This is a genomic window from Nocardia sp. NPDC059229 (assembly GCF_042754165.1).
Taxonomy (GTDB): Bacteria; Actinomycetota; Actinomycetes; order Mycobacteriales; family Mycobacteriaceae; genus Nocardia.
The window spans coordinates 454,649-564,580 of record NZ_JBHZAK010000002.1 but is presented as its reverse complement, the minus strand read 5'-3'; the positions used below and the strand labels follow the sequence as shown (position 1 = coordinate 564,580).

At 68.7% G+C, this 109,932-nt stretch carries 114 protein-coding genes, 1 pseudogene and 1 riboswitch (2 of these 116 only partly in view); of the genes and pseudogenes, 55 read left to right on the top strand and 60 right to left on the bottom strand.

The window, feature by feature from the left end; genetic code table 11:
- The 8 genes from ACFXHE_RS08965 to ACFXHE_RS08930 all read right to left on the bottom strand — a co-directional run.
- Positions 1 to 381, bottom strand: partial view of a hypothetical protein gene (locus tag ACFXHE_RS08965; RefSeq protein ID WP_379381355.1) — the 5' portion only. The gene continues 6 nt to the left of window position 1, outside the view; the window shows 381 of its 387 coding nt (coding positions 1–381); its start codon is at positions 379 to 381; its stop codon lies off the left edge, out of view.
- Positions 378 to 992, bottom strand: coding sequence for a hypothetical protein (locus ACFXHE_RS08960; RefSeq protein ID WP_379381353.1), 615 nt, complete (start codon positions 990 to 992; stop codon positions 378 to 380). Before ACFXHE_RS08960 ends, ACFXHE_RS08965 begins: the two co-directional genes overlap by 4 nt.
- A gap of 29 nt (positions 993 to 1,021) precedes the next feature.
- Positions 1,022 to 1,363 (bottom strand): hypothetical protein, encoded by a 342-nt coding sequence (locus ACFXHE_RS08955; protein ID WP_379381351.1) that lies wholly within the window; start codon positions 1,361 to 1,363, stop codon positions 1,022 to 1,024.
- 204 nt (positions 1,364 to 1,567) lie between these two features.
- Positions 1,568 to 2,632: a DNA polymerase domain-containing protein gene (locus ACFXHE_RS08950; RefSeq protein WP_379381349.1), complete on the bottom strand. Its 1,065-nt coding sequence runs from the start codon at positions 2,630 to 2,632 to the stop codon at positions 1,568 to 1,570.
- Positions 2,629 to 3,729, bottom strand: a complete 1,101-nt coding sequence (locus ACFXHE_RS08945) for an ATP-dependent DNA ligase (RefSeq protein WP_379381348.1) — start codon at positions 3,727 to 3,729, stop codon at positions 2,629 to 2,631. The genes ACFXHE_RS08950 and ACFXHE_RS08945 overlap by 4 nt, the downstream gene beginning before the upstream one ends.
- Positions 3,730 to 3,780: 51 nt before the next feature.
- Positions 3,781 to 4,176, bottom strand: coding sequence for a cold-shock protein (locus ACFXHE_RS08940; protein ID WP_040863830.1), 396 nt, complete (start codon positions 4,174 to 4,176; stop codon positions 3,781 to 3,783).
- Positions 4,177 to 4,219: 43 nt separating this feature from the next.
- Positions 4,220 to 5,323 (bottom strand): SPFH domain-containing protein, encoded by a 1,104-nt coding sequence (locus ACFXHE_RS08935; protein WP_379381345.1) that lies wholly within the window; start codon positions 5,321 to 5,323, stop codon positions 4,220 to 4,222.
- Between the two features lie 36 nt (positions 5,324 to 5,359).
- Positions 5,360 to 5,581 (bottom strand): hypothetical protein, encoded by a 222-nt coding sequence (locus ACFXHE_RS08930; protein ID WP_364611276.1) that lies wholly within the window; start codon positions 5,579 to 5,581, stop codon positions 5,360 to 5,362.
- Positions 5,582 to 5,740: 159 nt separating this feature from the next.
- Here ACFXHE_RS08930 and ACFXHE_RS08925 point away from each other — a divergent pair, with 159 nt between their 5' ends.
- Both ACFXHE_RS08925 and ACFXHE_RS08920 read left to right on the top strand, forming a co-directional pair.
- Complete coding sequence (locus tag ACFXHE_RS08925; protein ID WP_379381343.1) at positions 5,741 to 5,914, top strand: hypothetical protein; 174 nt, start codon at positions 5,741 to 5,743, stop codon at positions 5,912 to 5,914.
- 89 nt (positions 5,915 to 6,003) lie between these two features.
- Entirely contained in the window at positions 6,004 to 7,581 is a 1,578-nt protein-coding gene (locus ACFXHE_RS08920) for a DHA2 family efflux MFS transporter permease subunit (protein ID WP_379381341.1), read from the top strand.
- Between the two features lie 63 nt (positions 7,582 to 7,644).
- On the opposite strand, the gene mraY is transcribed toward ACFXHE_RS08920, so the two are convergent.
- Complete coding sequence (mraY, locus tag ACFXHE_RS08915) at positions 7,645 to 8,733, bottom strand: phospho-N-acetylmuramoyl-pentapeptide-transferase (RefSeq protein ID WP_379381339.1); 1,089 nt, start codon at positions 8,731 to 8,733, stop codon at positions 7,645 to 7,647.
- Between the two features lie 82 nt (positions 8,734 to 8,815).
- Between mraY and ACFXHE_RS08910 the strand changes: the two genes are divergently transcribed.
- Both ACFXHE_RS08910 and ACFXHE_RS08905 read left to right on the top strand, forming a co-directional pair.
- The gene (locus ACFXHE_RS08910) at positions 8,816 to 9,655 is read left to right on the top strand and encodes a helix-turn-helix transcriptional regulator (protein WP_379381337.1); all 840 of its coding nucleotides are present in this window, start codon (positions 8,816 to 8,818) and stop codon (positions 9,653 to 9,655) included.
- 173 nt (positions 9,656 to 9,828) lie between these two features.
- Positions 9,829 to 9,963 (top strand): annotated as a pseudogene (locus tag ACFXHE_RS08905) (DUF4158 domain-containing protein); the annotation flags it as partial.
- Between the two features lie 59 nt (positions 9,964 to 10,022).
- Here ACFXHE_RS08905 and ACFXHE_RS08900 read toward each other — a convergent pair.
- Positions 10,023 to 11,030, bottom strand: coding sequence for an aldo/keto reductase (locus tag ACFXHE_RS08900; protein WP_379381335.1), 1,008 nt, complete (start codon positions 11,028 to 11,030; stop codon positions 10,023 to 10,025).
- 98 nt (positions 11,031 to 11,128) lie between these two features.
- Between ACFXHE_RS08900 and ACFXHE_RS08895 the strand changes: the two genes are divergently transcribed.
- The gene (locus tag ACFXHE_RS08895; protein WP_379381333.1) at positions 11,129 to 11,695 is read left to right on the top strand and encodes a TetR/AcrR family transcriptional regulator; all 567 of its coding nucleotides are present in this window, start codon (positions 11,129 to 11,131) and stop codon (positions 11,693 to 11,695) included.
- 314 nt (positions 11,696 to 12,009) lie between these two features.
- Here ACFXHE_RS08895 and ACFXHE_RS08890 read toward each other — a convergent pair whose 3' ends face one another.
- The 6 genes from ACFXHE_RS08890 to ACFXHE_RS08865 form a co-directional block, all read right to left on the bottom strand.
- Positions 12,010 to 12,552: a hypothetical protein gene (locus ACFXHE_RS08890; protein WP_379381331.1), complete on the bottom strand. Its 543-nt coding sequence runs from the start codon at positions 12,550 to 12,552 to the stop codon at positions 12,010 to 12,012.
- A 196-nt stretch (positions 12,553 to 12,748) separates the two neighbouring features.
- Complete coding sequence (locus ACFXHE_RS08885) at positions 12,749 to 13,099, bottom strand: hypothetical protein (RefSeq protein WP_379381329.1); 351 nt, start codon at positions 13,097 to 13,099, stop codon at positions 12,749 to 12,751.
- 179 nt (positions 13,100 to 13,278) lie between these two features.
- Complete coding sequence (locus ACFXHE_RS08880) at positions 13,279 to 13,998, bottom strand: alpha/beta fold hydrolase (protein WP_379381327.1); 720 nt, start codon at positions 13,996 to 13,998, stop codon at positions 13,279 to 13,281.
- A gap of 61 nt (positions 13,999 to 14,059) precedes the next feature.
- A complete protein-coding gene (locus ACFXHE_RS08875) occupies positions 14,060 to 14,929 on the bottom strand; it encodes an alpha/beta fold hydrolase (RefSeq protein WP_379381325.1) in 870 nt (289 codons plus the stop codon).
- A gap of 224 nt (positions 14,930 to 15,153) precedes the next feature.
- Positions 15,154 to 15,915, bottom strand: a complete 762-nt coding sequence (locus ACFXHE_RS08870) for an SDR family NAD(P)-dependent oxidoreductase (RefSeq protein WP_379381323.1) — start codon at positions 15,913 to 15,915, stop codon at positions 15,154 to 15,156.
- Positions 15,912 to 16,613, bottom strand: a complete 702-nt coding sequence (locus ACFXHE_RS08865) for a DUF998 domain-containing protein (RefSeq protein WP_379381321.1) — start codon at positions 16,611 to 16,613, stop codon at positions 15,912 to 15,914. Before ACFXHE_RS08865 ends, ACFXHE_RS08870 begins: the two co-directional genes overlap by 4 nt.
- A 58-nt stretch (positions 16,614 to 16,671) precedes the next feature.
- Between ACFXHE_RS08865 and ACFXHE_RS08860 the strand changes: the two genes are divergently transcribed.
- The 3 genes from ACFXHE_RS08860 to ACFXHE_RS08850 all read left to right on the top strand — a co-directional run bounded on the left by ACFXHE_RS08860 (position 16,672) and on the right by ACFXHE_RS08850 (position 20,476).
- Positions 16,672 to 17,259: a TetR/AcrR family transcriptional regulator gene (locus ACFXHE_RS08860; RefSeq protein WP_379381319.1), complete on the top strand. Its 588-nt coding sequence runs from the start codon at positions 16,672 to 16,674 to the stop codon at positions 17,257 to 17,259.
- Positions 17,260 to 17,764: 505 nt separating this feature from the next.
- The gene (locus tag ACFXHE_RS08855) at positions 17,765 to 18,862 is read left to right on the top strand and encodes an amidohydrolase family protein (protein WP_379381317.1); all 1,098 of its coding nucleotides are present in this window, start codon (positions 17,765 to 17,767) and stop codon (positions 18,860 to 18,862) included.
- Positions 18,863 to 19,711: 849 nt separating this feature from the next.
- Positions 19,712 to 20,476, top strand: coding sequence for an SDR family NAD(P)-dependent oxidoreductase (locus ACFXHE_RS08850; protein WP_379381315.1), 765 nt, complete (start codon positions 19,712 to 19,714; stop codon positions 20,474 to 20,476).
- Here the strand turns inward: ACFXHE_RS08850 and ACFXHE_RS08845 are convergent.
- The 4 genes from ACFXHE_RS08845 to ACFXHE_RS08830 all read right to left on the bottom strand — a co-directional run bounded on the left by ACFXHE_RS08845 (position 20,412) and on the right by ACFXHE_RS08830 (position 24,436).
- A complete protein-coding gene (locus tag ACFXHE_RS08845) occupies positions 20,412 to 21,797 on the bottom strand; it encodes a nitrate/sulfonate/bicarbonate ABC transporter ATP-binding protein (protein ID WP_379381313.1) in 1,386 nt (461 codons plus the stop codon). The genes ACFXHE_RS08850 and ACFXHE_RS08845 overlap by 65 nt on opposite strands.
- Before the next feature lie 13 nt (positions 21,798 to 21,810).
- Positions 21,811 to 22,056 (bottom strand): hypothetical protein, encoded by a 246-nt coding sequence (locus tag ACFXHE_RS08840; protein WP_379381311.1) that lies wholly within the window; start codon positions 22,054 to 22,056, stop codon positions 21,811 to 21,813.
- Positions 22,053 to 22,766 (bottom strand): MgtC/SapB family protein, encoded by a 714-nt coding sequence (locus ACFXHE_RS08835; RefSeq protein ID WP_379381309.1) that lies wholly within the window; start codon positions 22,764 to 22,766, stop codon positions 22,053 to 22,055. The genes ACFXHE_RS08840 and ACFXHE_RS08835 overlap by 4 nt, the downstream gene beginning before the upstream one ends.
- A gap of 201 nt (positions 22,767 to 22,967) precedes the next feature.
- A riboswitch (M-box (ykoK) riboswitch) is annotated at positions 22,968 to 23,143 on the bottom strand.
- A gap of 72 nt (positions 23,144 to 23,215) precedes the next feature.
- A complete protein-coding gene (locus ACFXHE_RS08830) occupies positions 23,216 to 24,436 on the bottom strand; it encodes an MFS transporter (RefSeq protein ID WP_379381307.1) in 1,221 nt (406 codons plus the stop codon).
- 87 nt (positions 24,437 to 24,523) lie between these two features.
- Between ACFXHE_RS08830 and ACFXHE_RS08825 the strand changes: the two genes are divergently transcribed.
- Positions 24,524 to 24,865: an ArsR/SmtB family transcription factor gene (locus ACFXHE_RS08825; protein ID WP_379381305.1), complete on the top strand. Its 342-nt coding sequence runs from the start codon at positions 24,524 to 24,526 to the stop codon at positions 24,863 to 24,865.
- On the opposite strand, the gene ACFXHE_RS08820 is transcribed toward ACFXHE_RS08825, so the two are convergent.
- On the bottom strand, positions 24,862 to 25,482 hold the full coding sequence (locus ACFXHE_RS08820) for a TetR/AcrR family transcriptional regulator (protein ID WP_379381303.1): 621 nt from the start codon (positions 25,480 to 25,482) through the stop codon (positions 24,862 to 24,864). The two genes, ACFXHE_RS08825 and ACFXHE_RS08820, sit on opposite strands and share 4 nt — an antisense overlap.
- 60 nt (positions 25,483 to 25,542) lie before the next feature.
- Between ACFXHE_RS08820 and ACFXHE_RS08815 the strand changes: the two genes are divergently transcribed.
- Positions 25,543 to 26,052, top strand: a complete 510-nt coding sequence (locus ACFXHE_RS08815) for an SRPBCC family protein (protein ID WP_379381301.1) — start codon at positions 25,543 to 25,545, stop codon at positions 26,050 to 26,052.
- A gap of 59 nt (positions 26,053 to 26,111) precedes the next feature.
- Here ACFXHE_RS08815 and ACFXHE_RS08810 read toward each other — a convergent pair whose 3' ends face one another.
- Positions 26,112 to 26,738 carry a TetR/AcrR family transcriptional regulator gene (locus ACFXHE_RS08810; RefSeq protein WP_379381299.1) on the bottom strand — a complete coding sequence of 209 codons (627 nt, stop codon included), beginning with the start codon at positions 26,736 to 26,738 and terminating at the stop codon, positions 26,112 to 26,114.
- 187 nt (positions 26,739 to 26,925) lie between these two features.
- Between ACFXHE_RS08810 and ACFXHE_RS08805 the strand changes: the two genes are divergently transcribed.
- Positions 26,926 to 27,312 (top strand): DUF6221 family protein, encoded by a 387-nt coding sequence (locus ACFXHE_RS08805; RefSeq protein WP_379381297.1) that lies wholly within the window; start codon positions 26,926 to 26,928, stop codon positions 27,310 to 27,312.
- 96 nt (positions 27,313 to 27,408) lie between these two features.
- On the opposite strand, the gene ACFXHE_RS08800 is transcribed toward ACFXHE_RS08805, so the two are convergent.
- On the bottom strand, positions 27,409 to 27,816 hold the full coding sequence (locus ACFXHE_RS08800; RefSeq protein ID WP_379381295.1) for a hypothetical protein: 408 nt from the start codon (positions 27,814 to 27,816) through the stop codon (positions 27,409 to 27,411).
- A 601-nt stretch (positions 27,817 to 28,417) separates the two neighbouring features.
- Here ACFXHE_RS08800 and ACFXHE_RS08795 point away from each other — a divergent pair.
- A complete protein-coding gene (locus ACFXHE_RS08795) occupies positions 28,418 to 28,858 on the top strand; it encodes a hypothetical protein (RefSeq protein ID WP_379381293.1) in 441 nt (146 codons plus the stop codon).
- 29 nt (positions 28,859 to 28,887) lie between these two features.
- On the opposite strand, the gene ACFXHE_RS08790 is transcribed toward ACFXHE_RS08795, so the two are convergent.
- Both ACFXHE_RS08790 and ACFXHE_RS08785 read right to left on the bottom strand, forming a co-directional pair.
- Positions 28,888 to 29,202: a transcriptional regulator gene (locus ACFXHE_RS08790; RefSeq protein ID WP_379381291.1), complete on the bottom strand. Its 315-nt coding sequence runs from the start codon at positions 29,200 to 29,202 to the stop codon at positions 28,888 to 28,890.
- Positions 29,199 to 29,663: a hypothetical protein gene (locus ACFXHE_RS08785; RefSeq protein WP_379381289.1), complete on the bottom strand. Its 465-nt coding sequence runs from the start codon at positions 29,661 to 29,663 to the stop codon at positions 29,199 to 29,201. The genes ACFXHE_RS08790 and ACFXHE_RS08785 overlap by 4 nt, the downstream gene beginning before the upstream one ends.
- A gap of 142 nt (positions 29,664 to 29,805) precedes the next feature.
- Here ACFXHE_RS08785 and ACFXHE_RS08780 point away from each other — a divergent pair, with 142 nt between their 5' ends.
- Positions 29,806 to 31,062, top strand: a complete 1,257-nt coding sequence (locus ACFXHE_RS08780) for an MFS transporter (RefSeq protein WP_379381287.1) — start codon at positions 29,806 to 29,808, stop codon at positions 31,060 to 31,062.
- On the opposite strand, the gene ACFXHE_RS08775 is transcribed toward ACFXHE_RS08780, so the two are convergent.
- The 7 genes from ACFXHE_RS08775 to ACFXHE_RS08745 all read right to left on the bottom strand — a co-directional run bounded on the left by ACFXHE_RS08775 (position 31,038) and on the right by ACFXHE_RS08745 (position 39,789).
- Positions 31,038 to 32,906 carry a Na+/H+ antiporter gene (locus ACFXHE_RS08775; protein ID WP_379381285.1) on the bottom strand — a complete coding sequence of 623 codons (1,869 nt, stop codon included), beginning with the start codon at positions 32,904 to 32,906 and terminating at the stop codon, positions 31,038 to 31,040. The two genes, ACFXHE_RS08780 and ACFXHE_RS08775, sit on opposite strands and share 25 nt — an antisense overlap.
- 118 nt (positions 32,907 to 33,024) lie before the next feature.
- Positions 33,025 to 33,390 carry a hypothetical protein gene (locus ACFXHE_RS08770; protein ID WP_379381283.1) on the bottom strand — a complete coding sequence of 122 codons (366 nt, stop codon included), beginning with the start codon at positions 33,388 to 33,390 and terminating at the stop codon, positions 33,025 to 33,027.
- Between the two features lie 409 nt (positions 33,391 to 33,799).
- On the bottom strand, positions 33,800 to 35,134 hold the full coding sequence (locus tag ACFXHE_RS08765; RefSeq protein ID WP_379381281.1) for a pyridoxal-phosphate dependent enzyme: 1,335 nt from the start codon (positions 35,132 to 35,134) through the stop codon (positions 33,800 to 33,802).
- Positions 35,134 to 36,555, bottom strand: coding sequence for a decarboxylase (locus ACFXHE_RS08760; RefSeq protein WP_379381279.1), 1,422 nt, complete (start codon positions 36,553 to 36,555; stop codon positions 35,134 to 35,136). The genes ACFXHE_RS08765 and ACFXHE_RS08760 overlap by 1 nt, the downstream gene beginning before the upstream one ends.
- Positions 36,552 to 37,802 (bottom strand): heavy-metal-associated domain-containing protein, encoded by a 1,251-nt coding sequence (locus tag ACFXHE_RS08755; RefSeq protein WP_379381408.1) that lies wholly within the window; start codon positions 37,800 to 37,802, stop codon positions 36,552 to 36,554. Before ACFXHE_RS08755 ends, ACFXHE_RS08760 begins: the two co-directional genes overlap by 4 nt.
- A 2-nt stretch (positions 37,803 to 37,804) precedes the next feature.
- Positions 37,805 to 39,085, bottom strand: coding sequence for an aminotransferase class V-fold PLP-dependent enzyme (locus ACFXHE_RS08750; protein WP_379381277.1), 1,281 nt, complete (start codon positions 39,083 to 39,085; stop codon positions 37,805 to 37,807).
- Positions 39,086 to 39,213: 128 nt separating this feature from the next.
- Positions 39,214 to 39,789 carry a DUF2599 domain-containing protein gene (locus ACFXHE_RS08745; protein WP_379381275.1) on the bottom strand — a complete coding sequence of 192 codons (576 nt, stop codon included), beginning with the start codon at positions 39,787 to 39,789 and terminating at the stop codon, positions 39,214 to 39,216.
- A gap of 237 nt (positions 39,790 to 40,026) precedes the next feature.
- Between ACFXHE_RS08745 and ACFXHE_RS08740 the strand changes: the two genes are divergently transcribed.
- A complete protein-coding gene (locus tag ACFXHE_RS08740; RefSeq protein ID WP_354833010.1) occupies positions 40,027 to 40,485 on the top strand; it encodes a hypothetical protein in 459 nt (152 codons plus the stop codon).
- 89 nt (positions 40,486 to 40,574) lie between these two features.
- On the opposite strand, the gene ACFXHE_RS08735 is transcribed toward ACFXHE_RS08740, so the two are convergent.
- Entirely contained in the window at positions 40,575 to 42,305 is a 1,731-nt protein-coding gene (locus ACFXHE_RS08735; protein WP_379381273.1) for a GMC oxidoreductase, read from the bottom strand.
- Positions 42,306 to 42,405: 100 nt separating this feature from the next.
- Here ACFXHE_RS08735 and ACFXHE_RS08730 point away from each other — a divergent pair, with 100 nt between their 5' ends.
- Positions 42,406 to 43,083, top strand: coding sequence for a MerR family transcriptional regulator (locus tag ACFXHE_RS08730; protein WP_379381271.1), 678 nt, complete (start codon positions 42,406 to 42,408; stop codon positions 43,081 to 43,083).
- A 20-nt stretch (positions 43,084 to 43,103) separates the two neighbouring features.
- Here the strand turns inward: ACFXHE_RS08730 and ACFXHE_RS08725 are convergent, their stop codons facing one another.
- The 4 genes from ACFXHE_RS08725 to ACFXHE_RS08710 all read right to left on the bottom strand — a co-directional run bounded on the left by ACFXHE_RS08725 (position 43,104) and on the right by ACFXHE_RS08710 (position 47,455).
- Entirely contained in the window at positions 43,104 to 44,474 is a 1,371-nt protein-coding gene (locus ACFXHE_RS08725; protein ID WP_379381269.1) for a family 1 glycosylhydrolase, read from the bottom strand.
- 320 nt (positions 44,475 to 44,794) lie between these two features.
- The gene (locus ACFXHE_RS08720; protein WP_379381267.1) at positions 44,795 to 46,117 is read right to left on the bottom strand and encodes a glycoside hydrolase family 1 protein; all 1,323 of its coding nucleotides are present in this window, start codon (positions 46,115 to 46,117) and stop codon (positions 44,795 to 44,797) included.
- A gap of 7 nt (positions 46,118 to 46,124) precedes the next feature.
- The gene (locus ACFXHE_RS08715) at positions 46,125 to 46,934 is read right to left on the bottom strand and encodes a class I SAM-dependent methyltransferase (protein WP_379381265.1); all 810 of its coding nucleotides are present in this window, start codon (positions 46,932 to 46,934) and stop codon (positions 46,125 to 46,127) included.
- 11 nt (positions 46,935 to 46,945) lie between these two features.
- On the bottom strand, positions 46,946 to 47,455 hold the full coding sequence (locus ACFXHE_RS08710) for a hypothetical protein (RefSeq protein ID WP_379381263.1): 510 nt from the start codon (positions 47,453 to 47,455) through the stop codon (positions 46,946 to 46,948).
- 108 nt (positions 47,456 to 47,563) lie between these two features.
- Here ACFXHE_RS08710 and ACFXHE_RS08705 point away from each other — a divergent pair, with 108 nt between their 5' ends.
- The 3 genes from ACFXHE_RS08705 to ACFXHE_RS08695 all read left to right on the top strand — a co-directional run bounded on the left by ACFXHE_RS08705 (position 47,564) and on the right by ACFXHE_RS08695 (position 49,716).
- Positions 47,564 to 48,322, top strand: a complete 759-nt coding sequence (locus tag ACFXHE_RS08705) for an RNA polymerase sigma factor (protein ID WP_379381262.1) — start codon at positions 47,564 to 47,566, stop codon at positions 48,320 to 48,322.
- A 116-nt stretch (positions 48,323 to 48,438) separates the two neighbouring features.
- Positions 48,439 to 48,888, top strand: a complete 450-nt coding sequence (locus ACFXHE_RS08700; RefSeq protein WP_379381407.1) for a helix-turn-helix domain-containing protein — start codon at positions 48,439 to 48,441, stop codon at positions 48,886 to 48,888.
- 84 nt (positions 48,889 to 48,972) lie between these two features.
- Positions 48,973 to 49,716 (top strand): aquaporin, encoded by a 744-nt coding sequence (locus tag ACFXHE_RS08695; protein WP_379381260.1) that lies wholly within the window; start codon positions 48,973 to 48,975, stop codon positions 49,714 to 49,716.
- On the opposite strand, the gene ACFXHE_RS08690 is transcribed toward ACFXHE_RS08695, so the two are convergent.
- Together ACFXHE_RS08690 and ACFXHE_RS08685 are read right to left on the bottom strand one after the other, a co-directional pair.
- Positions 49,713 to 50,684: an aldo/keto reductase gene (locus tag ACFXHE_RS08690; protein ID WP_379381258.1), complete on the bottom strand. Its 972-nt coding sequence runs from the start codon at positions 50,682 to 50,684 to the stop codon at positions 49,713 to 49,715. The genes ACFXHE_RS08695 and ACFXHE_RS08690 overlap by 4 nt on opposite strands.
- Positions 50,685 to 50,772: 88 nt before the next feature.
- A complete protein-coding gene (locus tag ACFXHE_RS08685; RefSeq protein ID WP_379381256.1) occupies positions 50,773 to 51,522 on the bottom strand; it encodes an IclR family transcriptional regulator in 750 nt (249 codons plus the stop codon).
- A gap of 205 nt (positions 51,523 to 51,727) precedes the next feature.
- On the opposite strand from ACFXHE_RS08685, the gene ACFXHE_RS08680 reads away from it, so the two are divergent.
- The 12 genes from ACFXHE_RS08680 (at position 51,728) to ACFXHE_RS08625 (ending at position 63,239) form a co-directional block, all read left to right on the top strand.
- The gene (locus ACFXHE_RS08680) at positions 51,728 to 52,765 is read left to right on the top strand and encodes an NrtA/SsuA/CpmA family ABC transporter substrate-binding protein (protein ID WP_379381254.1); all 1,038 of its coding nucleotides are present in this window, start codon (positions 51,728 to 51,730) and stop codon (positions 52,763 to 52,765) included.
- 1 nt (position 52,766) lies between these two features.
- Positions 52,767 to 53,747, top strand: a complete 981-nt coding sequence (locus ACFXHE_RS08675) for an ABC transporter permease (RefSeq protein ID WP_379381252.1) — start codon at positions 52,767 to 52,769, stop codon at positions 53,745 to 53,747.
- Positions 53,744 to 54,514 carry an ABC transporter ATP-binding protein gene (locus ACFXHE_RS08670; protein ID WP_379381250.1) on the top strand — a complete coding sequence of 257 codons (771 nt, stop codon included), beginning with the start codon at positions 53,744 to 53,746 and terminating at the stop codon, positions 54,512 to 54,514. Before ACFXHE_RS08675 ends, ACFXHE_RS08670 begins: the two co-directional genes overlap by 4 nt.
- Positions 54,511 to 55,536: an ABC transporter substrate-binding protein gene (locus tag ACFXHE_RS08665; RefSeq protein ID WP_379381248.1), complete on the top strand. Its 1,026-nt coding sequence runs from the start codon at positions 54,511 to 54,513 to the stop codon at positions 55,534 to 55,536. The genes ACFXHE_RS08670 and ACFXHE_RS08665 overlap by 4 nt, the downstream gene beginning before the upstream one ends.
- Positions 55,537 to 55,633: 97 nt before the next feature.
- Positions 55,634 to 56,869 (top strand): LLM class flavin-dependent oxidoreductase, encoded by a 1,236-nt coding sequence (locus tag ACFXHE_RS08660; protein ID WP_379381246.1) that lies wholly within the window; start codon positions 55,634 to 55,636, stop codon positions 56,867 to 56,869.
- Positions 56,866 to 58,035, top strand: a complete 1,170-nt coding sequence (locus tag ACFXHE_RS08655; protein WP_379381245.1) for an LLM class flavin-dependent oxidoreductase — start codon at positions 56,866 to 56,868, stop codon at positions 58,033 to 58,035. Before ACFXHE_RS08660 ends, ACFXHE_RS08655 begins: the two co-directional genes overlap by 4 nt.
- A 46-nt stretch (positions 58,036 to 58,081) precedes the next feature.
- The gene (locus ACFXHE_RS08650; RefSeq protein ID WP_379381243.1) at positions 58,082 to 59,029 is read left to right on the top strand and encodes an ABC transporter substrate-binding protein; all 948 of its coding nucleotides are present in this window, start codon (positions 58,082 to 58,084) and stop codon (positions 59,027 to 59,029) included.
- A 397-nt stretch (positions 59,030 to 59,426) separates the two neighbouring features.
- Positions 59,427 to 60,956: an ATP-binding protein gene (locus tag ACFXHE_RS08645; protein WP_379381241.1), complete on the top strand. Its 1,530-nt coding sequence runs from the start codon at positions 59,427 to 59,429 to the stop codon at positions 60,954 to 60,956.
- Positions 60,953 to 61,387, top strand: a complete 435-nt coding sequence (locus ACFXHE_RS08640) for a roadblock/LC7 domain-containing protein (protein ID WP_354832976.1) — start codon at positions 60,953 to 60,955, stop codon at positions 61,385 to 61,387. The genes ACFXHE_RS08645 and ACFXHE_RS08640 overlap by 4 nt, the downstream gene beginning before the upstream one ends.
- A complete protein-coding gene (locus ACFXHE_RS08635; RefSeq protein WP_379381239.1) occupies positions 61,384 to 61,731 on the top strand; it encodes a DUF742 domain-containing protein in 348 nt (115 codons plus the stop codon). Before ACFXHE_RS08640 ends, ACFXHE_RS08635 begins: the two co-directional genes overlap by 4 nt.
- A complete protein-coding gene (locus ACFXHE_RS08630; protein WP_354832972.1) occupies positions 61,706 to 62,302 on the top strand; it encodes an ATP/GTP-binding protein in 597 nt (198 codons plus the stop codon). The genes ACFXHE_RS08635 and ACFXHE_RS08630 overlap by 26 nt, the downstream gene beginning before the upstream one ends.
- Before the next feature lie 145 nt (positions 62,303 to 62,447).
- Positions 62,448 to 63,239, top strand: coding sequence for an alpha/beta fold hydrolase (locus tag ACFXHE_RS08625; RefSeq protein ID WP_379381237.1), 792 nt, complete (start codon positions 62,448 to 62,450; stop codon positions 63,237 to 63,239).
- Here ACFXHE_RS08625 and ACFXHE_RS08620 read toward each other — a convergent pair whose 3' ends face one another.
- Positions 63,240 to 64,028 (bottom strand): helix-turn-helix domain-containing protein, encoded by a 789-nt coding sequence (locus ACFXHE_RS08620; RefSeq protein ID WP_379381236.1) that lies wholly within the window; start codon positions 64,026 to 64,028, stop codon positions 63,240 to 63,242.
- A gap of 293 nt (positions 64,029 to 64,321) precedes the next feature.
- On the opposite strand from ACFXHE_RS08620, the gene ACFXHE_RS08615 reads away from it, so the two are divergent.
- The 7 genes from ACFXHE_RS08615 (at position 64,322) to ACFXHE_RS08585 (ending at position 71,807) form a co-directional block, all read left to right on the top strand.
- Positions 64,322 to 65,503: a 2-deoxy-scyllo-inosose synthase gene (locus ACFXHE_RS08615; RefSeq protein WP_379381235.1), complete on the top strand. Its 1,182-nt coding sequence runs from the start codon at positions 64,322 to 64,324 to the stop codon at positions 65,501 to 65,503.
- Positions 65,504 to 65,510: 7 nt separating this feature from the next.
- Positions 65,511 to 66,812 carry a DegT/DnrJ/EryC1/StrS family aminotransferase gene (locus tag ACFXHE_RS08610; RefSeq protein WP_379381233.1) on the top strand — a complete coding sequence of 434 codons (1,302 nt, stop codon included), beginning with the start codon at positions 65,511 to 65,513 and terminating at the stop codon, positions 66,810 to 66,812.
- The gene (locus ACFXHE_RS08605) at positions 66,809 to 68,014 is read left to right on the top strand and encodes a GNAT family N-acetyltransferase (protein ID WP_379381231.1); all 1,206 of its coding nucleotides are present in this window, start codon (positions 66,809 to 66,811) and stop codon (positions 68,012 to 68,014) included. Before ACFXHE_RS08610 ends, ACFXHE_RS08605 begins: the two co-directional genes overlap by 4 nt.
- A gap of 27 nt (positions 68,015 to 68,041) precedes the next feature.
- The gene (locus ACFXHE_RS08600; RefSeq protein ID WP_379381229.1) at positions 68,042 to 69,181 is read left to right on the top strand and encodes a cytochrome P450; all 1,140 of its coding nucleotides are present in this window, start codon (positions 68,042 to 68,044) and stop codon (positions 69,179 to 69,181) included.
- A 28-nt stretch (positions 69,182 to 69,209) separates the two neighbouring features.
- Positions 69,210 to 70,829, top strand: coding sequence for an MDR family MFS transporter (locus ACFXHE_RS08595; RefSeq protein WP_379381227.1), 1,620 nt, complete (start codon positions 69,210 to 69,212; stop codon positions 70,827 to 70,829).
- 150 nt (positions 70,830 to 70,979) lie between these two features.
- Positions 70,980 to 71,630: a GNAT family N-acetyltransferase gene (locus ACFXHE_RS08590; protein ID WP_379381406.1), complete on the top strand. Its 651-nt coding sequence runs from the start codon at positions 70,980 to 70,982 to the stop codon at positions 71,628 to 71,630.
- A 12-nt stretch (positions 71,631 to 71,642) separates the two neighbouring features.
- Entirely contained in the window at positions 71,643 to 71,807 is a 165-nt protein-coding gene (locus tag ACFXHE_RS08585) for a hypothetical protein (protein WP_379381225.1), read from the top strand.
- A 28-nt stretch (positions 71,808 to 71,835) separates the two neighbouring features.
- Here the strand turns inward: ACFXHE_RS08585 and ACFXHE_RS08580 are convergent, their stop codons facing one another.
- The 3 genes from ACFXHE_RS08580 to ACFXHE_RS08570 all read right to left on the bottom strand — a co-directional run bounded on the left by ACFXHE_RS08580 (position 71,836) and on the right by ACFXHE_RS08570 (position 74,071).
- Positions 71,836 to 73,038 (bottom strand): FAD-dependent monooxygenase, encoded by a 1,203-nt coding sequence (locus ACFXHE_RS08580; RefSeq protein WP_379381223.1) that lies wholly within the window; start codon positions 73,036 to 73,038, stop codon positions 71,836 to 71,838.
- Positions 73,035 to 73,508, bottom strand: a complete 474-nt coding sequence (locus ACFXHE_RS08575; RefSeq protein WP_379381222.1) for a GbsR/MarR family transcriptional regulator — start codon at positions 73,506 to 73,508, stop codon at positions 73,035 to 73,037. Before ACFXHE_RS08575 ends, ACFXHE_RS08580 begins: the two co-directional genes overlap by 4 nt.
- Before the next feature lie 104 nt (positions 73,509 to 73,612).
- Positions 73,613 to 74,071: a MarR family winged helix-turn-helix transcriptional regulator gene (locus ACFXHE_RS08570; protein ID WP_379381220.1), complete on the bottom strand. Its 459-nt coding sequence runs from the start codon at positions 74,069 to 74,071 to the stop codon at positions 73,613 to 73,615.
- A gap of 91 nt (positions 74,072 to 74,162) precedes the next feature.
- On the opposite strand from ACFXHE_RS08570, the gene ACFXHE_RS08565 reads away from it, so the two are divergent.
- Entirely contained in the window at positions 74,163 to 74,954 is a 792-nt protein-coding gene (locus tag ACFXHE_RS08565; protein ID WP_379381219.1) for a hypothetical protein, read from the top strand.
- 50 nt (positions 74,955 to 75,004) lie between these two features.
- On the opposite strand, the gene ACFXHE_RS08560 is transcribed toward ACFXHE_RS08565, so the two are convergent.
- Positions 75,005 to 75,214 (bottom strand): hypothetical protein, encoded by a 210-nt coding sequence (locus ACFXHE_RS08560; RefSeq protein WP_379381217.1) that lies wholly within the window; start codon positions 75,212 to 75,214, stop codon positions 75,005 to 75,007.
- Between the two features lie 92 nt (positions 75,215 to 75,306).
- On the opposite strand from ACFXHE_RS08560, the gene ACFXHE_RS08555 reads away from it, so the two are divergent.
- Positions 75,307 to 75,729 carry a pyridoxamine 5'-phosphate oxidase family protein gene (locus ACFXHE_RS08555; protein ID WP_379381215.1) on the top strand — a complete coding sequence of 141 codons (423 nt, stop codon included), beginning with the start codon at positions 75,307 to 75,309 and terminating at the stop codon, positions 75,727 to 75,729.
- Between the two features lie 48 nt (positions 75,730 to 75,777).
- Here the strand turns inward: ACFXHE_RS08555 and ACFXHE_RS08550 are convergent, their stop codons facing one another.
- The 4 genes from ACFXHE_RS08550 to ACFXHE_RS08535 form a co-directional block, all read right to left on the bottom strand.
- Positions 75,778 to 76,215 (bottom strand): heme-binding protein, encoded by a 438-nt coding sequence (locus tag ACFXHE_RS08550; RefSeq protein WP_379381213.1) that lies wholly within the window; start codon positions 76,213 to 76,215, stop codon positions 75,778 to 75,780.
- A 189-nt stretch (positions 76,216 to 76,404) separates the two neighbouring features.
- Positions 76,405 to 76,977, bottom strand: coding sequence for a dihydrofolate reductase family protein (locus tag ACFXHE_RS08545; protein ID WP_379381211.1), 573 nt, complete (start codon positions 76,975 to 76,977; stop codon positions 76,405 to 76,407).
- A gap of 61 nt (positions 76,978 to 77,038) precedes the next feature.
- A complete protein-coding gene (locus ACFXHE_RS08540; protein WP_379381209.1) occupies positions 77,039 to 77,773 on the bottom strand; it encodes an SRPBCC domain-containing protein in 735 nt (244 codons plus the stop codon).
- Positions 77,774 to 77,775: 2 nt separating this feature from the next.
- Entirely contained in the window at positions 77,776 to 78,393 is a 618-nt protein-coding gene (locus ACFXHE_RS08535; RefSeq protein ID WP_379381207.1) for an ArsR/SmtB family transcription factor, read from the bottom strand.
- Positions 78,394 to 78,602: 209 nt separating this feature from the next.
- Between ACFXHE_RS08535 and ACFXHE_RS08530 the strand changes: the two genes are divergently transcribed.
- The 3 genes from ACFXHE_RS08530 (at position 78,603) to ACFXHE_RS08520 (ending at position 81,271) form a co-directional block, all read left to right on the top strand.
- Positions 78,603 to 79,133 (top strand): hypothetical protein, encoded by a 531-nt coding sequence (locus tag ACFXHE_RS08530; RefSeq protein ID WP_379381206.1) that lies wholly within the window; start codon positions 78,603 to 78,605, stop codon positions 79,131 to 79,133.
- Positions 79,134 to 79,240: 107 nt separating this feature from the next.
- Entirely contained in the window at positions 79,241 to 80,425 is a 1,185-nt protein-coding gene (locus ACFXHE_RS08525) for an NAD(P)/FAD-dependent oxidoreductase (protein ID WP_379381204.1), read from the top strand.
- 321 nt (positions 80,426 to 80,746) lie between these two features.
- Complete coding sequence (locus ACFXHE_RS08520) at positions 80,747 to 81,271, top strand: hypothetical protein (protein WP_379381202.1); 525 nt, start codon at positions 80,747 to 80,749, stop codon at positions 81,269 to 81,271.
- Here the strand turns inward: ACFXHE_RS08520 and ACFXHE_RS08515 are convergent.
- Complete coding sequence (locus ACFXHE_RS08515; protein WP_379381200.1) at positions 81,252 to 82,475, bottom strand: site-specific integrase; 1,224 nt, start codon at positions 82,473 to 82,475, stop codon at positions 81,252 to 81,254. The genes ACFXHE_RS08520 and ACFXHE_RS08515 overlap by 20 nt on opposite strands.
- 23 nt (positions 82,476 to 82,498) lie before the next feature.
- Here ACFXHE_RS08515 and ACFXHE_RS08510 point away from each other — a divergent pair, with 23 nt between their 5' ends.
- On the top strand, positions 82,499 to 83,716 hold the full coding sequence (locus ACFXHE_RS08510; RefSeq protein WP_379381198.1) for an epoxide hydrolase family protein: 1,218 nt from the start codon (positions 82,499 to 82,501) through the stop codon (positions 83,714 to 83,716).
- Positions 83,717 to 83,908: 192 nt separating this feature from the next.
- On the opposite strand, the gene ACFXHE_RS08505 is transcribed toward ACFXHE_RS08510, so the two are convergent.
- Positions 83,909 to 84,256 (bottom strand): nitroreductase/quinone reductase family protein, encoded by a 348-nt coding sequence (locus ACFXHE_RS08505; protein WP_379381196.1) that lies wholly within the window; start codon positions 84,254 to 84,256, stop codon positions 83,909 to 83,911.
- A 57-nt stretch (positions 84,257 to 84,313) separates the two neighbouring features.
- The gene (locus ACFXHE_RS08500; RefSeq protein ID WP_379381194.1) at positions 84,314 to 84,508 is read right to left on the bottom strand and encodes a hypothetical protein; all 195 of its coding nucleotides are present in this window, start codon (positions 84,506 to 84,508) and stop codon (positions 84,314 to 84,316) included.
- Between the two features lie 111 nt (positions 84,509 to 84,619).
- Here ACFXHE_RS08500 and ACFXHE_RS08495 point away from each other — a divergent pair, with 111 nt between their 5' ends.
- Positions 84,620 to 85,492: a class II glutamine amidotransferase gene (locus ACFXHE_RS08495; RefSeq protein WP_379381192.1), complete on the top strand. Its 873-nt coding sequence runs from the start codon at positions 84,620 to 84,622 to the stop codon at positions 85,490 to 85,492.
- 29 nt (positions 85,493 to 85,521) lie between these two features.
- On the opposite strand, the gene ACFXHE_RS08490 is transcribed toward ACFXHE_RS08495, so the two are convergent.
- Entirely contained in the window at positions 85,522 to 86,319 is a 798-nt protein-coding gene (locus tag ACFXHE_RS08490; RefSeq protein ID WP_379381190.1) for a HugZ family protein, read from the bottom strand.
- A gap of 36 nt (positions 86,320 to 86,355) precedes the next feature.
- Positions 86,356 to 87,585, bottom strand: a complete 1,230-nt coding sequence (dinB, locus tag ACFXHE_RS08485; RefSeq protein WP_379381188.1) for a DNA polymerase IV — start codon at positions 87,583 to 87,585, stop codon at positions 86,356 to 86,358.
- Positions 87,586 to 87,715: 130 nt separating this feature from the next.
- Between dinB and ACFXHE_RS08480 the strand changes: the two genes are divergently transcribed.
- Positions 87,716 to 89,620, top strand: a complete 1,905-nt coding sequence (locus ACFXHE_RS08480; RefSeq protein ID WP_379381187.1) for an alkyl/aryl-sulfatase — start codon at positions 87,716 to 87,718, stop codon at positions 89,618 to 89,620.
- A gap of 15 nt (positions 89,621 to 89,635) precedes the next feature.
- On the opposite strand, the gene ACFXHE_RS08475 is transcribed toward ACFXHE_RS08480, so the two are convergent.
- Positions 89,636 to 90,271, bottom strand: a complete 636-nt coding sequence (locus ACFXHE_RS08475) for a TetR/AcrR family transcriptional regulator (RefSeq protein ID WP_379381185.1) — start codon at positions 90,269 to 90,271, stop codon at positions 89,636 to 89,638.
- An 80-nt stretch (positions 90,272 to 90,351) separates the two neighbouring features.
- Between ACFXHE_RS08475 and ACFXHE_RS08470 the strand changes: the two genes are divergently transcribed.
- Positions 90,352 to 91,860 carry an FAD-dependent monooxygenase gene (locus ACFXHE_RS08470; RefSeq protein WP_379381184.1) on the top strand — a complete coding sequence of 503 codons (1,509 nt, stop codon included), beginning with the start codon at positions 90,352 to 90,354 and terminating at the stop codon, positions 91,858 to 91,860.
- A gap of 117 nt (positions 91,861 to 91,977) precedes the next feature.
- Here the strand turns inward: ACFXHE_RS08470 and ACFXHE_RS08465 are convergent, their stop codons facing one another.
- The gene (locus ACFXHE_RS08465) at positions 91,978 to 94,008 is read right to left on the bottom strand and encodes an ArnT family glycosyltransferase (protein WP_379381182.1); all 2,031 of its coding nucleotides are present in this window, start codon (positions 94,006 to 94,008) and stop codon (positions 91,978 to 91,980) included.
- Positions 94,009 to 94,094: 86 nt separating this feature from the next.
- Between ACFXHE_RS08465 and ACFXHE_RS08460 the strand changes: the two genes are divergently transcribed.
- On the top strand, positions 94,095 to 95,333 hold the full coding sequence (locus ACFXHE_RS08460; protein WP_379381180.1) for a serine hydrolase: 1,239 nt from the start codon (positions 94,095 to 94,097) through the stop codon (positions 95,331 to 95,333).
- 57 nt (positions 95,334 to 95,390) lie between these two features.
- On the opposite strand, the gene ACFXHE_RS08455 is transcribed toward ACFXHE_RS08460, so the two are convergent.
- Both ACFXHE_RS08455 and ACFXHE_RS08450 read right to left on the bottom strand, forming a co-directional pair.
- On the bottom strand, positions 95,391 to 96,188 hold the full coding sequence (locus ACFXHE_RS08455) for a TetR/AcrR family transcriptional regulator (protein WP_379381178.1): 798 nt from the start codon (positions 96,186 to 96,188) through the stop codon (positions 95,391 to 95,393).
- 73 nt (positions 96,189 to 96,261) lie between these two features.
- Entirely contained in the window at positions 96,262 to 97,485 is a 1,224-nt protein-coding gene (locus ACFXHE_RS08450) for an oxygenase MpaB family protein (protein ID WP_379381405.1), read from the bottom strand.
- Positions 97,486 to 97,818: 333 nt separating this feature from the next.
- Here ACFXHE_RS08450 and ACFXHE_RS08445 point away from each other — a divergent pair, with 333 nt between their 5' ends.
- On the top strand, positions 97,819 to 98,829 hold the full coding sequence (locus ACFXHE_RS08445) for an endonuclease/exonuclease/phosphatase family protein (protein WP_379381176.1): 1,011 nt from the start codon (positions 97,819 to 97,821) through the stop codon (positions 98,827 to 98,829).
- 97 nt (positions 98,830 to 98,926) lie between these two features.
- On the opposite strand, the gene ACFXHE_RS08440 is transcribed toward ACFXHE_RS08445, so the two are convergent.
- The 3 genes from ACFXHE_RS08440 to ACFXHE_RS08430 form a co-directional block, all read right to left on the bottom strand.
- The gene (locus tag ACFXHE_RS08440; RefSeq protein WP_379381174.1) at positions 98,927 to 100,402 is read right to left on the bottom strand and encodes a DNA mismatch repair protein; all 1,476 of its coding nucleotides are present in this window, start codon (positions 100,400 to 100,402) and stop codon (positions 98,927 to 98,929) included.
- On the bottom strand, positions 100,393 to 101,925 hold the full coding sequence (locus ACFXHE_RS08435; RefSeq protein ID WP_379381172.1) for a DNA mismatch repair protein MutS: 1,533 nt from the start codon (positions 101,923 to 101,925) through the stop codon (positions 100,393 to 100,395). The genes ACFXHE_RS08440 and ACFXHE_RS08435 overlap by 10 nt, the downstream gene beginning before the upstream one ends.
- 98 nt (positions 101,926 to 102,023) lie before the next feature.
- Entirely contained in the window at positions 102,024 to 103,118 is a 1,095-nt protein-coding gene (locus ACFXHE_RS08430; RefSeq protein ID WP_379381170.1) for an AraC family transcriptional regulator, read from the bottom strand.
- Between the two features lie 296 nt (positions 103,119 to 103,414).
- On the opposite strand from ACFXHE_RS08430, the gene ACFXHE_RS08425 reads away from it, so the two are divergent.
- From ACFXHE_RS08425 to ACFXHE_RS08395, 7 genes are all read left to right on the top strand, one after another.
- Positions 103,415 to 104,389: a quinone oxidoreductase family protein gene (locus ACFXHE_RS08425; protein WP_379381169.1), complete on the top strand. Its 975-nt coding sequence runs from the start codon at positions 103,415 to 103,417 to the stop codon at positions 104,387 to 104,389.
- 48 nt (positions 104,390 to 104,437) lie between these two features.
- The gene (locus ACFXHE_RS08420; RefSeq protein ID WP_379381167.1) at positions 104,438 to 105,331 is read left to right on the top strand and encodes a TauD/TfdA dioxygenase family protein; all 894 of its coding nucleotides are present in this window, start codon (positions 104,438 to 104,440) and stop codon (positions 105,329 to 105,331) included.
- Positions 105,332 to 105,366: 35 nt separating this feature from the next.
- Complete coding sequence (locus ACFXHE_RS08415; protein ID WP_379381165.1) at positions 105,367 to 106,419, top strand: 3-keto-5-aminohexanoate cleavage protein; 1,053 nt, start codon at positions 105,367 to 105,369, stop codon at positions 106,417 to 106,419.
- 146 nt (positions 106,420 to 106,565) lie between these two features.
- On the top strand, positions 106,566 to 107,927 hold the full coding sequence (locus ACFXHE_RS08410) for an MFS transporter (protein WP_379381163.1): 1,362 nt from the start codon (positions 106,566 to 106,568) through the stop codon (positions 107,925 to 107,927).
- Entirely contained in the window at positions 107,920 to 108,522 is a 603-nt protein-coding gene (locus ACFXHE_RS08405; RefSeq protein ID WP_379381161.1) for an RBBP9/YdeN family alpha/beta hydrolase, read from the top strand. Before ACFXHE_RS08410 ends, ACFXHE_RS08405 begins: the two co-directional genes overlap by 8 nt.
- The gene (locus ACFXHE_RS08400; protein ID WP_379381159.1) at positions 108,519 to 109,286 is read left to right on the top strand and encodes a CoA transferase subunit A; all 768 of its coding nucleotides are present in this window, start codon (positions 108,519 to 108,521) and stop codon (positions 109,284 to 109,286) included. The genes ACFXHE_RS08405 and ACFXHE_RS08400 overlap by 4 nt, the downstream gene beginning before the upstream one ends.
- On the top strand, positions 109,283 to 109,932 hold the 5' portion of the coding sequence (locus ACFXHE_RS08395; protein ID WP_379381157.1) for a 3-oxoacid CoA-transferase subunit B. 7 nt of this gene lie beyond the right edge of the window; the window shows 650 of its 657 coding nt (coding positions 1–650); it begins with the start codon at positions 109,283 to 109,285; its stop codon lies off the right edge, out of view. The genes ACFXHE_RS08400 and ACFXHE_RS08395 overlap by 4 nt, the downstream gene beginning before the upstream one ends.

The window sequence follows — 109,932 nt, the reverse complement described above, 5'->3', positions numbered from 1 at the left end:
CTGAGCCTTGATCTGGATCGTGAGAGTCACCGAATACTCGGCGGCGGAATGCTTTTCGATCTCGTGGTAGGTGGTGTGCGTATCGATGCGCGCGGTGCCCGCCGCGGTGGTGGTGTCGGCCCCGAGTACCGGATCGGTGGCCGCCAGTGGGCCCTGCAGGGCCGCGGCGTGCTCGGGATCGCCCCACAGGGTGGTCCGGTGGCCGGGCCGCGCGGTCGGCAGCTCGTCCCAGCTGTGATCGCGGATATCGCCGGTGACCTCGAATTCCTCGGTCTCGGGCGGGTCAGCGTCGGGGCCGGGCGTGGGCACCGGCACCCGGGTGCCGGACGGGGGCACGATCGCTCCGCCCGCGAAGCCGGGCAGGTCGCCGAACAAATTCATGAGATCGTGCCCGCCTGTCCGTCGCGCTGTGTGGTGATGTCGTTGCCGATGGGCAGGCCGGTGGGCACGGTGACCCCGGCCTGGTCGATGCTGGTGATCCGGGCCGTGAGGGTGTCCATGTGGCCGTCGGCGGCCTCGGCCACGCTCACGCCGTCGCGCACGTAGTCCGCGGCCAGGCTCACCACCGAGTCCAGATCCGCTTGCGAGCGTGCGGCTTTCACCAGCGGCGTGGCCTGGGCCCGGAAATCGGCGATGAGGGCGTCCAGGTCGGCGGCGGCCTTGTCGCGGGTGGCGTAGGCCGAAGTCACCAGCGGCGCAAGGGTTTCCGCTACGTCGGCCAGGGCGCCCACCTCGTCGCCTGTTCGCTTCAGGACCGCCACCGCCGCCGCTGCGGTCCCGGTGGACGCCAGCGGCGTGATCCCGCCGCGATGGGCGTCCACAGCAGCGCGCACGGTGTCCGGCACCGCCACCAGCGCCGCCGACGCCGTCCCGCCGGGGCGGGTCCCGTCGCCCAGAGCCGCGCGCAGCTTCACCAGCGGCGCGACCAAGGCCGTGACCAGAGCGGGTTCCGCCACCGCCGTGAGGTCTCCGCCCTGAATGCCGGTCTGCATATCGGTTGTCCCCTGATCCGCTGACGGGCCTACGCCTGGATCTCATCGGTGCCGGGGACGGTGCCCGCAATCCTGGCCGCGGACTCGGTGTCCACCCCGCCGAGCACCGTCCCCCACGTGGTGATGGCCTGGCCGTAGGCGCCGGTGAGCGCCGACGCGGTCTGCAGGTGGCCGCCGTGGGTGGTCCAGGCCGCCGCCCAGGCCGCGGCGAACCCGTTGCCGAGGGTCCCCAGCCCGGACAGGTCCATACCGGCCACGGCGTGCGCGTGATCCTTCGCGGTGCCCAGCAGTGCCGCGGCATCACCGGCCGCACGCACGTACGCGGCGGCGGCCGGGTGGTCCCACGCCACGCGTTCGATATTGCTGTCCATCGAATGCCCCTGCCTGTCGGTGGTGTGTCGGAAACTGTTCGGACAGCACGACATTCCAGATATAGCCCGAGTCGTCGGCGTTGTCGCCGATGACGGTAACGCCACAACTCGCCGTCCGCCACCAAGAGACATCTCACAACCGCACAGCCCCCGGCGAGTGCGGCTCGTCGGGGGCTGTGCGGTGAGAGTGCTACCGGCACACCGCTATTCGGCGGTGTCCTTGCGGGCCTTGCTCGGCTGCACGCGCGGCGGCTCGTTGGGCATCTTCGGATAGACCGGCGGCCAGGGCGCGTCCATCAGGCCCGCGGCCATGTCCTTCTCCGACATCTCCAGCAGCGGTTCCAGGGTCTGGGGGACACGATCGGCCCACGGGTCACCCAGTTCGGCGACCCGGGCCGGGACCGTCGCGATGGTCAGTTCGTCGGGGACGATCGCCTCCAGCGCCTCCCACGAAATCGGGGTGGACACCTGCGCGCCGACCTTCGGGCGGACACACCAGGCACCGAAAACCGTTTTGTGCGGAGCATTCTGGTTGAAATCCACGAACACCCGCGAACCGCGCTCTTCCTTCCACCAGGCGGCTGTGATGCGGTCCGGGTGGCGGCGCTCGAGCTCGCGGGCCAGCGCGACCGCCGCGGCACGGACCTGATAGCCGTCCCACTCCGGTTGCAGCAGCGCATACAGGTGCAGACCGCGCGAGCCGGAGGTCTTCACGCGCACATCGATACCCAGTTCGGTGCACAGCTCGCGGGTGGCGAAGGCGGCCGCACGCAGATCGTCGAAACCGATACCGGGGGAGGGGTCCAGATCGATACGCAACTCATCGGTCACACCGGTCGGCGGCAGGACAGTGCCGGCCGCGTCCATGACCGGCGGAAACGTGGAGGCGGCCTCGGCGCCGGCATGGGTGGGCCAGACGTGGAAACCCAGGCAGCCCAGGTTCACCGCCCACACGATGTGCGCCATATCGACAGCGACCAGCGCGTCGCTGGTGGTCCCGTTCGGCGTCGACACCACCGTGGTCTGCAACCAGTCCGGCACCGACTTCGGCACCCGCTTCTGGAACCAGGACTTCCCCGAGGCCCCATCCGGATACCGTTCCAGCAGCACCGGCCGCCCGCCGATGGTCCGCATGATCGGATCGGCAACGGCCAGATAGTAATTCACCAGATCCAGCTTGGTTTCCCCACGCTTGGAGAAGTACACCTTGCCCGGATTGGAGACGCCGACCGTATGCCCGGCCACCTCGAGCTCCACCGAATCGCTCACCGCGCAGTCCCTTTCGCGTTCCTCGCGTCGGCGAAGATGTCGGCCAGCTCGGCGGGGGCCACCTCGTCGAGCTGGGCGTAGGTACACGATTCGGGGGTGCGGTCGGTGCGGAACCGCACCAGCCGGCCACCGTGGCGCAGCCGGCCCGCCATCACGTGCTCGTAGCGCACCTCGGCCACCAGCTCCGGGCGCAGCGCCTCCCACGACAGATCCTTGCCGCCGGTCCAGCGGCTCACCCCGCCCGGCATCTTCCCGTCCGCCTTGGCCTGCGCCGCCGCATCGGCCCACGACCGCCACGGATGCTGCTCGAGCGCGTTCTCGCGCAACGGTTCCAGCTCACCCACCAGCTCCTTGCGCCGCGCCGCGGTGAAACTCGACGCCACCCCGACGTGATGCAGATTCCCCTCGTCGTCGAACAACCCCAGCAGCAGCGACCCCACCCCCTGCCCGTCCTTGTGCCAGCGGAACCCGGCCACCACACAGTCGGCGGTCCGCTCATGCTTGATCTTGAGCATCACCCGCTTGTCCTGCAGGTACGGCAGATCCGCCGCCTTGGCCATCACCCCGTCGAACCCCGCGCCCTCGAACCGGGTGAACCAGTCCGCCGCCACCTGCGGGTCCTCGGTCATCGGCGTCAGATGCGTGCCCGGGGCCTGCCCGTCGAGCACGGTTTCCAGCATCCGCCGCCGCTCGGCGAAGGGCCGATCGGTCAGATCCTGCTCGCCCAGCGCCAGCAGGTCGAAGCCGACAAAGCTGGCCGGTGTCTCCACCGCCAGCTTCTTCACCCGCGAGGCCGCCGGATGCAGCCGGTTCTGCAGCGTGTCGAAATCCAGGCCGTTCTCGGTGACGACCACGATCTCCCCGTCCACCACGCACTTGTCCGGCAGCGCCCGACCCAGTAGTTCCACCAGTTCGGGGAAGTACCGGGTCAGGGGCCGGTCGTTGCGGGAACCCAGTTCGATCTCGTCGCCGTCGCGGAAGACGATGCAGCGGAAGCCGTCCCATTTCGGTTCGAACAGCAACCCCGGGTCACGGGGCAGCTCCGAGACCGATTTGGCCAGCATCGGTTTGACCGGTGGCATGACAGGCAGTTGCACACGACCTCCTCGGTTCGCGGTGGACCCGAGACCGATCGTAATGCGAACCGGTCAGTTCTCGATCCACCCGTGCTGATCGGCGAAGGCGGTGAGCCGGTCGCGGATGGTGATGATCTCCGCCGCGGTCAGCTGCGGCGAGGCATCCAGCAGCAACTCGGTGATCAGCCGGCGATGCTCGGCCGCACTCATCTGCCCCGACCCGCGATGATCCTTGCCCTTGGCGTGCCGCACCGGGGCCGACTGCCCCGGCACCACCGCCAGGTTGATCGCCTTGGGACCCCGATCACCCTCGGTCACATCGAATTCGAACACCCGCCCCTGGCGCAACTCGTCCTCGTCCAGCCCGATGTCGTTGACGTGCACGAACACATCCGGACCACCGTCTTCCGGACGGATGAATCCGAAACCCCGAGAACTGTCGAACGACACCAATTTCCCGATGGACACCTAAACACCCGCTCCTCGTCGCCGCGTCCCTCTGGCGGTCACTCTAGTCCGCGGGCTGATCATTGTTGGAGGAAAGTGCCTTTTGCAACGAATTGAAGACCGTCAGCCCCTGGCCCACCATGCCGTTCACGATCTCCGAGACCCCATCGGGACCGTTGAGCACGGTCAGGTTCGCCTTCGACAAGCCCACCGACGCCTGCTTGACGATCTCGGGCAACTGCTCGATCAGCAGCTGATCCAGCGCGATCCGGTTGTTCGACGCCGCCGCCTCGGCCTGGATGCGCGTGCGATCGGCCTCGGCCTCGGCCAGGATCCGCACCCGATCCGCCTCTGCCCGAGCCGGTTTCACCACCTCGGCCTGCAACTGCTGCTCGCGCAGCTCGGCCTGCTTGCGCGCCTGCTCGGCCTGCGCGGACAGCACCTCCTGCAGCGCGGTGGCCTGCGCGAGCGGACCCGCCTGCGCCGCTTCGGCATTGGCCTTGTCGATATCGCGCTGATACTGCGCCTTGAGGATCGCGGTCTCGCGCTGATACTCGGCCTGCTTGCGCTGGGACTCCTGCTCGGCCTGCGCCGCCAGCTGCGCGGCCGCGGCCTGCGCGATCTGCGCGTCACGCTTGACCGCGGCATTGTGCGGGGCGGCCAGGGCCGCGATGTAGCCGAGGTTGCCGTCGTCGATGTGCTGGATCTGGAACGAGTCCACCCACAGCCCGATATTGCTCATCTCCACCTTGGAGGCCACCAGCACCTCGTCGGCCAGTTTCTGGCGCTCGCGGATGATCTCCTCCACCGTCATCGAGCCCACGATCGAGCGCAGATGCCCGGAGAAGATGCGCCCGGTCAGCACGCTCATCTCGCGCTCCTGCTCGGACAGGAACCGTTGTGCCGCATTGACGATCGACTGCGTGTCGTTGGCGACCTTGAACGCGATCACCGCCCGCACGTCGAGCTGGATGGCCTGCTTGGTGACGCAGCGTTCGCCGATCTCGGCCTCGAACATGGCCAGCGACAGATACCGCACCTTGCGGAACAACGGCACCACCCACGCGCCGTGCCCGATGATCACCCGAAACGGTGCGTTGTCCTTGCCGGCGCGGCCGCCGCTGACCAGCATCGCCTGGTCCGGCGCCGGAACGTGGTACCCGAGCATCGCTGTCTCCTCTATTCGTGGAAAGAAGTTCTCGATCTATCGATCGCCCGGAAGGGGAATCCACGCAACAACATCGACGATGCGCCCCGGATGCACGGCCACGACGAGCACGGTCGCGCCGGCCGGCAACGGCTCCTCGGCGCGGGCGATGTAGAGCTCGGTTCCCCCTCGAATAGCGACCTGCACCTCACCGAGGAGTCCCTTGCCCCGGATCGGCGAGGTCAGCGTACCGGTCAGGCCCACTACCGGGTCGGTCATCGCGAATGAACTCCTCGACTGGATCGCTCGAGAACGCCAGCGTACGCGCGCCGAGGGGCCCGGCCGGGGCGCCCGGGAGATCGCCGGACATTTGCTACCGCTCGGTATGATCGGGTGATCCGGCTCCCGGCGACCATCGCGCTGCAGAGAGGACCCCTCGTGAGCACCGCTCGCATCCCCGTCGATCCCACCGATTCCGAGGGCAGAAGCGATGTGCGCGAACCGGATCCGGGTGACCCCTCCGAGTTCGAGATGCGGGCCGCGGCCGCCGCCGACGCGGCCGCGGAGAACTTCTACGACAATGACGCCGGCTGGCCGCCGCCGCCGGAATGAGACGTGATGACGATGCTGCCCGGATGCCGCCGAAACGCCGATATCAATATGTGCTGGTTTCGTAACCGACCGGCTGGCAGGCTGAACCGGTGACCACCCCTCCGGATACCGTGGCGGCCGATTCCGCCGACGACAAACTGGACATCGGCGTCTTCAAAATCGCCGGTGTCGTGGTGCTCGGCGCCATCATGTCGATCCTCGACGTGACCGTCGTGACCGTAGCGATCCCCACCTTCCAGCACGACTTCGACACCACCTACGCCATCGCCGCCTGGTCGATGACCGGCTACACCCTCGCCCTGGCGACCGTCATCCCGCTCACCGGCTGGGCCGCCGACCGCTTCGGCACCAAACGCCTCTACATGATGGCGCTGGTGTTCTTCGTGCTCGGCTCGGTACTGTGCTCGACGGCCTGGAACATCGAGTCCCTCATCGCCTTCCGCGTCATCCAGGGCCTGGGCGGCGGCATGCTCATGCCGCTGGGCATGACGATCATGACCCACGCCGCTGGCCCGCAGCGCATCGGCCGCGTCATGGCCGTGCTGGGCGTGCCGATGCTGCTGGGCCCGATCGGCGGCCCGATCCTGGGCGGCTGGCTGATCGAATCCTTCAGCTGGCACTGGATCTTCTTGATCAACCTGCCCATCGGCATCATCGCGCTGATCCTGGCGTTCGTCGTCTTCCCGCGCGACAACCCCGAACCCTCGCAGAGCTTCGACTTCCTGGGCATGCTGCTGGCCTCACCCGGTCTGGCCGCCTTCCTCTACGGCGTGTCCTCGATCCCCGGCGAGGGCACCGTCAAATCGGCCAAGGTGCTCATCCCCGCGATCGTCGGCCTGGCGCTGCTGATCGGGTTCGTCTTCCACGCCCTGCGCACCGAGCACCCGCTGATCGAACTGCGGCTGTTCAAGAACAGGTCGCTGCGCTTCGCGGTGATGACCATGACCCTGTTCGCCATGGCGTTCTTCGGCTCCGGTCTGCTGCTGCCGTCGTATCTGCAGCAGGTGCGCGGGGAATCGACCCTGGCCGCCGGTCTGCTCATCGCCCCGCAGGGCCTGGGCGCCATGCTCACCATGCCGATCGCGGGCCGGCTGGTCGACAAGATCGGGCCCGGCAAGATCGTGCTCACCGGTATCACCGTCATGGCGGTGTCCATGGCGTTCCTGACCCAGGTCAAGGCCGACACCCCGTATGCGCTGCTGTGCGGGGTGCTGTTCGTGATGGGTCTGGGCATGGGCTGCACCATGATGCCGACCATGACCGCCGCCATCCAGACGCTGACCCACAGTGAGGTCGCGCGCGGGTCGACGCTGATGAACATCGTCAACCAGACCGCCGGATCCATCGGCACCGCAACCATTTCCGTGGTGCTGACCAGCCTGCTCAACCGGGGCGACACCCTGGGCGACAAGGGCGTGCAGCTGCCCCCGGGCGCCCCCGACCCGTCGCTGGCCAACGCGGCCATCGGGTCGCGCTACAACGGCCAGCTCGCGCAGCTGCCGCACACCCTGCTCGGCGAGGGCTTCGACCTCGCCGCGCGCGCCTTCGCCCACACCTTCGTGGTGGCGCTGTGCCTGCTGGCGGCCACCTTGATTCCGGCGTTCTTCCTGCCTCGCGCCAAATCGGCCGTACCAGCCGCGGCCGACGTGCCCGCCGTGGTGCACTGACCCGAAAACCCGTGTGGCCCATCCGGAAACGCTTCCGGGTGGGACACACGGGTTTTCCGGGTTTCAGGGCAGCCGGGAGCCGGTGGTGGTGAGGTGCTCACCGTAGAAGGCGATCAATCCGGTGGCCGAGGCGATCGCGGCCAGCAGCCAGAACCGGATGATCACCGTGGTCTCCGGCCACCCGGTCAGCTCGAAATGGTGATGGAACGGCGCCATCTTGAACAGCCGCGTGCGGGTGGTGCGGAACATGACGATCTGCAACAGCACCGACAGGATCTCCGCCACGGACAACGCGCCCACCGCCACCATCAGCAGTTCGGTGCGGGTGGTGATCGACAGCCCCGCCAGCAGCCCGCCCAGCGCCCGCGCCCCCGTGTTACCCATGAATATCTTCGCCGGAGCCGCGTTCCACCACAGGAATCCGACACACGCCGCCACGCCGGCCGCGCACACCAGCGCCAGATCCAGGGGATCGCGCACCGTGTAGCAGCCCGGCACCGCCTCGACCGCGCACGAATGGGTGTACTGCCAGAACGTGATCAGCACATACGACCCCAGCGCCAGACCCACCGAACCCGCCGCCAGCCCGTCCAGGCCGTCGGTGATGTTGACCGCGTTCGACCACGCCACCACCAGGAAGATCGCCGCCAGCAGGAACCCGGTCAGCCCCAGCGACACCGTGGAGATGTCGCGCACGATCGACACCTGACGGCTGCCCGGCGTCAGCCCCGAACCGCCCCGGAAATGCAGGGCCAGCACCCCGAAAAGCACAGCGGCACTGACCTGCCCGAGATACTTGCCCGACGCGGTCAGCCCCAGACTGCGCTGCTGGGACAGCTTGATGAAATCGTCGAGGAAACCCACCGCGCCCAGCGCGGTCGCCAACCCCAGCACCAGCAGCCCCGACGCGGTCGTGCCGGTCCCCTCGTAGTAGATCCCCACCAGGTGTGCGGAACCGTACCCGCACCACAGGGCGATCAGGATCGCGAGCCCGCCCATGGTCGGGGTGCCGCGCTTGGCCAGATGGCTCGCCGGGCCGTCCGACCGGATCTGCTGGCCCAGCCGGTGGCGAGTGAACAATCGGATCAGCAACGGCGTCACCGTGATCGACACCGCCAGCGCCACCATCGCCGCCACCAGAATCTGCCGCATCCGTCCCCCTCGAGACCCGAATTCGGTCACATGCTAGCCGGGACCCGAACGAATCGGGCATGCGTGATTGTTAGCGTGAGGTATGGACACAGCGGGCCGACGACGCGACCACCTGCGAGATTTCCTGCGCGACAGGCGCTCCCGCCTCACCCCCGATCAGGTCGGACTGCCCGCCGCGGGCCGCCGCCGCACCCCCGGCCTGCGCCGCGAGGAAGTCGCCGTCCTCGCCGGCGTCGGCGTCTCCTGGTACACCTGGCTCGAACAGGGCCGCGACATCACCGTCTCCACCGACGTCCTCGACGCGGTCGCCGCCGCCCTGCAGCTCACCGCCCCCGAACGCGCTCACCTCTACGTCCTGGCCGGCCTCAACCCGCCCTGCGCCGCCACCGACAGCGGCACCGACATCAGCGTCGAGACCCGCAACCTGCTCGACGCCTGGAATCCCCGCCCCGCCGTTCTGCGCGACCGCTACTGGAATGTGCTGGCCTACAACGACACCGCCCGCGCCGTCTTCGGCTACGACGGCCCCGGCAGCAACTGCCTGGTCACCTATTTCACCAACCCGCGCTACCTGGCCATGCCACAGACCTGGTCCGAGGCCGCCCCCGCGGTCGTGGCCGCCTACCGTGCCGACTCCGCACTCTGCCCCGGCGACCCCGGCTTCGACTCCGTCATCACCGAACTCGCCTCCCGCAGCCCGGAATTCGCGCGCCTGTGGTCCCGCCACGATGTCGGCCCGGCCCAGCAGGCGGTCAACGCGCTGGAACACCCCGAGGCCGGTGCACTCCACTTCGACGCCACCACCCTCACCCTCGCCGACCAATCCGACCGCCACCTGGTCCTCTACAACCCCCGCGCCGGCACCGACACCGCCGCCCGCCTCGACCAGCTCCACCGCCTCCGCCTGGCCCCACCCGCCTGAGCTCGCCGGCACCGGGCCGTCCTGGGGTTCCGGTAGTAATCGCCGAAGATCCAACGAAGTTCGGGATGTGCCCTGGTAGGGGGTGATTCGACGGTTCCGGGTGCGGCGTGGGGCGGTGGGTGCTCGGCTTGGCTGCCGATGAGGTTGGTTGGGGGTGTCGGAGGGCTGGGTTCGTGGCAACGACGCGGGTATTCGCGGATGAGGAGTTGCAGCGTCTCCGGGAGTTCCCGGAGATCAGCCGCGAAGAGCTGTTCCGGTACTTCACCCTCAGCCCAGCGGATTTGGCAGTCGTAGCGCCACAGGGGCGTAGGGCAAGTTCGTGGCACCTCGTTCTGATCGACGCGCGCGCCAGCAATGCGGATCGGGATCAGGCTGCGCTGGTGAACATTCCGTTGACCGGTTCGTTGGCGGGCGCGGACAGCGCATCGAGACGCTCGGTGAGTTCGGTCGGCAAGTGGATCTCGGTGAGATTTTCATCGAGCTGCTCGATAGTGCGAGGACCGATCAGGGTTGAGGTGATGTCCGGCCGACCGGCTACCCACGCCAATGCGACGGCGACGGCGGTCGTATCCAATTCGGCTGCGACACGGCCCACTTCGTCGGCGATGCTGAGGTTGTGTTCGGTGAGCAGATCACCGGCCCAGCGTTGGGCCATCGGCGCTGGTGAGGCCAGTAGCCGACCGAGTCGACTGTCGCCATCCGCGACTGTGTCACGGTAGCGGCCGGTGAGCACGCCCGACCCCAGCGGACTCCAGGCAGTGACGCCCAGGCCGTGACGGTGGCAGACCGGGAGTATCTCGGCCTCGATCGTGCGCGCGACCAGCGAGTACTGCGCCTGCAGCGCGGTGAACGCGGTGCCTCCGACGCGCTGGGCAGCCCATTGCGATTCGACGATCTGTGCGGCGGTGAAGTTGGAGCAGCCCAGGTAGCGAACCTTTCCCGACCGGATGAAACCGTCCAGGGTGGCCATGGTCTCCTCGATCGGAGTGTCTGGATCCCATTGGTGGCAGTAGTAGATGTCGATGTAGTCGGTGTCCAACCGCCGCAGACTCGCCTCGAGCGCGTGGGTCAGATGTGCCCGTGACAGTCCTCGCTGGTTGGGGCCGTCACCCTGGGGCAGAAACGCTTTCGTCGAGACCATCACCCGGTCACGGCGGCCACGCAGGGCGTCACCGATGATCTGCTCGGATTCACCGCCGGTATAGCCGTCGGCGGTGTCGATCAGGTTGTGTCCGGAGGACAGGAATCGATCGATGATGCGCCGCGCCTCGGTCCGGCCGCAGCTGGCGAAGTAGGCCGAGTCTCCGAAGTTCATGGCGCCCAAGCTGATCGGTGAGACCTTCAGTCCGGATTTGCCCAGTGTCGTGCAGTGCATGATGCCTTCCCCGATAGAATCGGAATCATGATTCCGCTTAGAAAATACGGAATATGGATTCCGTTTGTCAATGGATCGTCATCGTGACCGGCGAGCGAGTGCTGCGCGCCGATGCCCGGCGCAATCGAGCACGGGTGCTGGAGGTGGCCGAGTCGGTCTTCGCGGCGCAGGGTGTCGAGGTGCCCATCGAGGAGGTGGCGCGCACCGCAGGAGTTGGGGTCGGCACCGTGTATCGGCACTTCCCGACCAAAAACGATCTTGTCGAAGCGATCGTCGCCGAACGTATGCGGCGGTTGGTCGATAGGGCACGAACGCTTGCCGCCCATACCGATTCACCGGATGCATTGCTTCAGGTCGTGGATTGGATCGTGGCCGAGGCCACGGTGAAAAAGCACCTCGGAGCTACGGACACCGCCCCCGGCGCGGACAAACCCGCAGCCCTCGAAGCCCTCGCCGCGGACCTGCGAGCAGTGCTTTCCCAGTTGCTGACCGCCGACCAGGCCGGCGGCGCTGTACGGGCGGACATCCAGTTGGCGGACCTTCTGATGACCCTCTATGGTTTGAGCGCCGCCGCCGAACACTACGGCTGGGACACGGCCCGTCGTCACCGCGCGATAACCACTGTCTTCGAGGGGCTTCGGCCACGTGAGATCCCCAGCACCTGACGACCCGGCAGCTCTGCCCGCATCGAGCGCTGAAGCGCATTGCGCTCTGACGCTCGCGACACGCACTGGATCGGAGACGTTCGTTCGCGAGACACCCTCGGCGGCAATGCGTTTCCGCAGGTCGAACCTGTAACGTATGCCGTGTACGCGGCAACGTCAGCTCTTCGGGAGTTGGTGATACATCGGGGGATTCGCTCGAGGACATGCCGAACGACCAGGACCAATGCGATATCCGTTGTTCTTTCGGCGAGTTCTACCGCGACCCCGACAACGCCTGCCCATCGGGTACGGCAAAGGCTCCTAGGGTGGGCCACTTATCCCCGGAGATCTGTAACGATCACCCGGTCGTCCGGTGCGTCCAGAAGATCTCCAGCAGCGGGCAGCACTGCCGTCGCAGGAAGATAGTCGCGGTCGAGTTCGCACGTGACTCGAGTGCCGGGGCTCCCTGTCGTCTCCTGTTCGCGCGGCGACTCGATGGGCGTTGTCCCCGCAAACTCTTGCAGCCATTGTCGATCCGCGGTTCGGATCTCGATCCAGGTTCGTGCACTGACCGCAAGCAGCGCGCCGAGTGCCCATCGGCTCAATGGCAAGCCATTCGCGTCGAGCTTGTCCATCTCGTTGACAAAGTTGTCCGTGATGGTGAATCGGTGGTCCGACTCGATGATCACCTCAACCCGCACGGTCTCTCGATCCCGTTCCCGCAGTGTATCCCGCACCACCGCGTCGACAATGGCACCGGGCAGCCTGGGATTCTCACGGTGGCAACCGAAGAACATATGAGGCCGGGCTCGAACAGTCTCCTCGAACGAACGCACAATAAGTTTCGCTGTCGAGTAGTCCTTTGGCTGCGCTCCCACGACCTCTATCCTTCCAGGTCAGATCGGCTTGTCCAGCGGGAGTTCTCCCAACAGGACTGCGTCGGCCACGTCGAACACCATGCGGCAGAACCAGTTCCGACGCGCAGTCAACGAATCACAACGACATGAGACACGGTCTTAGGCGCGAGATGTCCGCGTTCGGAAAACGATGGCCCGACCGCCTGAGGCCGGAGGGTCAGTTGTGTTCGGGAACCGATATTTCCGCTGGTGAGCGGTCGAATCGGAGTCCGCGCCAGGATAGGTGGCGCAGGCCGGTGGCGGTGCGTTCGCGGTAGGCGACATCACCGACCAGATGCGGGGCGACCCAGTGCGCGGTGGCCGCGATCGATACCGGGATCTCACCGGAGACCGCCGGTGTGGCAACGGCCAGGGCCAGCAGCTCGCGCTGTAGCGAGCGGCGGGTGGCGTCGCTGAACCCGGTCCCGACCGCCCCGAGCAACACCAGCCGCCCCTGGTTGTCGTGGGCGGCGACGAGCAGGGACCCGAACACCTCGCTGTGGGTGTGGCCGGCCAGCCAGCCGACCACCACCACCTCGGCCGACCGGCGCAGCGGGAATTTGCGCCAATACCTGCGAGCGCCCGGGCCGGTAGGTGCTGTCCACGCGCTTGCCGATCACGCCCTCGATGTCGTGGGCGGCGGCGACCTGCAGCATCCGCGAGACCGGGATGTCGAGGCGTACCCGACAGGTCTCACCGGTGCGGTAGTCAGCGCCCGGCAATGGCGCTCTTGATGAATTCGGCGACGCGCACGGGCCGGCTGATGAAGACGGTGTGCGATCCGTCGACCTCGTCGATGGTCGATCCCATGCGTTTGGCCATGAACCGCTGGACTTCGGGGTTGATGGCGTTGTCGTGCCCGGCGACCTGGTACCAGGACGGAATCTCCTTCCAGCCGGCCTGCATTGCCTTTTCGGCCAACGCGGCCGCCGCGAGCGGCCGCTGGGCGGCACCCATCACCTGCGCGAGGTCGACCGGGACGTCGGCGCAGAAGGTTTCGCGGAACCGTCGGCCGTCGATGTACAGATCGGGCCCGCCGGCCGCGCCCGGCGCATCGTAGGGTGTCGGACGTGCCGTTTCGGCCAGTAGCGATGGCGCGAACGGCTGCTGGACATCGATGCAGCTTTCACCGGTGTCGAGGCTGAACGCCGCGAGGTATACCAGTGCCGTCACATTGCTCAGCCCGGCTGCGGCCTGCCCGATCACCGCGCCTCCGTAGGAATGGCCGACCAGCACTACCGGTCCGTCGATCGCCGCGACGACCGAGTGCACCACCCCGGCGTCGTTTCTCAACCCCCGCAAGGGATTCGGTGGCGCGATCACGGAGTGCCCGGACGTGGACAGTTCCCGGATGACCCCGGCGAATCCCGAGGCGTCGGCGAAGGCGCCATGGACGAGCACCACTGTCGGAGCCGCCTGATCAGACATCGTGTTCTCCTTCATCGTTGTGTTGTTTCAGCATGTGCGGGCGCTTCCAGCCGGATCGGGGCTATCGATGAGTCGCGACCGCGGCCTGTTCGATCAGGTCGGTTACTGCGTCGGGATCGGTCTGCATGATCAGGTGCGGTCCTTCGATCTCGACGGTGTGGGAGCCCGCCCGAGTTGCCATGAATCGCTCCAGTTCGGGCGCGATTGCACGATCCTGTTCGGCGACCAGGTACCAGGACGGGAGAGTCTTCCAGGCCGGGGCGCCGGAGACCCCGGTCACCGCGGCCAGGCCGAGGGGACGCTGTTCGGCCGCGAGCGCCCGTTGCTGGGCCGGCGCAACGGTGTTGTCCAGAAACACATTCGGGTATTGGGCGGGGTCGATGGTGAGTTCTGTACCGGTGCCGCCACCGGTGTCGGGAAACGACGACGGCGTGGCCGGGACCGCGGGGATTTCCTTGCCCTGTGCACTGGAGTTCAGGCTCGCCAGCGAGTCGCCCTGATCGGGCGCGAAGGCCGCGATGTACACCAGCGCCTTGACCTGGGTGTTGCCCGCGACTGCGTTGGTGATGACCGCGCCTCCGTAGGAATGCCCCACCAGGATGATCGGCCCGGTGGTCTGGCGTAGCACATCGGAGATATAGGCGGCGTCGGAATCCAACCCGCGCAAGGGATTCGGCGGCGCCTTGACCGGGAATCCCGCCTTCTGCAGTTCGGCGACGACGGGCGTCCAACCCGCCGCGTCCGCCCATGCCCCGTGTACCAGCACGATCGTCGGCTTGTCACCCTGCCAGTCCGCGACCCGCGACACCCCGGCCGAGGTGGACGCCGGCGCGGAGTCGTGGTGGTCGGTCTGTGTGCAAGCGGTCAGGGCCCCGGCTGCGGCGGCCAGGGCCGCGGCAACGACAGCGGCCCGGCGGGCAAGAGTCTTCATGACGGTGAACTCCCAATCGTGTGGATCATGAGGGCGGGTTGAGGTGGTGGTTCTCGAGCATGCGCGAGCATTCACTCGTCACTCCGAAATTGCGGGAAAGTTGTATCCATTCGCCTTGCGGTACAGCCGAATCGGTGGATCTGCGGCCAGGAATGCGGGTTATCGACAAGTCGTGACCGCAGCCCGCTCGCGATCGTGACAACGGACACCGGCGAATGGCGTGGTTAACGCACGGCCTGGTGTCCGCCGTCGACGGGCAGGATCGCGCCGTGGATATGGGCCGCCTCGGCACTGGCGAGGAAGACCACCGCGGCAGCGACCTCGGCGGCCGTGCCGGGGCGGCGGTCGGGTGTCGACGCGGCCAGACTGCGCAATGTCTCGTGGTAGGAGGCATTTTCGTCGGTCATGGTCGGGCCGGGGGCCACGGCGTTGACACGAATGCCGCGCGGCGCGAGTTCGGCCGCCCAGGACGCGGTGAGCGAATGCAAGGCCGCTTTGGTCGAGGCGGACACGGCATTGCCGGCCAGGCCGCTGAGGGAACCGGTGTTGACGATCGCACCGCCTCCGGCCGCGATCATGCCGGGGGTGATCGCGGCGGTCAGCAGCGCCGGCGCCTTCACGTTCACGGCCAGGGCCAGATCGGCGAGCGTCTCGTCGACGTCGAGCAGGGACTGGGCGGGGATGAGCAGTGCGGCATTGTTGACCAGCAGATCGACCGGGGCGTCGAGAGCCGCGTCCGCGGCACGGGCGAGTTCTGGTGCGGCACTGCCTGATTCGGCCAGATCGGCGCGGACGAAATGCGCTACGCCCCCGGTCGTGCGGATCGCTTCGACGACGGCCTCGCCCGCGTCCTTGCCGCGGCCCGACACCACGACTGCCGCACCCTCACGAGCCAGTGCGATCGCGATTGCGCGTCCGATACCCGAGGTCGATCCGGTGACCAGTGCGCGGCGACCGGTCAAGCGCTGGGTTGCGGTGTGGTTCATGCGGGGAGCCTTTCCGTGGTGAGGGGTAGGGAGCAGTCCGGAGCTCGGTGGGCCCCGGCAGCGAGAAGTACTGTGCCGAGCAGGAGTTCGAAGGCCAGGATGGTGTAGACCGCGCCGCGTTCGGGTATCCCGCCCGCCGCGTGATACAGCGGCCGATCGGTCTGCAACAGCGCGAACGAGGCCAGTCCGAGAACGCCGAGGGCAATGCTGGTTCGGCGCAACCACGTCGGTATGCCCCACCGTGTACCGACGAGAATCGCGACGACATTGCCGCTCACGATGGCCACGGCCGCGCCGATGCCGTGCACCACGAGAACGCCGTTGTGCTGGTTGGCGGCCGATTCGTGGAAGAACCCGACCAGGATCACCCCAGCGCCGTGAACGATCACGAGTCCGAACAGCAGGCGTTCACGCCGTTCTCGGGTTGCGAGCAGCAGTGCCGCGGCGATGAACAGCACGCCCTGGCCGATGAATGCGGTGTTCATGACCGAGTGCGGGGGTGAATCGATCGTGCGGCCGTCGAAGACATCCCCGGCGACCGGGTTGCCCAGATCGCTGATGAAGTTCACGGTGTAGCTGTAGGTGGGGTGGTGCCAAGCGCGAGCTGTGACGTACTCCAGTGCCAGGTATTGCAGTCCGGCCAGCAACAGCAGCGCGCCCGCGAAACGCCCCCGGCCCGAGAGGTTTTGGACTTTCACGTCCACTAGGCTGGCACCAAATTTTTGGACTTACAAGTCCAGAAATGTAGGATGAGGCATGCCCACTCGCAAAGGGGAGGCGACCAAGGCCCGCATCGTCGAGGCCGCCGCCGACCTTCTCGTCACCGGCAACGACGTCAACCTCGACGACGTCATGCGCCTGACCAGCACCAGCAAAGGCCAGCTGTTCCACTACTTCCCCGACGGGAAAGACGAGTTGCGCCGGGCCGCCGCCGAACGCCACCTGACCCGCCTCGCCGAAGCCGACGCACCGGCCGCACCGCTCATCACCTGGCAAGCATGGGAAGCCTGGATCGAGCAGATCCTCCACCTGCACTCCCAGCAAACGATCAACGACGCCTGCGAAATCGCGGCACTCGCGGGCCGGGCACTCGACACCGACACCTTCACCCGGGATCTGGTCGGCCGCATGTACGAACGCTGGATCGACCTACTGCGAGAACAACTCTCAACCATGCAGCGCACCGGCCTCCTACGCCCCGACGCCCCGCTGCGCGCCCTGTCCTCCGCGTTCGTCGCCGCCCTGCAAGGCGGCGCGATCATGGACAAGGCCACCGGCTCCCACCAACACCTCACCAACGCACTGCACCAGTCCCTCGCCCTGCTGCGCTCCTACGAGACCTAGGCGTCTTCGATCTTCGCCAGCGCCGCCTCGGCCCATTCCAGATGCCACCGATTCCCTTCGGGGTCATCTTCAGCGTCTGCGCGCACCCGGTCCGCAAAATCGCCAGCACGAAGGACAGGTGTTGTGGCTGTGGCTATTTCTTGCCGGATCCGCTAATCAAGCGGCGGCGGACCCTCATCGGCACCGAACTCGGCTCATCGATGCATACCTGCGTTGGTAGAAGTAGAAGCGGCCGGGCACAGAACTCGACCCGCTTGCAGACCCGGTCGGGCCCGGACGAGACATTGAACGGGGATTCCGGCCGCGTCGGCGGCGGTCAGGTCGTAGTCCAGCTCATAACTCGTGCCCACCTGGAATTGTGTGGGGTTTCCATTGATGGTCAAGGGCGAGGCGGCCGACGCAGAGGCCGCGGTGAGTACCACCACTGCGCCCGTGGCCACCAAAGCCTGTGTGGTCCAGCCGATTCGATCTTGCCCGGGTGTAGAACGGGTTCTAGATTGGGTCGATGCGGGCAGACGCGAACAACAAACTGGCCATCCGGAACGTCCGCGTCTTCGACGGCCACGGGCTGGGGGAACCGGCCACCGTCGTCATCGACGGCACCGTGATCGGCACCGACGCCACCGGCGCGCAGACCCTCGACGCCGGCGGCGCCATCCTCATCCCGGGCCTGATCGACGCCCACGTCCACCTCGACAGCCTCGACGCGCTGGATTCGTATGCCGCCCACGGCGTCACGACCGCCCTGGACATGGCATCGCTGCAGGGCGAACTGATGGCGGCCCTGCGCGAGCACACCGCCACGACCGACGTGCGCGGCGCCGGTGTCCCGATCATCGCCTCGGCCGGCGTGCACGCCCAGGTACCGGGCATGGCGCAGGTCGAGGTCATCACCGGCCCGGCCGACGCGGAAACCATGGTGGCGCAGCGCGTCCGCGACGGCAGCGACTACATCAAGATGGTCCTGGAAGCCCCCGGCGAAGGCGGCCCCGACGCCGAGACCGCCGCCGCGGTCGTCCGTGCGGCCCACGCGTGCGGCCGCGTCGTGGTCGCCCACACCATCACCCCTGGCGCGTACGCCTTGGCCGTCGACGCCGGAGTCGACATCCTCACTCATGTCCCCATCGGCGCGCGTGTCCCGGCCGCCGATATCGACCGCCTCGCCGCCGGCGGCCACCAGGTGGTCCCCACCCTCGCCATGATGGAAGGCGCCGCCGAAATCTACAGCGTCAGCAAGTATTTCGACGCCACCCTGGCCACGGTGGGCGCCCTGCACGCCGCCGGCGTGCCGATCCTGGCCGGCACCGACGCCAACCGGATGCCCGGCATCCCCTTCCACCCGCCCCACGGGGCGAGCCTGCACCACGAACTGGAACTGCTCGTGCGCGCCGGACTCTCACCCGCGGCGGCCCTGTACGCCGCCACCGCCGCCCCGGCGCGGCACTTCGGCCTGAGCGACCGCGGCGCCATCGCCCCGGGCCTGCGTGCGGATCTGGTGCTGCTCGACGCCGACCCCCTCGCCGACATCGCCGCCACCCGCGCCATCCGCGCCATCTGGTGCGGCGGCACCGAACACGCTCCCGTGCAAGCACGTCCGGCCTGAGACGACCGCCGCGCGGGCCGCGGCGGTCAGTCGCCGCCGTCCTTGCGCGCCTTGCTGGGCTGCACGCGACAATCACCTGGTCGTCGTCGGTCTCGAGGACCTCGAAAACCGAGGTCCCACCGACTCACCAGCAGCACACGACTGGTGCGGGTGAGTCGGGGTCGCGGTAGAACTCGCCGAAAGAACAACGGATATCGCATTGGTCCTGGTCGTTCGGCATGTCCTCGAGCGAATCCCCCGATGTATCACCAACTCCCGAAGAGCTGACGTTGCCGCGTACACGGCATACGTTACAGGTTCGACCTGCGGAAACGCATTGCCGCCGAGGGTGTCTCGCGAACGAAGGTATCCGGACAACCCGCCTGCTGCCCCTCGCATCGGATGCGACCTTCCAGCATCCGATGCTGAGCGCAACGGAGGGCTGCTAATACAGCCCTGATCAGGTCATATATCCAACTGACACGAAAATATGGTGACCACCAGAGGTGACCAGACCGATCGCACGGGACTTCGTCTTGGCGGGCGCGTGGCGGATGAAGTCAGCTCGAAGCACTCGGCTACATCGGACCGCGGCGGGAGGTGATCCGTTTGTATCTGGCGGAAAAGTAGGTGTTCTTCGATCGAGCGGCCGACAGGGCCGCGACCCCGGCATACAAGGGCTACGCGAACTACCAGGAGCGGACCACCCGCGAGATCCCGGTCGTCATCTGTGAGCTGAGGGACTGAGAACGGTCACCACCGGCGGCGCTGTCGCCGCGCCGGCGGGAGCCGTGCTCGGCAAGGTGGTGGTGGCACACCCACGATAACTGCGCACTGTTTACCCATTGCGCGGCCCGGCAGGCTGAAGCCATGACACACAACGGGTTCCGGTTCCAGGACAAGGTCGCGCTCATCACCGGCGGTAGCAGCGGGATGGGGCTGGCCGCCGCGCGGCGGCTCGTCGCGGAGGGGGCGTGGGTGGTCGTGACCGGGCGTGACAAGGACCGGCTGGACACCGCGGTGGCCGAGCTGGGGGAGCGGGCGGTCGGGGTGGCCGGGGACGCCACCGAGCCCGAGGATCTCGCGGCGCTGGCGCGGGTGGTGTCCGAGCGGTTCGGGCGGCTGGATGTGGTGTTCGTGAATGCGGGAATCGGTGCGTTCCAACCTGTTTCGGCGGTCACCGGCGACGAATTCGATCGGGTGGTGGGGATCAACTTCAAGGCCGCGTTCTTCACCGTGCAGCACATGCTGCCGCTGCTGATCGACGGGGGTGCGATCGTCCTCAACGCCTCCTTCGCCCCGTATCGGGGCGCGCCCGGCGCCGCACTGTATTCGGCGACGAAGGCGGCGGTGCAGAATCTGACGCGGACGCTGGCGGCGGAGTTGGCGCCCCGCGGGATTCGGGTGAACTCGGTCAGCCCCGGCTACATCGACACCCCCGCCTACCGCGCCGAGGCCTCCGCCGACGCGCAGGCCACCGCGGGGGCGCGGGTGGCGCTCGGGCGGGTCGGCGACAGCGACGAGGTGGCCGCCGCCGTCGCGTTCCTGGCCTCCGCGGACGCCTCCTACATCACCGGTCAGGACCTGCTCGTCGACGGTGGCCTGACCACGGTGATCCCGTCGGCGATGGTGTGACTCGGGACGCGCGCAGATCGGCGGCGGGATCGGCGGTGATGCGGCCGGAATCGGTGTCGTAGTCGTACAACTCGGCGTAGCGGCCCCAGTCGATGGCCAGCTCCAACTGGCGGCGGGCGTCGTCGTCGGAGAAGCCGCGCCGCAGCAGGTCGAGAATGAAATCGGCGCGCACCGTCTGATCGCTGCTGCCCACCAGCGCCGAGCAGATGGTGCGCACCAGCGGGGCCCGCCGGCGGGCCTGCGCGGCGAAAATCGCCTTGCTGGACTGGATGTCGGCATTGGTGAAGTTCGCCCCGACATTGGTCAGCATCACGTCACCGGACTCCACCAGCAGCAGACCCAGCAGCGCCGCCGCGTCGACCAGCGGCATCAGGTCGTCGAGCTCGAAATTCAGCTCGTCGGCCACCACCGGCAGGTCGGCGCGGCCGTCGCTGCCGTACACCAGCTCCAGCAGACCCGCGATCCCGCCGACCGAGGCATCCGGCAGCGGCACCGCGAACGGCGTCAACGTATCCGCCGGGGCCGCAGCGACTTCGGTGTCACGGCCGGTGAGCAGACCGTAGATCTGATCGACCAGCGTCTCGAACCCCGGCGTGCGGCGGCTGCGCGGGCGCGGCTGCTCCACCGTGATCTCGGCGATGATCCGCCCCGGATTCGACCCCAGCACCACCACTCGATCCGCCAGCTGCACCGCCTCCTCGATGTTGTGGGTCACGATGCACACACACTTGGTCGGAAAGTCCTCGGTGGACCACAGATTCACCAGTTCGGTGCGCAGATTCTCCGCGGTCAGCACATCCAGCGCCGAGAACGGCTCGTCCATCAGCAGCAGATCCGGCTCCAGCACCAGCGCTCGCGCGAACCCGACCCGCTGCCGCATACCACCCGACAGCTCCTTGGGATAGGCGGTCTCGAACCCGTCCAGGCCGATCCGGTCGATCGCGTCCAGCGCCCGCTGCCGCCGCTGCGCCGGAGCCACCCCGCGCGCCGCCAGCCCCAGCTCCACATTGTCCTGCACCGTCAGCCACGGCATCAGCGCGAAGGACTGGAACACCAGCGCCGCACCCGGATTCGCGCCCCGCAACGGCTGCTCTCGGTACCGGACCTGCCCGCCGGTCGGGGCCAGCAGCCCCGCGATCAACCGCAGCAGCGTCGATTTCCCGGACCCCGCCCGGCCCAGCAACGCGACGATCTCGCCCTGGCACAACTGCAGATTCACCTGATCGAGCACGTTGAGCCGCTCCCCGGACGCCCCGGTGAAGGACATGTCGATATCGGTCAGATCCATCAGAACCTGGCCGGTGGCAACGGTATCGGTCATGACATCCTCCACGTCACAGGGAGTAGCGGCGCTGCGCCAGCGCGTACAGCCGCCGCCAGAACAGGCGATTGATCCCGACGACGAACGCGCTCATGGCCAGCACGCCGACCAGGATGCGCGGCCAGTCGCCGTCGCGGGTGGCGTCGGCGATGTAGGCGCCCAGACCCGTCACCGCGGCGAACACCGCCGCATCCGCCCACCGCGACCGCGGCCGATCCAGCACCCCGCGCGACGGATACGACCGCAGCGCGGCGTTCACTCCTCGGCCTCCGCCCGCAGCGGCACCGTGCGCCACCCGACACTGGTCACCGACGGCTCCAGGCTCAACCGGCTCACCGCGGCCTCCATCTGCCGGTCGTCGCGGCGGTCACCGGTCAACTCCGCCCGCACCTGCACCCGGCCCGGGGAGGTGTCGTGGCTCGAGATCGACACCAGCCGGAAATCGGTGCGCGTCAGCGACTGCACCAGCAGCGCCCGCACATGCGCCTCGTGCGCGTCGTCGGTGTCGGCGTGGAAGCCGTACAACGCCTCCTGCGCCTCGACCTCGTCGACACCGGGGCGATCCACCGTGCGCGCCACCGTGCGCAGCGCGGTATTGACCACCACCACCGCCACCGTGCCCGCCACCGCGGTCGAATACATGCCCGCACCCGCGAGCGCACCCACCGCCGCCGCACACCACAGCGTCGCGGCGGTGTTCAGGCCGCGGATATTGAACCCGTCGCGCAGGATCACACCCGCGCCCAGGAAGCCGATACCCGAAACGATCTGCGCCGCAACACGAGTCGGATCCGCCGAGGCGCCGTTGAAGCCGTGCGCGGACAGCAGCACGAACAAGGTCGCCCCGGCGGCGACCAGCGAATTCGTGCGCAGTCCGGCCATCCGGGCCCGGAACTGACGCTCGAACCCGATCACCGCGCCCAACCCGACACCCGTGCCGAGCCGCAGCAGCATTTCCCACATGGTCATCTCGATCTCCCAGCGGAGGACGGCGCACTCCGGACTCGGACGCTACCGGGGTACGGGTAGCGGCCAGGAGAGTGCAGGAGTGACGCCGAGTGAACGATTGGCTAACGGAACTCGATCCGGTCCATCGGGCACGACCACCACCTCCTCGACGCCACACGTACGCATGCCAGGGGAGTGGGACCGGCGCGACATCGCCGGTACGGGTACCACCCCTCGTAAGACCTTCAGCACTCCACGGCGTAAACCCGCCACGGGTGGCGGGAGCCGGTCGGGGCATCCCCTTAGCTCGGGGAAACCTGTCCTGATCCGGGGCGTCTCTCGACGTTCGGGATCGCCGGCCTGTATCCGTGAAGGAGCCTCAGCTAACGACGGCACCTTGCGACCAAAAGTAAACACCCGCCCGCCGCGATCGGCAACCCGACGTGAGCGCCGTCGCATTCGCGCTCCCGCTAGCGTCGCGCCTCGACCGCGACCCGCGCCACCAGCCGCACCACACACAGCACCGCCACCACCGCCGCGAAGATCTGCACCGCAGCCAGCAAACCGGTCGCGCCCGCCAGCAGGCCGACACCGATGACCGGGCCGCCGCTGCCGCAATAGGCCATCACGAAATAGGTCGACAGCACATCGGCGTGCCGATCGGCCGGCGCGGCCGCATTGATCGCGGTCAATCCCGACAGGAACGCCAGGCCGTGACCGGCCCCGGCCAGCACCGTTGCGAACAACAGCAACGGCAGCGAGGAGACCGCGCCCGCGACCGCCAGCAGTACCAGACCCACCGCCAGCAGCGGGAATCCCGTGAAGTCCAGGGCCCGTTCGGGTTTGCCGTAACCCACCAGCTGCGCCACCGCCCACGCCGCGGGCAGCAGCGCGGCCGCCGCGCCACCGACCACCAGATTCGCACTGCCCGACAGGGTCGCGGCATAGGTCGGGATCAGCGTGAGGAAGACGCCGACCACCGCGAAACCCAGGAACGCGCCCGTGCCCGCGGCCGCGAAGACCGCACCCATCCCGGCCGGGATACTCGGCCGCCGTGGCCGCCACGGGGTGACCGCCGCGGTCTCGGGCAGCGCCGCCACCGCCACCGCGGCCGGGACCAGCAGCGCCAGCTCCATCACGAACGGCGTCACGTACGGAGCCGGAAGATATTGCGCCAGAACAGCTCCCAGTACCGGGCCCAGGCCCATGCCGCCCGCCGAGGCCGCCGCCGACACCAGGGCCGCGCGGCGGCGGTCACGGTGCGGCTCCAGCTCGGTCAGCGCGGCGGTGAGCGCGCCCGAGGCCGCACCGACCGCCAGCCCCTGCAGGATGCGGGCCGCGAACAACCACACCACATCGGTGGCCAGCGCGAAACCCAGCGTGCCCAGCGCCGCCAGGGCCAGCGCGGGCAGCAGAATCCGGCGCCGCCCCAGTGCATCCGAGGCCGGACCGGCGATCAGCAGCGCGGGAATCAGCACCCCCATGTAGACCGCGAACACCAGCGTCATCACCAGCGGTGAGAACCCGAACCGATGCGCGTAGCCGTGATACAGCGGTGTGGCCACATTCGTGCCGGTCAACAGGATCAGCAGTGTGTAGGCGGTGCCCCAGAACCGCGCACCGCTCCCGGGCGGTGAATCCTGCGGTGCGGCAACGTCCTCGGGGGCTGTGGTGGATTGCTCGACGGTCATGGCGTCCTCCCGGCACAGACATGTTCGATAATTCCGAACATAACAGGATGTTCGGATTTTGTGAACATGTGGACTAGCCTGGACGCCATGGCAAGCCGAACCGCGACCGAACTGGTTCACCCCGCCCGCGACGAACTGCGGTTCACCACCGTGCTGGCCGCCCTCGCCGACCCCGTCCGGCTCACCATCGTCACCCGCCTGGCCGCCGCCGAGAACGGCGAACTGGCCTGCACCACCTTCGACCTGCCGATCAGCAAATCCACCCAGAGCGGGCACTTCAGAACCCTGCGCGAAGCCGGCGTCATCCGTCAGCGCGACGAGGGCACCCGCCGCCTCAACCGGCTGCGTGCCGAGGACCTCGAGGCCCGCTTCCCCGGGCTGCTCGACCTGGTCCTCACCCACGGCCGCGGTGCGGCCCTGAGCGCCTAGCCCGAATCCCGCGGCGACTCCGCGCTGTCCGGCGCCGGTTCGTGCCCGGTCGGACCCGGGGCGGTCAGCACCCGCCAGATCTCGTCGACGTAGGACTCCCAGGCCGCCTGGTCGGCCGGTAGCGTGCCACGCATCGTCCGCCACAGCTGACCTGTGCCCAGATATGCCGAATACGCCAGTGCGGCACGATGTTTCGCCACCGGGTCGGCGAAACCGAGCCGGGTGAACAGTTCCGCCAGATACTCGATGCGCCGCACGGTGACCCGGGTCAGCACCGGCTCCACCAGCGGATCCGTCGCCCCGGCCAGCAGTACCGCGAGTTTCTCCTGCGGATGCGCCAGCGCCGCGCCCAGCAGCGTCCGCAGCCCGACCGCCGGATCGGGTTCGGCCGACACCAGCGCGATCACCGCATCGGTCTCCTCGTGCTCCCAGCGCTGCAGAGCCGCCGCCAGCAGCTCGTCCCGATTCGCGAAATGCCAGTAGGCGCTGCCCTTGGTCGCGCCCAGCCGCGCGGCCAGGGGTTCGATGGCGACCGCGCCCACGCCACCCTCGCCGAGCGCCGCCAGCGCGGCCGCGACCCAATCGTCTCGGCTGAGCCGTCGCCTCTTCTCCGCCATAGCTCCGTACGGTACCGTATGGAATCAGAACATACGGTACCGTACGGAACGGGTGAGTCGATGATCTGGAACATTCACCAGCGAGAACTGCCGGTATCGGCGCAGCGGGCCGGTGCCCTGCTCGACGCGGTGGCCGAGCCGGGCAATCCGCTCTGGCCCGGCGAGCACTGGCCGGCCCTGATCCTGGACCGGCCGCTGCAGGTCGGCGCCGACGGCGGGCACGGCAGCATCCGCTACGTCTGCACCGCGTACGAACCCGGCCGCGCCGTCGAGTTCACCTTCGCGCCGGGCATGCCCTTCGCCGGCACGCACACCTTCGAGATCATCGATCGCGGCGAACGGGGTTGCGTGATGAGGCATCTCGTCGTCGCGCGGGCTCGCACGCCACGGGGCCGGCTGCTGTGGAGCCTCGCCATCCGCTGGCTGCACGACGCGGTGCTCGAGGAACTGCTCGATCGCGCCGCGACGGAAATGGGGCACCCGCCCGCCGCACCCGCCCGATGGTCACCCTGGGTGCGCATACTGCGCCGATCACTCGACCGCGTCCACACCGCGGTGCCGGCCGCCTGACCGGCCGGAACCGAACCCGCTGCGCCGCACGCGGATCCGGGCGGGGCGGACCGCCCGGGTCAGCCGCGATACACGCCGCGATAGGCGTCGATGGTCTCCACCAGATGGTCGACGATCTGCTCGCGCGTGGCGCGCAGCGTGCCATTGAGCCACGCAGAGAACATGCCCGCATTACCGCTGGCCATGGTGACCGCCGCCAGCCTCCGCCGCACCGGATCCTCGATATGGGCGAACAGGTGATCCTGGATCAACCGGGTGAACGCGGGCATCACCGCGATCGTCGTCTGCCCCAGCCCCGTCGAGGAATACGGCTCCACCAGAAACAGCCGCGACTTGCGCGGATCCTCGAGCACCTTCGCCACCAGCGTCTCCGACAGCGCGCGATCCCGGTCCGGATCGTCGACGACCGCGAAGGCCGTCATCGGATCCAGGAACTCCTCGGCGATCTGGCGGTAGAGCACATCGAGCAGTTCGTCTCGGCTGGCGAAGGATTCGTAGAAGTAGCGGTCGGTCAGGTTGGCGCGCCGGCACACCGCGCGCATGGTCACCGCGCCCGCCCCGGACTCGCCGATCAGGTCCAGTGCGGCCTCGAGCAACGCGGCCCGGCGCGCCCCACGGCGTTCGGTGAGGGTCGTTCCACCCCAGATACGGGGCTCGGCGTCGGAGGGAGGCTGCTCGGTGTGCACCGGGCCAAGAATAGTGCCCGGTGCCTGGCGGGATCGCGCACCCGGCACCGGCGGGCGTTCGGTGCGTGAGCTGAGCGACCCACGGAGGGGCGCGTCATCGGTGCCCGTTCCGGGCGCTGATCGACGCGGTCCGACCGGTGCCGGGCCGATTCGCGGCGATGTCGACAATGCCGACTACCGTGGGTGGATGGATATCAGCGCGTTCATCGCGGGCCGCCTCGACAAGCAGCAGGAAGCCGCTGAATTCGCTCTGACACTCGAGCGTGACTTCCGGGACACCGGCCGCGTGATCAAATACGAATGGGTGCGTCACGTGCGCCGCCGCGGCAGCCGCACCGCCCCCTCGTCGGTGTTCCTGCCCGGCGCACCGACCCCGAAGGAACTGTTGCGGCACCAGGCGGCGCTGCGGCTGATCCTCGGCCAGCACACCCCCGATGCGGGCGGGCATTGCTCGGTGTGCCGGCAGCCCGACTCCCGTGGCGGCCACGAACCGGCGGCGTGGCCGTGCCCGACCGTCCGCGCGGTGGCCGGCATCTGGTCCGATCACCGCGACTACCCGCTCCCGCGTGATTGATCGGCGCACAGGGCCGAATCCCTTGGCCGGGTGCCGGATGCGATCGCACACCCGGCACCGGACTGCCGGGTACTCGCGCGGATCGTGCCCGCGCCGCTAGCCGGTGACCACGCAGGCGCTGCCGAGGTTGATGCCGGTGTTGACCGTCACCAACGCCCACTGCGAGCCGTTGTAGGTCCAGGCCTGGATGTAGTGCACCCCGGTCGAGGTCGGTGTCCAGCTGGAGGTCCCGGTGCCGCCGCTGCCGAGGCTGAACTGCTGCTGACCGAAGGTGGCGGTGTTGCTGTCGTAGAGCCAGACGTATTCGTACGGGCTGCCGTTCACGGTGACCGTGTACGAGCAGTTGGTGCCGTAGCCACCGCCGCCGAGACCGATGCTCGACCCGCTGGACACGCTGACGCTGGTGACATACGCCGCCGCCTGCGGCGCGGCGAGCACGAGCGCCGCGGCTGCGGCGGCGAAGGTGGTGAATGCGGTGAGGGCCGACTTCCGTGACCGGATCATCGTCGATCATCTCCCCAGATGAACGGAGGAATGGGATCTTTCGCGCCAAGGGCGCATTCCACCAGTGTCGGCGGTCAGGACCCTCGGCACGCGCGTATCGGGCTACTCGTTGCGGACCATCCGGGTGGTCGTCGCGGCCTCATGATCAGCGGTTATCGTCCAGCTGCATCCGATCGGCCCGAAAAGTCCGATCCCCCTAACGATCCCCTAATTCTCGCGCCCACCGAGCAATGCAGCTACCTTGCCGCTACCGTTCGTGTTGTCCGAATCGTGCCCAGGCGGACACGCGCAGACGCCCACGGCACCGGATGCCCGCGAGTCTCTTCCCCGAGGCTCGCACCCGCGTCCCCGCATCAGGCGGCGCCGCGAACACGGCGGCGCCGAGGCCACCCCCGATCCCGGCCTCGGCGCCGCCGCACCGCAATTCGAAGCCGCGGCACCTCCCCGGCATCACGACTGTGATCGACCACGATTCCGCCGCAAAACCATCGGAAACCGGCCGCTGCTGCAATGATCGACCCGGATTTGTCTTCAGTTCGGGTCGGCACCGCGAATCAACCTGTGCCCGTGGACTGTTCGAGGTGCAGAAGGATCGACCTGTATGACCGCAAGCCGGTACGCCAGCAAACCCGTCGTCGCCGAGGTCCCCGAGCCTTCCAGCTGGGGACGGCATCTGGGAATCAACGAGGACGTCGCCGACGGTCTCGACGCCGGGCAACTCGGCGCACTGATCTTCGTCCGGAAACTGGTGCGCTGCTGGTACATCGCCAATGTGCTGCTGGCACTGTCGATCTGGGCCGCGATCACGCTGTGGGCGCGCCTCTATGGGCAGGCCACCTTCGGCGACTGCGCCGCGGTCAGCGGGTTCACCAGCCGCTGCGATCCCGGCTGGCAGTCGCTGATCATGGGACTGGTCAGCGGATTTGTGGTCGCGACGGCGGTATTCGTGCTGACCTCGCTGCCCTGCTTCATGATCGGCTACGCCATCCGCTGGTCGGCACGCGCCATGGCCGACCGCAACGAATGGCGAATCACCGACTGACCACGCACACCTGGCCCGGCCGGTAGCGCCTAGCCGGCGGGAGTCTCCGGTGGCGTCGCCCCGGCGACGATCTCCCGCAGCGCCGCGATGTGCCCGTCGAAGGCGACGCGCCCGGCGCGGGTCAGCCGGGCCCGAACCCTGCGGCGGCTGCCCTCGAGACGGCGCTCGGTCGCGACATACCCAGCGTCCTCCAGTGTCGCCAGCTGCTTCGACAACGCCGAATCCGACAGATTCAGCCGCTCCTTGAGGAAGGCGAACTCCGCCCAGTCCGCGGCGGCCAAGGTCGCGACCAGATTCAATCGCGTACTCGGATGGATCAATTCGTCGAAGCGGGCCACGCTCATGCGCGCACCCAGCGACGCCCCACCCGCAGCAGCTCCGGCCCGCCCAACCCGATGACAGCCGCGATCAACACCGCCGACCACGTCCGCGGATGCCCGGCCCCGTCGGCGTCCAGCAGCAGGGCCGCCACCACGGTCAGCGCGACCAGGACCAGCAGCATGGTGATCACGACCAGCGGTGTGCGCCGCCCGGCGACCTCCGCGCTGACCTGAACCCGGCCGGTGCGATGGCGCCCGTCCAGCAATCGCGACGCCAGCGCCGAATGCCCCGCGCCGAACACCAGCGTCGCGACCGCCGCCAGCCAGCCCGGCCCGAAATCCCCGATCACCCCCAAAACCACCCAGCCGCAACCCATTCCCCACCAGTACCCCCGCGGCAGCCCGACCTCCTCGGCCATCTGCCGCCGCGCCCGCCCCGCCGCATCCAGCGCCGCCCGGGCCTGATCCGGAGTAATGCCGTCCATGCCGACCCCTCACTTTCCTACTCGGAAAGTAAGAGTCCACTTTCCTGGCAGGAAAGTCAAGGGCGGCCGGTGGCCGACCGGGCACAACGACCCGCTCGCGACCACCCGGGCCGAGAGCGGCCGACAGGGGAGACTGTCGGTCATGGCGGATGGGATCGAGTGGCGGCCGGCGGATCGAGCGGCCGGGGTGAATCGGTTGTCGCCGCTGCGGTTCGTGATGGCGTTCGGTGTGGTGAGCATGCTCGCCGACGTCGTCTACGAGGGGGCGCGGTCGATCACCGGCCCGTATCTGGGCACTCTCGGCGCCTCGGCGGCACTGGTCGGCTTCGTCACCGGGGCCGGGGAGGCGGTCGCGCTGGTGTTCCGCCTCGTGACCGGCCCGTTGTCCGACCGCACCGGCCGGCACTGGGCATTGTCGATCGCCGGGTACGCACTGACAGTGGTGTCGGTGCCGCTGCTGGCGCTGGCGACCTGGCTGTGTCCCGCCGCGGGCCTGGTGGTCGCCGAACGGTTCGGCAAGGCCGTGCGCGCCCCGGCACGCGACACCATGCTCGCCCAGGCCGCCGGCTCGGGCATCGGGCGCGGCAAGGCGTTCGCGGTGCACGAGGCACTCGACCAATCCGGGGCGCTGCTGGGACCGTTGCTGGTCGCGGGCATGATCGCGCTCTCCGGCTTCCGGCTCGGATTCGCGGTACTCGCCATTCCCGGCGCGTTGGCGTTGCTCGCCCTGGCCTGGCTGCGGCGCGCGGTGCCCTGGCCGGTGGCCTACGAAACCGACCATCACGACGCCGGGACCACCGTGCGAGCCGATGGCGGGTTACCGGGCCGATTCTGGCTCTACGCGGCATTCACCGCGACCTCGATGGCCGGGTTCGCCACGTTCGGGGTGCTGTCGTTCCACCTGCAGGCCCGTCACGTGCTCCCCGACAGCTTGATCCCGGTCGCCTACGCCGCCGCCATGGGTGCGGCCGCACTGGCCGCACTCGCCTCGGGACACCTCTACGACCGGATCGGGTTGCGGGGGCTGGTGATTGCGCTGCCGCTGTCGGCGGTGGTGCCGCTGCTGTCGTTCTCGACCCATGCCGGTCCGGTGTGGGCAGGAGCCATCGTGTGGGGCGCGGCGATGGGCATCCACGAATCCACTTTGCGCGCCGCGGTCGCCGACATGGTCCCCGCCGCGCGCCGCGGCACCGGATACGGCGTGTTCACCGCTGTCTACGGTCTGGCCTGGCTGGCCGGCTCCACCCTGATCGGTGTGCTCTACGGTCATTCGGTGACCGCGGTCGTCGTGTTCACCCTCGCCACACAGGCGATCGCACTGATGTTGTTCGTGCCCTTGGCCTTCGGCCGCCCATCCCGCCGTCGACCTCGCGGTCAGCCCAGCAGTTCGTCCAGGTAGCACCAGCGCCAGGATTCACCGGGCTCGACGCTGCGCATGACCGGGTGACCGGTGTTGTCGAAGTGCTTGGTGGCGTGATTGCCGGGGGAGGAGTCGCAGCAGGCGACGTGACCGCAGTCCAGGCACATGCGCAGGTGGACCCAGACCAGGCCCTCGTCGAGGCATTCACCGCACGCGTCGGGGGTGTCGGGAGTGCGGACGCAGGGAGCCTCGCGCAGGTGCTCGCAGGCGCCGGCGGTGACGGGGGAGCTCAGGGGGGTGCCAGCGTCCTCCTCGGCCTCGGCGACCCGGTCGATGGTGGACTCCTCGATGTCGAGGGTGGCCATGACCGCCTGCAGGACCTCCTGATCGACCTGGCCCGAATCACGGATGCGCAGCACGGTTTCGCGTTCGGCGGCCAGCATGGCCAGGCGCAGGCGCCGGTACTCACCGCTGGGGGTGACGCGCTGGGATTCGGAGCGGCCCAGCAACTCCCACGCCGCCTGGGCGCGCACCACCACGCGGTTGCGCAGGGCGTCGACCACGTCCGGCGGGGTTTCGGGGGCGATGTTCTCCTCGAGCGCCTTCAGTCCCGCGACGGTGGCCTGTTGCAGCAGATTCGCTTCCTGCAGGAGGTCTTCGGCCTGGCTGGGCCCGCGCAACCGCAGCACCCGTACCAGCCACGGCAGCGACAAGCCTTGCAGCAGCAGCGTTCCGCCCACCACCACGACCGCCAGCAGCCGCAGCGTCGCCAGCTCCGGGGTATCGCCGGGCAGCAGCAGCGCCGCGGCCAGCGTCACCACCCCGCGCATGCCCGCCCACGCCACCACCGCCGGACCGGTCCACTCCGGCTTGGGTTTCCCCTGCCGCCGCCCTTCGACCCGCCAGGCCGCGTAGGTCGCCGGGAACACCCACACCGGGCGCGCCACGATCACCGTCACCAGCACCGCCGCACAGGTCCACAGCAGCGTCGAATGCGACAGCCCGCTGTGCCAGGCATCCTCGACCAGATGCCGCACCTGCAAGCCGATCAGCAGGAAAACCGCGCTCTCGAGCAGGAATTGGATGGTGCGCCAGTTGGTGTGCTCGGCGATGCGCGAGGCCGCGCTCTGCCACTGCGGGGCGCCGTGACCCAGGATCAGGCCACAGGTCACCACCGCGATCACACCCGAGGCGTGCACCCCTTCGGCGGGCAGGTACGCGATCCACGGCGCCAGCAGCGACACGCTCGTGTCCAGCACCGGATCGCTGATGCGCCGGCGCAGGAACGCCAGCACCATCGCCGCCACCCCGCCGATGAGCGCGCCACCACCGGCCGCGCCGACGAAATTCGCGCCCGCCTCCCACATCGTCACGCTGCCGGCCATGGCGGCCACCGCGGTGCGCAGGGTCACCAGCGCGGTCGCGTCGTTGAACAGCGACTCACCCTCGAGCAGCGTCACGATCCGGCGCGGCATTCCGACCCGGCGCGCCACCGCCGTGGCCGCCACCGCATCGGGCGGGGCCACGATCGCCCCGATCGCGACCGCCGCCGAGAACGGCACCGGCAGCAGCCAATACACCACCCCGCCCACCGCGAACGCGGTGAACAGCACCAATCCCACCGACAGCAGGGTGATCGTGGTTTTCTTCGGCCGGAAGTCCACCAGCGACGTGCGGATCGCCGTCGTGTACAGCAGCGGCGGCAGCAACCCCAGCAGCACCAGCTCGGGTGCGACATCGAACTCCGGCACCAGCGGCAGATACGAGCCGATCACCCCGGCGACGGTGAGCACGAACGGCTCACCCAGCCCCAGCCGGCGCGCACCGGCCGCCAATGCGACCGCCACCGACACCAGCAATACGAGTCCGAACGCCCACTCCACGAGATCATCCTGCCAGCCGCCATGACCCATTCCGGCATCGGCTCGCCACCAGCGAACAACCCCGCCCGCCATGGGCGTGCACGGACCCGGCCGGATTCACCCCGCCGGGCGACCGGAGCTACTCCGCGTGGCCGGACCGCGACCGGGTGATCGCGAAAACGCCGAACCGGGCGGCCAGCGCCACCAGCCACAGCACCACACCGACGAGGTTGAACACCGTCCCGCCATCGGTATAGGTACCGATCAGGATGGAGACGACACCCGCCGAGAAACACACGACGGTGGCGGCATGACAGACGGTCAGAGTGATGCGCAGGTCGGTGTCCGGACCGGCGGCTGGCTCGATGCTGATGGTGAAACTCCTGGCAACGCTGGTGAATTCGACCCCCGGCACCTTAGCGCCCCGCACGCCGAAGTGCAGATTCCACGAGTTCACCGACTTCGCACCGGCGCCCGCCCCGATCCCGGTTACCCTGTTGCTCAACACGATTCGCGGGCGGGGGACCGAGCACGTGGACATCGATCACTACTGGCCACTGGCGGCCGCCCTCGAGGCGGCACTGCTGGGCGGCTGGCCCGTCGTCGTCGCACGCACCGCGCGGCCCGGAGAACACACTGGGCCACACCGAGAACCCACCAGGGCACGCGAAGAAGGCACTGAGCCACGCGGAGATTGGGCGCTGGTACTCACCCTGCTGCTGTGGGCCGCGCTCATCCCGGAGATCCTGCCGGTCCCCAGCGCCAACCTGGTGACCGAACTCCCCGGATTCATGCTGATGTACGGCGGCGCCGCGGTATTGGCGCGCGCAGCGGTGCGCATACGCGGCCTGGGCTGGCCCGCCCCGCACTGGCCGCCGCCATCAGGGCCGCCCGAGAAGCGGCTGCCCCCTAGCTCATTCGGGTCGCGGCGCGGATTCCATGGGTTTGCCCGCATCCCGCCACGCGGTGATGCCGCCCGCGAGGCTGTGCGCGTCGTACCCGGCGCGGCGGGCCAGGGCCGCGAAGCGCCGCGACACCTCACCGACCGGGCAGACGAAAACCACGGGGCGCGAACGCGAGAACGGGACGCCCTGGGTGAGCATGTCGTCGAGGTGGTCATCGCGGATGTTCACCGCGCCCGGAACATGCGCGATCCGGTAGGCCATCGCGCCCCGGGTATCGACGATGGTCGGGCGGGCCGTGCGGTCGAGCTGCTCGAGCTCATCGGGGGACAGCACCGGGGTGGCCGACAATTCGGCCGCGGTCGGGGCCGGCGCGCGCCCGGGTTTGCCGAACAGTTCCGGGCGGCGTTTGCGGATGTAGGACAGATACGGTTCCAGGCGGTCGCAGACGATGACCACCGCGACGAGCGGATCGGCCTGAGCGGCAGGCTGTTCCAGGGTCCCGAGGAACTCGAGGGCCGCGGCATAGGTCGCGCCGCTGGTGGGTCCGGCGAGCACACCGTGCCCCGTGGCCAGTTCGAGCGTCGCGTCGACCGCGCGCCCGGCCTGGACCGCCATGATGCGGTCGTAGAAATCGGGCTGGAACAGGCCCACATCCCACATCTCGGTCTCCGAGCGGATACCGGGAATGAAATCGGAGCGCTCCGACACCACCGCGATCGTCTTCAACTCTGGATTGTGCTTGCGCAGAAACGTCGCCGTGCCGCGCGTCGACCCGGTGGTGCCCAGCCCGCCGACCAGATAGTCGACCCGGGTGATGCCGTCGCGCGCCAGATCCTCGTGGATCTCCCGCCCGGTTCCGTGATGGTGCGCCTCGATGTTCTTCTCGCTGGTGTACTGCGACGGGTGATACCAGCCCCCGGGCGTGCGCGCCATGGTCGATTCGATGACCGAGTACACGTCGTTGGGCGCGGTCGGGTCCGGGCACTCCGACAATCCAGGCAGCTCCTCGATGTCGGTGCCCAGCAACTGCAACAGCTCCCGCACCTCGGCGACCCTGATCCGATTGGTCACCGCCCGCAACCCGATCCCGTGCATGGCCGCCAGAATGCGCAGCGCCTTGGCGGTATTGCCGCTCGAGGCCTCGATCAACGTCTTCTTCTGCGCGACGATGTCATCCAGGTCGTCGCGGATCATGCCCCACGCCACCCGGTCCTTCACCGACCCGAACGGGTTGTAGAACTCCAGTTTCGCGTACAGCTCCACGTGCGCGAGCCCGTGCACGGCCGGATCCAGCCGCAGCAGTGGGGTATTGCCGATCAGCTCGGTGATGTGGTCGTAGCGCATCAGTGCACCTCGTGCCAGTCGACGTCGCGGCCCACCGAAAACGTCCCGGACCGCTGCACCACCGCCAGTTTCGGCGGCACCGGATGCATGGACGCACGCGCTGCCGACAAATCCATGTGGTAGGCGGCGGTATTGGGGAAGACGACGAAGTCCCCGGGAGCGGGCAGCCGCGGCAGCCACACCTTGTGATTGGTGATCAGATCCCGCTCCAGACACAAACGCCCGGCCAGGAACACCCCCACCGCACCGGAATTCGCGCCGGGGAAATCGCGAGTGGGGACCAGGATCGGGTCCACCATCACCTCCTGATCGGCCGGGGTGACGGTATCGCGACTCAGATCCAGATTCACCAGCGTACTGCCGTCCGCGGTCTCCTTCACGAATTCCACCCGCGCCACCGTGATTCCGGCATGATCGACCAGCGCCTTGCCCGGCTCCAGCCAGATCTCGATCGAGTTCTCCCCAGCCACCTGTGCAAAAGTGCGGCCCCCGTGGGATTCCAGCCCCGTATCCAGCAGGTCCGCCAGCATCCGGTCGGCACTCACAATGTTGGCGTATTTGTGAAAAACCGGTGTCCCGTGCACCGCGCCGTCCTCGAGATGGAACCCGAAGGTGTTGCCGCCCCACGTCATCGGCTCACCACGCCCCACCAGCGATTCCCGCAACGCGTGCACATACGCATCGAACGCATCCGCGTCCGCGGTGAACACCTGCCGGAACCCGCCTCCGATATTCAGTACCGACGGCGCGAGCCCATACCCGTAGGCGCGCTCGGTCAACGCCAGGCAACTCTCCACCGCCCGCACCCGCTCGGCCGGTTCTCCGGAATCCAGGTGAAAGGCGAACCCGCGGAACTCGATCCGCTCCCGCTGCGCCGCCAGCAGCGCCAGCACGGCATCGACGCAATGCAGCGGCACCCCGAACCGGCTGACCGGCGTCCCCGCGAACCCGCACACCCGCACCAGCACCGGCACCCGCGTCGGCGCCAGCGCTGCAATGCGTTCCAGCTCCCACGCATTGTCCACGTTGATCGTCACCCCGCTGCCCACCAGCTCCCGCACGAACCCCTCACCCTTGGGTCCGGTCACCTCGATCCGCTCGGGCTCGAACCCCGCCTTCAACGCACTGTCGAGCTCCGCCGCCGAGGCCACATCGATCCCGGCGCCCGCCGCCCGCGCCGCCTCCACGAATATCCGCGACTGATTCACCTTGTGCGCGTAGCAGATCCGGAAACCCGGCACCCGGGCGGCCAGCGCCGCGCGCAGCCGCTCCAGGTTATCCGCGAACACCTGCGGAAACACCAGATGCGCAGGCGACCCGAACTCGGCCACCGCGTCGGCCACCGCGTGCGGCGCGGCCACGAACTCCCGCACCAGCGCATGCATCTTCGCCGGCATTCCCGGCGATGCGGCAGCCGTCATACGGCGGATTCGCTGGTCGCGGGTGTGGCCGCGGTCGGGTTGTAGCCGCTGTCGCGCAAGGCCTCGAACACGCGATGGCGGTTGCGGGGGCTGCGGAACTCCGCGACCACCCGCTTGCTGTTCAGGTCGATGTCCTGCACGCCCACGCTCATCGACTCCAGCACCCCGGTGATGGTGCGGATGCAGTGCTTGCAGGTCATGTCGGGCACATAGAACACCTGGTCCTCGGCGGCGAGTTCCGCGGTGTCCGAACCGGTGTCGGCCGCCACCTCGGCGACGGTGACCCGGTCCACGATGCGGGTGAACACCTCGGTGAACGTGTCGATCACCACCGGCAGAATGCTGTAGTGCTCCCCGTCGAGCTGATGCGGCATGGCCGCCAGGCACGCCGGGCGCGTTCCGGGAGGCAGCAGCGCGTACTGGCGCGAGATCAGATCCAGCTCGTCGTGGTATTTCGTGATGGCCTCGGCCACGGTCAAACCCTCGGTGTGGGTGGCGCGGCGCATGACCCGGTGCGCGTCCTCGATGGTCATGTCCTTCATTGCACGCAGCGTCGCCACCGTCTCGGCCGAATACCGTACGGTCCCATCAGGTTGGGTGGTCAGCCTCACCGCGATCATGCCGCGCCGGTAGCTCGAGGCCTGCAGCTCCCAGAACCAGCGCGTCGCCACCGCGCCGTAGATCCCCGAATCCCGCATGCCGACCGCGAATTCGGCCGGCGTCCGATACGGCGTCCACCGCGCCAGCAGCGCGTGCTGGGCCAGCGCTCGCCCCGCCGCCTCGATGCCCACCCGGAAGATCTCGAACGGCTCGTGGTCGGTGGTGGTGCCCTCGAGTACCGCCTCGTCGCGCGGCGTCAGCTCCGAGATGCGCTGGGCCAGTGCGGTATCGGCCTGCAGCGCGTGCCACAGCGTCAGTACCGTCTCGCGCATGGCGATGGGCACGATCGCGCCCAGACCACCCACCCGGTAGTGCCCGGCATTGGGGATCCCGTCGCTGTCGGTCCAGGCGATGCGATGGGTCGCGCTGGTCACCTGGTCGGCGCGACACGGGCGCATGAACCGTTCCAGGTACAGCCGCTGTGACAGCGTCAGGTGCGAGCCCGGTTCCGATTGCAGTGCCGCGCAGGTGTATTCGACGCGCCGCGGCGGCGGCAGCACCGGGGGCGCGCCCAGGCCGGGCCGGGCCAGCGCGGCCAGCACCCGGGAGGCGGCACGCCGGTCGTAGCGGGGTTCGGGGCCGGACATGGTCAAGAGACCTCCTCGGCAATCGTGGCGACACACTCGGTGAACCGGTCGATCTCGTCGACGGTGTTGTAGACGTGGGTGCTGACCCGCACCGAGTCCTCGTCCATCGGCACATCGTCGGCGGGCACGCAGTGCGCACCGGTGCGCACCAGGAACCCGAGCTCGCTCAGCACGAACCCGAGATCGGTGGCGCTGATCCCGTCCAGGGTGAAAGACACGATCCCGTAGCCGGTTTCGCACGGCGCGTGCGCTGGGCCCGGCAGGAACTCCACGCCCGGTATCGGGCGCAATCCCGCGATCAGCCGCTGCGTCAGCGCTCGATTGTGGGCCGCGACGGCATCCAGGCCCAGGTCGTCGAGCACCTCGAGGGCAGCGCCGAGCGCGAGGATGCCGGGGATATTGTGGGTGCCGCCCTCCAGCAACTGTGGCATCGAACCGGCCAGCAGCCCCGAATCACCCAGCGACACCGCCGAATTGCCGCCCGGCAGAAACGGTGTCAGTTCTACGTGGCGCCGGCGGCGGCAGTACAGCACGCCGGTCCCGGGCGCGCCGAACATCTTGTGCGCGGAGAACACCGCGAAATCCGCGTCCAGCTCCGCCACCCGCACCGGCAGATGCCCGCCGGACTGGCTGCAGTCGAAACACAGCGCGATCGCCGGATCGATGCGCCCGCGCAACTCCTCGAGGGTGGTCAGCGCCCCGAACACGTGATGCAGATGCCCCACGGTGATCAGCCGGGTGCGCGGGGTGATCCGCGCGGCCACATCCTCGACATCGGCCTCGCCCAGCTCGGTGACCCGGTAGGGCACCAGCCGGATCGTGCGCCCGAACCCGCCCAGCAACCGCCGCAGGTGATGCCACGGATACACGTTCGAGGCGTGATCGCGTGGGCTGTAGAGGATTTCGTCGCCGTCGCGCAGCGTGGTCAGCCCCCACGACAGCGCCACCGCATTGAGACCGGCCGTGGACCCGCCGGTGAACACCACCTCATCCGGTGCGGCCCCGATGAATTCGGCCATCCGCTCGCGCACCGTCTCGATGCGATGGGTGAGGCTGCTCGCCCACGGGTAGGTGCCGCGTCCGGCATTGGCGGTGCGTTCACTGTGATAGCGGTGCACCGCGCGGATCACCGGCAGTGGCTTCTGGGTGGTGGACGCCGAATCGAGGTAGATGTCGGAGGTTTCGGTCAGCGCGGGGAAGAGCCTGCGCAGGGGCGGTCGCGCCGGTCCCCGGGCGGCGGCGGGCGGCGTTGGCGTAGAGGTCGCGGCTGCGGAGACGCGCACCGGAACCCTCCCTCCCAGGAGTTCGCGCTGGACGTCACCAACGATACGCACATTTGCCGGTGCGCTCGAAGGTTCTCGCGGGCAACCGCTTTCGTCGGTACGGCTTCGTTACCGCATCGAACGACCGCTCAGCGGTCGGGTCCGCCCGGATTGCACAGGGCCGCCACGGTCGCGTCATACCCCACCGCCAGACGCCACGGTTCGAGATTCCAGCTGGTCTTGTCCGGTTGGACCACCCGTGCCCACTCCCAGTGACAGCGGAACTGGTCGTACATGCCGGGGGAATCGGCGTCGGGCGCGGAGGTGAGCACCTCCTGCCAGGCCCGCCCCAGCGCGGCGGGGAAGGTGTCGGAACGCCCGGCCTGGGTCGGATAGACCCGCAACCGGCGGCCGTCGGAATCGTCGGACCATTGGGTGTGGTCGATGAGCGGCTGATCCGGGAACGGATCCACCGCCGGCACCCCGGGCGTGGTCGGCGACGGATTCGCGATCGGCGCGGACGAACCGGTGGGCTGGGGTGTGTCGGTGGCCTGCGAGGAGGCGGTGGGCGGGGAACCGGCGACCGTCGAGGGGTGCGGCGCCAGCGTCAGCGAACTCACCACCACCGGCGGCGAATCCTCGGCCGCCCCGCAACCGGTCAGTACCAGTGTCAGCGCGAGCACAGGTGGGCCACCCGCGAGCTTCCAGCGCCGCCGCATGGGCATTCGCCCCTTTCTTCCGATCCGTCGGGCCTGGATCCGACGCTACCAGCGGTGATTACGCACATACCGTACTCGCGAGTAGATAGGAACTTCGGCGTTCCGAATCCGCCCGCGCTGGTGCATTGGCCCAGACAGCACCTACGATGTCACGCGCAGGGCGGTTCGTGAAAGAGAGGACCGTCCGGCACCCTTGGTACCGGATGGTTGCTGACTGGCAGGGGAACAATGAACGCCGCGACTGTGAAATTGCTTGTGTGGGAGTGCGACAACACCCTGTGGGACGGGGTGGTCTGCGACTCCACCGCAGGCGCGCTGCGCGCCGAGGCCGCGCGCTCGCTGCGCATCCTCAACGAGCGCGGCGTCATGCACGCCGTCGCCTCCCGCGGCGAATGGGCCTGGACGGTAGAGCAATTGCGCCGCCACGGCGTGGCCGAGCGCTTCGCCGCCGTCGAGGTCGGCTGGGGCCGCAAGTCCGCGGCCATCACCCGCATCGCCGAAACCCTGGGCGTGGGCCTGGACCAGGTCGGCTACATCGACGCCGAGCCGCTCGAGCGCAGCGAGGTCGCCCACGCTCTGCCGCAGGTGCGCTGCTACGCCGCCCGCCATGTGGATGTGCTTGCCGCGCTGCAGGAATTCCGTGCCCCCGTCGGCGACGTCCCGCCGCCCACCTCCCCGATGGCCCACATCCACGCCCGCTGACCAGCGCGGTGTCACAGCACTGACCAGCGCGACGTCACAGGCCCGCCGATCGGAAACGATCGACGGGCCTGCGCTGTAGCCGGTGTGGATCAGGCGGGGGTGGATTCGGTCCCGCCGCTGCGGATCTCGACGATGGGCAGCACCAGCGCCGCCGGGGCGGTCGCCGGGACCATCGGCTGCACCGGTGCAACGGGTGCAATGCGGGCGTAGCCCGCGGCCTGCGACGGGCGGGTGTCGGCCTCGCCCTTGTTGGGCCACAGCGCCGCCGCGCGCTCGGCCTGCGCGGTGATGGTCAGCGACGGGTTCACGCCCAGGTTCGCCGAGACCGCCGCGCCGTCGACCACGCTCAGGGTCGGATAGCCGTAGACGCGGTGGTAGGGGTCGATGACACCGTGGTCGGCGTCCGCGCCGATCGCCGCGCCGCCCAGGAAGTGGGCGGTCAGCGGGATATTGAACACCTCACCCCAGGAACCGCCGGCGACACCGCCGATCTTGTCCGCGACGGCGCGGGTGACCTGGTTGCCGACCGGGATCCAGGTCGGATTCGGTTCGCCGTGACCCTGTTTGGAGGTCAGCTTGCGCCCGAACAGGCCCCGCTTGGTGTAGGTGGTGATGGAGTTGTCCAGATGCTGCATGACCAGCGAGATGATGGTGCGCTCGCTCCAGTTGCGCACCGACAGGAACTGCAGCAGCGTCAGCGGGTGCAGCAGCACCGTCCACAGGAACCGCAGCCAGCGCGGGATCTTGCCGCCGCCGTCGACCATGAGCGTCTGCAGCAGGCCCATCGAGTTCGAGCCCTTGCCGTAGCGGACCGGCTCGATGTGGGTGTCGGGGGTGGGATGGATGGAGGAGGTGATGGCCACGCCGCGGGTGAAGTCCACATCCGGGTTCACCTTGCGGGTGGCCGCGCCCACGATGGACTCGGAGTTGGTGCGGGTCAGCACGCCCAGCCGCGCCGAGAGCTGCGGCAGCACGCCCTTGTCACGCATGGCGAACAGCAGCTGCTGGGTGCCGCGGGTGCCGGCGGCCAGCACCACGTGCTTGGCGGTGTAGGTCTTGGGCTGTTTGCGCAGCCAGGCGCCGGTGCGCTCGGTCTCCACGTCCCAGGTGCCGTCGGGCAGCGGGCGCACGGTGGTGACCGTGGTCATCGGGAAGACCTGCGCGCCACCCTTTTCCGCCAGGTACAGGTAGTTCTTGACCAGGGTGTTCTTGGCGTTGTGGCGGCAGCCGGTCATGCACTCGCCGCATTCGATGCAGCCGGTGCGGTCCGGGCCCGCGCCGCCGAAGAACGGGTCGGGCACGGTCTTGCCGGCCTCGCCGAAGAACACGCCGACCGGGGTCTGCACGAAGGTGTCGCCCACCCCCATGTCCTCGGCGACCTGCTTGAACACCTCGTCGGCGGGGGTCATGTGCGGGTTGGTGACCACGCCGAGCATCTTGCGGGCCTGGTCGTAGTAGGGCATGAGTTCGTCGTGCCAGTCGGTGATCTCGCGCCACTGCGGGTCCTGGAAGAACGGGGCCGGGGGCACGTAGAGGGTGTTGGCGTAGTTCAGTGAGCCGCCGCCCACGCCCGCGCCCGCGAGGATGAGGACATCGCGCAGCGGGTGGATGCGCTGAATCCCGAAGCAGCCCAGCTTCGGCGCCCACAGGAACTTGCGCAGGTCCCAGCTGGTGTCGGGGAGCTGGTCGTCGGCGAATCGCTGACCGGCCTCGAGCACACCGACGGTGTAACCCTTCTCGGTGAGGCGCAGTGCGCTCACACTGCCGCCGAATCCTGACCCGACGATCAGCACGTCGAAATCGGTGTCGCGTTGGGTCATGGATTCTCCCTTGTCGTCGTCGACAGTGTGGCGGCGGTTACGCTAATGCGGACAGTTGTAACTGTCAACGTTCGCCGGTAGCGGTATCTATGCTGTTCGGGTGGATCGATACAGCCGTCTGCAACTCGCCGAACTCAGCGGAGTGGCCGCCCGCACCATCCGGTACTACCACTCGGTCGGCGTGCTGCCCAGGCCCGGCCGGGCCGGCAAGGAAGCCGTCTACGGTCCCGAACACCTCGAACGGCTGCACGCCATCACCGCCATGCAGGCGCGCGGGCTGCGTCTGGACGCGATCCGCGAGGTGTTCGAGGCCGAGGTACCCGGCGACGGTGACTGGCGTGAGGTCTTCGATCCGCGCTACAGCGCCGAGGCCGACACCGGCACCGTCCTCGACGACGAGGCCCTGACCGAATTGCTCGGCGATCGCCGCCCCGAGATCCTCGACGATCTGCTCGATGCGGGCTACCTCGAGCGCGCCGGCGAGCGCTGGCGGGTGCCCGAACCGGCCATGCTCACCGGAGCGCTCATCCTCTACGACGTCGGCACCGACATCGCCCTGTCGGGCGTGCTGCGCAAGCTGATCCGCGCCCATATCGCCACCCTGGCCGACGAGATGATCCGCGTCATCCGCGAGGCCGCGGGTGCGGAGTACAGCGGCGAGGGCGTCGACCTGGATCTCGATCGTTTCCGCGACCGGTTCCGGGCCGCGGCCCGGGAGGTCGGCGGGGTCACCCTGGTGGAGGAGATCGAACGCGCGGTGCGTGAACTCGACCGCTGAACCCCGCCGCGGCGGCTGTGTCAGGGCGCGGGGGCCGGGGCCACGCTGGGGACGGTGACGGGGGAGTCGCAGCTGGCGGGCGGATCCACCAGGTGGCAGTCCGAGGGGAAGCGCACCGGCTCGTAGCCGGCGGGCACGCCGCCCGCGGTGATGATCTGGCGATAGGTGCCCACGGCGTCGGTGGGCTTGCGGGTCAGGCTCGGATCGGTGAGCACGTCGACGGTGTAGAGGCCGAAACGTGGTGTGTAGGAACCCCACTCGTAGTTGTCGGTGAGACTCCAGTAGTTGTAACCGACGAGGTTCATGCCGTCGGCCTTGGCACGCTGCAGCCAGTAGACGGTGTCGCGCAGGTGATCCGAGCGGGTGTAGCCGTCGGCGCGGGGTGCGCCGTTCTCGGTGGGCATCCCGTTCTCCACCACCCACAGCGGCTTGCCCGGGAATTTCTGCGAATAGTGTTGCAGCGCATAGTAGATGCCCTCGGGCCGGATGGGCAGCTCCCACATCCCGGGCGGCGGTGCGGCCGAACCGTCGGGCAGGTTGACGGCATTGGTCTTGGGCGGCTCGAGGCCGAAGTAGTAGTCCACGCCGATGAAGTCGAGCTTGTCGCCGATGCGGTCCATGAGCGGGCCGTTGACCTGCGACTCCGAACCGGCCACGTACCCGACGTTGCTGGTGACCATCGCCTTGGGCTGCACCTGGTGGATGTAGTCGTAGATCTGGTTGTGCACCTGGGCGACCTTGTCGAGCATCTGGTCGGCGTCGGTATCGTTCTGGCGCACCTCGTGCATGATGTAGGCGACCGGCTCGTTCACCGTGACCCACACCGGATTTCGTGAGGCGTAGCGGTCGACCACCTTGCGGGCATTGGCCAGCCAGTCGTCCACCATGCCCGGATTGCGCCAGCCGCCGCGCTCGGCCTCCCAGCCCGGATACACCCAATGGTCCAGTGTCAGCATGGGTTCCATGCCGTTGGCCACGATGTCGTCGACGAGCCGGTCGTAGAAGGCGAACCCGTCCTCGTCCCAGACCCCGGGCTCGGGCTGCAGCCGCGCCCATTCGATGCCGATGCGGAACACCTTCGACCCCAGGCTCGCGGCCAGGGCGATGTCGCCGGGGTAGCGGGAGCGGAAGTCGATGGAGTCGCGGTAGCGGTCCCAGCCGGGATTGGCGTCGATGTAGTGCATCCAGTTGCTGTCGGGCGCATGCCCCTCGGACTGGAATCCCGATGCGGCCACGCCCCACAGGAAGTCCGGGCCCAGGCTGCCGCGCGTGCCGGCCGCGGCCGCGGGCGGGGGTGTGGCCGGGGTGGCGTGGGCGATACTCGCCACCGGGAGCAGCATCGCGGCGGCCGCGAGCCCGGCCAGGACGAGGCGGTGCAGTCGTCTGCGCATCGGGGCTCCTCCTCCGGGACGTGGTCGGAATGTCCCGAATCGGAGCGTAGCTGCCGGTTAACTGAATTTCGGGGCAGCGGCGGGCGTGTCGCGCTGTGCGACCGGTCTCCCCGAGCCCCGATCGGTGTCCGGTCTTCCGGTCCGGAAAACCCGTTCGGAGCCGTCACCAGCCACTTTACCTGCCTGTGCGCGATCTGCGGTGTCGGTGGCGGGCGATGGACGGCTACTGCTTCGTGTCGTACCGGCCTGTGGCCCAAGCAGTTCCACGAGGGGGAGTCACGGTCCGGTGCAACCGGTCGGCTGCCGAGCGTGCTGCGGAGTCAACGGGGCAGGGTGACCGGGTCGGCGCAGCTGTCGAGGGCGTCCACCAGCGAGCAGGACGCGGGCGGGCGGGTCGGCAGGTAGCCGGCGGGCACGCCGGAGTCGTGGGTGATGGCGCGGTAGGCGTCCACGGCGTCGGTGGGGCGGCGCGTCAGGCTCGGATCGGTGCGCACATCCACCGTGTAGAGGCCGAAACGTGGTGTGTAGGAACCCCACTCGTAGTTGTCGGTGAGGCTCCAGTAGTTGTAGCCGATGACGTTCATACCGTCGGCCCTGGCTCGCTGCAGCCAGTAGACGGTGTCGCGCAGGTCGTCGGCGCGGGTGTAGCCGTCGGCGCGGGGTGCGCCGTTCTCGGTGGGCATGCCGTTCTCCACGATGTAGAGCGGCTTGCCGGGGAAGCGGTGGGCGAAGTGACGCAGCGTGTAATACAGGCCGTCGGCCTGTAGCGGCAGCTTCCACAGCGCCGACGAGGCGAAGTTGGTGTACTCGGCGGCCGTGTCGGGCGACAGACCGTAGTAGTAGTCGATGCCGACGAAATCCAGCTTGGCCGCGATCGCATCGAGCATGGCGCCGTTGACGATCGGGTCCGCGGCGGGCACGTAGGCGACATTGCTGGTCACCATGGCGTCGGCCTGGCGGGCGTGGATGTAGTCGTAGATGCTGTTGTGTGCCTGCGCGAGTCGCGCCTGCATGGCCGGCACGTCGGCGGCGGGCAGCCCGCCGTTGCGGACCTCGTTCATGAGGTAGGCGAAGGGCTCGTTGATGGTGACCCACATCGGATCGTCGCCGGCGTAGCGGTCGACCACCGTGCGCATGTTCGCCAGCCAGTCCTCGACCATGCCCGGATTCGCCCACCCGCCGCGATCGGCTTCCCATCCCGGGTACACCCAGTGGTCGAGGGTGATCATCGGCCGCATCCCGGCGGCCCGGATGGCCGCGATCACCCTGTCGTAGAAGGCGAATCCGTCCTCGTCCCACACCCCCGGCTGCGGCTGCACCCGCGCCCATTCGATACTGAGCCGGTAGGTGTCGACGCCCAGATTCGCGGCCAGCGCGATATCGGAGGCATACCGGTCGTAGAAGTCGACGCTGTCGCCGTAGCGGTCGTAATCCGGGTGGGTGTCCACATACCGGCGCCAATTGCTGTCGGGTGCATGGCCTTCGTTCTGGAACCCCGCCGCGGCCACACCCCAGTGGAAGTCGGCGCCCAGTGCGGGCAGGTCCGCTGCCGCGGGCGCCGCACCGGCCGGAGCGCCGGTCGCGAGCAAGACGCTGGCGGCGGCCAGGATGGCAACGGCATGGCGGCGGGAGTGCGTGCGCATGGGCTCCTCATTCGGCGGGCAGCGAATCGGGCAGGCGTCCGGCATTATTGCCGACGCGCGCCCACACAACCCGAGGTTCGACCGAATAGTCCGGTCCGGGCGCGACGTCGAGATAGCGGGAGGCTAACGCGCCCGCGGTCAGATCCGCCAAAACCACCCACCCGGTGTCGCGCAACAGCCGTTCGATACCGGTCGAAGCCTCCGGCGGCATATCGAAGACGATCTCGGCACCGCCGGGGCACTCCGACAGCATCCGCAATACCGACTCGACCGCCCGGTCCTGGCAGTGGGTGACGCCACCGGAGCCGAGGCTTCCGCCGCCGATACGACGCCGCCGCATGCCCGGCACTCCATGGAGACCATCGAATCCCGATGCGCGCCGGGCAAAGTCGGCCGCCTCGCGCGCCGCCGCCTCGCCGACTCCTGCCCGAGTGCCCGGATCCTCGGAGCGCGGATCCGCGAGGACGATGACGAACGCGGACTGCTCGGGACGGAATCCCGGTGTGTGTCGCGGGATTTCCGCGACGCGGGCCCCGGACGCCGCGTCGTTGCGCGACGCGGCGGGGTGGGACCGGCCGAAATCGGTTGTCGCCGCGCTGCTTCCGAAATCCTCGGCGGTGGCTCGGTAGACGTGGAGGCCGGGATAGGGATTGTGGGCGGCGAACGTGTCCAGTGCCGTGCCGAACACCACCACCTGGCGCGTCCCGGCGGAGACGGCGTCGGCCAGCCGATCCTCGGCGTAGCGCTGCCGGGCGGCCGCGAGCAGTCGCCGGCGCGCCCGGTCACACCGGGCGCGCGGGGTCTCGGTGGCGGACACGGCGAGGACGCTCACTCGGCGGGCTGGTCGCCGTGCGGATTCGGGCCCCAGCCCGGCCGGCCGGGGCCGCGATGCTGCGGGTGGTCCGGACCGCCCGGTTTCCCGGGCCCGCCGAAGGGCCGGCCCGGAATCTGCGGCATGCCGGGCATTCTCGCCCAGTCGGGCGGCTCCGGCATGGGCGGCAGCTGTGGCATCTCGGGCATGGGCGGCACCGGCGGGATCTGGATGCCCGCGGTGGGCCCGCCGAAGCGCTGGAACGCGGCTTGGCGTGAGGTGCCGAAGATTTCGCCGATCTCGGCCCAGGTGCGGCCCTCCTCGCGGGCCTGGCGGACCAGGGAGCGCAGCACATCGTCGACGACGCCGTCGAGGCTGCGGGCCGCGCGCAGCGCCGCCATGACCGACGGCGCGGGCTTGCCGTCGCCGGGCCGCAGCACCTCGGCGACGAATTCGGCATTGGTGGACAACAGTTTTGCCAGGACCACGCGTTCGTCGGCGGGGTCTCGGTGTCGGGGATCAGTCATATGTAAATGCTGCCTTTACGTGAAAGCGTCTGTCAAGGAACGATTTACACGCTCGCGGATACTGGTCATTAGCTGAAAGAGGGGCGGCGGGTTTGCCACGCCTATAACGTGTTCATCAGAGATCAGGAGGTGCTGGGTGAGGACACCGACGACATGACCGATCCCGAGAGATACGCGGCCGAGCACGAGCTGTTCGAGCTGGTCCGCAAGGCCGGATTCGAGGGCCCGACCTGGAAACTGCTGGCGGACAGTCTGGTTCGCCACGCATTGGCGGTGCTGGGGCCGTGGGTGCGCACCGGCTGGATTTTCTCGGTGGCCGAGCAGAAGCGCATGCCGCTGCGCCCGACCGCGCAGGAACGACTGCTGGTGGAGACCCGCTTCGCCGAGGACTTCGTGCAGGAGACCATCACCCGCGCGCTGGAGCGCTTCCGCCGCAATGCCCGCGACGGCGACGGCTGGAATGCCGACGGCGGCCTCGGCCTGGGCAGCTACTTCATCGGCGCGTGTGTACTGGCCTTCGTCGAGCACTTCCGCCGCAGCCGCCGCACCGGCGACCTCTATCGGTTCCAGGCCGCGGCCTCGGTGGCCATCGTGACCGAGGACGGCCCGGACCTGATGGAGGTGCTGGCCGCCACCGAGGACGTGGCCGGTGCGGTGGTGGACCGGCTGGCCTTCCGCAGCCGCCTGGCCGGGCTCGGCGACCGCGACCGCGGGCTGGTGTGGGGCAAGGCCATGGGCCTGACCGCTCGTGAGATCCAGCACCTGTTCGACTTCACGTCCGTGAAGGCGGTCGAACAGCGCTGGGCCCGACTGAAAGGCGACCAGGGCTGGATGACCGGCCTCGACGGTAAGGAGGCGGCCGAATGAGCCCCGACCACGCCCCGGACCCGGTGGCCCGCGTCGCCGAGCTGCTCGAGCGGTCCTCGCTGAACGCGCCCGCGCTGCAACGGCTCTACGCCCGCATCCCGCACCGCGCCGCCGAACTGGACGCCACCCCGACCACCGTCCCCGCGCCCGCGTCCGGATTCGCGGCCCGGCTCAACAGGCTCTTCGAGGTCGTGCATGCCCCGGGCGAGCGCCCGCACACCAATTCCGAGGTGGCCGCCCAGCTGACCGCGTGGGGCCACCCCATCTCCAAGCCCTATCTGAGCCAGCTGCGCTCGGGCGTGCGCACCGATCCCTCCCGCGAGACGATCGCCGCGCTGGCCCGCTTCTTCCGGGTCCGGTCGGCCTATTTCGCCGACGACGCCTACACCACCGCTGCCGACCGGGACTCGGAATTGATCGCCCGGCTGCAGTTCCACGGCCTGCGCAAACTGTCCACGCGGGCCTTCGATCTGAGCGAGGAGTCCCAGAACCTGCTGACCGCCATGGCCGATCGCCTGCGCGTCACCGAGGGTCTGCCCGAGGTGGGCGACGGCGGGGTCGATTGATCGCGGAACCCGGCCGCGCCTGATATACGAGATATCTTGCGGCGACGCGGTCCTGCGCAAGCGCCGGTCTGTCACTGTGTCCGGGTGCCGAACCGCGACCGTCCGCTGATCGATCCCGCCCCCGACACCGTGCCCGCCGAGGCCGGACTGTCGCTGGGGCGGCGCTCGGTGGCCGAGTTCGCCGGAACCGCGGCGCTGGCGGCGGTCGTGATCGGCTCCGGGATCGCGGCCGAACAGCTCTCACCCGGCGATCTCGGACTGCAGCTGCTGGAGAACTCCACCGCCAGCGCCTTCGGCGTGGCCGTGCTGATCCTGGCGTTCGGCCCGATCTCGGGCGCCCACTTCAATCCCGTGGTGTCACTGGCGGATTGGCTGGGCGGACGGCGGCAGCGGACCGGGCTCGGTACCCGGGAACTGGGAGCCTATGTGGCCGCACAGTGCGCGGGCGCGATCGTCGGCGCACTGCTGGCCAACGCCATGTTCGACCGCACTCCACTGCAGATCGCGACCCACCATCGCGTCACCGGCGGCCACCTGCTCGGCGAAATCCTCGCCGCCGCAGGCTTGATCGCCGTGGGCTTCGCCGCCGCCCGCCACGGCCGCGGTGCGAGCGCCGCAGCCGTGGCCGCCTACCTCGGCTCGGCCATCTGGTTCACCAGTTCGGGTTCCTTCGCCAACCCCGCACTCACCGTGGGCCGCATGCTCTCCGACTCCTTCACCGGCATCGCCCCAGCCTCGGTGCCCGCGTTCGCCACGGCCCAGATCCTCGGCGGCCTGGCCGGTTTGAGCCTGATGACGCTGCTGTACCGGCCGGCCGGAGCCGACTAGGGGTTGCGCGTGGTCGAGGGGACCGCGAAGGAGGTGCGGTCACCCGACCAGCCTTCGGGCGGGACCAGCTTGTCGAGCTCGGCGAGATCCTCGGCACTGAGCTCGACCGCGGCGGCCGCGGCATTCTCCAGAATGCGCGCCGCACGGCGGCTGCCGGGAATCGGCATGATGTCCGGTCCCTGGGCCAGCAGCCAGGCCAGCGCCAGTTGCCCGGCCGAGATGCCCAGGCGTGCGGCCAGGTCCCGCAGCGCCGCCACCTGTGCGAGGTTCTCGTCGAGATGCTCGCCCTGGAAGCGCGGGTCGTTGCGCCGGAAGTCGCTGTCGGCGACCGTTGCCGAATCCAGTGTGGCAGTGAGCAATCCGCGCCCGAGTGGACTGTAGGGCACGATCCCGACCCCGAGTTCGCGTGCCACCGGGACGATATCCCGCTCGGGCGCGCGCCACAGCATCGACCACTCGAACTGCACCGCCGCGATCGGATGCTCCGCCACCGCCTCCCGCAGTTGCTGCGCGGTGGCCTCGGAGATGCCCAGGTGCCGCACCTTGCCGGCCTTCACCAATTCCGCCATGGCTCCGACGGTCTCGGCCACCGGCACCTCAGGGTCGATCCGGTGCAGGTAGTACAGGTCGATCGCCTCGCGCCCGAGCCGCTGCAGCGATTCCTCGCAGTACCCGCGCACATGCTCGGGCCTGCCGTCGAGTCCCACGCCGGTCTCGGTCCGCACGATCCCGAACTTGGTGGCCACCAGGGCGTTCGTCCCCGCCAGCGCCTGCCCGACCAGCCGCTCGTTGTGCCCGCGCCCATAGCTCATCGCCGTATCGAACACGGTGATTCCCGCCGCCACCGCGTCCCGGATGGCCGCGGCGGACTCCGCGTCGTCGGCTGCCCCGTACCCCTGGGAGAACCCCATGCACCCCAGGCCGATCGCCGACACCGTCAAACCATTCCCGAGTCGCTGTTCCCGCATGCCGCCCATCGTGTCAGCCGCGCCCGCCCTCCACCAATCGGAACTCGAATGAAATTCATTGATTGCCAGATGGATCGGTGCATCCGGGTCAGTCGGCGGCGGCGAAACGGGCGGCGATGTCGGCGGCGGTGATCTTGGCCAGATCGACCAGGAACGGGAGCCGTTCGGGAATCATGAGCGTGGTCGTTCCGCGCAGCCCCAGCGCGAACCGGCAGGGCGCGCCGGGCGTCAGGATGGGGACGGCCAGCGTGCGGAAGCCCGGATCGAGCTCCTCGTCGTTGTAGGCGTAGCCGCGTTCGCGGGTGCGGACCAGCTCGCGCCGGAGTTCGGCCGGGGTGGAGACGGATCGGGCGGTGCCCTCGTCGTAGGGCAGCGCGGCCAGCTCGGCGTCGCCGGCATCGTTCCATGCCAGCAGGGTCTTGCCGAGCGCGCTGGCATGCAGCGGCAGCCGGACGCCCTGGAGCCGGTGGCCGTCGGTGTCGCGCCAGCGGCTGGTGGCCAGCAACACGGCGTGGATGCTGTGGCGCAAGGCGATCGAGACGCTCGCACCGGTGGTCGCGGCGAGCTGTTCGAGCGCGGGTTCGGCGAGGTAGATGCGGTGCTGGCGATAGGCGATCTGACCGTACCCGGCCAGTGCGCCGCCCATGCGGTAGCGGCCGGAATCCTCGCTCTTGTCCAGGAATCCGGCCTGCACCAGCACGGTGAGCAGCCGGTGGGTGGTGCTGACCGCCAGTCCCTGCTGTCGTGCGACCTCCGAGACGCCGCGCTCCGCACCGTCGCGGAAGCAGTCGAGGACCGACAAGGCACGGGCGACGGTCTGCACTCCGGAGGCTTCCACGGTTGGGACGGTAGCACGGCGCGCCGGTCCGGTAGACCCGAGCTTTCCACTATGTGGAAAGACGAAAGGCGAATGGCCATAAGGCCTTCGATGGAGGCCTGTCAACCCTTCCAATCCTCGGAATGGATTACCTCGCTCCGGTCGCGTGGGATCCCTACTGTCCCAGGGCATCGCTGGACCGTTCCGAATCGAAGAGGTGCCCACCATGTTCCGCACGCGCCGGCCACACCGTTGGCGTCACGCCCTCGTCCTGGCTCCCGTCGTCGCCCTGCTCGCCGCGTGTGGCTCCGGCTCGACCGACACCGGTTCCGGTGAGGTGGTGCTCAAGGTCGTCGACCCGGGCAATGCCGGGCCATTGGCCGTCGGCAAACGCGACGGAACCTTCGACAAGGCGCTCGCACCACTGCACGCCCGCGTCGAATGGGTCACCACCACACCGGGTTTCAGTTCCATGTTGAAGCTGTTCAACACCAGGGAGCTCGACGTCTCCGACGCTGCCTTCAGTCCCGTCGTAGGCGCGCTGTCCAAGGATGTCGCCGTGCGCATCGTGTCGGTCTCCGATCCGGCGGGCAAGGATCAGAGCGGCATCCTGGCCGCCCCGAACTCGGGCATCCACTCCGTCGCCGATCTGGCCGGCAAGCGGGTCGCGGTGAATCCGGCGGGCAAGGGCGAGTACATCCTGCTGCAGGCCCTCGCACAGGCCGCGGTGCCCGCCGACAGGGTGACGCGAGTCCCCTTGCAGCAGAAGGACGCCGCCACCGCATTCGCCACCGGCAAGGTCGACGCGTGGGCCTCGTTCCTGGTGCCCTATCAGGAGGCCAAGGCCAACGGCGGCGTCGAGATCGCCACCGAGCAGTCCATCGGGTCCAAGGACAACACGGTGTTCGTGTTCCGCACCGAGGTCGCCGACAAGCACCCCGACATCGCCGCGAAATTCCTGCAGACGGTGCAGCAGCTCACCACCCAGCAGCGTGGCAATCCCGCCGACTTCCAGAACGTCTTCGACAAGACCGGCCCCCGTGCGCTGAGCGGCCCGCGCCTGACCGACGCCATCCGCCTGGGCGGCGATGCGACCGTGCCGCACCTCCCGACCGACAGCGACGCCGCGGACCTCGCCACCATCGTCAAGCTCTTCCGCGACAACGGCGTCATCTCCCGCGACATCACCGCCGCCGACATCTTCTACGACCTGAAGTCCAAACTCACCCCGGACCAGCTGGCCGGGCTGCAGCCGGGACGCTGACATGGCCACTTCCGCCGCGCCCGCCCCGCAGCGGGCCTCGGGTATCGACGACGACCCGCCCGGCACGACCGAGAATGAGAACCGTTCGGCCGCAGCCGATCCCGCCTCGGACGCGATCGGTGACAACGCGGCTGGACGTGCGACCGCGGCCGCCCCGGACCCGGGCGCGGATCGATCCGGATTGGCTCCGCCCCGGGCGCGGGTCGAACGGCGCAGGCCCGCATGGGTTTCGCTGCCGCTGCGATTCGTGCTGCCCGCGCTGATCATCGCCGCCTGGTGGATCGGGTCGGCCACCGGGGCATTGTCGCCGCAGGTACTCGCCGGTCCGCCCAAGGTGTGGTCGGCGCTGCTCGAGCTGGCCCGCAGCGGCCAGCTGACGGATTTCGCGCTGGCGTCGTTCACGCGCGCCGCGCTCGGCGTCGCGCTCGGTGTGACGGTCGGGATGGCGCTGGGCCTGCTGGCCGGATTGTCCAGTCTCGGTGAGGAACTGGTGGATTCGACCCTGCAGATCGTGCGCGCGGTGCCGTTCCTGGCGCTGGTGCCCTTGTTCATCGCCTGGTTCGGCATCGACGAGCTGTACAAGGTACTGCTGATCGCCGTCGCGACGGTGGCCCCGATGTACGCCTACACCTACCTCGGCGTCCGCAATGTGGACCGCAAGATGGTGGAGGCCGCGCGCGGCTTCGGGCTCACCGGAGTCCGGCTGGTCGCCGAGGTGATCCTGCCCGCCGCGCTGCCGGGGGTGCTCATGGCCCTGCGAGTGTGCCTGTCCATCAGCATCACCGGCCTCATCGCCGCCGAACAGGTGGGCACCACCGAGGGCGTCGGCTATCTGGTGACCCTCGCCCAGGAATACAACCGCACCGACTACATGGTGCTGTGCGTGGTCCTGTACGCGCTGCTCGGACTGGTCTTCGACGGCGCGGTGCGGCTGGTCGAACGGCTGGCCATGCCGTGGCGGCGACAGGTGGCCCTGCGATGACGACACCGCACGCGACGACCACCGCACCCGACACCGCGTCGTCACTGGCGGTCTCGATCACCGGACTGCGGAAAGCCTTCGGCGAGAAGGTGATCCTCGACGGTGTCGACCTGACCATCCGCCGCGGCGAGTTCGTGGTGCTGCTGGGCCCCAGCGGCACCGGCAAGACCACCCTGCTGCGCCTGCTGACCGGACTCGAGCGGCCCGACGCCGGCGAGGTGCTGGTCCCGCCCGCCCGCACCACCGTCTACCAGGAGCCGCGCCTGGTCCCGTCCAAGCGGGTGCTGGCGAATGTGACCATCGGGCAGCGCCGTTCGCGTGCGACGCGCGACGCCGGGCTGCGCGCGCTGGCCGAGGTGCAGCTCGCGGGCAAGGCCCGCCAATGGCCCGCCACGCTCTCCGGCGGGGAGGCCCAGCGGGCCGCCCTGGCCCGGGCGCTCGTCCGCGAGCCCGATCTGCTGCTGCTCGACGAGCCGTTCGCCGCACTCGACGCCCTCACCCGCCTGCGCATGCAGGACCTGGTCGGCGACCTGGTGGCCCGCCACCGCCCGGCCGTGCTCATGGTCACCCACGACGTGGACGAGGCGGTACGGCTGGCCGATCGGGTGCTCATCCTCGACCGCGGCCGTTTCGCCGTGGATCAGGCCATCGACCTGCCACGGCCGCGCGAACGCACCGATCCGGCCGCCCTGCGCCACCGGTCCGCCTTCCTCACCCAGCTCGGCGTCGACCGTCCGGACACCGAAAACCCCAGGAGCACTTCATGACCGACACCCTCTGGTACACCCGCTGCCCGGTCCCCACCGCCAGCGGGCTCGCCCACAGCCTCGGCTGGCTCGGCGCCACCGCCGAACGCAACGGACTGGCCTTCGGCGTCCTCCAGGACGCCGCACCCGAACTCGCGATCCGCCACTTCGACCACGATCTGCCCGGCCTCATCCGCGAGGGCGGCAATGTGCCCGCCCTGGCCGCCCGCGCCCAGGGCTCGCCGACCCGGCTCATCGGCCTGACCTGGATCGACGAGGCGCAAGCCATTGTGGTGGGCCCGGATTCGCCGGTCACCTCCGCCGCCGAGCTGGCCGGGCTGCGCGTCGGCATTCCGGCCTGGGCGCGGGACCGAGCGCGCAGCTTCCCGCGTGCGATGGCGCTGCACGGCTTCGCCAGTGCCCTGCGCCTGGGCGGCCTGACGCTGGCCGACGTGCGCGTCATCGAGCTCGGCGTGGAATCGAATCCCCAGGTGCGCACCGAGATCCAGCAGCGCGACCGGAGCCTCACCTGGGGTGTGGCGGAGCTGCTCGACGGCACCGTGGACGCCATCTACGTCAAAGGCGCACGCGCACAGGAGGTCGCCCAGCAACACGGGCTGCGGGTCGCGGTCGACCTCGACGTCACCGAGTCCAAGCGGCTACGCGTCAACAACGGCACACCCCGCCCGCTGACCGTCCACCAGCACCTGCTCGACACCCGCCCCGACGTGGTGATCGGCTTCCTCACCCAGACCCTGCGCGCCGCCGACTGGGCCACCACCCACCGCGACGACGCCGCCGAGGTGCTACAACGCGAAACCCTGTCCGGCCCCGAGGGTGTCACCGCCGCCTACGGCACGGACTTCAACATCGGCCTGCACCCGTCGCTGTCCGGCGAGCGCCTCGAGCTGCTCGCCGTCCAGCAGCAGTTCCTCTACACCCACGGCTTCCTCGCCGCCGACTTCGACCTCGGCTCCTGGATCGCCCCCGAACCCCTCGAACAGGCGCGCGCCCTCGTCGCCGCCGGACAGGCCGCAGCATGATCGAACCCCGAGGGCGCTCAACCGCTCCCGCCGACCTCGCCGCGCGCCACAAGCGCGGTGCGCGCAAATCGACCAGCGCCGCCACGGAGGTGCGGGCATGACCGAATACCTGTGGCGGCTGCCCAGCCGCGGCGACGGCCGCCGCGCCGATGCCGGGCTGCGACACCGCGGCCGGAGCGGCAGTCCGATCCCCGCCGTCGATGCCGAACGGAATCGGGCCGGGCGCAACGTTATCGGAGGCGCGCCGGACAACGGCCGAGCACCCGCTCTCGGCGTGGTCGGCGCTGGTTCGGCCGAGGTGGGCGGGTCGGCGAGCGTCGAGGCCCGCTCGGTGGATCCTGCCGTGACCGATGTCCGGGCCGGGCGGTTCGGGCCGTTCGACGACCTGCACCAGGTGGTGCACGCCGCCGAGTTGTCCGGTCTGGACGGGGTACTCGCGTCCTACGACCCGGCGGGCGAAGAGTCGTGGATCGTCGCGGGCGCGGCGCTGCGGGCCACGCGGCACGCGCGCGTCGTCGTCGACTTCCATCCCGGCTTCGGGACACCGGTCTACGCGGCGAAGGTTTCGGCGTCCCTGCAACGGTTCTCGGCGGGGCGACTGGGCTGGCGGCTCGCGGTGGACACCGACGCCGACGACGCGCGACAGCGCGGTGACCGCGTCACCGGGGACGATCGGTACGCGCGGGCAGCGGAATTCCTCACCGTGGCGCGCGGTGTCTGGAACGAGAACCCGGTGCCCGCGGCCGGATTCCGCGGCACCGGGTTCGACTACGCGGGGGAGTACTACGACGTCATCGACGGCGGATTCCGGGGGATCCTGTCCGGCCTGCCCTTCCCGGCGGTGTACCTGAGCGGGGATTCGACCGCAGCGCTGGAACTTTCGGCACGGCACGGCGATGTGCACGTCTTCACCGAGACGCCGCAGGGTCTGGACGCGTCCCTCACCGAACTGCGGGCGCTGTCCGCCGCGGCCGGGCGCACTGTGCGGGCGGGCGTCGAGGTGCCCGTCATCGCCCGCGAGACCGAGACCGAGGCGTGGGCCCGGGTCGAAAGGCAATGGCGCGAACTGTATCCGGACGGGCCGGGTGCGGAGGCGCTGGACCTCGGCGACGGGCGCTGGGCGGGCTTCACCCAGCTGGGATACCCGCAGGCCATCGGCTTGGTCGGCAGCTACGAGCAGGTGGCACGGCAATTGCGGGCGTACGCCACGGCCGGCGTCGACACCGTGGTGCTGTCCGGGCACCCGCACCTCGAGGAGGTCTACCGCGCCGGGGAACACCTGCTGTTCCTCGCCGACCCGACCGGCCGCACCCTGAAGGAGGCCACCGCATGACCATCGACATCTATTGGCGCATCGGCATGGAGGGCGATCACGCCTCGCTGCGCACCCCGCGCCGCTACAACCGCGGCCACGCGGGCGGCTACGGTCCCGGCAATATCGCCCCGGCCGTGCGTGCGGGCGAACTCGACGGCTACAGCTACCTCGATCACGCCGCGGCCGTCGCCCGCGCCTCGGAATCGGCCGGGTTCCTCGGTGGCCTGCTGCCGTCGTTCCCCATCACCGAGGACCCGTGGGCGGTGGCCGCCGCTCTGGCCCGCGAGACCACCACCTACCGGTTCATGGTCGCCTTCCAGCCCGGATTTCTGCACCCGGTGCAGGCCGCGCGTATGTCGGCCAGCCTGCAGCGCGCTACCGGCGGGCGGCTGGTCTACAACATCATCAGCGGCGGCGGGGGACCGGCCCAACTGTGGTGGGGCGACAAGGTTTCCCACGACGACCGCTACGCTCGCACCAGCGAATTCCTCGAGGTGCTGCGCGGAGTATGGGACGGCGAACCCCTCGACCACGAGGGCCGCTTCTTCCGCACCGAGGGCGCGGCACTGCCGCCCGCCCTGGCCGGGCAACCGTTCCCGGAGGTGTACTTCTCCGGCTCCTCACCCGCCGCCGTGCAGGCCGCGGGCCGCCACGCCGACTACTACCTGTCCTGGCTCGAGCCCTTCGCCGACCTGCGCGCCAAATTCGACGGCGTGCGCGCCCACGCCGAACGCACCGGCCGCGCGCCGAAGTTCGCCGTCCGCATCGACATCGTGGCCCGCCACACCGCGGAGGCCGCCTGGGCCGAGATCGAGCAGGGCTGGGCCTTCGTCGATCGGGACGCCGCCAACCGCGCCGCCCGGGGTGACTCGGTGGGTGCGGCCCGCATCCAGGGCTGGGTCCCCGAAACCATTACCGGCTATCGGGATCTGGAGGTCCAGCCCAATGTCTGGTGCGGGTTCAGCCTGATTCGCGGCGGACCGGCCTTCGGCCTGGTCGGCAGCTACGAGCAGGTCGCCCAGCGCCTCGACGAACTCATCGACCTGGGCGTGGACGCGTTCATCCTGGCCGGGAACCCGCACCTGGAAGAGGCGTACCGGGTCGGTGAGGAGGTGCTGCCGCTGCTCGGCCGCTCCCGCCTCACCGTACCCGGCCCGGCCGCCACTCTCGCCGCCACCCGCTGACCACCGCGACCACATCCCCGAAAACCCGCATTCACCAGGAGATTTCATGAGCATCCGCGTCGGGTACTTCCCGCACAACAACTCCCTGTTCGTCCTGCGCCACCGCGGCATCCTCGAACGCGCCCTGCCCGAGGTGGAATGGGTCGATCTGCGGGCACTGCCCAAGCCCGCACCTGTCGACGTGAAAGCCGCCCTGCCGTCCCAGCATTCGGACTGGCTGTTCGCCGAGGGCGGCTACGACTTCATCGGCACCGGCTTCACCCCGCCGATCACCGCCCTGGGCAACGATCGCGACATCGTCTACGTCGGCATCTCCGGCCCGCGTATCGAGAACGGCCGCCTGGTCGCCCCGGCCGGGAGCGGCATCGAGACCGTCGCTGACCTGAAGGGCAAGCGGGTGGGCATCGCCCACGGCTCCTGGCAGACCACCCTGCTGCTGTTCGCCCTGGACCGCGCCGGCCTCGGCTGGGCCGATATCGAACCGGTCGACACCGATATCCACGATGGTGGAAACCTGCTGCGCACCGGTGAACTCGACGCCTGGGTCGGCGCCTACCCGGCGCTGGCGGCGCTCGAAGCCACCACCGAACTGCACACTCTCGTCGACACCGAGTCGGTGTTCAGCCACCCGTCACTGTGGTTCACCCGCCGCGAATTCGCCGAGCAGCACCGCGCGGAACTGGAGGCGATCATCGCCGCCCTGCAGGAATCCGACGCGTGGATCGCCGAGAACCCGCGCGCGGCCGCACAGTACTTCGTCGACGATATCGCCGCCCGCGGCGGCACCGCCGACCTCGATGCCTGGGAGGCCGCCCTGCGTGACCGGCCCTTCGGCGTCGGTCCGGTGACCGCGGAGTTCCTCGATGAGCAACAGCGCGCGGCGGACCTGCTGACCGCCAATGGCTTGCTGCCCCGGCGGATCGATGTGCGCGCGGCGGTCGTTCCCTGGATCGCCGATGCGGTCACTGCCACGGCGGTGGCCACCGCCGGCTGAGGTTCGCGCGAGCAGTGCCCGTTGCCGCGTGGCATTCGGTGGAGACGATTTGCTGGAGCGGTCTCCACCGAATGCCACGCGGCGTTCTGCTGCGGGAACCGGGAGGTTGCCGGTGTGCAGGCAGGGGCGAGGGCGCAGGTGAGGGGCGGAGACAGCATGGAATCCGGGTTGGTGGTCGAGTGACCAATTGTCGGGCCGTGGACCTCGGGTTCGGATCGCCCGGGTGACCGGGTCCTTCCGCACGGGGGCTTCGGGGTGCAAATCGCGGTGAAATGCTGTGAGCTGCATGGGCTCCGGGTTGCGGTTTGCCCGGAGATACCGAAAGGTTAGGGGAGACAGAGGATTCTGCTATGGTGGCTCCGCCGATTTCAGGATCGGCCGGACGACAAGAGAATTGATGAATCAAGACAACGCCGTGCTGCTTTCCTGGGTTCTCGCTGCCGCGCTAGTATTCGCCGTGGTCGGGCTGCTGTTTCTGTGGCGTGCCATGCGCGCCGAACGCGGGCGGGTTGCTGCCCTGCGCGCCGAGCAGGCCAACCGTGACGTCGCGGTCGAGGACATGATCGTGAACCTGACCGAGAACGTCGTGCCCGCCATCGGTGCCGCCGTGCGACGCTCGGACCCCGACAACCCCACCGTGGATCTGCCGATCGTGCTCGAGCAGTCGCGCATCGCGGAGCTGGTGTGGCAGTGGACTGCCCGCTGCGGCGAGGAGCTGCAGAAGGTGGCCATCGAGACCCGCGACCGGGTCCGGCGCGAAGCCGAGACCGAAGCGCAGCTCGTGGTGGCGCAGGCCGAATCCGAGCGGGAGACCGCGGTGGCCCAGGCCGAGGAGGTGGCCCAGCTGGCCATCGCCCAGGCCGAGGAGGCCGCCCGCGTCGCCGTCGCGCAGGCCGGAGAGGCCTCGCGCAGCGCGGTCGCCGAGGCCGCCGACACCGCCCGCGCCCAGGTGGAGGGCTCCGCCCGCGAGGCCACCTCGGCCGCGGTGCGCGCCTTCGGCGCCTCGGTGGTGAGCCTGGGCGCGGACGTCAGTCAGGTGCTCAGCGCCGCGCTGCGTCAGCACCGCAACGACGAGACCTTCGAAACGCTCACCCGCATCGACCATTCCGTGCAGCAGATGATCCGCCAGGCGCAGTCCTACGTGATCGTCTGTGGTGGTCTGCCCGGCCGTCGCTGGCCGCAGCAGACCCTCACCGACGTGGTGGGCGGCGCCACCGGCCGAGTCCGCGACTACACCCGGGTGCGCGCCACCGAGCTGGACCGCCCGGTCGTGAGCCGCGCGGTGGAACCGCTGGTGCACACCGTCGCGACCCTGCTCGACAACGCGCTGCGCTACTCGCCGCCGACCTCGTACGTGGACATCGGTTTCCAGGAGGGTCACCACGGCATCACGGTGATCATCGACGACGCCGGTGTGCGGATGAACCCCGAGCAGCTCGAGGAGACCCGCCGCGTCCTCGCGGGCGACCAGTTCGTCGACATCCACGCGCTGGGCCCGACCCCGCGCGTCGGGTTCCCCGGCGTGGCCGCACTCGCGCGCCGCTACGGCTTCTCCGTCTACATCGACGGCCCCAATATGTACGGCGGCATGCGCGCCATGGTCTTCATTCCGGAGACCCTGCTGGCCGCGCCCGCCCCGACACCCGTGGCCGTTGCCGCCCCGACCCCCGTGCCGGCGCCCGCCCGGATCCCGGCACCCGACCCGGAACCCACGGTGGTGGCCATGGATTCGGTGCCTCAGGAACTCACTCCCGGCGGCCTGCCCAAGCGGCGCCGTCGCTCGGCGTCGGTGTCGGTGGCGGCACCCGTGCGCCCGGTCGTCGTGGATGAGACATCCGCGCGACCCGATATCGCCGCTGCCTGGCACAGCGGCTCCCAGCGCGGTCGAGCGGCCGCGTTCGAGCACTCCGAAGGGATGACATCGTGACCGGTACGCCCGCGACCGCCGTCAGTGACACCAACCGGCTGGCCTGGTTGCTCGACGATCTCGAAGCGCCGGGGGTCCGGTTCGCCGTCCTGCTATCGGAGGATGGCCTGCGCATCGCGCACACCGGTGGCGTGAGCATCGACGACGCCGAGCGTTTCGCCGCGGCCGCCTCCGGCCTGCGGGCCCTGGGCAAGGCGCTCGCCGAGTTCTGCGGCGGCACCTCCGACAATGCGGTGCGCCAGAACATGACCGAGTACGCCGACGGCATGATCTTCATCACCGCCGCCGGAGCCGGTGCGCTCCTGGGTGTTTCGACCACCCAGGACGTGGATGTCAGCCTGGTCGCGCACCGGATGAACGAACTGGCCCTGCGGGTCGGGCGTGAGCTCGGCAGTATGTCGCGGACCAGGGCGGATCTGCCGCGCTCATGAGCCGGCCGCGGCGCGACCCCGATCTGGTCCGGGCGTATGTGCGCACCGGCGGCCGATCGCGCCCCACGCGGGTGCTGGATCTGGTCAGTCTGGTTGTCGCGGTGGCCGATCCGGCCCCCGGCGCGTCGGCCGACGCCCGCCGCATCATCCAGCTCGCCCGCCGCGGCGTGCTGACGCTGGCCGAGTTGGCGGCCTATCTGGACCTGCCGCCCTCGGTCGTGAAGATCCTGGTGGCGGATCTACTGGACAGCGGTCATCTGGCCATCCCGACCCCGGTGGAAGCGCTACCGGGCAAAGCCCTCTTGGAGGAGGTACTCGATGGACTCCGCGCTCTCTCCGCATGAGCGCGTCGTCGACTATGTGCCGCAGACCGTCACCCGCACCGTAAAGTTGCTGGTGGCGGGGAACTTCGGCGTCGGGAAGACCACGTTCGTGGGCAGCGTGTCGGAGATCCGGCCGCTGCGCACCGAGGAGACGATCACCGAGGCCAGCGTCGGCGTCGACGATATGGCCGGGCTGCCGGGCAAGACCACCACCACGGTGGCCATGGACTTCGGCCGCATCACCCTGAATCCGCGTCTGGCGCTGTACCTGTTCGGCACGCCCGGCCAGCGCCGGTTCGTGCCCATCTGGGAGGACCTGGCCGTCGGTGCGCTGGGCGCGCTGGTGCTGGTCGATACGCGCCGGCTGGAGAAGGCCGACGAATCGCTGTCCATCCTCGAGGAGCGCGGTGTGCCGTTCGCGGTGGCCGTCAACGACTTCGAGGGCGCGCCCAAGCATCCGCTCGACGAGGTCCGCGATGCGCTCGACCTCGACCAGGGCACGCCGCTGATGCGGCTCGACGCCCGGGACCGCAATCCGTGCCTGCAATCGCTCATCACCCTGGTCGAGTACCTGTTGGAGCCGCGCGTCTAGCCGTATTTTCCACGGGCAGAACATCATTCGTGGTGAAAGGCCCGGCCGGGCCGTGCGCGTGACGCATCTCGCAACGCCATCCATCCGAGCTGGAATCTGCGCTACGGTGAGCGCTTCCTGCCGGGTGAAGCGAAAGAGTTTCGGAATGCCGTTTGCGAGCCGCGGATCGGTCAAGATCCACTACACCGATACCGGCGGGCCGGGGCCGGCGGTGGTGTTCGGGCACAGCCTGTTCATGGACCAGGAGATGTTCGCCCCGCAGATGGACGCGCTCGCGCCGGACTACCGGATCATCGCCATCGACTCGCGCGGTCACGGGGCCAGCGAGGACGACGAAACCCCGTTCAGCTACTGGGATCTCGCCCGTGACGCCTGGGCGGTGGTGGACGAGCTGGGTCTCGAGCGCGTCGTGGTGGGCGGGGTCGCGCACGGCGGGTTCACGGCCGTGCGCATGGCGCTGCTGGCGCGGCCGCGGGTGGCGGGGCTGATCGTGATCGGGTCGAGCGCGGCGGCCATGACGCCGCAGCGGCGTGCCGGGTACCGCGAGGTGCTCGACATGTGGGCGAGCAGCGCGACCCCGGGGCCCACCATCAGAATGGTGTGCTCGCTCATGATCGGGGGCACCGCCGCCGATCAGCAGCCGTGGCGGGCGAAATGGGCCACCGCACCGCGCAATCGGATGCGGTTGGCGGGCGAATGCCTGGTCAACCGTGACTCGGTGCACGAGCTGCTCGGTGACATCGACTGTCCGGCACTGGTGATCCGCGGGCTGGCCGATCAGGCCACCAGCGCCGAGGAGGTCGCGGAACTGGCTGCGGCGCTGGGCAGTCCGGCCCCGGTGCACACCATCGCCGGGGCCGCCATGACACCGAACCTCACCCACCCCGGCGAGGTCAACGCACTGCTGCGGGAGTTCCTCGCTGCCCTGCCGTCCTGATCAGGTCTCGACCAGTCCGAGGAACAGCTGGTGCGCCGGCCCCGGTGCGGTCCCGCGATAGCGCTGCACCCGCACGTCGAACACGGTGGCGGTGCGTGGATCGCGCAGCGTGAAGGTGGGGTCGTGGCGGCCGATGTGCACATGTCCCGCGGTCCACAGCCGCCGGAAGTCGGGTTGCTCGCCCAGTTCCCGTAGCAGCTGCTCGATCTCGTCGCGGTCGCGGGACCCGGCGGCGTAGGCGCGGAAACGCCCGACCATCAGCTGAGCCTCGCGCTCCCACTCCTCGACCACGAGGCGTGCCCGCGGGTCGGTGAACATCCACCGCAGCACGTGGCCGTGCCGCGACAATCCCGGTAGCGCCGCGTCGAAGGCGCTGTTGCACGCCACCACATGCCAGCCGTCGTCGAGGGCCGCCGCCAGATGCGGCAGTAGCGCGTCCAGAATGGTGCGCACCGCGCCGACCGCCGGATCCCCGCAGCGCAGCGCCCGCGCGAACGAGGCGGCCAGGCGCTGCTGGGCCAGGTGGTAGAGGTGGATGCGCTCGGCCACATCCAGCTCCAGCACCGCCGCCAGCGAATCCAGAATGGCCGGGCCGGGATTGAGCGCCTCACCCTGTTCGATCTTGGCGATGTAGCCCAGGCTGGCGTGGGTGGCCTCGGCCAGCTGCTTCCGGGTCAGGCCCGCCGGATGCCGGCCGGTGGCCCGTGCGCGCCGCTCGCGCACGAACTCGGCCAGCGTGGGCGCGCGCAGCCCCTCGGCGGTCTGCAGCCCGAATTCGTTGTCGGCCAACGGCATCCCCTCGAACAGATCAGCGTGCCTCCACCCTAGGTGCCGGCGCGCCGCCGGGTGCGGTGGAACGACGAGCCGGGGTGCCCGGATGCGGCGGTACCACCGCCGGTGGTCGCGGTGCGGAAACCTGTTTCGCGCAGTGGTGCTCGCGAATTCGCCTGCTCATGACTGGGGTATCCGAGCGGTTGCCAAGCGGGGAGCTCGCATTCGATATTGGCCGTGCGAGGGACGGCAGCGGCGCCGGCCGGGGAGTCGATGGGGGTATCGGCGAATAGCGAGGAGCGGCACCGGAAATGGCCAGTACTTCATTGTCGGGCGACGAATCGGGGCTGCGGTCGCGCCCGATAGTGATCGGGGAACAATCGTTTCCCTATTATTTCGGCCGCGACTGCATCACCGAGATCGGTGCGGCCATCGCCGCGCTGGGCGCGGACCGGCTGGTATTCGTCACCGACGACGAGGTGCTGTCGCGCTACCGCCGTGATATCGACCGGCTGGCCGGATCGATTCCGTCCCTGATCCTTTCGCATCCGGCCGGCGAGTCGATGAAAACGCTGACCTGTCTGTCCGGCCACCTGGAAGCCGCTTTGCGCGCAGGCATCACGCGACGGTCGGTGGTGGTGTCCTTCGGGGGTGGCGTGCCCGGCAATCTGGCGGGGCTGATGGCGAATCTGCTGTTCCGGGGTGTGCGGCTGGTGCACGTGCCGACCACGACCATCGCGGCGATGGATTCGGTGCTCTCGCTCAAGCAGGCCATCAACAGCGGAGTGGGCAAGAACCATCTGGGCACCTATTACGCGCCCGAGGCGGTATTCACCGACGTCGAGTTCTTCACCACCCTGCCCGAGCGTGAATTGCGTTCGGGCCTGTGCGAAATGGCGAAGAACTGCCTCGCCATCGACCCGTCCGCATTGGCCGGGTTGCGGTCGGTCATCGGGAACATGACCGCACCGGATTCGCTGCTGTGGCTGCTGGACGCCAGCATTGCCGCGAAATCCGCGGTCACCCGGGACGACACGTACGAGCGCGGCACGGGGCTGGTCCTCGAATACGGTCACACCGTCGGCCACGCCATCGAGATCTGCGATCATCGCATGCGCGGCGCGTCGGGTCTGCCGCACGGCGCCGCGATTGCGCTGGGGATGCTGGTGGCCGCGCACATCTCGCACGCGCGCGGGTGGCTGTCCGACGACGAGGTGAGCGTCCACTACGAGATCGTCACCGGTCTGGGGGTGGAACCCGCGCTGCCGGATTCGGTGCGTATCGACGATGTGCTCGCGGTGGTCGCCGACGACAACAAGAGGGGCTATCTGCCGCCTCGGCCCGATGCGGTGCCGTTCGTGCTGCTGCGCGCCCTCGGCCGCCCGGAGTACACCGGCGACCTGCCGCTGGTGCCGGTGGCGGTACGCGAGATCCGCGCCGCCCTCGACGTGATCACCCAGCCGTCGGCGTCCGCGCCGGTCGTGGTCGGGTAGGCCCGCCGTGCTCGCGATACACGGCGGCACGCCGGTGCGCTCGGCGCGCCCGTGGCCACGCTGGCCTCAGTACGACAATCGCACCGCCGCGGAACTGCTTGCCGCACTGCACTCGTCGCGCTGGTCGGTCACCTGGTACAGCCCGACCGGCGGCAAGTCCCGGGAGCGGATGTTCGGGGAGGCGTTCGCCCGCTACAACGGCGCGGACTACGGGGTCAGCGTCGACCACGGCTCGAGCGCCCTGGTCATCGCGCTCGAAGCGCTCGGCATCGGCCCCGGCGACGAGGTGATCGTACCCGCCATGACCTGGGTCGCCCCGGCCACCGCGGTGCTGCGGGTGGGCGCGGTCCCGGTGCTCGTCGACGTCGATCCCGCCACCGGCTGCCTCACCGCCGACCACCTCGGCGCCGCGGTCTCACCACGCACCAGAGCGGTCATCGTGGTGCACCTGGCCTGTACCGCAGCCGAACTCGACCGGATCACCGCGGTCACCGACGCCGCCGGGCTCGCGCTGATCGAGGACTGCTCGCAGGCCCACGGCACCCGATGGGCCGGACGCGCGGTCGGCACCTTCGGCCAGATCGGCGTCTTCAGCCTGGGGGCCGCCAAATCCCTCGCCGCCGGGGAGGCCGGGGCCGCGATCACCGGCAGCCACGAGCTCTACCGGCGAATGCTCATGCTGCGCGCCGACTCCCGCGGATACACCGACGGTGGTCCCGCGCCCGGGGAATACGAGCTCGTCGAGGACGGCACGGTCATGGGCGCGAACTATTGCATGTCCGAACTGACCGCGGCGCTGCTGCTCGACCAGCTGCCGCGCCTGGACGACCAGCACACGATCCGCGAGACGCGCGCCAAGGAACTCGAAGCGGGCCTGCCCGGAATCCCCGGCCTGGCACCCATTCCGGTGCCCGCCCCGGTGGATCGGCGTGCCGTCTACGAATACGGAATCCGTTTCGAGCCCGGCACTTTCGGTGACGCCACCGTCGACCAGGTGGCCGCGGCCCTCACCGCCGAACTGGGCACCAAGGTCTACCCGCCGCGCGCGCCCCTGCACCGCAGCGCCCTGCTGCGCCCGCACACCAAACCCCGCTTCGCGCGCTGGTGGGCCGACGCCGTCGAACGCGCCGCCGGTCGTCCCTTCCCCGGAGCCGACCACTACCGCGACCACACCCTGCTGCTGCACCACAGCGTGTTGCTGGGCCGGCGCGGCGACGTCGACGACATCCTGACCGCGCTCGACAAGGTGCGCACCCACGCCGCCGACCTGCCCGCGCACCCCGCCCCCGACCCGAAAGGCATGGCATGACATCGGAACTCATGGCGGACTGGGAGAGCCGCATCATCGACGGCATCATCACCCGCCGAGCCGTCGAATCGGACTGGGACGAGCTGCGCGGGCGGTATGCCCGCGCATTCGGCGGGGTGAAGACCCACGACTTCGAGGCGTGGAAGCGGCAGTTCCGGCTCGAGGACATCGCGGTGGTCGAGGACGTCTCGATCGCGCGGCAACCGCGCATCGTGGGGACCGCCGCGATCATCCGCACCACGGTGACCGTGCCCGGCGGCGCGCAGTTGTCGGTCGCGGCGTGCGCGCAGGGGATGGTCGCCACCACCCACCAGAAGCGCGGCATCTACGCCAAGGTCCAGGCCGAGCTCATGACCATCGCCATGGAGACCGAAGCGGACGTGCTGGCTGCCATGCCCGGCCCGGGCGGCAGCTACGCCTATGTCGGGGTCACGACGCACACTCGGCACCTGCGGATCGACCGGGGACGCGCGAAACTGCGGGTCTCCGAGCGGGATTGGGCGTCGGTGCGCGAGGTCGGGCTGGCGGAATCGGTGGGGGAGCTGCGGCAGATCTACGCGCTGTGGCAGCAGGCCACCCCGGGCGCACTGGATCGCGGCGAATCCTGGTGGGCGAGTGCCATCAGCCCGCAGTCTTTCATCATCGTGCACCCGGACGGCTACGTGATCTACGACCTGACCGGGAATACGGTGCTGGTCAAGGACTTCTGCGCACTCACCGTCGCCGCGCACCGGGAACTGCTGCGGTGCCTGCTCGGGCAGGGCGAGTACACGGAGATCCGGATGGACACCGCGCTCGACGACCCCACCCCGCTGCTGCTCGAGGACTCCCGCGTGGCCGCGGTGACCGGAATCGACGCGGGCATGTGGATGTGGATCCTGAACCTGCCCAAGGCCATCGCGTCGCGGGAATTCCGCGGCGACTTCCACGGGGTGGTCGAGGTCGCCGATCCATGGGGCCTCAGTTCCGGCGCGTACCTGCTCGACATCGCGGGTGGTCGCGGCAGCTGGTCGCCGGTCGAGGAGGCCGTGGCCGATGTCCGCATCGGCCCGCTGGAACTCACCACCGCCTACTTCGGCGCCCACACCCTCGGCGAGCTCGCGCGCGCCGGCCGCGTGGAGGAGATCGCCACCGGTGCCCTCGAGGCACTGGACCGCGCCTTCACCCCCGCGCGGAAACCGTTCAACACCACGCCGTTCTGATCGAACTCGCCTGAGGACAGCACCGCCATGACAATGCCGCTCCCTCCGTCCATCTGCCCGGTGACCGGGGTCGTCGGATCCGGGGTCACCCGGGTCACCACGCCCACGGGCGATCCGGCCTGGCTGGCCACCGGTTACGAGCTGGTGCGCGACCTGTTCACCGATCCGCGGCTGGGCCGCGCGCATCGCACACCGGAAACCGCGGCGCGGCTAGGGGAGTCGGCCTTCTCGGGCGGGCCGATCGGCAATTTCGACACCGAGCTCGAGGATCACGCGCGCATGCGCACCCTGCTGCAGCCGCACTTCTCGCCCAGGCGGATGCGGGAGTTGCGGCCGCGGGTCGAGCAACTCACCTCGGAACTGCTCGACGCGATGGCCGACGAGGGCTCGCCCGCCGATCTGCAGGCCGCGCTCGCCCTGCCGCTGCCGCTGCTGGTGATCTGCGAGCTGCTCGGGGTGCCGTACACCGACCGGAACCTGTTCCGGGACTGGGTCGATGCGGTCGGCAATGTCGCCGACCGCGCCAAGGTCGAGCAGGGGGTGGCCGAGCTGTTCGCCTACTGTCTGGAGCTGGTCGGGGAGAAGCGGCGCGATCCCGGCGACGACGTCGTGTCCCGGCTCTGCGCGATCGACGGCGTCGCCGACACCGAAATCGCCACGCACGCCATGGTTCTGCTGTTCGCCGGGCACGAGACCTCGGCGGTGCAGATCGGGGTCGGGGTGCGCATGCTGCTGGAGAATCCCGGCCAGTGGCGGCTGCTGCACGAACGGCCCGAACTGGTGGCCTCGGCCGCCGAGGAACTACTGCGCGCCTGCGACGCCAGCAGCCTGCCCCGGTACGCGCGCAGTGCGCTCGAGGTCGCCGATGTGGAGATCGCGGCCGGTGATCTGGTGCTGCTGGGCATCGCCTCCGCCAATCACGACCGGGCGCTGTTCACCGATCCCGAGCGCGTGGACATCACCCGGCAGGAGGCCGCGCACTTCCTGTTCGGCTACGGCCCCCGCTACTGCCTCGGTGCGCCGCTGGCCCGGCTCGAATTGCAGATCGCTTTCGGGCAACTCGTGCGCCGATTCCCCACCCTGACCCTCGCCGTCGACCCGGCCACCCTCGCCGAGCGGGACGAGGTCTTCACCGGCGGACTGACCGCGCTACCCGTGCGCTGGTGACCACCCTTCAGCACCGAGGACTCACGAAATGGCTCTCGCCACCACCGATTCCGCGCCCCTCGTCATGACACAGCGGCGCATCTGGCTCATCTTCGCGGCCCTGTCCGCCGGACTGCTGCTGGCCAGCCTCGATCAGATGATCACCGGCGCGGCCATGCCCACCATCGTCGGTCAGCTCGGCGGCGTCCCGCACATGGCCTGGACCACCACCGCCTACCTGCTGGCCACCACCCTCGTCATGCCGCTGTACGGCAAGTTCGGCGACTTGTTCGGGCGGCGCCGGCTCTTCCTGTTCGCCATCACCGTGTTCACGGCGGCCTCGTTCGGGGCGGCGGTGTCGACCGGGTTCTGGGAGTTCATCGTCTTCCGGGCGCTGCAGGGCGTGGGCGGCGGCGGGCTGATGATTCTGGCCCAGGCCACCATGGCCGATGTGGTGCCCGCCCGGGAACTCGGCAAGTACGGTGCGCCGATGGGCGCGATCTACGGGCTCACGGCGGTCGGCGGACCCATCCTCGGGGGCGAGTTCGCCGATCACCTCGGTTGGCGGTGGTGCTTCTGGATCAATGTGCCGATCGGGTTGGCGGCCTTGATCATTGCCGCACGATATCTGACCCTGCCCGGCAAGCGGCCGACCGTGCGGCCGGACTATCTCGGGGCGGCGCTGATGAGCACGGGCACCACCCTGCTCATCCTGATCAGCGACTGGGGTGGCAAACGCTACGGGTGGGGCTCGCCGACGATACTCGCCATGACGTTGACCGTGGCGGTGGTGATCTCGGTATTCATCGGCGTGGAATCGCGAGCCGCCGAACCGATGCTGCCGCTGCGACTGTTCCGCAACCGCACCTTCGCGACCACCTCGCTGCTCGGGTTCACCATGGGGCTGATCATGTTCGCGTCGGTGGCGTTCGTGCCGACGTTTCTCCAAATGGCCACGGGCGTCTCGGCATCGGCGTCCGGGCTGCTGTCGATCCCCATGACCATCGGCATGTTCCTGACCGTGTCCGTCACCCTGGGCGCGGTGACCCGCACCGGCCGCTACCGGGTGTACCCGCCACTGGGCGTGGTCATCATCGCCGCGGGCATGATCTGGATGACGCGCCTGGACGCACACACCCCGGCGTGGGTGGTGTCGGCGATGCTGTTCGTCATCGGACTGGGACTCGGCATGGTCATGCAACTGCTGGTGCTGCTGGTCCAGAACGCTGTTCCCGCAACTGATGTCGGGACCGCGACGAGTGCGAACAACTACTTCCGTGAGATGGGCGGCGCGCTGGGCGTCGCCATCTTCGGTTCCATCTTCACTCACCGCCTCACCGGCAATCTCGACGCCGCCTTCCGGGCGCACCCAGGCGAGGTGCTGTCCACCGCGGCCAACCCGGCGGCCCTGCCGCCGGCGGTCGTCAACCACCTTCCGGTGCCACTGCGCGATGCCATCGTCGGGGCCTACGCCCATGCGCTGGTTCCGGTGTTCGCCTACCTACTCCCCGGCCTGGCGATCGCCTTCATTGTGGCCCTGCTGATTCCACACATCCCGCTGGCGGACGTATCCGGTCTGGTCGCCCGCAAGGAGGCGATCCACGACGCCGACCGCGATCCGCGCGACGAGAAGGAACCCACGACGATCCTCGGCACCCCGCCCGCCTGACCCGATCCCGCCGCTGCGGACCGCGCTGTGCACTGGGCGGAGAATCTCGGCCGCCGGGCCGCTGGAGAGCCACGGATCCAGGGGCCGTAGGGTTGGGTCGAGCGGCGAAAAGTCGTGTGGGGCAATCGTGCAGGGGCGGGCGTGGCGTTGATGCTGTCGGGGAAGATCGTCGAATTGACCGAGCTGACGGTGGCCGATGTCGCGCCGCTGACAGCGGCGGCCTGCGAATCGCGCACCTCCTACACCCACGCCCACGTCCCCGCCGACAGTGCTGGCATGCGGCGCTGGGCGGACCAGGCGCTGGCCGCCCGCACGGCCGATCGGCAACTGCCACTCGTGATCCGCCGGGCAGGCTCCGGTGCCGTCCTCGGCACCAGCAGCTTCCACCTCGAACAGTGGCCCTGGCCCGCCCACGTCACCGCGCGACCCGACACCCCTGACGCCGTCGAGATCGGCTCCACCTGGCTGGCGCAGTCCGCCCAGCGCACCGGCGCCAACCGCGAAGCCAAACTCCTGATGCTCGACCACGCCTTCACCAACTGGCAGGTCCACCGGGTCCGCTTCCGCACCGACGTCCGAAACGCCCGCTCCCGCCAGGCCATCGAACGCCTCGGCGCCACCCTCGACGGCACCCTCCGCGCCGACTTCGCCGGCGCCGACGCCACCATCCGCGACTCCGCGTACTACTCCATCCTCGCCACCGAATGGCCCGCCCTCCGCCCGCAACTGCTGGCCGCGACCCAAACTCGAGAATCCACCGATCCGGACCTCGGCCTCCACCCCCACCGCGGCAGTGCGTAGTACAACTACACCATGGGAAGAGCGCCAACCGTCGTTCTCTACGTCCTCGCACTGATTGTCGTAGTCGTCGGCGTGGACATCCTCTTCTTCCGAAACCATTTCTGGGAACGCCTGATGGTGAACATCGGCATAGTCCTGGTCTTCGCAGCCTTCTACCTGAGGTTCCTGAAGAGCTAGCGCTGCGCGTATCTGTTGGGCGGCCACGTTATTCACGGCCGACCGGCGTGGAGTGGTGTGAATCGAGGGCGGGTGGGGTCCAGTCCCACAGGGGAGCAGACTTACGGGCAGCGACGGCACCGCCGGCCATCTGCGTGAGCCGGGTCATGAGCCCGTACGTCAGTGGGTTGGTGGACAGACTGATTTTCGGGTCCTGGCGAGCCAGGTGTTGCACCCGTTGGCTGCGGGGTCGGCGGAGTCGGTCGTAATGCGCCAGGGCGGTGGGGATGTCGGTATCGTCCGAGAGCTGCGCAGCGAGCACCGTCGCGTCTTCGAATGCCTGGCAGGCGCCCTGGGCGAGGAATGGAGTCATGGCATGGGCGGCATCGCCGAGCAGCACCACCCGATGGCGGGTGTAGGTGTCCAGCGGATCGAGGTCGTAAATGTCGTGCCGTAGTACCGATTCCGGCGGTGTCGCATCCAGCAGGGCGGGTATCGGGTCGTGCCAATCGCCGATCCGGTGGCGGATCTCTGCGAGATCGTCGTCGTATCGGGTGTCGGGCCGGTCCTGGCGGACGGTCAGGAACCAGAACACCCGCTGTCCGGGCAGCGGGTGGGCGCCGAATCGCGCACCGAGACCCCAGGTCTGGAATCCGTCGACCGGCCACACCGAACCCGGTGCGGAGACGCCACGCCAGCACAGGACACGCTGGAAGACCGGCCCGGAAGCATTCGGGAAGACCGATCGGCGGACCGCACTGTGAATCCCGTCGGCTCCGACGACCATGTCGGCCGTGGCCTGCCCTTGACCATCCGGTGTGCGGTAGGCGACCACGGCCCCGCTGTCGGATTGCTCGACACTGGTGACTTTGGCTGAGGCGCGCACACATTCGGCAGGAACGTGCGCAAGCAGCGCGTCGTGCAGATCGGCGCGATGGTTGGCCAGCAGCGCGGTGTCGCGTCCCGGGCGGAATCTCATGAGATAGCGACCGGCGGGTGTGCGCAATGTCGCTCCAGCCTGCGTCGGGACCGACACCGCGCGCAACGTGTCGCCCACGCCCAGCGCGTCCGCCGCTCGCACAGCATTGGGTGCGAACGACCAGCCGGCCCCGATCTCGCGAAGACCGGGGCGTCGTTCCAGCACGGTGACCGACCATCCGGCCCGCCGCAGCCCGATCGCGGCGGCGAGCCCGCCGATACCGCCACCGGCCACTATCGCCGTCCGCTCACCGCGAGTCGATGAGGTCGTCACATTTCATCCTTTCGGAAGGGAAGGGGTTCCTCGGTGAGACGCTTGGTCATCCAGTCGTAGACCTCGTACGCGCTCCGCAGTCGCCGGACACGGGCGGTGTCGGTCCCCGCCAATTCCATTCCGGCGGCGGTGACATCGCGGAATGCGGCCAGGCTGGCCACGCGCCGCCGAACCACGGTTTCCCACGCGTCGTCGTCCATCCGGTAATAGTGGGTGCGCTCGCCGGGCTTCGTGCGTCGCCGCAGGAAACCGGCGTCGCTCAGTACCCGCATATTGGTCGCAAGCGACGCCCGGCTCGCACCGACCGCCGCCGCAATCTCCTCAGCCGACTGCTCTGCCGGATCGCAGATCATCAACCACCCCAGGATCCGACCCGCAATGGGTGGCACCCCGTACTCCGCGGTGCAGAACATCGCCACCTGCTCGACCCACTCCAGCACCCGCTCACGCTCGGAATCCGGCCTATCCATCCCACCGGCCTTTCATGTTGAAGTCGACCGGGTTCGAGTCCTCGACTACCGCCGCACCGGAGGCCGTTGAGCCGATCGCCGGCAATCGAACCGACGAAACTCGGTCAGTCCGCCTGCGGGCCGAGTTCCTTGTCGAAGCCTTCCTCGACACGGGTCAGGAAGCCGATGATCAGAGTGAGTTCCTCGACCGAGTAGGCGGACAGGGCGCGCCGCCAGGTGCCGAGGAGGGGACCGTAGAGGGGGGCGATGTCGGCCCGAGCGCGTGCATCGTTCAAGTGGATCAGGACACGCCGCCGGTCGGCGGGATGCCGGACGCGAGTGACGAATCCGGCTTTCTCGAGCCGGTCTACCAGACCGGTCATGGAGGCGGTGGTGAGACCGGTGAGTTTCGCCAGTTCACTGGATGTGCGCGGGCCCGACTGCAGCAGTTGCAGTACCTGCATGTCGGTGGCGTTGATACCCAGGCGCGCGGCGGCGCTCTGATTCATTCGCATGCCGCGTTCGGCCGTACGGCCGATTCCAGCCAGGGCGGCGTCGATCAAATCCGTTTTCCTCGTTGACATCTCACAAGCCTCTCGCCATCCTTATTACTAGGTAACCTAGCAATCAAGTTCCCGTGTATTCAAGATAGTCAATCGAAGGACTGTGCGAGTCATGTCCCGATCACCGTTCCCTGCCCTTGCCCTCCTGGGCGTCACATTCGTCGTCGTCACCGCACCCGCGGCGGTGGCCGAGCCCGACTCCGGCGCGGCCTATCTCGGGCGCTGGAACTACGACTTCCCCGACCACTCGACCATGGTCAACTACGCGACCGAGAACATCCCCGGCGTCCCGGACGGGCCGCAGATCGGCGACATCATCTTCACCTCGTCCGCCCCCGGGCGGGTCACCGGGCGCACCGACGTGGGCTGCACCTGGGAATTCAAGTCCATAGCCGACGGACTGACCCTCGACCCGCCCAACCAGACCTGCCACAACCCCACCTTCGGCTACTCCTACACCACCACCGCCTGGACCGTACGGGCACACGGCGACAAGGAAACCGAATCCATTACCGCCCTCAGTCATCACCAGGACGCCGACTACACCTTCACCCTGCAACACGGGGCGCGTACCAGGGTCCGCGAGGACGACCCGGACGCCGCGAAAGCCTTCGAGGGAAACTGGTCGGCCAACAACGCACCCCAGGGAAACGTCACGCTCGCAAGGAATTACGGCGACCGGCTGGTCGCTCGCACCGGCGATGGCTGTACCTGGACGCTCGTCTCCCGCGGCGACACCGCCAAACTCGATCCCCCCGCCCAAACCTGCACTCAGGGCGATTCCGCTGTGACATTACGTTTCTGGACCATTGCCGACTCAGGCGATCACCAGATCTCGACCATGACCGGCACCGACGCCAAGGGTGACCCCATCATGATCAACAGCGAACTCACCCGGCGCTGAGGGATGTGTCCACCCTCCCACGGCCCGACCGACCGGCGGCCACCCACAGGTCAGACGAGTTCGACCTCGTCGAAACGGACGATGAAGCTGTGGCGGCGTTCGCTCAGGACGCCGCCCTCCCGGTGGACCAGGCCCTCGCTGAAGTCGATGCGTAGTTCTTCCCGGTGCTTGTCGACGGTGCGCACGACGCCGCAGATTCCGGTGAACGGCCCCTCCGGGAAGTACACGACGTCGCCCGGACCATATTCGGTAAAGCCCACGCGGCCACAGTAATCCACGCTGCTGTTCTTTGCCTGTGGGCGCGCTGCGTGATCGCCACCGTTCCGCCCGATCGATATGACATGGTGGACCGATGGCCACCTGGAGAGAGTTCGAGCATGCCGCGCCCGAACTGGCCGCCGCCGTGCGGGCCAGGTTCGAGGCGACCAAACACCACGTGCTGGCGACCATCCGCCGCGACGGCGCACCGCGGGTCAGCGGTACCGAGGTCGAGTTCACCGAGAAGGATCTGAAATTCGGATCGATGGCCGATGCGGTGAAGGTCCGCGACCTGCAACGCGACGGCCGCTGCGCCCTGCACGCCAACCCCGGCGACGGTTCCATGGACGGCGGCGACGGCAAAGTTTCGGGGATCGCGGTCGAAATCCCGGTGCGGGACGGCAATTCGTTCCGGCTCGATATCCGAGAAGCCGTGCACACCACGGTCGACGGCGACGAACTGGTCATTCGATGGTGGACACCGAACAACGGATTGCGCGAGATCCGCCGGAAATAGCCGGTCGGGCCCGCGTCGAATCACCCTCGGTGCGGGCTCGAGACCCAATTAGGCTGGGTGAGAATGGTCTTCGTGCCACTGCTCGACAGCAGTTCGCACAGCCAACTCATCTTCTTTGGCGTGGGCACCCGAGGCCCCGGCCGCACCCAGAATCACCCCGTTCTCGGTCACGAGAACACCGCCGGCGTACGGCACGAAATCACCGCCATAAAGATGCTGGATACTGCCGGTGATCGCTCCCGGCAATTCGATACCCCCCGACGCTCGCAGCGTCAGCAATGCCGTGCGCGCCTTCGCCACCGCAATCCGGCTCGTCATCGGCATCCCGCCGTCGGCACGCCGCAACACGATCACCGACCCGGTGACATCGACAACTGCTACGGCCAGTGGCGGAAACTCACGCTCGGCCCCCACTCGCAGTGCAGCCGCAACCAACCAATCAGCATCAGCCAAAGCCAAACCCGGCAACCGGGGAGTCTCACCCATCCCCACACCCTATCCCCGCGCCCGGGAACATCCGTCCGCCCGCTGGATCGAATTCGCCTCGTGGTCAACATCTTCGGCGAAATTCGACGCCATGTCCGAGCAATGGTGTAGTGAGGGCCGGTCGGCCCGCGTATACCACGGGCCAACCGGCGAGTCCTCCACGGAACTGCCGGATCCGGGCCGGATGCCTCAGCGGACGACATCGAAGATGTTCTTCTGGATTCCGTTGGAGTAGGTGGCGGCCTCGACCAGCTTCAGCTTCTGGGCGTCCTTGTCGGACTCGGAGAACAGGCGCTTGCCCGCGCCGAGCAGGACCGGGAAGACCAGCAGGTGGTAGCGGTCGATCAGGCCCGCGTCGGAGAGGGCGCGATTGAGCGAGGCGCTGCCGTGGATGATGATCGGGCCGCCGTCGGTGTGCTTCAGGGCGGCCACCTCGTCGACGGAGCGCAGGATGGTGGTCTCGCCCCAGTTCGTCACCAGATCGGCATCGGTGAGGGTGGTGGAGACCACGTATTTCGGCATGCCCTTGTACCCGGCGAAATCCGCCATGTCCGGCCACACCGGGCTGAACGCCTCATAGCTGACGCGGCCCATCAGTATCGCGGTGGCTTCCTCCTGCTCCCGTCCCTTGATCTCGTAGGCCTCGGGAACGAATTCGACGTCCTTGAAGGTCCAGCCGGAGTTCCGGTAGCCGGGTTCGCCACCTGGGCCCTCCACGACGCCGTCGAGGGAAATGAAGGCGGTGCTGATGAGAGTGCGCATGCTCTGCTCCTTGATATGTGGTGTGTTGGTTGGTGATTCGAATGGTTCGGCCGGGGCTGCTTCAGCCCAGCAGGCTGGTGAGCCACTGTTGCCAGGCGACCTCGGCCCCGGCGGTGTCGGGACCGAAGAGGTGATGGAACATCAGCGCGAGTCCGGTGGGGGCGTGGTGGAAGGTGTAGAGCCCGTCGGCGGTGCGGATCTCGAAACGCTCGTCGTCGGCCCAGACCACCTCACCGTCCAGCGCCGGCAGGCCCGCCGGTTCGGCCTGCACCCGCGCGCCCACCGCCACCGGGTCCGGTAGCGCCAGCGCCCGGACGAGCGCCGACCGCACCGCCTGCCCGGAAGATCCCATGGCGACGGCGAATACGGGAGCTGCGATCCGGCCCGGGAAGTGCGTCAGGTATTCGCGCAGCGTGTTCAGGTGGAACGGCCAGCCGCGGCGCAGGGCGTCGTATTCGTCCTGCCAGTCGTCGCCCAGCATGCCGCTGTGGACCACCCGCAGCACGGTGCTGCCGCCCTCGCGCCCCTCGAGCAGATACTCGAAGGCCATGAACCGGCCGTCCTCGTCGGTCCCGGTGCGGGTCGCGAAGTGCTTGCCCGGCTCGTACGCGGTGATCACCGACTCTTCCCGCCGGCCACCGGTATCCATGGCGGCGATCCCGCCCGTCCGTGCCTCGACCTCGTTGCGCCCCATGAACCAGGAGTCGATTCCCGGACCGGTCGCGATCGCCTCCCAGACCTGGTCCGGGCTCGCGGGCAGGGTCGCCTCCAGCTCGATCTCGAACGGATGCCCCATGGTCAGTTCTCCTGTCCTGCTCCGGATTCGGTGTCTTTCCGCGCGGTGGGTATCTGGTGCATGCCGATGACCACCCGGTGGTCGCGCCCGCCCGGTGCGGACTCGTCGTGGTAGCGGCTGACCAGTGTCGTCACCGCCTGTGCCAGCTCCTCGGCGAACGCCGCCCGGTCGGCCGCGGAGGCGAACCGCACCTGCGCGTCGATCCCGAAGGTCGCGACCCGCCGCTGGGCCCGGGCCGCGCCGGTCAGCAGCGCCCCGACCTCCTGCACCAGCCGCGCGCCCAGCGCCACCAGCCACCGCGCCGACAACTGGTCGGGCGAGCGCGCGGGATCCGGACTGACCGCACCCAGCGCGCTGGGGGAGATCACGTAAGAGGCTGCCGTAGCGCGGAATACACGCTCGGTGACATTGCCCTTGCGCCGTTCCTCGACCAGCTCGACCAGCCCGTGCCGCTCCAGCTCCTTGAGGTGGTAGTTCACCTTCTGCCGTGGTAGCCCGAGCCGACCGGCGAGCATCGCGGCCGAGCCCGGCTCGGCGAGAGCGGCGAGGATCCGGGACCGGATCGGGTCCAGGGAAGCCTCGGCCGCGGCGGGTTCTTCGATCACGACGACGTCCAGCACCACCCCAGAGTCTCACCGACAAAAAAATTTGTCAAGGAAGACGAAGTTGTCGGATGCCGAATGCCGCGGGTGCCGTCCGCGGTCGACCGGGTTTCCGGCATTGACACCGGCCGGGTCGCGCCGCACGCTGCGCCGGTGACAATTTTCTTCATGGTGGTCATCCCGACAGCGGCGGTCACCACAGCGGCGGCTCCATCGACTGACGCGCGATGACCGTTCCTGCCGACTTCGGTCCGGACGCCTACGTCGCACGCACGGGACTGTGGCGGTGGCGCCGCGCGTCGCACGGCCGAGTGGTCTTCGCCGTCCACGGTGCGGGTGTCTACTTCGCTGCCGACGCGTTCGGCCCTGCCCAGACCGTGCCCTGGTCGCGAATCTGCGCGATCGAGCTGTTCACCGAAACCACCTCGACACCGCGAAATCAGTTCCGCCACCGCTGCATCGGCGTGCGGGCCCGCGGCACCACCCAACCCTCCCGAGGCGGTCCGGCCGCCCGCCCGATACCCGAGTCGTCGGCCCGGCTCCTGCGCGACGCCGGTCGCGCCGACCTGATCCCCGGCGCCGACGGCACCATCCGCTGGGCATACCGCCGCATGACGGGCTGGCGCGTATCGCGTGAGAGCCTGACCTCGGCCGTCACCCGCCACGCTCCGCACATTCCGGTCATCGACGGTCCGCCCTGGCCGCCTGCCCTGACCTGGTCCGAGGCGCTCACGGCCCGCAAGCGACGGCCTCGGTGACGTCGGCGTCGCGGTGAACCGCGTCACTGACACGCGCCGCGATGTCACACATCGGGCTCGAATGGTGTCTTCATGTCCGATACCACCAACGGTGAAGGAGGGCGGACATGGAACGGGTCGTCAGGGTCGTCGTGGTCGGCGGCGGATATGCGGGGATCATCGCAGCCAACCGGCTGCGGACTCGGGAGGACGTGCAGATCACGGTGATCAACCCGCGGCCGCGGTTCGTGGAGCGAATTCGGTTGCACCAGTTGGTCGCCGGCTCCGGTTCCGCCGCGGTCGAGTACGACGCGCTGCTCGGCGCGGGGATCCGGCTGATCGTCGATGAGGCGACGGTGATCGATGGGGTGCGGCGCAGCGTGGCGCTGAAGAGCGGAGGCAACGTGGCCTACGACTACCTCATCTACGCCGTCGGCAGCCACGGGGCGGCCCCGGCCGTCCCGGGCGCAGCCGAATACGCCTACGACATCGCGGAATTCGAGCACGCTGAGCAACTGCGCGACGCGCTGGCCGGTGCGGACGCGGCCGCGCCGGTGACCGTGGTCGGTGCCGGGCCCACCGGCATCGAAACCGCCGCCGAGCTCGCCGAGCAGGGCCGCTCGGTCACCCTGGTGTGCGGGGGCCTGCTCGGCCCGTACCTGACAACGGCCGCCCGCCGCTCGGTCGCCCGGCAGCTGACCACACTCGGCGTGACCATCGTCGACGGTCCGGATGCGAAGGTCACCGCCGTTCACCCGCACAGTGTCGTGCTGGCCGACGGTCGCGAACTGCCCAGCCCGATCACGGTGTGGACGGCCGGTTTCGGTGTCCCGGACCTGGCCGCCCGCAGCGGCCTGAGCACAGACGCCGTCGGCCGCCTGCTCACCGACGAAACCCTCACCAGCATCGACGATCCGCGCATCCTGGCCGCCGGTGACGCCGCCGCCCCCTCCGGTCAACCCCTGCGCATGAGCTGCCAGGCCGCCATCCCGCTCGGCGCCCACGCTGCCGGAACCATTCTGAGCCGCCTCGCCGAATCCGAGCCCGCCGCAATCGATATCGCGTTCATCGGCCAGTGCATCAGCCTGGGCCGCAAACGCGCGACCATGCAGCTGGCCCACTTCGACGACACCGCCCGTCGGGCCTACCTCGCCGGCCGGTTCGCGGCCACGGTCAAAGAAGCCATCTGCAAGTCCACGGTGTGGGGCCTGGCCCGCGAAGCCCGAAAGCCTGGCTCCTACTCCGCGATCAAAGGCGGCAAGCGTCAGCAACGTATCGCGGCCGCGATGGCGTTGGCCGATCAACAGAGATAGACGTGTGCGCTATCGTGACGTAGCGGTATTGCCGCCGTGCAGTATTCGATCTCGCCGTCCGCGCGCTGGGGCGGTGTGTTTGGCTTCGTCAACAGGATCGCTGGTCGAGCCGCTCGGCAAGACTCGGAAGAACCTGCGCGACACCCGGGCGTGGCTTCATACCTCCAACAGGATCTGCACAAGAGCGTCGGGGGCTTCGGCGGCAATGTTGTGTCCGGTCGGCACGGTGTGCACGTGCCAGCCGGGGTCGCGCGAAAGTCTTTGGTAGACCTCGGTGAATGGGGTGCCGGACCAGCCGGCCAAGTAGATGTAGTCCTTGCGATGGACCCGAGGCGTGTCGTCGAGCCGGATCTTCTGCAGGAACGACGCGAGGGGGTGTGGGGTCGTCCGTGCATCCAAGCCGGGCGGCGGCTCGACGCTGTGCCCGTCGGCCCGGGCTCCGGACTGCTTTACCGGCAGGAGGAGCCCGGCCGCGGAGCCACCCCGCGCCAGGTGCTCTCCCTCACCGCCGCAGGCCATGCCGAGTTGCTCCGCAGGCTCCGCGAGCCGGCCGAGGTCGAGATCACCGACCGCAATTCATTTCTGGTACTGCTCGCCTTCCTCGGCCGCCTACCCGATCCGGCTGACCAGGCTCGAGTCCTCCTCCGCCGTCTGCACTTCATGGACGGCCCGGCCGGCTACTTCTATGCCGACGGCAAACCCCTGCGCGCCGCCGATATGACCGACCGATTCCGCAAGGGTATGCTCACCCTCGCTGCGGCAACCAGCCGCGCGGACCGCGCCTGGCTGGAGTCCACGATCGCAGACCTCGTACCCGATCGGGGCTCTACAGGCCCAGCTTGGTGACGGCGTTGTCTTCCAAAGGATTTGCCGTCCGGATGTAGCCGTGGACGGTGCGGGGGTTGGACCACCGGCCCTGGCGCATGATCTCGCGGTCGCTGGCGCCGCCGAGGGCGGCCTGGGTGGCGAAGCCGGCGCGCAGGGAGTGACCGGAGAACAGGGTGGGGTCGAGGCCGGCGCGGGCGGCATAGCGTTTGACGAGTTCGGCGACCGCGCGGCCGGACATGGCGGTGGCGGCGATGCCGCCGTGGCGTGAAATGGCCGGGAACAGCGGCAGATTCGGGTCGGTGAGGGTGGTGCCGGTGAAGCCGTGGCAGCGGTGGATGTGGGGGTCGGGCGTCGGGGTGGTGCCGAGCCAGGCGCGCAGGTCGGTGGCGACGTGCGCCTCGCGCAGGCGGGTCCAGTCGGCGAAGGCGCAGACGGGGCAGGTGTGCGGGCGCTGACCGCGAGGCAGGGCGACGCGTTGTTCATTGACGCCGGTGGCGTCGGTCTTGGTGGCGGGCAGCTGGATCAGCAGCAGCGGCTCGCCGGTGGTGTGGTCGGTGGTGACCGCGACATCGGCGACCCGCAGCGCGGCGATCTCACTGCGGCGCAGCGCCCCCGCGAATCCGACCAGCAACAGCAGTGTGTCGCGACGGCGGGCCGGTTCGGTGGGCCACTGCGCGGCCGGCAACTCGTTCAGCAGCTGATCGAGGGTGTGCAGCAGCACCGGCCGCTTCCGCTTGGGACGGGTGCGCCGGGTGCGGCGGATACCGCGCAGGGTCAGCCGCACCACGTCGGCGCGGGTGGGGGAGGGCAATCCGTTGGCGGCGTGCACGGCGGCCAGCGCCGCGGCTTTGCGCTCCAAAGTGGCAGCGCTGAAGGCCCATTCGCCGTTCTCCCGCCGCGCGTCCGCCGCCGCGGCCAGATACACCGCCACATCCAGGGCGTCCGCCGGTAGTGCCTGCCGCGCTTCCGCCGCGCACCAGGCCGCCCACGCGATCCAGTCGGTTCGGTACGCGCGCAAGGTATTCGCCGACTGCGACGCCTCGAGATACCGCCGCAGCGATCCGGCCTGCACCTCGTCGAAGCGATCGCGCACCAGCCGCAGCGCCGCCGCGTCGACCAGCACACTGCGTACCCCGCGCCGCAATTCGCCGCGCACCTCGTCGGGCACCGCGATCACCGCGGCCTGTTCCACCGGCTCGGTGACCTCCGTCGGATCTGGCATGTCCCCGACCCTAGATTGAATATGTGCTCCCGTTGCAGCAGACCCCGATTCACGTGTCCGACGACATCCTCGACGACCTCCGGCAGCGCCTGACCCGGACCCGCTGGTTCGACGACGACGGCAATGCCGACGGCCACTACGGTGTGCCCACCGCCTATCTGCGCGACCTGGTCGACCACTGGCGTACCGACTTCGATTGGCGTGCACAGGAAAAGGCCATGAACGCCTACGAGCACCACCGCATCGAGGTGGACGGCGTCCCCATTCACTTCCTGCGCAAGCCCGGCGTCGGCGACAACCCGATCCCGCTGATCCTCACCCACGGCTGGCCCTGGACCTTCTGGCACTGGTCCAAAGTGATCGACCCGCTGTCCGATCCGGCGGCGCACGGCGGTGATCCCGCCGACGCGTTCGAGGTCATCGTCCCCTCGCTGCCCGGTTTCGGCTTCTCCACCCCGATACCGTCGCGCCCGGATCTGAACTTCTGGATGATCGCCGACCTCTGGCACACCCTCATGACCGATGTGCTGGGCCATCGCACCTACGCCGCCGCCGGATGCGATGTCGGCGCTCTGGTCACCGGCCAGCTCGGCCACAAGTACGCCGACGCCCTCTACGGGATCCATATCGGCTCCGGTCAGCGCCTGGACCTGTTCAACGGCGAACGCGCCTGGGACATCACCGGCGGCCGCCCGATTCCCGAGGGCCTGCCCGGCGACGTGCACGCACGAATCATCGAGCTGGAGAAGCGATTCGCGGTCCACCTGTCCGCCCAGATGCTCGCCCCCGCTACCCTGGCGCACGGCCTGTCGGATTCACCCGCGGGCATGCTGGCCTGGATCCTGGAGCGCTGGATGCGCTGGAGCGACCACCGCGGCGGCGACTTCGAATCCGTGTTCAGCAAAGACGAGGTCTTGACCCACGCGACCATCTACTGGGCGACCAACTGCATCGGCAGCTCGATGCGCCTCTACGCCAACCACAATCGCTACCCCTGGACCCCGTCCCACGACCGCTGGCCCGTGATCGAGGCCCCCACCGGCCTCACCTTCGTCGCCCACGAGAACCCGCCCGGCGTCACCACTGCCCAACGCGCCCAGCAGTTCCGCGACAGCGACCGCGGCGCCTGGTACCACCTCGTGAATGTGACCGCCCACGATTACGGCGGCCATTTCATCCCCTGGGAGGTTCCGTCCGAATGGACCGACGACCTCCGCCGCACCTTCCGCGACCGCCGCTAGCCTTCCTCCACCTCTGCGATGGGGCTTGCGGGGAGGTCGCTCGCAAGCCCCACGGAACGCCGGCGGAAATCGTGTCAGGGGTCTTGCCGTGATCGGGCGAAACGCGACACTTTCACGCTGCGGCCGTGCGGGTCAGCACGACGACGGGGATCTCCCACTCCACTCCTGCTTGGAAATCGGCCATGAACGGCGTCATCTCGAGCTGCCGGTCCCACAGCCGTGCCCGCTCGTCCCACTCGCAACCACAGCGGTGACCGGCCAGGTCTCGGTGCCCACCTCGACCGTCCCGGCCGGGTTTGCCGCCAGGTTGTGATACCAGCCCGGCCGGTGCGGCCGGCCGCCATTGGCGGCGAAGACCACCAGGCGGTCGCCGTCGCGCTGATAGGCCAGCGGCCAGGTGCGGTCCTGCCCGGTGCGGGCCCCGGTGGTGGTCAGCAACAGGAGATCATGCTCGGCGAACTGCCCGCCGACCTGTCCGCCCCCGGCCCGGAATTGCTCGATCACTTCTTCGTGCAGTCGCTGACGCGCAACGTCGGTCATCGTCGGCATCAACTGTGTTGCCGCCGTGGGTATTCCGCTCCCGGCGGCGAATCCGCCTCAGTGCTGCAACCGCCATTCCGCATCCGGTTTCGGAAGCGGCCAGGTCCACCCGTTCTTCATACGCAGTTCCAGTAACTGCTGCCGGCGACCACACGACTGCTCGGTGTCACCGTCGCCCTCGACGCAGTTGCGGTGGATCCACATCATGGCTTCCACCGTGCCCGAGAGGCGCATGGCGTCATGCTCGGGCATACGATGATGCTCGAGTACCGACGGCGTGTCCGACATGGCCCAATCATCCCTCAGCCCGGCCGTGCTGTCGTCCAGTCCGCGCGTCTTCGCCTCTCGTGAGAGGAGTTGGTCATGTGTCGTCTGTTCGGACTCTCGGCCGCGCCGCAGCGGGTGCACGCCACCTTCTGGTTGCTGGAGGCGCCGGACAGCCTGTCCCAGCAAAGTCACCGCGAACCCGACGGCGTCGGCCTGGGCACCTTCACCGCCGCGGGCGCGCCGCTGGTGGAGAAGCAGCCGATCGCCGCCTACGAGGATCGGCTCTTCGCGCAGGAGGCCCGCGAATGCGAATCCGAAACCTTCGTCGCGCATGTCCGCTTCGCGTCCACGGGCGGGCTGAACACGCGCAATACCCATCCGTTCGAGCAGCACGGGCGCCTGTTCGCGCACAACGGGGTGCTACAGGGACTCGACGAGCTGGATCACGAACTCGGTGACTATCGCCGACTCGTCCACGGCGACACCGACTCCGAGCGCTTCTTCGCCCTGATCACCGCCCGGATCGACCATCACGCGGGCGATGTCACCGCGGGCATCACCGACGCGGTCGGCTGGATCGCCGACCGGCTGCCGCTCTACGCGCTCAACCTGATCCTCACCACCGCGACCGAGCTGTGGGCCCTGCGCTATCCCGACACTCACGACCTGTATGTCCTCGAGCGCGCCGCCGGTGGCGCACAGGGCGATCAGCGGCTCGACCACGTGAGCCACCGTCACAGGGGCATTCGCACCAGCAGTGGCGCGCTGACCGACTATCCCGCGGTCGTCATCGCCAGCGAACGCATGGACGACGACCCCGGATGGCGGCTCCTCGCCTCCGGCGAACTGCTCCACGTCAACGGGCGTCTGGATGTGCGGTCCAGCATCATCCGGGATTCCCCACCCCGCCACCTGCTTTCGCTCGCCGACCTCGACGAGACCGCCGCCGCCTCCCAGACCGCGCACTGACGATCGCCACTGCGGCATGATCCGGTCGGTCACTCCGGTCGCGAGACCCGGGCCAGATCGACAGTGGCCGCGCGCAAGTCGGCGATGCTGTCGATCGGCGCGAGATAGCCGATACGGGTGACCGCGATGCCACGCGGGGTGGTGACCCGCAGGTCGAGGCCGAAGCGGTCGGCGCGTTCGCAGACCGCGGCGGTCGCGTCCGGATAGCCGCCGCGGGCATGGGCCATGTCCAGCAACGCGTCCGCGTGATCGTCATTGAGATGTGCGATGGCACGGGCCGCACCGGGGATGATCGGATCGGCCTGGGCGGCCGCGTATTCGTCGGCGGTCGCGGAATCCATGCGGCCGTACCCGCCGACCCAGCGGGCCCGCTGCACACGCAGCACCCACACTGTGAAATCGCTGAAGTCGATGTAGGTCTTGGCCGCCGGGACCGCGGCCAGGTGGGCCTCGCGGGCCGCTACCGCCTCCTCGCCCTGCGGGCGTTCCGCGACACCGGCGAGCGTCAATCGCGTTCCGGCCAGCGGGTCCTCCGGCAGCTCCGGGGTCACGATGGACAGGCTGGCGCGCGGATCGGCCGCCAGGTTTCGGCCGTGCTCGGCCATCCGGGACACGCACAGGACCGGTTGTCCCGCAAGCAGTCCATACGTGACGAAACTGGCCCAGGGGCCGCCGTCGGCAGACAGGGTGGCCAGGGTGGCCGTATTCGTCGCCGCGGCAACGGTTCTGGCCTCATCCGCCGCGGACGGCCGGGTGGTGATCGCGATGGGGGTCAGCGGCGGGGGAGTCGAGGGCGCGTCGCCCGGATCGCCGTGGTCGAGAGCCATGCGTCACAGGCTACCCGCGCGGCCGAACAGGACCGATCAGTCGGGAAGGATTGGCACCGACAGCCCTTCGCCCTTCCGCAGCAGGGCCGCACGCGTGACGGTGCCCGCGCCGAAGCGATCGCGCAGTGCGTCCAGAGTCGAATCGAGAGTGGATTCCGCACGCGGCTCGAACGGCAGCGACAGCTGCATGGTGTCGGCGTCGTCCAGATTGGTGAGGGACAGGCCGATGAGAGTGAGGCCGCCGCGCTCCCGGATCAGCGGCATGGTCGCGGCCAGCAGAGTGCGGGCCGCCCGCAGGACGGTCTCGCCGCTGTCGGTCGCCTCGGCCAGCGTGTGCGAGCGGGTGGCGCGCGTGAAATCGTCGAAACGCATGCGCAGCACCACCGTTCGGCACACCCGCCGGGCTGTGCGCAGCCGGTGCCCGAGCCGGTCGGCCAGTCCGTGCAGATACGCCTCGAGCTCCTCGTCGCTGCGATGGCGGCGGCCCAGTGCCCGCTGTGCGCCGATCGAGCGCCGGCGCCGCCCGGTGTCCACCCGGCGCGGGTCCCGCGCCCACGACAGGGCGTGCAGATGCCTGCCCGTGGCCGGACCGAGCACCGCCGCGAGCGGCCCCTCACCCAGGTCCGCGAGCTGCCCGACCTTGGTGATGCCGCGTTCACGCAGCTCCCGCGCCGTTACCTCGCCGACTCCCCACAGGCGTTCCACCGGCAGTGGATGCAGGAATTCCAGCTCCCGGTCGGGCGGAACCTCCAGCAGCCCATCGGGTTTGGATACCGCGCTGGCCACCTTGGCCAGGAACTTCGTGCGCGCCACCCCGACCGAGATGGGCAGTCCGACCTCCGCGCGCACCCGCACCCGCAGCCCGCGCGCGATATCGACCGGAGTGCCCGCGATCCGCCACAGTCCGGCCACATCGAGAAACGCCTCGTCGATGGAGATGCCCTCCACCTCGGGCGTGGTATCGCGAAAGATCTCGAAGACCGCCTTGCTGGCCTCCGAATACGCCGACATTCGCGGCGGCACCACGATCGCATTGGGGCACAAGCTCAGTGCCTGACGCACATTCATGGGCGTCCGCACCCCGAACGCCTTCGCCTCGTAACTGGCGGCCAGCACGACCCCGCCGCCGACGAGCACCGGCCGCCCCCGCAGCCGCGGACTGTCGCGCTGCTCCACCGACGCATAGAAGGAGTCCAGGTCGGCATGCAGAATCGCCGCCCGCTCGGGGCGCGCGCTCATCCTCGTGATCGAACCGGACACGAACATATGTTCGCATACCCGTCGGTCTGTTGTCCGCGTGTCCCGCTCACCCGACCGATTCGCGCCAAACGGCTGAGGCGTAGCTTTCAAGGCGCGGCAACACTTCGGGCAACACGGATCGAAGAATGGAGTCGACATGTGCACCCAGCCGAAACCTGCGACCCCGGATACCGCCCGCGTGAATCGTGAAGCGGCCGCACACTACGACCTGGCGAACGTGCAGGACTACTCGGATGTGCGACGCGGCCTGATCGCCGAACTGCCGGGCAATGTCATCGCCGGTGACGGTTCGGTCATCTTCGACCCGCACGCCCTGGACTGGATCGAAGAGGGTGCGCCCGCGCCCGACACGGTCGATCCGAGCCTGTGGCGGCAGAGTCAGCTCATCAAACTGGGCGGCCTGTATCAGGTGTGCGATCGGATCTACCAGGTCCGCAACAACGACATGGCCAACCTGACCGTCATCGAGGGCGACGACGGATTGATCGTGGTCGACTGCATGTTCGGGGTGGAGTCGGCGAAGCAGGGCATGGACCTGATCCGCGCGCACGTTTCCGACAAACCCGTCGCGGCCGTCATCTACACCCACACTCACGTCGACCACTACGGCGGCGTGAAGGGCGTGATCGATCCCGCGGACGTGGCGTCGGGGAAGGTTCCGATCATCGCCCCGGGCACGATCAAGTCGTTCGACAAGTTCGCCATCGGTGAGAACGTCATCGCCGGAAATGCCATGTCGCGCCGCAGTTTCTACGCCTTCGGCGGCCTGCTGGACCTGAACGCCACTGGACACATCACCTGCGGCATCGGCATCATCTCCACCAAAGGCGCGACCGTCTCCTACATTTCGCCCACCGACTCGATCACCGAGACCGGCACACGGCGCGAGATCGCCGGACTGGAATTCGAATTCCTCTACGCCCCTGACACCGAGGCGCCCGAGGAATTGCACATCTGGATTCCGGAGCTGAAGGCGCTGACCTGCGCGGAGAACGCGAACCATGCGCTGCACAACATTCAGACCCTACGCGGCGCCCGCACCCGCGACGCCCGCAATTTCGCCCGCTACCTCGACGAGTCACTGGAACGGTGGGGCGACGATGCCGTGGTGCACTACGGCCCGCACACCTGGCCGGTGTGGGGCAATGACCAGGTGTGTGCCCTGCTGGAATCACAGCGCGACACCTACAAGTACATCCACGACCAAGCGCTGCGGCTGGCCAACAAGGGATACACGCCGTTGGAGGCGGCCGAGATCATCGAACTGCCCGACGAATTGGGCCGCACCTGGGCCAATCGCGGCTACCACGGCACCGTGCATCACAATGTGCGCGCAGTGTTCACCAAGGAGCTCGGCATGTGGGACGGCGATCCGGTGTCGCTGCACCCGCACACGCCGGTCGACTCGGCCACCCGCTTCGTCGAATTCGCCGGAGCCGACGCGATTCTCGCCGAGGGCCATCGCGCTTTCGAAGCCGGCGATTATCGGTGGGCGACAGAGATCCTGCACAAACTGGTCTTCGCCGATCCGGGCAATACCGCGGCGCGGGAATTGCAGGCCGACGCCTACGAGCAGATGGGGTATCAGGCCGAGGGGCCGCAGTGGCGGGGCGTCTTCCTCAGCGCCGCAAAGGAATTGCGTGCGGGTGTGCAGCCGCCGCCCTATGTGACGGCCAGCCCGGACTCGATTCTGGCCATGCCGATCGACATCCTCTTCGACTTCGTCGCGGTCCACGTCATCGGCGAGCAGGCCACCGGCGCGAACATCAGCATCAATCTCGATTTCACCGATTCGGGACAGCAGTGGACGATGTGGGTGCGCCGCGGCGTCCTCAACGCCCGCCAGGGGCGCGCCGACGACGCCCGGCTGACGGTGTCGGGCCCGAAGGCGGCGCTCGTCGGAGTGCTGCTGACCCCGGGCAGCGCCGGGGAACTCGCCCGCTCGGGCGCCATCACCCTCGACGGTGATATGACCGCACTCGGCGAACTCGCCACGCTGCTGGACGATTTCGAGCCGACATTCCCGATCGTCACCCCCTGATCGGGCGACACTCGGCTACCGGCGGTCCTCGCGGACTGTCCCCGCGAGGATGGCGGTGAGGCCGGCGGTGAATCTGCGGTCCCGCTCGCCGGTCATGATGGAGATGGTGTCGCCGGTGGGGTTCGGGCGGGGGGCGTCGGCAGTGAGGGCCGAGACCAGTGGCTGCCATTCGCCGGATCGCACGAGTTCCAGGTAGGCCTGCTCCTCGATGACGAAACCGGTTGTGTAGGAACGCAGGACCGATTGCAGGTCGCCGGGCTCGAAGGGCGGTACGACGATGCCCTGTAGAAGTGCCATCAGGGTGCCCGACAGATTCACCGTGGCCGCGAAGGGGGAGTAGGAGCCCGCGACGATGCGGCCGCCGTCACGGAATCGGAGCATCGCCGCGCGCATGCGCTCACAGCAGGCGATGACCTGGGCGAGCGTCGGGGCCTCGAGGTCGATATCGGAGAGGTCGATGGTGGCGTAGACGGCATCGGACATGGCGCGCTGGAGATCTCGGCGATCCTTCAGATGCTTGTACAGCGCGCCGGGAGTCACCTCGGCGGCCGCTGCCAGTCGCCGCATGGTGAGCGCGTCCAATCCGTTCGCCGACACGTACTCGTGGGCGATTTCTACCAGCCGATCCCGGCTCAATCCACGTTTGACCATCGGTCCAGAGCCTAGCGGCGGCCTCGGCGGCCGGGTTTGCGTGGTTGACGACACGGATCACCTCCCTTAGCCTTCGTCTGGTGAACAATGTTTACCACACTGGTGTCGTCATCGCCGGAGCCGGTCCGACCGGGCTGATGCTCGCCTGCGAATTACGGCTCGCGGGAATCGAAGTGGTCCTGCTCGACGCCCTCACCGCGCGCACCGGACAGTCACGGGCGGGCGGCATCCACGCCCGGACCATGGAGATCCTCGATCAGCGCGGGCTGGTGGAGCGAGTGCGGCCGCACGGCTATGTGTTCCGGGGCCGGGGTCCGGGGCATTTCGCCGGGCTGCCCATCGAGTTCGGCGATCTGGCCACCCGGTACCCGACCGGGCTGGTCATCACCCAGGCCGACGTCGAGACCCAACTCGACCGGTACGCAACAGAATTGGGTGCACCCGTGCAGTGGGACTCACCGGTTGTCGACCTCGAACAGAACTCCGATGGTGTCGAGATCCGGGTCGGTGGTGCGCACGGCCGCCGCATCCGGGCCGCATATCTGGTCGGCTGCGACGGTGGCCGCAGTGCGGTCCGCAAGCTGGCCGGGATCGAGTTCGCCGGGACCGACGCGACCATGGTCGGCATGATCGCCGACGCCGAACTGGCGGACCCGCCGCCCGGCTGGATCCTGACCGAGCGTCGCGGACCGGGTGATTTCTCGGTACTGCCGTTTCAGCCCGGCTGGTTCCGGCTCATGGTCAACCGGCACGACCGCGTCCTCGACCACGCGGCCCCACCCTCCTTCGAGGACTTCCGGGCGTCCTTCCGCGAGGTGGCCGGCACCGACTACGGGATGCACAGTCCCCGCTGGGTGTCGCAGTTCGGCGACGCGGCCCGCCTGGCCGCACGCTACCGTTCGAACCGCGTACTGCTGGCGGGCGATGCCGCGCACATCCATTTCCCCGCCGGCGGCCAGGGATTGAACACCGGGGTGCAGGATGCCGCCAATCTGGGTTGGAAGCTGGCCGCCGTTCTGAAGGGCCACGCGCCCGAGGCCTTGCTCGACACCTACGAATCCGAACGCCGACCGGTCGCGGCGCGCGTCCTGCAGAACACCCGCGCCCAGACCGCGCTCATGCGCCCCGGGCCGCACACCGAGGCGCTGCGCGAAACGCTCGCCGGACTCTTCGATATCGACGAGGTCCGAAACCGCCTCGGCGGCATGCTCTTCGCCCTGGACATCCGCTACGACGTCGGCGACGGCCACCCGCTGTCCGGCTATCGCGTCCCCGACGTCGACCTTACGCTGCCCACCGGCGGTACGCGCGTCCACGAACTACTCCGCAGCGGCCGCCCGGTCCTGCTGTCCCTGAACGGAACCCGCCCGCGAATCGACGACTGGCAGGGTCACATCGACGTCGTCCACGCCCGATGCGATGCGGGCCGGTGGTCGGTACCCGGCCTTGGCGAGATCCCCGCGCCGACAGCAGTCCTGGTCCGGCCGGACGGCTATGTGGCATGGGCCGCGGATGAACCCAGCGACACGGGTCTTTTCGAAGCGCTCAGCGCCTGGGTCGGTCCGAGTGCTGCTGCACACCGGGCCTGACAGGCGCGGAGCGAGTTCACGAGGTTCTCCATAGCGGCCCGGAAAAACCTCGGCGGCGTCCCCGGATCGACGGGACTCGGTGGGCCGAGCCGGAATCCGGGGACGCCGCCGAATGGATCAGTGCGGCTGGACCGTCAGGTCGTAGGCCGCCATGTAACCGAAGTGCAGGGTCGCCGTGTAGTGGGCGGTCACCCAGTCGAGGATCTCCTTGTTGCCCGTCGGACGCCAGACGCCCTGCTTCGCACCCGATTGCGCGGGCGCAGCGGTGTCACCGGGCTTCGGATCCACCCGCCAGGAGTCGGGGAGCGGGACCTCGGGAGCCAGGTAGTAGGTGATCTCATGGTTGCGGACCATGTCCTCGAACTGGGGCAGCGTCGGCACCGGGTCCTCGGAGGTGAAGCCGCCGATGGCGAGGACCGAAGTGCGGCTGGCCAATTCGAGCCCGGCCGCGGGCGACGAACGGTCGATGGCGGCCGACCACTTGGTATTGGTCTGCTGCAGGAGGGTAACCAGCTGCGGATCGGTCTGACCGCCGAACAGCGTCTCGAGCTGCTTGCGGAACTGGTCGGCCGGTCCGGCCTTCTTGGGCTGGGGCGGGCCCACGGTCGGGCCGCCGCCGGTGTGCGACTGCGGCAGGGTCGCGGCCGCATACGCCGTGGAGCCGGTCAGGCCCGCGATCACACCGACCACGAGTAGCACCGTGGTCCCGCGGCCGCGCAGCCGGTCCCAGCGGGCCGCAATCGGCAGCGCCAGCACGAGCAATCCCAGCGCCGTGATCACGGTGACCGCCAGCACCGTCCAGCGCAGCCACGGCTGCCAGTCGGAATTGCGGTGCAGCAGAACGAAACCCCAGATCCCCGCCGAGAGGATCAGCCCGGCGCCGCCCACGCGGCCGAACGCCTGGGCCCGTCGCCGCCACATCTCGTACACACCGATGGCGAAGCAGCCCGCGATCGCCGGGGCGACGGCGAGGGTGTAGTAGGCGTGCATGCCCGACTTCATCGCCGAGAACAGCACCCCGTCGATGACCAGCCACAGACCGAACACCAGCGCCGCGCCGCGGATCAGATCGGTGCGCGGCCGGCGGCCCCGCGACACCAGCACCAGCACGAACGCGAGCAGCGCGGCCGGCAGCAGCCACGAGATCTCGAAACCGATCTCACCGGTGAACATCCGGTCCGGCCCGTTGCCGAACCCGCCACCGAATCCGCCGCCCTCGAGCGCCTTCGGAATCTGGTAGCCCTCGGGCAGTTCGAAGGGGTTCTTGGCGTTGCCGCCCATGTGGTTCTTGCCCAGGTAGCGGGCGAAACCGTTGTAGCCCAGCACCAGATCCATGAAGGTGTTGTCCTTCGATCCCGCCAGGTAGGGGCGAGAATCGGCGGGCCAGAGAATGGTGAGCAGCACGTACCAGCCGGAAGAGACGATCAGCGCGCCCAGCGCCGCCAGCGAGTGCAGCAGCCGGTTGCGCAGCGTGGTCGGCGCGACGATCACATAGGCCAGCCCGAGCGCGGGCAGCACCATGAGGCCCTCGAGCATCTTGGCCAGGAACGCGAATCCCAGTGCGACACCGGTCAGCACGATCCACTTCAGGCTCGCCCGCGGCAGCGCGCGCACGGTGCAGTAGGCCGCGGCGGTCATGAGCAGCACCATGGCGGCGTCCGGATTGTTGAACCGGAACATCAACGCCACCACGGGCGTCACCGCGAGCACCAGACCCGCCAGCAGGCCCGCGCCGCGGCTGTGGGTGACCCGGGTGACCGCGCCGTACATGAGCGCGACCGCGCCCACCGCCATGATTGCCTGCGGTGCAAACATGCTCGCGCTGCTGAACCCGAACAGCTGCCCGGACAGGCCCTCGACCCACTGCGAGACCGGCGGCTTGTCGACGGTGATGAAGTTGCCCGGGTCCAGCGACCCGAACAGCAGCGCCTTCCAGTTCTGCGATCCGGACCAGGCGGCCGCCGCGTAGAAGCCGTTGCCCATCTGGTTGACCGTGATGTTCCACAGGTATGCGACGGCGGTGCCGATGAGCAGCAGCGCCAGCGCCGGCCGTTCCCAGCGGCGGGCGGGGGAGAGGCCTTCCGATGATGGCTCGGATGGCGGGGCGGTCGGTTCGGACGGGGCCAGCTCGGCAGTGGTCACGCTCACCGCGGGAGTGTGTCGCGCCAGCCGGTGAAGACCCTGACTCCTTGCTGGGAGCTTCCTGTGAACCGCGATCTCCCTATGCTGGTCGGATGAGCCCAGGTATGACAGCGCTGGTGCGGATCGACCCGGACCTCGACGCGGTGACCACCCTCGGACCCGAAGCCGACCCCGCCGACGCCGGACTCGCGCCCGGCGATATCGAGGCGATCTGGCGATCCGTGCAGGACTGGTACCGCATGGGAACCACACCCGCCATCCAGGTGTGCCTGCGCCGTCACGGCCACATCGTGCTGAACCGGGCCATCGGCCACGGCTGGGGCAATACGCCCAAGGATTCCCCCGACGCCGACAAACGCCCCGTGACCCCCGACTCGCCCTTCTGCGGATTCTCCACGGCCAAGGGCGTATCCGCCGCCCTGATGTTCATGCTCATCGAACAGGGCGCCTTCGCGCTCACCGACCCCGTCCGCGACTACATCCCCGAATTCGCCGGCCACGGCAAGGACCGCATCACCATCGGCGACGTCCTCTCCCATTCCGCGGGCGTCCCGTTCATCACCCCGCCCCACCGCGGCTCCGACCTGGTCCTCGACGAGGAACTCGCCGTCCAGGGCCTGGCCGACCTGGTTCCGAGCTGGCCGCCCAACCGGTTTCGCGTCTATCACGCACTGACCGGCGGACTGATCCAGCGCCTGCTGGTCCAGCGCGCCACCGGCAAAGCCATGCGCGACCATCTGCGCGAACAGGTCCTCGAACCACTCGGCTTCCGCTGGACCAATTTCGGCGTCCGCCCCGAGGACGTCGACCAGGTGGTGCCCAGCGTCAAGGTCGGCCCCGGACCCTCGAAACTCTGGCGCCACCTGGCAGGCCGAGCCCTCGGCGGCGGCCTTTCCGGCCCGACCGACCCGGACGCCGCCCGCGCCTTCCTCACCGCCGAACTCCCCTCCGGCAACCTCGTCACCACCGCCGCCGAACTCTCCCGCTTCTATGAAATCCTCACCCGCGGCGGAGAACTCGACGGAATCCGCATCATGCGCCCCGAAACCCTCGCCGCCGCAATCCATCCCGCCCCCTGGCTGCCCGGCATGGCGGGCCGCGTCTCCGCGGCAGGCTACGAACTGGGCGCCCGCCGCTCGAAGTTCGGCCGCGACACCGAATCCCACTTCGGCCGCAGCGGCCTCACCACCCAATACGGCTGGTCCGATCGTGCCCGCAACCTGTCGGGCGCCATCCTCACCAGCGGCAAGGCCCAGGCCGACGCCGACCGCCCCTGGCGCCTGGTCGCCCAGATATCCGCGACCATGAATCCCCGCACCGATCGCGGATGACGGTTCGGCCACCGTGACAGAACCGGACTTCGCAAGACGATCGCCAGTGTTCGCGTGCTATCGCCCGTGCGGGTCGAGCATGGGGACCAGGAATTGGCGGGCGAGGGCGGTGAGTTGTTCGTCGTCGTCGAGGTCGACGACCTGGCTCGGAACTGCCAGGAACGAGGCGCAGATTCGGACCATCAACTCGGCGACCAGCTCGACCTGCAAGTCCGGGGGGATGGTGCCGGCCCGCTGTTCCTGGCGGAGTTGCTGAGCTACGAATTCTCGGACCATGGCGACCGCTCGTCCGTCGTCGCCGACGAGTGAGCTGACGAAGTGGTCGGGTTCGGCGGTGATCAGTCCACCGATGAGGGGGTTGCCGCGCAGCGCGCGCAGGGAGCTCACGAATCCGAGGACGACGCGGTCGCCGACATTCGTCGCCGCCGCGATATCGACGAGGAATGTGTCGAAGTACCGGCGGAATTCACGCAGGATGACGCGCTCGACCAGTTCTTCCTTGGTGGCGAAGCGGCGATAGACGGTGATCCGTGAGATCCCCGCGGTGCGCGCGACATCCTCCATGGTCGAGCGCTGGATACCCCACCGCCGGAATTGTTCCTCGGCCGCGTCGAGGATGCGGGTGCGCATCGGGTCGGTGTCGTCGACCTGTTCGACAGCCTGCAGGTAGGCGCGTTCGAGCAAGGATTTCCCGGCGGGGAGCTCATTCGCGGGCGGCGCAGATTCCACGGTGTCCTCCTGAAACATCTTGTCCTGCGTCAGTTCTCGGGCTGCGCCGCGATCGCGCTTCGCCTGATGTTCGCGTTGCACGTACTCCACATCGTTGTTGATACGCAGGTACGTTAGCTGTTTCATTGAGTCCAGCGGGGTATCACGCGCCGGGCCGAGTGTCGTCCATACCGGAGTGTCCCTGGACGAGGACGGCGAATCATCGGTTGGTCAGCGGGATTTCGATACTCAGGGGCATCCGTAGCTCGGCCACGTACCACAGGGCGAACTGGCGCAGGAACTCGTCGAACATCCAATAGGGTGCGTCCACCGCCGGCGCCACCGACAACACTCCTTCCCGAACCGCGACGAACGGACCCCACGCCACCTCGAGCAGCGGGCTCCAGACCGGTTCCCGAGGAATGTTGAGCCAGTCGGCGACCTTGTCTCCCATGATGAATCGGGTGAACGCGCCCAGAATGCCGCGGCTGAGCAGCGTCAGGTCGAGATCGGCGCCGAGGTTGAGCAACTGGTTGGCCAGGTCGTTGCCCTCCGCGGTCGGTGCCAGGATCGGGTCGAGCTGCTGGCTTGCCTGCGCATCGGCCTGCTCCCAGGTCGCAGGGATGTACTCGTCGCGAATGCCGAGCAGATGCGCGGCCAGCTGCCAACTGTGCAGGTAGCCATCGGATTCGGCGGCCGGGATAGGCACCTTCCATGCGGTGAGGGTCCGCATGATGGTGGTGGCCAAGCTGTGCCAGGTGACCATCATGTCGTCCTGGCTGATCGGTGTGACGCCAGCGGGCCAGTGCGGCGACTGCGGCAGCAGATGCCGGACGGACGCGTGGATGATCCTTGTTTTCACACAGGTCACGATCATCTCGCCGCCGTCCCCGTAGGCATTGACCGTGCCGATGTCGTACCCGAATTTCGCGGTCTTGGCGATGCGCTCCTTCAGGTGCGATCCGCCGCGTGAGTAGTACACCGCGAGGGCCTCGTGCGGGATGACCGTGGACATCATGCCGCTGGCGAACGCATACAGCACGCCGAGATACAGACCGCGCTTCTTGTTGAACTCGAAGGAACTGGCCAGCTTGCCCTGGTCGGTCCACGAGGGCAGCTGACGAGCGGATTCGATGAAGTCCGCCAAGCCTTTCGGCAGGCCGGCGGGCAAGGGCTGGTCGTTGTAGACCCAGGTCGCCAGCAGCCTGTTGACCTCGGGCACATCGGCGTGGTCGATCACATCCGCCAGGACGGAATCGGCATCGGGGTCGTACACGGTCAACGGGTCGGCGCCGCCACCGGCGCCGACCACCGAATCGGCGGGCGACCACCTCCATGGCTCCGCCCTCGCGGTACGCGCGGTCAGAGTCATCGCACCGACGACGCCCAACAAACCGCCACCTGCCCTCAATGCGTCGCGCCTGCTGAGACGGTGTGCATCCATGCGGATTTCCTGTTCGTGAGTCTGATACACAGACACATGAGATGTATCTGTGTATCTTGATGAGAGCACACCGTGACGGCTGTCACAACCAGTTGGCGCGAATTTCCAGACGAAGGACCGGTCGATGAATCCGTACGTCGTTATCCAGAACCTCCTCAACCACCTGGACCTGGGGTCTGCCGGAAGCGGGGTTCCGGTGGTAATCGCGCGAAAAACAATGAAGTTGCGTTGACCAGCGGTGGAGACGCCGGACACCGCCCGGCTACATCGTCGCGCCCGGCACAGACAACCGAGTAAGTCGCGTATTCGCTCGTCCTGGTCTCCTGTCTCCGGGTGGGCCATCGACATGTGTTGTGGGACTTGTGTGTTTGTCTGTTGGGTGTGATGTCGAAGTGGGTTCGGGTCGGTGTCGGCGTGCTCGCGTGGGTTGCGACACTGGCGGGAGTCGCTGGGGTTGCGTTGCACTTCAGCCGGTCGGGGTCTCGAGTGTTGGTCTTGGCGGCTTCGGGTGCGCCGTATTTGATGGGTGCCGCGCTCGTTGGGGCTGTGGCGTTTGTAGCCATGCGATGTTGGATCGGTGCGGGTGTGGCGGTCGTGGTGGTGGCCGCTGCGGTGTGGACTCGAGCTCCGCTGTACGTCGATCGCTCGGGTGGCGGCGAAGGACCCGCGGTGATGGTGATGCAGGCCAATCTGCTGTTCGACGGAGCAGATCCTGGGGCGCTGGTCGACCAGGTGCGCGCGCGGAACATCGGTGTGCTGACCGTCAACGAACTCACTCCGGCGGAGGTTGAGGGTCTCGGCCGTGCGGGGCTCGACCAAGTGTTGCCGTACCGGTATCTCTCCCCGGGAAGGACCGCGGCCGGGACGGGAATCTGGAGCAGCTATCCGCTGTCGGAGACTGTCGAGTATGACGGGTTCGTGCTGAACCAGCTCTCGGCGACCGCAGACATTCCAGGCGCTGGACCGGTCACGGTGTACGCCTTCCATCCGGTACCACCGGTGTTCGGCACTCAGGTGTGGGCCGATGAGTTGTCCCGTTTGCGTGAGATTCTCGAGCGGTCGCCATCGGGTCGGCCGGTGATCGTTGGCGGTGACTTCAACGCGACCTACGATCATTGGCAGTACCGCGTGATGTTGTCAGGACGTTTCGCCGATGCCGCCGGACAGGCCGGTGCCGGGAATCTGGTCACCTATCCCACCGACAAACGGTGGCCGCCCCTGGTCGGCATCGACCATATCCTCATCGCCGAGGGGCGAACGGTCACGGTGGAGACAGTGGACCTGCCGGGCTCGGACCACCGCGCCCTGGTAGCGCAGATCCATCTGAACCAGGGAAAGCAGTAGGAGCGGCCCCGTCGCGCTGACAGAACGCTCGGGAATCCTCATTTAGGTTCGGACACAATCGTTTCGGGTCGGCCTGCGACTTCGGCTCGGACGGCGTTCAGCGGTCGGCCGGGCTTCGATCGAAGATCCGGCGGAAGACGTCGTCGGCGTGGCTGGTGGGTTCCGGGGGTGCCGGCATGAAGGAGAAGGTCCGGGTGCCGTCCGGGTGGTGGCCGGCACGGACGAAGAGATCGGTCGGGTGGGCGGATTGGTAACGGCGGTGGGCGAATTCGTAGAGGTGGGTGACGAAGACGATTGAGACGCCGGCTTCGAGGAGTGCGTCGACGAGTGGGGCGGCGAGGTGGGTGGCGTCGTGTTCGCTGGTGGAGGAGAACGACTCGTTGCACAGCAGCAGGGAGTTCGGGGTGATGCGGTCGACGATGCGGCTCATACGGGCCAGCTCGTCGACCAGCTTGCCGTGGGACAGGGTGCGGTCCTCGTCGGTGACGAAGTGGGTGAAGACGCCGTCGCGTATGTCGGCTTCGAATGTGTCGGCGACGACGTACATTCCGGCCTGCATCATCAGCTGGGCGGTGCCGATGCCGCGCAGCAGGGTGGATTTGCCGCCGCTGTTGGCGCCGGTGATGACGATCAGGGGACGGCCTGTGGCGTCGATGTCGTTGCCGACCACCGGGTGGCCGGAGGTCAGGCACAGTGTGACGTCGCGCAGTCCGGTGCAACGCAGGCGCGGCGTACCGGCGGGGTGCGGGGTCGGCAGGCACACCGGCAGTCCGGCATTGCAGAAGCGGTCGTGTAGTGCGAGAGAACCGATATAGAAGGCGAGTTCAGTGCGCAGTCGCCGGAAGAAGTCCTGCACGTGGACGACCGCGTCGTTGACGACATCGGCGATCACGGACACGGCTCGGTCGCGCAGCTGCATGACCGGGTCGAATTCGGGGTCGGGTTCGTCGATGACGCGAAAGGCGTGGCGGCTCGGGCGATCGAATCCGAAGCGGCGACGGCGGATCGGCTCGTGCAGCACGATTCCCGCGATCCGGTTGCCCGCGCCGAGCCCGGCGCTGATGTGCAGACCGCGGTCGAAATCCATTGCCGTCAGCTGTGCTTCGACACTGTCGAGATATCGGTCGTCGAGCTGAGCTGCGATGACGGCCATCAGCTGGGTGAATCCGGGCGCTCGGAACCGGTGGCCGTCCCGATCGCAGAGGGCGCGCAATTGCCGGAGGAACGTGATCAGCTCGGTCAGGGGTTCCAGCGCGAGCAGCAGTTTCCCACTGGCGCGGTGCAATGGACCGGCCTTGCGGCGCCTGACTTCGGTTGCCTGGGACGCGATCCGGTAGAGCTCGCGCACCAGTATCGGATGAGCCTGGCAGTCGGCGAGCACGGCGTGCCGGTAGCGGATCACCTCCAGATCGTGCACCGGTGCCGCCAGCCCGGCACGGACGGCATCACGGATGACTGGATCGTCGGAGGCCGCAGTGCACAGCGACTCGAGACCGAGATCATCGAAGGCGTTGTCCCCGTTGTCTGCTGGACGAGGTTCGTAGTCGGCAGGATGGAGAAGATTCACCTGCATGCGGCGATCCTGGTGGTCACGAGATCGTAGGTCAGCCCGAAGCGCTCGGCGAGCACCACGGCGTGGGCATGGCCGTCGGCCGGTCTGCGCTCGATGCGGAATGTGCGCCGGGACGGATCCCCGGGGTCGGTGGCGGCCACCATGCTGACCGTGGCCGGTCCGGACCGGGCCAGTTCGTCGAAGAAGGTGACCCACACGGCCATCGCGCCACGCTCGACGATCCGATCGAGCACATCGCCGCCGATCCGCACGGCATCGGCGGTACTGGTTGCGCTGAAACTCTCATTGAGAATGATCACGCTGTCCGCGGTCGCCTCCTCGAGTGTGTCGCGGATGCGCAGCAGTTCCTCGGCGAGGCGCCCATCGGGATCGGTTGCCTGCTCGGCACGTTCGAAGTGCGTGAACAGCCGGTCCGCCAACGGCAGGCGGGCTCTGCGGGCCGGGACCGGACAGCCGAGCGCGGCGAGATAGATCAGCTGGCCGACCGTGCGCGCGAAGGTCGTCTTCCCGCCCTGGTTGGGACCGGTCACCACCAGCACTCGTTCCGGACCCGACAACCGCAGATCGTTGCACACGACCTCGGTGTCGGCGCGCCCGCGACGGGTGACCAGTGCGAGGTCGAACGCTCCATCGGCCTGAATCTCCGCGCCCCGGGTCGCCAACTGTGGCAGGCACATCGCACGGTCCGTTCCACTGACCCGGCGAACGAAGGCGAGATACGTCAGATAGAACTGGATCTCCCGATCGAACGCCATCACCGCGGTGTCGGCGAACTGCTCGTGGGTGCAGGCGAATTCGGCGAGCTGTTCGAAGGCGCGAGGGTGTAAGGCGGCGACACGATCGAGGATCTGCTCCTCCATGTGGTTGATGTCGTCCCAGTCCGACCGCGGCCGCCCCGGCCGCGGCGCGCCGACACCGAAGCGCGAGAACAGCTTCGCGATCGCCGCACTGTAATCCGCCTCGGCGCCGGCGGGCCCCACCTCGAGGGTGCGGTCGACGATCCGCAGGCTGTAGCGCACCGAGCTCAACGCCTGCTGCACCTGGTGCACGGCGTTGGCCAAACGGCAGAAACCCGGCCCGGCGACGTAGTCGGTGATGAACTCCCGCCATCGGGTCAGCGCACGAGCGGACAGGGGGAGTGCGGCCAGCGCCTCAGCGAACCGGGCTACCGCGTCGACGTATTCGGCAGTAGCACTGAGCTGCCACCACTGTCGCTGATGCGGATGTTGCAGGTGTTCCTGCCAATCGAGCCGTTTCCGGGTGCCGCGCATGCCGGCGGAGAACGCGTCGAGACATTCCCGCACCGAATCATTCGCGAGATCGGCGAAGATCTCCTGTCGGTACCGCACCGTCTCCAGGTCCCGGACGGGCTCGGAAAACCAGGCCCGCAACCGATATTCATCGGCCCCGACGACGGCGGCGACGATCCGATCGATATGGAGATCGGTCACCGCTCCGGAATCCACGATCAGGCCGTCGCCCAACGCCACTGAGTCCGGCCACAGCATGCTGACGCCCGGCATACTCCCCACCTCCATCAGGTACGCCAGCCCTCGGCAACAGCAAGCGAGCCTCGGACGGACCTATTGCACGGTAGAGAAATACCTTACCGGCCGTCAAGCTATCTGTCGGATTCCGGTTCCGCCGACACATTCGGCGCAGGTCGATGACGGTGACCTTCCAGGTCCTGGTGGGTGTCATGGACTTTCGGGCGGAGGGTGGGCTTGCCCTGGGTGCGCCAGGTTCGCGGGCTGCAGCCATGGCGTTTGGTGAACCAGCGGGTGAAGTTGCCGGGGGAGGAGAAGGCCAGCATTTCGGCTATCTGGGTGAGGGAGTGGCGGCGATTCGCGACCAGGTGCTGGGCGAGTTCGGCGCGGGTGGAATCCAAGAGCGTGGTGAAGGTTTCGCCTTCCGCGGCGAGGTGCCGGTGGATGGTGCGGCGGTCGACACCGAGGCTGCGAGCGATCTGTTCGATCGAGCAGCGTCCAGTCGGCAGCAGGAGTTCGATCAATTCCCGCACTCGGTCGATGGTGGTGGCGGGGGCGAGGTCGGTGGAGTCGAGGAACTGCTGGGTGTAGGTGCGCAGCAGCGGGTCCGACATGGCGTTGGGGGCATCCAGATCGGTTGTGTAGATGATGATTCCGTTGAATTCCTGCGCAAAGGTGATGTTCGGTCCGAGTATGCGGTGATGGGTGCTGCGGTCGGCAGGCGCGGCGTGGGTGAATCGGGTCTCCACCGGCTGCCAGCCGCTGCCGAGGAATCCGCGCAGGAGGCCGTGCAGCACTCCGATAGCCAGTTCGACGGACTGGCGGGTTTCGCCGGCCTGCCCGGTGTCGAGCCCGAGCCGGATGGTGGCGAGACCGTTGCGTTCGGTGAGGCGGGTGTGCAGCGCCTCGTTGTACATGTGCGCGTGCCGGGACATGACCCGCAGCGCGCTGCGCACATCCGGTTCCTCACGGATGACCAGGCTCAACGGGCCGAGGTTCGCGATGCGCCGCCGCTCGGCCAGGCGCAGCCCGAAGTCCTCGCACTGCGCGGCGGCGGCTGAGCGTTCGAGCAGATCGGCGATGGTGGCGGCCGGCACCCAGCGGTCCTGCAGGGTCAGGCTCGCCGGGTCGAGTCCGGATTCGCGCACCAGACGGACCGGATCGAGGCCGACGGATCGGCCCAGCTCCACGTAGTTGCTCAACGCGGCATAGCGGGCGAGCGGCTTCACCGGGCATCCTCCTGTGTCCCGAAGTGAATGGATTCCTGTCCCGAGAGGATAAGCAATCGAGTGTGATCCGGCTTACTCTGGGTTCATCACAACGAATTGACCAGCGGAAAAGCAGGACATCGCGGTCGGTGAGCGCACCCGGCCCGGATTCTGCTGCTGGTCTCTCGTTCTCGATAGCCCGGGCCTCCGAGCGTCCCCGCAGCCGCGGCACGCGACGGGTCGGTGCCGGGTACCCCTGTCGGACCCAGAACGCCGATCGCCGCCCCGGCGCGGTCGCGTCCAAAAGGAGATGCACTGTGGCACAAGCTGTTCGCTTCTACGAAACCGGCGGACCCGAGGTATTGCGGTGGGAGACAGCCGAAGTCGGCCAGCCCGGACCGGGCGAGGTCCGGATTCGGCACGAAGCGGTCGGCTTGAACTTCGCCGACACCTACTTCCGCACCGGCCTCTACCCGGCGGCGCTGCCGGCCGGCATGGGCGTCGAGGCGGCGGGCGTGATCGAGGCGGTCGGTCCGAACAACACCGATTTCCGGGCGGGTGACCGCGTGACCTACACCGGCAGCCCACTCGGCGCCTACAGCACCGAACGAGTGATGCCCGCCGAGCACCTGATCCGGTTGCCGGAGGAGATCCCGTTCGAGACCGCCGCCTCCATGACCATGCGCGGACTCACCACCGCATACCTGCTGCGGCGCATTCACCCGCTGCGCGCCGGGGACACCGTGCTGCTGCACGCGGCCGCCGGCGGCGTCGGCTCGCTGTTCACCCAGTGGGCGAAGTTGTTGGGCGTCACCGTGATCGGGACGGTGTCGAGTGAAGAGAAGGCCGCGATCGCCCGCGCGAACGGCTGCGATCACGTCGTGCTCTACACCCGCGAGAACGTCGCCGAACGCGTCCGGGAGATCACCGACGGCAGGGGTGTGCCCGTGGTCTACGACAGCATCGGAAAGACCACCTATCAGTCGTCTCTGGATTCCTTGGCGCGACGTGGCCTGCTCGTCTGCTTCGGCACCGCGTCGGGCCCGGTCCCCCCGATCGACGCCATGCAGTTGGCGGTGCAGGGTTCGCTGTTCGTGACACGCCCCGCGCTCGCCGACTACATCGCCGACCCCGCCGAACGAGCCGAACTCGCGGGTGAGCTCTTCTCCCACGTCGCCGCGGGCCGCATTCGCGTCGACATCAATCAGCGCTACGTGCTGCCCGACGCGGAGCAGGCGCACCGCGACCTGGAGTCCGGTCGCAGCGTCGGCACCTCGGTCTTCGTGCTCTGAAACTCCGGCCGCCCGTTGCCGCGGGCTCACACCCCTTGGAGGACTGTCATGACAACCCTTACCCCACTGGAGGATTCGACGCTGCGCTGGTCGATCGGCGTGACACCGCTGACCTGCACCATCGGTGCCGAGCTGTCCGGCGTCGACCTGGCCGTAGCCGCGCACGACGACGACCTTTTCGCCGAATTGCGCGCCCTGCTGCTCGAATACAAGGTGCTGTTCGTCCGCGATCAGGACATCAGCCGCGCCGAGCACGTCGCGCTCGCCCGTCGCTTCGGCGAGCTGGAGGACCATCCGGTCGCCGGCAGCGACCCGGACCACCCGGGCCTGGTGCGCATCTACAAGGATCTGGACAGCGCGCCGGAACACTACGAGAACGCTTACCACTGCGACGCCACCTGGCGACAGCATCCGCCGATGGGTTCGGTGCTGCGCTGCGTGGAGGCGCCGCCCGTCGGTGGCGACACCATCTGGGTGAATATGGCCGAGGCGTATCGGCGTCTGCCCGATGAGGTGAAGCACCGCATCCAGGGCCTGCGCGCCCGGCACAGCATCGAGGCCAGCTTCGGCGCGGCCATGCCGCTGGAGCAGCGTCACGAACTGGCGCAACGCTTTCCGGACGCCGAGCACCCGGTCGTGCGCACGCACCCGGAGACCGGCGAGCAGATCCTGTTCGTCAACTCCTTCACCACACACCTGGTCAATTTCCACACGCCCGAGAACGTGCGCTTCGGCTTCGATTACGCGCCGGGCGCGGCGGAGTTGCTGCACTACCTGATGCGGCAGGCCGCGGTCCCCGAGTACCAGGTGCGCTGGCGGTGGACCCCCAACAGCTTCGCCATCTGGGACAACCGGTCCACCCAGCATTACGCGGTCCAGGACTACTGGCCCGCGGTCCGAAAGATGGAGCGCGCCGGGATCATCGGCGACCTCCCGTACTGACATCCCTTCCAGCCCAATCACATTGGAGTAAACCCATGCATTTTCACGACGATGCGCTGTTCCCGGAGGTCCAGGAGAAGCTGGTCATCACCGTCGCCCCCTACGGCCCGGAGTGGGAGCCCGACGACTTCCGCGAAGACCTGCCGCTGACCATGGACGAGCACGTCCAGCAGGCGATCGACTGCTACAACGCGGGCGCCACCGTCCTCCACATCCACGTGCGGGAACTCGACGGCAAGGGCTCCAAGCGGCTCTCGAAGTTCAACGAGCTGCTGGGCCGGCTGCGCGAGGCGGTGCCGGACATGATCCTCCAGGTCGGCGGCTCCATCTCGTTCGCGCCGGAAGGTGATGGCGCCGACGCCAAATGGCTCTCCGACGACGCACGCCACATGCTCGCGGCGCTGGATCCCAAGCCGGATCAGGTCACCATCGCCATCAACACCAATCAGATGAACATCGTCGAGCTGATGACCGCCGACGACATCGCGGGCACCTCGTTCACCCGCCCGGAGGTGTACGAGGCCTACCGCGAGATGCACGTCCCGGCGGGACCGGGCTGGGTGGAGGAGCACCTGAAGCGATTGCAGGCGGCCGGAATTCAACCGCACTTCCAGCTCGCGAACATCGCACAGCTCGAAACCGTGGAACGGCTGATCCGCCGCGGCGTCTACACCGGCCCGCTCATGGTGACCTGGGTCGGCATCGGCGGCGGCTTCGACGGACCCAACCCCTACAACATGATGGAGTTCATCCGCCGGGTCCCCGACGGCGCGGTGCTGACCCTCGAGACGCTCATGCGCAGCGTGCTGCCGGTCAACACCATGGCCATCGCAATGGGCCTGCACGCGCGCTGCGGCAACGAGGACACCCTCTGGGGTCGCAAGGGCCAGAAGATGACCTCGGTGCAGCAGGTCGAGCAGCTGGTGCGCATCGCCGGTGAGCTGGGTCGCGAGGTCGCCACCGGCAAGGAGGCGCGCGAGATCTACAAGCTCGACGAGCGCTACGCCGACGCGGACGAGACCCTCGCCAGGCTCGGATTCGCGCCCAACCGCAAGCCGGGTCAGGTCGGCTTCACCCACCACGCCTGATCAGCTCGCACCGGGCAGCATCTCGGGTCGCTGATCCGGCAGGGCCCGATTTCCGGGGGCACGCGGCCGACGCTCGTGTGCCCCCGGTTCCCTCTCTAACTCCGGTGTGCACCACCGTCTCGCACACCGGATACGTAGGAGCACCAATGGAGTTGCACACTACCGCCGCCGGGACGGACGGCCAGCCGGCCGCCGCCCCGGCCACGGCGGTCGCACGGACCCGCCGGGCGTATCCGTGGCTCATCTTCGCGCTGGCCTTCGGTCTGCTGCTGGCCGATTACATGTCGCGCCAAGTCCTCAGCGCGGTCTTTCCCTTCCTGAAAACCGCATGGGGACTGTCGGATTCGCGGCTGGCCTCGCTCAGCAGCGTCGTCGCGCTGATGGTCGGTCTACTGACCTTGCCGCTCTCGCTGCTGGCCGACCGCTGGGGGCGGGTGCGCAGCCTGGTCCTGATGGCGGTGCTGTGGAGCGCGGCCACCCTGCTGTGCGCGGTGGCCGCCGACTACCCGCAGATGCTCGGCGCACGCTTCCTCGTCGGCGTCGGCGAAGCCGCCTACGGCAGCGTCGGAATCGCCGTGGTACTCAGCGTCTTCGCGCCCCGCATGCATGCCGCACTGAGCGGGGCGTTCATGGCGGGCGGATCGTTCGGCTCGGTGCTGGGCGTGGCGTTCGGCGGGGTGATCGCCGTGCACTTCGGATGGCGCTGGTCGTTCGCCCTCATGGCGGTCTTCGGGCTGGTCCTGGCGGCGCTGTTCCGGGCGGCCGTCACCGAGGAGAAGCTCGCCCGGTACGCCGCCGACCCGGCGCCTGGCCCGGAAAGTGGAGCGGGCCTGCAGGTTCCGGTCTCGACACTGTTCACCAATCCGGCGGTCCTGTGTGCGTACGCGGGCAGTGCCCTGCAGATCTTCACCGCAGCGGTGCTGCTGTCGTGGATGCCGAGCTTCTTCGGCCGCTACTACGACCTGGCCCCGGATCGGGCGGGCGCGGTCGCCTCGGTCTTCGTGTTGCTCGTAGGCGCCGGAATGGTGGGCTGCGGAATGGTCACCGACCGCGTCAGCCGTACCGACATGTCCCGCAAATGGACCACGGCCATCGTGTTCTGCGCGATCGCCCTGGCCTGCCTCGCAATCGGTTTCGCCATCGGCCACGGTCCGCTGCAGCTGCTGCTGATCGGCGTCGGGGCGTTCTTCTCCGGCGGATCGTCGGGACCGGCCGCGGCCATGGTCGCCAACCTCACCCACCCCTCCGTCCAGGCTTCGGCCTTCGGCACCCTCACCCTGGCCAACAGTCTGCTCGGTCTGGCACTCGGCCCGTTCGTCGTCGGCGTCCTCGCCGACCACCTCGGATTGGCGAACGCGCTCCGGCTCGCCCCACTGACCTATCTGCTCGCCATCGCCGCACTCGCGCTGGGCAAGCGGGCCTATCCCGCCGGGCTGCGCAGGCTCGCCGCGCTCGACTCCGGCGCATCGTATCGACCTTCGAAAGGACTTGCCGCACCTCATGAGTGAGACCACCACACCGACCGTTGTGATCGTGCCCGGGCTGCGCGACCACGTCCCCGACCACTGGCAGACGCGGCTCGCCGACCAGCTGGACCGGGTCCGCACGGTGCCGCCGCTGGAGCGGGACAAGCTCTCCTGCGCTGCCCGCGTCGTCGCCCTCGACGCGGTGCTCACCGAGATCGACGGGCCCGTCGTCCTCGTCGCCCACAGCGCCGGTGTCATGATCACCGTGCGCTGGGCGCAGCAGTCCGCCCGGCCCGTGCAGGGCGCGCTACTGGCCACGCCCCCGGATTTCGAGACCCCGCTACCGGACGGGTATCCCTCGCGCGAGGAACTGGACGCCAACGGGTGGACGCCGATTCCCTGGCGGCGCTTGCCATTTCCCAGCATCGTCGCCGCCTCCACCACCGACCCGCTGGCCACCTACCGGCGAGTCTCCGGGATGGCGGAGGCGTGGGGGAGTCGACTGGTCGATCTCGGCGATGTCGGCCACCTCAATCCCGCCTCGGGATACGGGGATTGGCCGCGCGCGGCCGAGCTGCTGCGAGAACTCGTCGAGGACACGACGCCGGCGGCAGCCGCACCGGAGGTTACCCGATGACGAAGGTCGCCGCATCGGCCGCGGCCGCCGTCGCCGACATCACCTCGGGCTCCTCGCTCGCGGTGGGCGGATTCGGACTGTGCGGTATCCCCGACGCACTCATCGACGCGCTCGCCGCCCACGAGGTCACCGATCTCGAGGTGATATCCAACAATTGCGGGACCGATGCGCACGGCCTCGGAATTCTGCTGGCGGACAAGCGCATCCGCCGCATCATCGCCTCCTATGTGGGCGAGAACAGCGAGTTCGCCCGCCAGTATCTGGCCGGCGAACTGGAGGTCGAGCTGACCCCGCAGGGCACCCTCGCGGAGAAGCTGCGGGCCGGTGGCGCGGGCATTCCGGCGTTCTTCACGCCGGCGGGGGTCGGCAGTCCGGTCGCCGATGGCGGGCTGCCGTGGCGGTATGCCGCGGACGGATCGGTCGCGGTGGCCTCGCCCGCCAAGGAAGTACGCACCTTCGGCGGCTGGGGCGACCGGCGTTATGTGCTGGAAGAAGCGCTCACCGCCGACTTCGCGCTGGTGCATGCCCGCATCGGCGACACCGAGGGAAACCTCGTGTTCGAGAAGTCGGCCCGCAACTTCAACCCGCTGGCCGCCATGGCCGGACGCTGCTGCATCGCGCAGGTCGAGTATCTGGTTCCCGCGGGCGATCTCGATCCGGCGCGCATCCACCTGCCCGGCGTCTTCGTCGACCGCGTGGTGCACACCGGACCGCAGCTCAAACAAATCGAGAAACGAACCGTCGCCCAGGAGCAGTCGACATGACCACGGCCACCACGAATCCGGGCTGGTCCCGCACCGAAATGGCGGCCCGCGCCGCCCGCGAACTCCGCCCGGGCGAATACGTCAATCTCGGCATCGGCCTGCCGACCCTGATTCCGAACCATCTGCCCGCCGGTGTCCGAGTCACCCTGCACTCCGAGAACGGAATCCTCGGCACCGGTCCCTATCCGGAGGCGGACGAGGTCGATGCCGATCTGATCAATGCGGGCAAGGAGACCGTCACCACCCTGGCGGGAGCGTCGTTCTTCGACTCGGCCACCAGCTTCGGCATGATCCGCGGCGGGCACATCGACACCGCCGTCCTCGGCGGGATGCAGGTCTCGGCCGCCGGCGATCTGGCGAACTGGATGGTTCCCGGGCACATGGTCAAAGGTATGGGCGGGGCAATGGATCTGGTGCACGGCGCCGGTCGCGTCCTGGTGCTGATGGAGCACACCGACAAGACCGGAGCGCCGAAGATCGTGTCCCACTGCACGCTTCCGCTGACCGGCGAACGGGTTGTGCACCGCATCATCACCAACCTCGCCGTCATCGATGTCACTCCGGTCGGGCTGATGCTGCGCGAATGCGCCCCCGGCATCACTCCGGCGCAAGTACGGGCCGCCACCGCCGCACGGCTGGCCGTCGC

What these genes read in the sequence shown, in the direction of transcription:
- ACFXHE_RS08960 (WP_379381353.1), bottom strand. Translation starts at nt 992, where the DNA reads ATGCAGACCGGCATTCAGGGCGGAGACCTCACGGCGGTGGCGGAACCC.
- ACFXHE_RS08955 (WP_379381351.1), bottom strand. Translation starts at nt 1,363, where the DNA reads ATGGACAGCAATATCGAACGCGTGGCGTGGGACCACCCGGCCGCCGCC.
- ACFXHE_RS08935 (WP_379381345.1), bottom strand. Translation starts at nt 5,323, where the DNA reads ATGCTCGGGTACCACGTTCCGGCGCCGGACCAGGCGATGCTGGTCAGC.
- ACFXHE_RS08930 (WP_364611276.1), bottom strand. Translation starts at nt 5,581, where the DNA reads ATGACCGACCCGGTAGTGGGCCTGACCGGTACGCTGACCTCGCCGATC.
- mraY (WP_379381339.1), bottom strand. Translation starts at nt 8,733, where the DNA reads ATGCGGCAGATTCTGGTGGCGGCGATGGTGGCGCTGGCGGTGTCGATC.
- ACFXHE_RS08910 (WP_379381337.1), top strand. Translation starts at nt 8,816, where the DNA reads ATGGACACAGCGGGCCGACGACGCGACCACCTGCGAGATTTCCTGCGC.
- ACFXHE_RS08900 (WP_379381335.1), bottom strand. Translation starts at nt 11,030, where the DNA reads ATGCACTGCACGACACTGGGCAAATCCGGACTGAAGGTCTCACCGATC.
- ACFXHE_RS08880 (WP_379381327.1), bottom strand. Translation starts at nt 13,998, where the DNA reads ATGTCTGATCAGGCGGCTCCGACAGTGGTGCTCGTCCATGGCGCCTTC.
- ACFXHE_RS08875 (WP_379381325.1), bottom strand. Translation starts at nt 14,929, where the DNA reads ATGAAGACTCTTGCCCGCCGGGCCGCTGTCGTTGCCGCGGCCCTGGCC.
- ACFXHE_RS08870 (WP_379381323.1), bottom strand. Translation starts at nt 15,915, where the DNA reads ATGAACCACACCGCAACCCAGCGCTTGACCGGTCGCCGCGCACTGGTC.
- ACFXHE_RS08860 (WP_379381319.1), top strand. Translation starts at nt 16,672, where the DNA reads ATGCCCACTCGCAAAGGGGAGGCGACCAAGGCCCGCATCGTCGAGGCC.
- ACFXHE_RS08855 (WP_379381317.1), top strand. Translation starts at nt 17,765, where the DNA reads ATGCGGGCAGACGCGAACAACAAACTGGCCATCCGGAACGTCCGCGTC.
- ACFXHE_RS08850 (WP_379381315.1), top strand. Translation starts at nt 19,712, where the DNA reads ATGACACACAACGGGTTCCGGTTCCAGGACAAGGTCGCGCTCATCACC.
- ACFXHE_RS08845 (WP_379381313.1), bottom strand. Translation starts at nt 21,797, where the DNA reads ATGACCGATACCGTTGCCACCGGCCAGGTTCTGATGGATCTGACCGAT.
- ACFXHE_RS08835 (WP_379381309.1), bottom strand. Translation starts at nt 22,766, where the DNA reads ATGACCATGTGGGAAATGCTGCTGCGGCTCGGCACGGGTGTCGGGTTG.
- ACFXHE_RS08830 (WP_379381307.1), bottom strand. Translation starts at nt 24,436, where the DNA reads ATGACCGTCGAGCAATCCACCACAGCCCCCGAGGACGTTGCCGCACCG.
- ACFXHE_RS08825 (WP_379381305.1), top strand. Translation starts at nt 24,524, where the DNA reads ATGGCAAGCCGAACCGCGACCGAACTGGTTCACCCCGCCCGCGACGAA.
- ACFXHE_RS08820 (WP_379381303.1), bottom strand. Translation starts at nt 25,482, where the DNA reads ATGGCGGAGAAGAGGCGACGGCTCAGCCGAGACGATTGGGTCGCGGCC.
- ACFXHE_RS08815 (WP_379381301.1), top strand. Translation starts at nt 25,543, where the DNA reads ATGATCTGGAACATTCACCAGCGAGAACTGCCGGTATCGGCGCAGCGG.
- ACFXHE_RS08805 (WP_379381297.1), top strand. Translation starts at nt 26,926, where the DNA reads ATGGATATCAGCGCGTTCATCGCGGGCCGCCTCGACAAGCAGCAGGAA.
- ACFXHE_RS08800 (WP_379381295.1), bottom strand. Translation starts at nt 27,816, where the DNA reads ATGATCCGGTCACGGAAGTCGGCCCTCACCGCATTCACCACCTTCGCC.
- ACFXHE_RS08795 (WP_379381293.1), top strand. Translation starts at nt 28,418, where the DNA reads ATGACCGCAAGCCGGTACGCCAGCAAACCCGTCGTCGCCGAGGTCCCC.
- ACFXHE_RS08790 (WP_379381291.1), bottom strand. Translation starts at nt 29,202, where the DNA reads ATGAGCGTGGCCCGCTTCGACGAATTGATCCATCCGAGTACGCGATTG.
- ACFXHE_RS08785 (WP_379381289.1), bottom strand. Translation starts at nt 29,663, where the DNA reads ATGGACGGCATTACTCCGGATCAGGCCCGGGCGGCGCTGGATGCGGCG.
- ACFXHE_RS08780 (WP_379381287.1), top strand. Translation starts at nt 29,806, where the DNA reads ATGGCGGATGGGATCGAGTGGCGGCCGGCGGATCGAGCGGCCGGGGTG.
- ACFXHE_RS08765 (WP_379381281.1), bottom strand. Translation starts at nt 35,134, where the DNA reads ATGCGCTACGACCACATCACCGAGCTGATCGGCAATACCCCACTGCTG.
- ACFXHE_RS08760 (WP_379381279.1), bottom strand. Translation starts at nt 36,555, where the DNA reads ATGACGGCTGCCGCATCGCCGGGAATGCCGGCGAAGATGCATGCGCTG.
- ACFXHE_RS08755 (WP_379381408.1), bottom strand. Translation starts at nt 37,802, where the DNA reads ATGTCCGGCCCCGAACCCCGCTACGACCGGCGTGCCGCCTCCCGGGTG.
- ACFXHE_RS08745 (WP_379381275.1), bottom strand. Translation starts at nt 39,789, where the DNA reads ATGCCCATGCGGCGGCGCTGGAAGCTCGCGGGTGGCCCACCTGTGCTC.
- ACFXHE_RS08735 (WP_379381273.1), bottom strand. Translation starts at nt 42,305, where the DNA reads ATGACCCAACGCGACACCGATTTCGACGTGCTGATCGTCGGGTCAGGA.
- ACFXHE_RS08725 (WP_379381269.1), bottom strand. Translation starts at nt 44,474, where the DNA reads ATGCGCAGACGACTGCACCGCCTCGTCCTGGCCGGGCTCGCGGCCGCC.
- ACFXHE_RS08720 (WP_379381267.1), bottom strand. Translation starts at nt 46,117, where the DNA reads ATGCGCACGCACTCCCGCCGCCATGCCGTTGCCATCCTGGCCGCCGCC.
- ACFXHE_RS08710 (WP_379381263.1), bottom strand. Translation starts at nt 47,455, where the DNA reads ATGACTGATCCCCGACACCGAGACCCCGCCGACGAACGCGTGGTCCTG.
- ACFXHE_RS08690 (WP_379381258.1), bottom strand. Translation starts at nt 50,684, where the DNA reads ATGCGGGAACAGCGACTCGGGAATGGTTTGACGGTGTCGGCGATCGGC.
- ACFXHE_RS08680 (WP_379381254.1), top strand. Translation starts at nt 51,728, where the DNA reads ATGTTCCGCACGCGCCGGCCACACCGTTGGCGTCACGCCCTCGTCCTG.
- ACFXHE_RS08675 (WP_379381252.1), top strand. Translation starts at nt 52,767, where the DNA reads ATGGCCACTTCCGCCGCGCCCGCCCCGCAGCGGGCCTCGGGTATCGAC.
- ACFXHE_RS08670 (WP_379381250.1), top strand. Translation starts at nt 53,744, where the DNA reads ATGACGACACCGCACGCGACGACCACCGCACCCGACACCGCGTCGTCA.
- ACFXHE_RS08665 (WP_379381248.1), top strand. Translation starts at nt 54,511, where the DNA reads ATGACCGACACCCTCTGGTACACCCGCTGCCCGGTCCCCACCGCCAGC.
- ACFXHE_RS08660 (WP_379381246.1), top strand. Translation starts at nt 55,634, where the DNA reads ATGACCGAATACCTGTGGCGGCTGCCCAGCCGCGGCGACGGCCGCCGC.
- ACFXHE_RS08655 (WP_379381245.1), top strand. Translation starts at nt 56,866, where the DNA reads ATGACCATCGACATCTATTGGCGCATCGGCATGGAGGGCGATCACGCC.
- ACFXHE_RS08650 (WP_379381243.1), top strand. Translation starts at nt 58,082, where the DNA reads ATGAGCATCCGCGTCGGGTACTTCCCGCACAACAACTCCCTGTTCGTC.
- ACFXHE_RS08645 (WP_379381241.1), top strand. Translation starts at nt 59,427, where the DNA reads ATGAATCAAGACAACGCCGTGCTGCTTTCCTGGGTTCTCGCTGCCGCG.
- ACFXHE_RS08635 (WP_379381239.1), top strand. Translation starts at nt 61,384, where the DNA reads ATGAGCCGGCCGCGGCGCGACCCCGATCTGGTCCGGGCGTATGTGCGC.
- ACFXHE_RS08630 (WP_354832972.1), top strand. Translation starts at nt 61,706, where the DNA reads ATGGACTCCGCGCTCTCTCCGCATGAGCGCGTCGTCGACTATGTGCCG.
- ACFXHE_RS08625 (WP_379381237.1), top strand. Translation starts at nt 62,448, where the DNA reads ATGCCGTTTGCGAGCCGCGGATCGGTCAAGATCCACTACACCGATACC.
- ACFXHE_RS08615 (WP_379381235.1), top strand. Translation starts at nt 64,322, where the DNA reads ATGGCCAGTACTTCATTGTCGGGCGACGAATCGGGGCTGCGGTCGCGC.
- ACFXHE_RS08605 (WP_379381231.1), top strand. Translation starts at nt 66,809, where the DNA reads ATGACATCGGAACTCATGGCGGACTGGGAGAGCCGCATCATCGACGGC.
- ACFXHE_RS08600 (WP_379381229.1), top strand. Translation starts at nt 68,042, where the DNA reads ATGACAATGCCGCTCCCTCCGTCCATCTGCCCGGTGACCGGGGTCGTC.
- ACFXHE_RS08595 (WP_379381227.1), top strand. Translation starts at nt 69,210, where the DNA reads ATGGCTCTCGCCACCACCGATTCCGCGCCCCTCGTCATGACACAGCGG.
- ACFXHE_RS08590 (WP_379381406.1), top strand. Translation starts at nt 70,980, where the DNA reads ATGCTGTCGGGGAAGATCGTCGAATTGACCGAGCTGACGGTGGCCGAT.
- ACFXHE_RS08585 (WP_379381225.1), top strand. Translation starts at nt 71,643, where the DNA reads ATGGGAAGAGCGCCAACCGTCGTTCTCTACGTCCTCGCACTGATTGTC.
- ACFXHE_RS08575 (WP_379381222.1), bottom strand. Translation starts at nt 73,508, where the DNA reads ATGGATAGGCCGGATTCCGAGCGTGAGCGGGTGCTGGAGTGGGTCGAG.
- ACFXHE_RS08570 (WP_379381220.1), bottom strand. Translation starts at nt 74,071, where the DNA reads ATGTCAACGAGGAAAACGGATTTGATCGACGCCGCCCTGGCTGGAATC.
- ACFXHE_RS08565 (WP_379381219.1), top strand. Translation starts at nt 74,163, where the DNA reads ATGTCCCGATCACCGTTCCCTGCCCTTGCCCTCCTGGGCGTCACATTC.
- ACFXHE_RS08555 (WP_379381215.1), top strand. Translation starts at nt 75,307, where the DNA reads ATGGCCACCTGGAGAGAGTTCGAGCATGCCGCGCCCGAACTGGCCGCC.
- ACFXHE_RS08550 (WP_379381213.1), bottom strand. Translation starts at nt 76,215, where the DNA reads ATGGGTGAGACTCCCCGGTTGCCGGGTTTGGCTTTGGCTGATGCTGAT.
- ACFXHE_RS08545 (WP_379381211.1), bottom strand. Translation starts at nt 76,977, where the DNA reads ATGCGCACTCTCATCAGCACCGCCTTCATTTCCCTCGACGGCGTCGTG.
- ACFXHE_RS08540 (WP_379381209.1), bottom strand. Translation starts at nt 77,773, where the DNA reads ATGGGGCATCCGTTCGAGATCGAGCTGGAGGCGACCCTGCCCGCGAGC.
- ACFXHE_RS08530 (WP_379381206.1), top strand. Translation starts at nt 78,603, where the DNA reads ATGACCGTTCCTGCCGACTTCGGTCCGGACGCCTACGTCGCACGCACG.
- ACFXHE_RS08525 (WP_379381204.1), top strand. Translation starts at nt 79,241, where the DNA reads ATGGAACGGGTCGTCAGGGTCGTCGTGGTCGGCGGCGGATATGCGGGG.
- ACFXHE_RS08520 (WP_379381202.1), top strand. Translation starts at nt 80,747, where the DNA reads ATGGACCCGAGGCGTGTCGTCGAGCCGGATCTTCTGCAGGAACGACGC.
- ACFXHE_RS08515 (WP_379381200.1), bottom strand. Translation starts at nt 82,475, where the DNA reads ATGCCAGATCCGACGGAGGTCACCGAGCCGGTGGAACAGGCCGCGGTG.
- ACFXHE_RS08505 (WP_379381196.1), bottom strand. Translation starts at nt 84,256, where the DNA reads ATGACCGACGTTGCGCGTCAGCGACTGCACGAAGAAGTGATCGAGCAA.
- ACFXHE_RS08500 (WP_379381194.1), bottom strand. Translation starts at nt 84,508, where the DNA reads ATGCCCGAGCATGACGCCATGCGCCTCTCGGGCACGGTGGAAGCCATG.
- ACFXHE_RS08495 (WP_379381192.1), top strand. Translation starts at nt 84,620, where the DNA reads ATGTGTCGTCTGTTCGGACTCTCGGCCGCGCCGCAGCGGGTGCACGCC.
- ACFXHE_RS08490 (WP_379381190.1), bottom strand. Translation starts at nt 86,319, where the DNA reads ATGGCTCTCGACCACGGCGATCCGGGCGACGCGCCCTCGACTCCCCCG.
- dinB (WP_379381188.1), bottom strand. Translation starts at nt 87,585, where the DNA reads ATGTTCGTGTCCGGTTCGATCACGAGGATGAGCGCGCGCCCCGAGCGG.
- ACFXHE_RS08480 (WP_379381187.1), top strand. Translation starts at nt 87,716, where the DNA reads ATGTGCACCCAGCCGAAACCTGCGACCCCGGATACCGCCCGCGTGAAT.
- ACFXHE_RS08475 (WP_379381185.1), bottom strand. Translation starts at nt 90,271, where the DNA reads ATGGTCAAACGTGGATTGAGCCGGGATCGGCTGGTAGAAATCGCCCAC.
- ACFXHE_RS08460 (WP_379381180.1), top strand. Translation starts at nt 94,095, where the DNA reads ATGAGCCCAGGTATGACAGCGCTGGTGCGGATCGACCCGGACCTCGAC.
- ACFXHE_RS08455 (WP_379381178.1), bottom strand. Translation starts at nt 96,188, where the DNA reads ATGAAACAGCTAACGTACCTGCGTATCAACAACGATGTGGAGTACGTG.
- ACFXHE_RS08450 (WP_379381405.1), bottom strand. Translation starts at nt 97,485, where the DNA reads ATGGATGCACACCGTCTCAGCAGGCGCGACGCATTGAGGGCAGGTGGC.
- ACFXHE_RS08440 (WP_379381174.1), bottom strand. Translation starts at nt 100,402, where the DNA reads ATGCAGGTGAATCTTCTCCATCCTGCCGACTACGAACCTCGTCCAGCA.
- ACFXHE_RS08435 (WP_379381172.1), bottom strand. Translation starts at nt 101,925, where the DNA reads ATGCCGGGCGTCAGCATGCTGTGGCCGGACTCAGTGGCGTTGGGCGAC.
- ACFXHE_RS08420 (WP_379381167.1), top strand. Translation starts at nt 104,438, where the DNA reads ATGACAACCCTTACCCCACTGGAGGATTCGACGCTGCGCTGGTCGATC.
- ACFXHE_RS08415 (WP_379381165.1), top strand. Translation starts at nt 105,367, where the DNA reads ATGCATTTTCACGACGATGCGCTGTTCCCGGAGGTCCAGGAGAAGCTG.
- ACFXHE_RS08410 (WP_379381163.1), top strand. Translation starts at nt 106,566, where the DNA reads ATGGAGTTGCACACTACCGCCGCCGGGACGGACGGCCAGCCGGCCGCC.
- ACFXHE_RS08405 (WP_379381161.1), top strand. Translation starts at nt 107,920, where the DNA reads ATGAGTGAGACCACCACACCGACCGTTGTGATCGTGCCCGGGCTGCGC.
- ACFXHE_RS08400 (WP_379381159.1), top strand. Translation starts at nt 108,519, where the DNA reads ATGACGAAGGTCGCCGCATCGGCCGCGGCCGCCGTCGCCGACATCACC.